98 protein-coding genes and 1 pseudogene (2 of these 99 cut by a window edge) are annotated in these 114,809 nt (G+C 72.4%); 51 read left to right on the plus strand and 48 right to left on the minus strand.

The annotated features are described in order from the left end of the window. The 6 genes in view from ACTWPV_RS09930 to ACTWPV_RS09955 are tightly spaced (at most 48 nt apart) and all read right to left on the minus strand, a layout consistent with a single transcriptional unit that may run on beyond the window. Window positions 1-609 carry the start of a SpoIIE family protein phosphatase gene (locus ACTWPV_RS09930; protein WP_443151505.1) on the minus strand. 990 nt of this gene lie to the left of the window's left edge, so only the first 609 of its 1,599 coding nucleotides appear in the window; it begins with the start codon at window positions 607-609; the stop codon falls past the left edge of the window. Then, the gene (locus tag ACTWPV_RS09935; RefSeq protein ID WP_443151506.1) at window positions 606-2,261 is read right to left on the minus strand and encodes an ATP-binding response regulator; all 1,656 of its coding nucleotides are present in this window, start codon (window positions 2,259-2,261) and stop codon (window positions 606-608) included. The genes ACTWPV_RS09930 and ACTWPV_RS09935 overlap by 4 nt, the downstream gene beginning before the upstream one ends. Continuing rightward, a complete protein-coding gene (locus ACTWPV_RS09940; RefSeq protein WP_443151507.1) occupies window positions 2,258-3,262 on the minus strand; it encodes an ATP-binding protein in 1,005 nt (334 codons plus the stop codon). The genes ACTWPV_RS09935 and ACTWPV_RS09940 overlap by 4 nt, the downstream gene beginning before the upstream one ends. A gap of 48 nt (window positions 3,263-3,310) precedes the next feature. Continuing rightward, complete coding sequence (locus ACTWPV_RS09945; RefSeq protein WP_443151508.1) at window positions 3,311-3,712, minus strand: ATP-binding protein; 402 nt, start codon at window positions 3,710-3,712, stop codon at window positions 3,311-3,313. After that, window positions 3,709-4,074: an STAS domain-containing protein gene (locus ACTWPV_RS09950; RefSeq protein ID WP_443151970.1), complete on the minus strand. Its 366-nt coding sequence runs from the start codon at window positions 4,072-4,074 to the stop codon at window positions 3,709-3,711. The genes ACTWPV_RS09945 and ACTWPV_RS09950 overlap by 4 nt, the downstream gene beginning before the upstream one ends. After that, window positions 4,074-4,889: an STAS domain-containing protein gene (locus ACTWPV_RS09955; RefSeq protein WP_347643039.1), complete on the minus strand. Its 816-nt coding sequence runs from the start codon at window positions 4,887-4,889 to the stop codon at window positions 4,074-4,076. Before ACTWPV_RS09955 ends, ACTWPV_RS09950 begins: the two co-directional genes overlap by 1 nt. A gap of 159 nt (window positions 4,890-5,048) precedes the next feature. Here ACTWPV_RS09955 and ACTWPV_RS09960 point away from each other — a divergent pair, with 159 nt between their 5' ends. Then, window positions 5,049-5,864, plus strand: coding sequence for an alpha/beta hydrolase (locus ACTWPV_RS09960; RefSeq protein WP_347643038.1), 816 nt, complete (start codon window positions 5,049-5,051; stop codon window positions 5,862-5,864). A 118-nt stretch (window positions 5,865-5,982) separates the two neighbouring features. Continuing rightward, window positions 5,983-6,627 carry a biliverdin-producing heme oxygenase gene (locus tag ACTWPV_RS09965; protein ID WP_347643037.1) on the plus strand — a complete coding sequence of 215 codons (645 nt, stop codon included), beginning with the start codon at window positions 5,983-5,985 and terminating at the stop codon, window positions 6,625-6,627. Between the two features lie 9 nt (window positions 6,628-6,636). Here ACTWPV_RS09965 and ACTWPV_RS09970 read toward each other — a convergent pair whose 3' ends face one another. Then, window positions 6,637-7,776, minus strand: coding sequence for a Fic family protein (locus ACTWPV_RS09970; protein ID WP_443151509.1), 1,140 nt, complete (start codon window positions 7,774-7,776; stop codon window positions 6,637-6,639). Window positions 7,777-7,886: 110 nt separating this feature from the next. Between ACTWPV_RS09970 and ACTWPV_RS09975 the strand changes: the two genes are divergently transcribed. Next, on the plus strand, window positions 7,887-8,495 hold the full coding sequence (locus ACTWPV_RS09975) for a TetR/AcrR family transcriptional regulator (RefSeq protein WP_347643035.1): 609 nt from the start codon (window positions 7,887-7,889) through the stop codon (window positions 8,493-8,495). A 13-nt stretch (window positions 8,496-8,508) separates the two neighbouring features. Further along, window positions 8,509-9,921, plus strand: coding sequence for an MFS transporter (locus ACTWPV_RS09980; protein WP_347643034.1), 1,413 nt, complete (start codon window positions 8,509-8,511; stop codon window positions 9,919-9,921). A 6-nt stretch (window positions 9,922-9,927) separates the two neighbouring features. On the opposite strand, the gene ACTWPV_RS09985 is transcribed toward ACTWPV_RS09980, so the two are convergent. Further along, the gene (locus ACTWPV_RS09985; protein WP_443151510.1) at window positions 9,928-11,160 is read right to left on the minus strand and encodes a cytochrome P450; all 1,233 of its coding nucleotides are present in this window, start codon (window positions 11,158-11,160) and stop codon (window positions 9,928-9,930) included. Window positions 11,161-11,315: 155 nt separating this feature from the next. Between ACTWPV_RS09985 and ACTWPV_RS09990 the strand changes: the two genes are divergently transcribed. Further along, complete coding sequence (locus tag ACTWPV_RS09990) at window positions 11,316-12,695, plus strand: FG-GAP and VCBS repeat-containing protein (RefSeq protein ID WP_443151511.1); 1,380 nt, start codon at window positions 11,316-11,318, stop codon at window positions 12,693-12,695. 83 nt (window positions 12,696-12,778) lie between these two features. On the opposite strand, the gene ACTWPV_RS09995 is transcribed toward ACTWPV_RS09990, so the two are convergent. From ACTWPV_RS09995 to ACTWPV_RS10005, 3 genes are all read right to left on the minus strand, one after another. Then, window positions 12,779-14,332: an alkaline phosphatase D family protein gene (locus tag ACTWPV_RS09995; RefSeq protein WP_443151512.1), complete on the minus strand. Its 1,554-nt coding sequence runs from the start codon at window positions 14,330-14,332 to the stop codon at window positions 12,779-12,781. Window positions 14,333-14,442: 110 nt separating this feature from the next. Then, window positions 14,443-15,021, minus strand: coding sequence for an HAD family hydrolase (locus tag ACTWPV_RS10000; RefSeq protein WP_443151513.1), 579 nt, complete (start codon window positions 15,019-15,021; stop codon window positions 14,443-14,445). Beyond that, the gene (locus ACTWPV_RS10005) at window positions 15,018-15,848 is read right to left on the minus strand and encodes a hypothetical protein (RefSeq protein ID WP_443151514.1); all 831 of its coding nucleotides are present in this window, start codon (window positions 15,846-15,848) and stop codon (window positions 15,018-15,020) included. Before ACTWPV_RS10005 ends, ACTWPV_RS10000 begins: the two co-directional genes overlap by 4 nt. Before the next feature lie 170 nt (window positions 15,849-16,018). Here ACTWPV_RS10005 and arfB point away from each other — a divergent pair, with 170 nt between their 5' ends. Then, window positions 16,019-16,426, plus strand: a complete 408-nt coding sequence (gene arfB / locus ACTWPV_RS10010) for an alternative ribosome rescue aminoacyl-tRNA hydrolase ArfB (RefSeq protein WP_443151515.1) — start codon at window positions 16,019-16,021, stop codon at window positions 16,424-16,426. 21 nt (window positions 16,427-16,447) lie between these two features. Here the strand turns inward: arfB and ACTWPV_RS10015 are convergent, their stop codons facing one another. The 3 genes from ACTWPV_RS10015 to ACTWPV_RS10025 all read right to left on the minus strand — a co-directional run bounded on the left by ACTWPV_RS10015 (window position 16,448) and on the right by ACTWPV_RS10025 (window position 20,044). Next, window positions 16,448-16,987, minus strand: coding sequence for an NADPH-dependent FMN reductase (locus ACTWPV_RS10015; RefSeq protein ID WP_347643029.1), 540 nt, complete (start codon window positions 16,985-16,987; stop codon window positions 16,448-16,450). Window positions 16,988-17,092: 105 nt separating this feature from the next. Continuing rightward, a complete protein-coding gene (locus ACTWPV_RS10020) occupies window positions 17,093-19,057 on the minus strand; it encodes an ABC1 kinase family protein (protein WP_443151516.1) in 1,965 nt (654 codons plus the stop codon). A gap of 57 nt (window positions 19,058-19,114) precedes the next feature. Continuing rightward, on the minus strand, window positions 19,115-20,044 hold the full coding sequence (locus ACTWPV_RS10025; RefSeq protein WP_443151517.1) for an acyl-ACP desaturase: 930 nt from the start codon (window positions 20,042-20,044) through the stop codon (window positions 19,115-19,117). Window positions 20,045-20,121: 77 nt separating this feature from the next. Between ACTWPV_RS10025 and ACTWPV_RS10030 the strand changes: the two genes are divergently transcribed. Further along, window positions 20,122-20,571 carry an NUDIX hydrolase gene (locus tag ACTWPV_RS10030; RefSeq protein ID WP_347643026.1) on the plus strand — a complete coding sequence of 150 codons (450 nt, stop codon included), beginning with the start codon at window positions 20,122-20,124 and terminating at the stop codon, window positions 20,569-20,571. Between the two features lie 3 nt (window positions 20,572-20,574). Here the strand turns inward: ACTWPV_RS10030 and ACTWPV_RS10035 are convergent, their stop codons facing one another. The 3 genes from ACTWPV_RS10035 to ACTWPV_RS10045 all read right to left on the minus strand — a co-directional run bounded on the left by ACTWPV_RS10035 (window position 20,575) and on the right by ACTWPV_RS10045 (window position 22,569). Then, window positions 20,575-20,997: a hypothetical protein gene (locus tag ACTWPV_RS10035; protein WP_443151518.1), complete on the minus strand. Its 423-nt coding sequence runs from the start codon at window positions 20,995-20,997 to the stop codon at window positions 20,575-20,577. A gap of 125 nt (window positions 20,998-21,122) precedes the next feature. Further along, a complete protein-coding gene (locus tag ACTWPV_RS10040) occupies window positions 21,123-21,746 on the minus strand; it encodes a hypothetical protein (protein WP_443151519.1) in 624 nt (207 codons plus the stop codon). A 43-nt stretch (window positions 21,747-21,789) separates the two neighbouring features. Then, a complete protein-coding gene (locus ACTWPV_RS10045) occupies window positions 21,790-22,569 on the minus strand; it encodes an HAD-IIA family hydrolase (protein WP_347643023.1) in 780 nt (259 codons plus the stop codon). Window positions 22,570-22,679: 110 nt separating this feature from the next. Between ACTWPV_RS10045 and ACTWPV_RS10050 the strand changes: the two genes are divergently transcribed. The 8 genes from ACTWPV_RS10050 to ACTWPV_RS10085 all read left to right on the plus strand — a co-directional run bounded on the left by ACTWPV_RS10050 (window position 22,680) and on the right by ACTWPV_RS10085 (window position 31,660). Continuing rightward, the gene (locus ACTWPV_RS10050) at window positions 22,680-23,876 is read left to right on the plus strand and encodes a M20 metallopeptidase family protein (RefSeq protein ID WP_443151520.1); all 1,197 of its coding nucleotides are present in this window, start codon (window positions 22,680-22,682) and stop codon (window positions 23,874-23,876) included. A 1-nt stretch (window position 23,877) separates the two neighbouring features. Then, complete coding sequence (locus ACTWPV_RS10055) at window positions 23,878-24,846, plus strand: zinc-dependent alcohol dehydrogenase family protein (RefSeq protein ID WP_443151521.1); 969 nt, start codon at window positions 23,878-23,880, stop codon at window positions 24,844-24,846. 162 nt (window positions 24,847-25,008) lie between these two features. After that, window positions 25,009-26,829, plus strand: coding sequence for an ABC transporter substrate-binding protein (locus ACTWPV_RS10060; RefSeq protein ID WP_443151522.1), 1,821 nt, complete (start codon window positions 25,009-25,011; stop codon window positions 26,827-26,829). Window positions 26,830-26,840: 11 nt separating this feature from the next. Continuing rightward, window positions 26,841-27,851, plus strand: coding sequence for an ABC transporter permease (locus ACTWPV_RS10065; RefSeq protein WP_443151523.1), 1,011 nt, complete (start codon window positions 26,841-26,843; stop codon window positions 27,849-27,851). Beyond that, the gene (locus tag ACTWPV_RS10070) at window positions 27,848-28,747 is read left to right on the plus strand and encodes an ABC transporter permease (protein WP_347643018.1); all 900 of its coding nucleotides are present in this window, start codon (window positions 27,848-27,850) and stop codon (window positions 28,745-28,747) included. Before ACTWPV_RS10065 ends, ACTWPV_RS10070 begins: the two co-directional genes overlap by 4 nt. Before the next feature lie 2 nt (window positions 28,748-28,749). Then, window positions 28,750-29,748: an ABC transporter ATP-binding protein gene (locus ACTWPV_RS10075; RefSeq protein WP_443151524.1), complete on the plus strand. Its 999-nt coding sequence runs from the start codon at window positions 28,750-28,752 to the stop codon at window positions 29,746-29,748. Beyond that, on the plus strand, window positions 29,745-30,755 hold the full coding sequence (locus ACTWPV_RS10080) for an ABC transporter ATP-binding protein (RefSeq protein WP_347643016.1): 1,011 nt from the start codon (window positions 29,745-29,747) through the stop codon (window positions 30,753-30,755). Before ACTWPV_RS10075 ends, ACTWPV_RS10080 begins: the two co-directional genes overlap by 4 nt. Further along, complete coding sequence (locus tag ACTWPV_RS10085) at window positions 30,755-31,660, plus strand: GNAT family N-acetyltransferase (RefSeq protein ID WP_443151525.1); 906 nt, start codon at window positions 30,755-30,757, stop codon at window positions 31,658-31,660. The genes ACTWPV_RS10080 and ACTWPV_RS10085 overlap by 1 nt, the downstream gene beginning before the upstream one ends. A 68-nt stretch (window positions 31,661-31,728) precedes the next feature. Here ACTWPV_RS10085 and ACTWPV_RS10090 read toward each other — a convergent pair whose 3' ends face one another. Then, a complete protein-coding gene (locus ACTWPV_RS10090) occupies window positions 31,729-32,856 on the minus strand; it encodes an exo-beta-N-acetylmuramidase NamZ family protein (protein WP_443151526.1) in 1,128 nt (375 codons plus the stop codon). Window positions 32,857-32,913: 57 nt separating this feature from the next. On the opposite strand from ACTWPV_RS10090, the gene murQ reads away from it, so the two are divergent. The 12 genes from murQ (at window position 32,914) to ACTWPV_RS10150 (ending at window position 56,976) form a co-directional block, all read left to right on the plus strand. Continuing rightward, on the plus strand, window positions 32,914-33,813 hold the full coding sequence (murQ, locus tag ACTWPV_RS10095) for an N-acetylmuramic acid 6-phosphate etherase (protein WP_443151527.1): 900 nt from the start codon (window positions 32,914-32,916) through the stop codon (window positions 33,811-33,813). A 129-nt stretch (window positions 33,814-33,942) separates the two neighbouring features. Further along, a complete protein-coding gene (locus tag ACTWPV_RS10100; RefSeq protein WP_443151528.1) occupies window positions 33,943-34,998 on the plus strand; it encodes a serine hydrolase domain-containing protein in 1,056 nt (351 codons plus the stop codon). A 195-nt stretch (window positions 34,999-35,193) separates the two neighbouring features. Beyond that, on the plus strand, window positions 35,194-36,495 hold the full coding sequence (locus tag ACTWPV_RS10105; RefSeq protein WP_443151529.1) for an MFS transporter: 1,302 nt from the start codon (window positions 35,194-35,196) through the stop codon (window positions 36,493-36,495). A 2-nt stretch (window positions 36,496-36,497) separates the two neighbouring features. After that, window positions 36,498-36,701, plus strand: coding sequence for an MbtH family protein (locus ACTWPV_RS10110; protein WP_347643010.1), 204 nt, complete (start codon window positions 36,498-36,500; stop codon window positions 36,699-36,701). Between the two features lie 2 nt (window positions 36,702-36,703). Then, on the plus strand, window positions 36,704-40,174 hold the full coding sequence (locus ACTWPV_RS10115) for a condensation domain-containing protein (RefSeq protein WP_443151530.1): 3,471 nt from the start codon (window positions 36,704-36,706) through the stop codon (window positions 40,172-40,174). Window positions 40,175-40,402: 228 nt separating this feature from the next. Then, on the plus strand, window positions 40,403-41,449 hold the full coding sequence (locus ACTWPV_RS10120) for a MupA/Atu3671 family FMN-dependent luciferase-like monooxygenase (protein ID WP_443151531.1): 1,047 nt from the start codon (window positions 40,403-40,405) through the stop codon (window positions 41,447-41,449). Window positions 41,450-41,457: 8 nt separating this feature from the next. Next, complete coding sequence (locus ACTWPV_RS10125) at window positions 41,458-46,218, plus strand: amino acid adenylation domain-containing protein (RefSeq protein WP_443151532.1); 4,761 nt, start codon at window positions 41,458-41,460, stop codon at window positions 46,216-46,218. Then, window positions 46,215-50,087 (plus strand): amino acid adenylation domain-containing protein, encoded by a 3,873-nt coding sequence (locus ACTWPV_RS10130; protein WP_443151533.1) that lies wholly within the window; start codon window positions 46,215-46,217, stop codon window positions 50,085-50,087. The genes ACTWPV_RS10125 and ACTWPV_RS10130 overlap by 4 nt, the downstream gene beginning before the upstream one ends. Then, on the plus strand, window positions 50,087-53,302 hold the full coding sequence (locus ACTWPV_RS10135) for a non-ribosomal peptide synthetase (RefSeq protein ID WP_443151534.1): 3,216 nt from the start codon (window positions 50,087-50,089) through the stop codon (window positions 53,300-53,302). Before ACTWPV_RS10130 ends, ACTWPV_RS10135 begins: the two co-directional genes overlap by 1 nt. Before the next feature lie 3 nt (window positions 53,303-53,305). Further along, complete coding sequence (locus tag ACTWPV_RS10140) at window positions 53,306-55,378, plus strand: beta-ketoacyl synthase N-terminal-like domain-containing protein (protein ID WP_443151535.1); 2,073 nt, start codon at window positions 53,306-53,308, stop codon at window positions 55,376-55,378. Further along, the gene (locus ACTWPV_RS10145) at window positions 55,375-56,583 is read left to right on the plus strand and encodes a cytochrome P450 (protein WP_443151536.1); all 1,209 of its coding nucleotides are present in this window, start codon (window positions 55,375-55,377) and stop codon (window positions 56,581-56,583) included. The genes ACTWPV_RS10140 and ACTWPV_RS10145 overlap by 4 nt, the downstream gene beginning before the upstream one ends. 9 nt (window positions 56,584-56,592) lie before the next feature. Then, window positions 56,593-56,976: a VOC family protein gene (locus ACTWPV_RS10150; protein WP_347643002.1), complete on the plus strand. Its 384-nt coding sequence runs from the start codon at window positions 56,593-56,595 to the stop codon at window positions 56,974-56,976. Here the strand turns inward: ACTWPV_RS10150 and ACTWPV_RS10155 are convergent. Next, window positions 56,973-57,860 carry a TIGR03619 family F420-dependent LLM class oxidoreductase gene (locus ACTWPV_RS10155; protein ID WP_443151537.1) on the minus strand — a complete coding sequence of 296 codons (888 nt, stop codon included), beginning with the start codon at window positions 57,858-57,860 and terminating at the stop codon, window positions 56,973-56,975. The two genes, ACTWPV_RS10150 and ACTWPV_RS10155, sit on opposite strands and share 4 nt — an antisense overlap. 18 nt (window positions 57,861-57,878) lie before the next feature. On the opposite strand from ACTWPV_RS10155, the gene ACTWPV_RS10160 reads away from it, so the two are divergent. Both ACTWPV_RS10160 and ACTWPV_RS10165 read left to right on the plus strand, forming a co-directional pair. Then, a complete protein-coding gene (locus ACTWPV_RS10160) occupies window positions 57,879-58,736 on the plus strand; it encodes a phosphotransferase (RefSeq protein WP_443151538.1) in 858 nt (285 codons plus the stop codon). 86 nt (window positions 58,737-58,822) lie between these two features. Beyond that, window positions 58,823-59,062, plus strand: coding sequence for a TFIIB-type zinc ribbon-containing protein (locus ACTWPV_RS10165; RefSeq protein ID WP_443151539.1), 240 nt, complete (start codon window positions 58,823-58,825; stop codon window positions 59,060-59,062). 66 nt (window positions 59,063-59,128) lie between these two features. Here ACTWPV_RS10165 and ACTWPV_RS10170 read toward each other — a convergent pair whose 3' ends face one another. The 3 genes from ACTWPV_RS10170 to ACTWPV_RS10180 form a co-directional block, all read right to left on the minus strand. Further along, window positions 59,129-59,998, minus strand: a complete 870-nt coding sequence (locus tag ACTWPV_RS10170; protein ID WP_443151540.1) for a hypothetical protein — start codon at window positions 59,996-59,998, stop codon at window positions 59,129-59,131. 148 nt (window positions 59,999-60,146) lie between these two features. Beyond that, a complete protein-coding gene (locus ACTWPV_RS10175; RefSeq protein WP_443151541.1) occupies window positions 60,147-61,877 on the minus strand; it encodes an ABC-F family ATP-binding cassette domain-containing protein in 1,731 nt (576 codons plus the stop codon). A 240-nt stretch (window positions 61,878-62,117) separates the two neighbouring features. Beyond that, complete coding sequence (locus ACTWPV_RS10180) at window positions 62,118-62,639, minus strand: CGNR zinc finger domain-containing protein (protein WP_443151542.1); 522 nt, start codon at window positions 62,637-62,639, stop codon at window positions 62,118-62,120. Between the two features lie 25 nt (window positions 62,640-62,664). On the opposite strand from ACTWPV_RS10180, the gene ACTWPV_RS10185 reads away from it, so the two are divergent. Genes ACTWPV_RS10185 through ACTWPV_RS10195 form a run of 3 tightly spaced genes read left to right on the plus strand, consistent with a single transcriptional unit; the run spans window position 62,665 to window position 65,085 of the window. Further along, window positions 62,665-62,838, plus strand: a complete 174-nt coding sequence (locus ACTWPV_RS10185) for a hypothetical protein (protein ID WP_347642996.1) — start codon at window positions 62,665-62,667, stop codon at window positions 62,836-62,838. 52 nt (window positions 62,839-62,890) lie between these two features. Further along, complete coding sequence (locus ACTWPV_RS10190) at window positions 62,891-64,660, plus strand: AMP-dependent synthetase/ligase (protein ID WP_347642995.1); 1,770 nt, start codon at window positions 62,891-62,893, stop codon at window positions 64,658-64,660. Further along, on the plus strand, window positions 64,657-65,085 hold the full coding sequence (locus ACTWPV_RS10195) for an acyl-CoA thioesterase (protein WP_443151543.1): 429 nt from the start codon (window positions 64,657-64,659) through the stop codon (window positions 65,083-65,085). The genes ACTWPV_RS10190 and ACTWPV_RS10195 overlap by 4 nt, the downstream gene beginning before the upstream one ends. On the opposite strand, the gene ACTWPV_RS10200 is transcribed toward ACTWPV_RS10195, so the two are convergent. Both ACTWPV_RS10200 and ACTWPV_RS10205 read right to left on the minus strand, forming a co-directional pair. Beyond that, window positions 65,012-66,100 (minus strand): acyltransferase family protein, encoded by a 1,089-nt coding sequence (locus ACTWPV_RS10200; protein ID WP_443151544.1) that lies wholly within the window; start codon window positions 66,098-66,100, stop codon window positions 65,012-65,014. The two genes, ACTWPV_RS10195 and ACTWPV_RS10200, sit on opposite strands and share 74 nt — an antisense overlap. After that, window positions 66,097-66,717, minus strand: a complete 621-nt coding sequence (locus ACTWPV_RS10205) for a TetR/AcrR family transcriptional regulator (RefSeq protein WP_443151545.1) — start codon at window positions 66,715-66,717, stop codon at window positions 66,097-66,099. Before ACTWPV_RS10205 ends, ACTWPV_RS10200 begins: the two co-directional genes overlap by 4 nt. Window positions 66,718-66,830: 113 nt before the next feature. On the opposite strand from ACTWPV_RS10205, the gene ACTWPV_RS10210 reads away from it, so the two are divergent. Next, window positions 66,831-67,271, plus strand: coding sequence for a YbaB/EbfC family nucleoid-associated protein (locus tag ACTWPV_RS10210; RefSeq protein ID WP_443151546.1), 441 nt, complete (start codon window positions 66,831-66,833; stop codon window positions 67,269-67,271). Window positions 67,272-67,316: 45 nt separating this feature from the next. Here ACTWPV_RS10210 and ACTWPV_RS10215 read toward each other — a convergent pair whose 3' ends face one another. After that, the gene (locus ACTWPV_RS10215; protein ID WP_347642990.1) at window positions 67,317-68,018 is read right to left on the minus strand and encodes a hypothetical protein; all 702 of its coding nucleotides are present in this window, start codon (window positions 68,016-68,018) and stop codon (window positions 67,317-67,319) included. On the opposite strand from ACTWPV_RS10215, the gene ACTWPV_RS10220 reads away from it, so the two are divergent. Continuing rightward, window positions 68,017-68,235: a hypothetical protein gene (locus tag ACTWPV_RS10220; RefSeq protein ID WP_443151547.1), complete on the plus strand. Its 219-nt coding sequence runs from the start codon at window positions 68,017-68,019 to the stop codon at window positions 68,233-68,235. The genes ACTWPV_RS10215 and ACTWPV_RS10220 overlap by 2 nt on opposite strands. Window positions 68,236-68,507: 272 nt before the next feature. On the opposite strand, the gene ACTWPV_RS10225 is transcribed toward ACTWPV_RS10220, so the two are convergent. Together ACTWPV_RS10225 and meaB are read right to left on the minus strand one after the other, a co-directional pair. Then, the gene (locus ACTWPV_RS10225) at window positions 68,508-69,449 is read right to left on the minus strand and encodes an acyltransferase domain-containing protein (RefSeq protein ID WP_443151548.1); all 942 of its coding nucleotides are present in this window, start codon (window positions 69,447-69,449) and stop codon (window positions 68,508-68,510) included. 27 nt (window positions 69,450-69,476) lie between these two features. Continuing rightward, window positions 69,477-70,436 (minus strand): methylmalonyl Co-A mutase-associated GTPase MeaB, encoded by a 960-nt coding sequence (meaB, locus tag ACTWPV_RS10230; RefSeq protein WP_443151549.1) that lies wholly within the window; start codon window positions 70,434-70,436, stop codon window positions 69,477-69,479. A 111-nt stretch (window positions 70,437-70,547) separates the two neighbouring features. On the opposite strand from meaB, the gene ACTWPV_RS10235 reads away from it, so the two are divergent. Next, a complete protein-coding gene (locus tag ACTWPV_RS10235) occupies window positions 70,548-73,097 on the plus strand; it encodes a protein kinase domain-containing protein (RefSeq protein ID WP_443151550.1) in 2,550 nt (849 codons plus the stop codon). 2 nt (window positions 73,098-73,099) lie between these two features. Here ACTWPV_RS10235 and scpA read toward each other — a convergent pair whose 3' ends face one another. The 5 genes from scpA to ACTWPV_RS10260 all read right to left on the minus strand — a co-directional run bounded on the left by scpA (window position 73,100) and on the right by ACTWPV_RS10260 (window position 81,911). Continuing rightward, window positions 73,100-75,253, minus strand: a complete 2,154-nt coding sequence (gene scpA, locus ACTWPV_RS10240) for a methylmalonyl-CoA mutase (protein WP_347642985.1) — start codon at window positions 75,251-75,253, stop codon at window positions 73,100-73,102. Further along, window positions 75,250-77,088: a methylmalonyl-CoA mutase family protein gene (locus ACTWPV_RS10245; protein WP_443151551.1), complete on the minus strand. Its 1,839-nt coding sequence runs from the start codon at window positions 77,086-77,088 to the stop codon at window positions 75,250-75,252. The genes scpA and ACTWPV_RS10245 overlap by 4 nt, the downstream gene beginning before the upstream one ends. A 60-nt stretch (window positions 77,089-77,148) precedes the next feature. Beyond that, a complete protein-coding gene (locus tag ACTWPV_RS10250) occupies window positions 77,149-78,993 on the minus strand; it encodes a peptidoglycan-binding protein (RefSeq protein WP_443151552.1) in 1,845 nt (614 codons plus the stop codon). Window positions 78,994-79,075: 82 nt separating this feature from the next. Further along, a complete protein-coding gene (gene mtnA / locus ACTWPV_RS10255; RefSeq protein ID WP_443151553.1) occupies window positions 79,076-80,014 on the minus strand; it encodes an S-methyl-5-thioribose-1-phosphate isomerase in 939 nt (312 codons plus the stop codon). Window positions 80,015-80,045: 31 nt separating this feature from the next. Beyond that, complete coding sequence (locus ACTWPV_RS10260) at window positions 80,046-81,911, minus strand: CASTOR/POLLUX-related putative ion channel (RefSeq protein WP_443151554.1); 1,866 nt, start codon at window positions 81,909-81,911, stop codon at window positions 80,046-80,048. A gap of 121 nt (window positions 81,912-82,032) precedes the next feature. On the opposite strand from ACTWPV_RS10260, the gene ACTWPV_RS10265 reads away from it, so the two are divergent. The 6 genes and pseudogenes from ACTWPV_RS10265 to ACTWPV_RS10290 all read left to right on the plus strand — a co-directional run. Then, the gene (locus ACTWPV_RS10265; RefSeq protein WP_443151555.1) at window positions 82,033-83,538 is read left to right on the plus strand and encodes a protein kinase domain-containing protein; all 1,506 of its coding nucleotides are present in this window, start codon (window positions 82,033-82,035) and stop codon (window positions 83,536-83,538) included. Between the two features lie 59 nt (window positions 83,539-83,597). Next, window positions 83,598-84,707, plus strand: a complete 1,110-nt coding sequence (locus ACTWPV_RS10270; protein WP_347642979.1) for a DUF5925 domain-containing protein — start codon at window positions 83,598-83,600, stop codon at window positions 84,705-84,707. Between the two features lie 140 nt (window positions 84,708-84,847). Beyond that, on the plus strand, window positions 84,848-85,966 hold the full coding sequence (locus ACTWPV_RS10275) for a C39 family peptidase (protein ID WP_443151556.1): 1,119 nt from the start codon (window positions 84,848-84,850) through the stop codon (window positions 85,964-85,966). A 4-nt stretch (window positions 85,967-85,970) separates the two neighbouring features. Next, entirely contained in the window at window positions 85,971-87,827 is a 1,857-nt protein-coding gene (locus ACTWPV_RS10280) for a prolyl oligopeptidase family serine peptidase (RefSeq protein ID WP_443151557.1), read from the plus strand. Further along, window positions 87,824-89,086 (plus strand): M20/M25/M40 family metallo-hydrolase, encoded by a 1,263-nt coding sequence (locus tag ACTWPV_RS10285; RefSeq protein ID WP_443151558.1) that lies wholly within the window; start codon window positions 87,824-87,826, stop codon window positions 89,084-89,086. The genes ACTWPV_RS10280 and ACTWPV_RS10285 overlap by 4 nt, the downstream gene beginning before the upstream one ends. A gap of 39 nt (window positions 89,087-89,125) precedes the next feature. Next, window positions 89,126-89,635, plus strand: a pseudogene (locus tag ACTWPV_RS10290) (maleylpyruvate isomerase N-terminal domain-containing protein); the annotation flags it as partial. A 2-nt stretch (window positions 89,636-89,637) separates the two neighbouring features. Here the strand turns inward: ACTWPV_RS10290 and ACTWPV_RS10295 are convergent. From ACTWPV_RS10295 to ACTWPV_RS10320, 6 genes are all read right to left on the minus strand, one after another. Next, window positions 89,638-90,603: a hypothetical protein gene (locus ACTWPV_RS10295; protein WP_347642974.1), complete on the minus strand. Its 966-nt coding sequence runs from the start codon at window positions 90,601-90,603 to the stop codon at window positions 89,638-89,640. After that, window positions 90,600-91,466 (minus strand): ABC transporter ATP-binding protein, encoded by an 867-nt coding sequence (locus ACTWPV_RS10300; protein WP_443151559.1) that lies wholly within the window; start codon window positions 91,464-91,466, stop codon window positions 90,600-90,602. The genes ACTWPV_RS10295 and ACTWPV_RS10300 overlap by 4 nt, the downstream gene beginning before the upstream one ends. Then, a complete protein-coding gene (locus ACTWPV_RS10305) occupies window positions 91,463-91,855 on the minus strand; it encodes a GntR family transcriptional regulator (RefSeq protein ID WP_347642972.1) in 393 nt (130 codons plus the stop codon). The genes ACTWPV_RS10300 and ACTWPV_RS10305 overlap by 4 nt, the downstream gene beginning before the upstream one ends. Window positions 91,856-91,917: 62 nt before the next feature. Beyond that, on the minus strand, window positions 91,918-92,661 hold the full coding sequence (locus ACTWPV_RS10310; protein WP_443151560.1) for a DUF427 domain-containing protein: 744 nt from the start codon (window positions 92,659-92,661) through the stop codon (window positions 91,918-91,920). A 52-nt stretch (window positions 92,662-92,713) separates the two neighbouring features. Then, window positions 92,714-93,301, minus strand: a complete 588-nt coding sequence (locus ACTWPV_RS10315) for a hypothetical protein (RefSeq protein ID WP_443151561.1) — start codon at window positions 93,299-93,301, stop codon at window positions 92,714-92,716. 115 nt (window positions 93,302-93,416) lie between these two features. After that, window positions 93,417-93,884, minus strand: coding sequence for an adenylyltransferase/cytidyltransferase family protein (locus tag ACTWPV_RS10320; RefSeq protein WP_347642969.1), 468 nt, complete (start codon window positions 93,882-93,884; stop codon window positions 93,417-93,419). Window positions 93,885-94,064: 180 nt separating this feature from the next. Here ACTWPV_RS10320 and ACTWPV_RS10325 point away from each other — a divergent pair, with 180 nt between their 5' ends. Further along, entirely contained in the window at window positions 94,065-94,526 is a 462-nt protein-coding gene (locus ACTWPV_RS10325; protein WP_347642968.1) for an ATP-binding protein, read from the plus strand. A gap of 17 nt (window positions 94,527-94,543) precedes the next feature. On the opposite strand, the gene ACTWPV_RS10330 is transcribed toward ACTWPV_RS10325, so the two are convergent. Beyond that, a complete protein-coding gene (locus ACTWPV_RS10330; RefSeq protein ID WP_443151562.1) occupies window positions 94,544-95,350 on the minus strand; it encodes a class I SAM-dependent methyltransferase in 807 nt (268 codons plus the stop codon). Between the two features lie 54 nt (window positions 95,351-95,404). Then, on the minus strand, window positions 95,405-96,394 hold the full coding sequence (locus ACTWPV_RS10335) for a response regulator transcription factor (RefSeq protein ID WP_443151563.1): 990 nt from the start codon (window positions 96,392-96,394) through the stop codon (window positions 95,405-95,407). A gap of 77 nt (window positions 96,395-96,471) precedes the next feature. Here ACTWPV_RS10335 and thrS point away from each other — a divergent pair, with 77 nt between their 5' ends. The 4 genes from thrS (at window position 96,472) to ACTWPV_RS10355 (ending at window position 101,429) form a co-directional block, all read left to right on the plus strand. Then, window positions 96,472-97,782 carry a threonine--tRNA ligase gene (gene thrS, locus ACTWPV_RS10340; protein WP_443151564.1) on the plus strand — a complete coding sequence of 437 codons (1,311 nt, stop codon included), beginning with the start codon at window positions 96,472-96,474 and terminating at the stop codon, window positions 97,780-97,782. An 85-nt stretch (window positions 97,783-97,867) separates the two neighbouring features. Then, window positions 97,868-99,988: a TRAP transporter permease gene (locus tag ACTWPV_RS10345; RefSeq protein WP_443151565.1), complete on the plus strand. Its 2,121-nt coding sequence runs from the start codon at window positions 97,868-97,870 to the stop codon at window positions 99,986-99,988. Then, a complete protein-coding gene (locus ACTWPV_RS10350; protein WP_347642963.1) occupies window positions 99,985-100,929 on the plus strand; it encodes a TAXI family TRAP transporter solute-binding subunit in 945 nt (314 codons plus the stop codon). Before ACTWPV_RS10345 ends, ACTWPV_RS10350 begins: the two co-directional genes overlap by 4 nt. A gap of 26 nt (window positions 100,930-100,955) precedes the next feature. Next, window positions 100,956-101,429, plus strand: a complete 474-nt coding sequence (locus ACTWPV_RS10355; protein ID WP_443151566.1) for a hypothetical protein — start codon at window positions 100,956-100,958, stop codon at window positions 101,427-101,429. Here ACTWPV_RS10355 and ACTWPV_RS10360 read toward each other — a convergent pair. Together ACTWPV_RS10360 and ACTWPV_RS10365 are read right to left on the minus strand one after the other, a co-directional pair. After that, window positions 101,407-102,375, minus strand: coding sequence for a magnesium transporter CorA family protein (locus ACTWPV_RS10360; protein ID WP_347642961.1), 969 nt, complete (start codon window positions 102,373-102,375; stop codon window positions 101,407-101,409). The two genes, ACTWPV_RS10355 and ACTWPV_RS10360, sit on opposite strands and share 23 nt — an antisense overlap. Next, entirely contained in the window at window positions 102,375-103,082 is a 708-nt protein-coding gene (locus ACTWPV_RS10365; RefSeq protein ID WP_347642960.1) for a DUF72 domain-containing protein, read from the minus strand. The genes ACTWPV_RS10360 and ACTWPV_RS10365 overlap by 1 nt, the downstream gene beginning before the upstream one ends. Window positions 103,083-103,169: 87 nt before the next feature. Here ACTWPV_RS10365 and ACTWPV_RS10370 point away from each other — a divergent pair, with 87 nt between their 5' ends. Continuing rightward, complete coding sequence (locus ACTWPV_RS10370) at window positions 103,170-104,549, plus strand: YibE/F family protein (RefSeq protein WP_347642959.1); 1,380 nt, start codon at window positions 103,170-103,172, stop codon at window positions 104,547-104,549. A 324-nt stretch (window positions 104,550-104,873) separates the two neighbouring features. On the opposite strand, the gene ACTWPV_RS10375 is transcribed toward ACTWPV_RS10370, so the two are convergent. From ACTWPV_RS10375 to ACTWPV_RS10390, 4 genes are all read right to left on the minus strand, one after another. Continuing rightward, window positions 104,874-105,731, minus strand: coding sequence for an NAD(+)/NADH kinase (locus ACTWPV_RS10375; protein ID WP_347642958.1), 858 nt, complete (start codon window positions 105,729-105,731; stop codon window positions 104,874-104,876). A 14-nt stretch (window positions 105,732-105,745) separates the two neighbouring features. Beyond that, complete coding sequence (locus tag ACTWPV_RS10380) at window positions 105,746-107,068, minus strand: enolase C-terminal domain-like protein (protein WP_443151567.1); 1,323 nt, start codon at window positions 107,066-107,068, stop codon at window positions 105,746-105,748. Between the two features lie 14 nt (window positions 107,069-107,082). Continuing rightward, entirely contained in the window at window positions 107,083-107,997 is a 915-nt protein-coding gene (gene kdgD / locus ACTWPV_RS10385; protein WP_347642956.1) for a 5-dehydro-4-deoxyglucarate dehydratase, read from the minus strand. Window positions 107,998-108,120: 123 nt separating this feature from the next. Then, window positions 108,121-109,056, minus strand: coding sequence for a LysR family transcriptional regulator (locus tag ACTWPV_RS10390; RefSeq protein WP_347642955.1), 936 nt, complete (start codon window positions 109,054-109,056; stop codon window positions 108,121-108,123). A gap of 191 nt (window positions 109,057-109,247) precedes the next feature. Here ACTWPV_RS10390 and ACTWPV_RS10395 point away from each other — a divergent pair, with 191 nt between their 5' ends. The 4 genes from ACTWPV_RS10395 to ACTWPV_RS10410 all read left to right on the plus strand — a co-directional run bounded on the left by ACTWPV_RS10395 (window position 109,248) and on the right by ACTWPV_RS10410 (window position 113,745). Continuing rightward, on the plus strand, window positions 109,248-110,255 hold the full coding sequence (locus tag ACTWPV_RS10395; RefSeq protein WP_443151568.1) for a Bug family tripartite tricarboxylate transporter substrate binding protein: 1,008 nt from the start codon (window positions 109,248-109,250) through the stop codon (window positions 110,253-110,255). Window positions 110,256-110,320: 65 nt separating this feature from the next. Continuing rightward, entirely contained in the window at window positions 110,321-110,857 is a 537-nt protein-coding gene (locus ACTWPV_RS10400; protein ID WP_443151569.1) for a tripartite tricarboxylate transporter TctB family protein, read from the plus strand. Between the two features lie 9 nt (window positions 110,858-110,866). Next, window positions 110,867-112,438, plus strand: coding sequence for a tripartite tricarboxylate transporter permease (locus tag ACTWPV_RS10405; RefSeq protein ID WP_443151570.1), 1,572 nt, complete (start codon window positions 110,867-110,869; stop codon window positions 112,436-112,438). Next, window positions 112,435-113,745 carry an enolase C-terminal domain-like protein gene (locus tag ACTWPV_RS10410; protein ID WP_443151571.1) on the plus strand — a complete coding sequence of 437 codons (1,311 nt, stop codon included), beginning with the start codon at window positions 112,435-112,437 and terminating at the stop codon, window positions 113,743-113,745. The genes ACTWPV_RS10405 and ACTWPV_RS10410 overlap by 4 nt, the downstream gene beginning before the upstream one ends. On the opposite strand, the gene ACTWPV_RS10415 is transcribed toward ACTWPV_RS10410, so the two are convergent. Both ACTWPV_RS10415 and ACTWPV_RS10420 read right to left on the minus strand, forming a co-directional pair. Then, on the minus strand, window positions 113,746-114,462 hold the full coding sequence (locus ACTWPV_RS10415; RefSeq protein ID WP_132597708.1) for a FadR/GntR family transcriptional regulator: 717 nt from the start codon (window positions 114,460-114,462) through the stop codon (window positions 113,746-113,748). A 10-nt stretch (window positions 114,463-114,472) separates the two neighbouring features. After that, window positions 114,473-114,809: the final stretch of an L-talarate/galactarate dehydratase gene (locus ACTWPV_RS10420; protein WP_443151971.1), read on the minus strand. 800 nt of this gene lie beyond the right edge of the window; 337 of the gene's 1,137 nt are visible here — the last part of the coding sequence; its start codon lies off the right edge, out of view; its stop codon occupies window positions 114,473-114,475.

Raw genomic sequence — 114,809 nt, forward strand, 5'->3', positions numbered from 1 at the left:
GCCCGGCCGGGCGCAGAAGCGCCGTGTCCAGCCCTCCGGCAGCAGCGCCAGGGTGTCGCAGAACCGGCCGAGCAGGTCGGCCGTGCCCTCGGCGGCCACCGCGAGCACCTGGTCGAACGTCTCCGCCTCGTTCATCGACAGCGTCACGCCGGCCAGCCGGGCCAGCCGCCCGGCCATGAGCTCCGCCTGCCACCGCGCCCGGTAGTAGCGCAGCATGGCCCGCACGGTGGCGGCGAACTCGGCGGGCTCGATCGGCTCGATCAGGTACGCGTCGGCGCCGCGTTCCAGCCCTTCGGCGCGGTCGGCCACGGTGATGGCGTTGGCCGACACCTGGACGACGGGGATCGACGCGGTGGCCGGATCGGCCTTGATCCGCTCGCACACCTCGAACCCGGACATGTCGGGCAACCGTACGTCGAGGACGACCAGATCGATCTGCCGGCCGGCCAGCTTCCGCAGCGCCTCCTCGCCGCTGCTCGCTTCGACCACGCCGTGCCCGGCCCTGCGCAGCCATCTCGCGAGGATGTAGCGCTTGGTGGGCGTGTCGTCGACCACGAGGACGGTTCCCGGCTGGATGTCCGCCACGGGGACGGCTTCCTGTCGCGTCACGCTTCGCCCCCTCTGGCCTGGCGGATGGCCTGGATCAGTTGATCCCTGCGCAACCCGTGCTTGGACAGAACCGCCCGTCCCTCGGGCGCGTACCGCGGCTCCACGGTCACCACGACCACGGGGATCCGGCTCAGCCGATCGTCCTCGGCCATGCGGAGGAGCAGCGCGTGGCCGTCGACGCGCGGCATGAGCAGGTCGATGAGGATCACGTCGGGCGGCTCGGCGGCCATCGCCTCGAGGGCGGCGGCGCCGTCGGCGGCCTCGTCGACGTGGGTGGCGAAGCCGTGCAACATGCGGCGGGCGGCCGCGCGGAACACCTCGTCGTCGTCGGCGACGAGCACCCGCTCCAGCTCGGGCGGGCCGCCGTGGTGCGGCAGCCTGAGCGTGGCGGTGGTGCCCTCGCCCGGCGTGCTCGACAGTTCCAGCGTCCCGCCGAGCGCCTCGGCCAGCCGGCGCGCGTACGGCAGGCCCAGGCCGGTGCCCCTCGCCCCGGCCTGGAAGGAGCCCGGCACCTGGTAGAAGTCCTCGAACACGCGCTTCAGGTGCTCGGTCGCGATGCCGATGCCGGTGTCGGCCACCGTGATGACGACCTCGTCCCTGTCGTCGTCCGCGCGGGCCTCCAGCCGCACCTCGCCGCTCTCGGTGAACTTCAGCGCGTTGGACAGCAGGTTGCGCAGGATCGTGACGAGCATGCCCTCGTCCACGTACAGCGTGGCGGCCTCGGGCGCCACGTGGTGGTGCAGCTCCACGCCGCCCCGCCCGCTCGTCGGGCGCATCGTCACGTGCAGGTGCTCCACCACGTCCGTCAGGCTGATCCTGGCAGGGTGCGGGTCGAGACGGCCCGACTCGGCCTTGGCCATGTCGAGCAGCTCGCTGACGAGCGCCAGCAGAGTCTCGGCCGACCTGCCGATGAGCTCGACCTGGTGGGTCTGCTCCTCGGTCAGCGGATCGCCCCCCGGGCCCGCCAGCAACCGCACCAGGCCGATGACCGAGTTGAGCGGGGTCCGCAGCTCGTGGCTGACGGTGGCCCAGAAACGGTTCCTGGCCTCGGTCGCCTCGCGGAGCTGGCTGGACTTCTCATCCAGCTCCGCGTAGAGGGCGACCACTCCCCTGTTGGTCTCCTCCAGCTCGGCCGAGAGCTGGTTGTACATCGCCAGCACGCCCGTGTTGGTCTCCTGCAGCTCGGCGTTGAGCCGCAGCACGTCATCCAGGGTCGCGGCCAGTTCCCTGTTCTGCTCCCGTAGCTCGTCGAGGACGGAGACGGGCGCCAGCCGGGCCAGCCCGTCGCGGATGTCGGCGACCTGACCGTGCCACGGCCGCTCCCGCAACCGCTTGGCGAGCGTGACGTGCCCGTCGTCCAGCTCGACCTGGTCGACCAGCCGGCCCGCCAGCCTGACCCCCTCGGACCCGGCCAGGCCGGATCGTTGCCCGTGGCTCAGGGTGATCCGCAGCTCGTCGTCGCCGAGCGCGATCACCGCCGCGGCGCCGGGGCCGTACACCTCCCTGCCGACCTCGCTGAGCGCCGTCGCCACCCGGACCTGGTCCTGCGGCTCGAGCCCGGCCAGCTCGGCGGCCGCGCGGCCGAGGCGGCGCAGCACGAACACGTCCTTCCCGGCGTCGAGCCGGACGCGAATGAGCTCGGCCGCCTTCACGGGCCCGGCCTCGCCGCCACCACGCACACGTCGTCGCGCCTGGTGCCGGCCTCGCGCAGCAGGCACGCGGCGATCACCGACGGGGTGCGGGCGAACAGGCCGGGTACGTGCGCCGGGTCCCAGCGTTCCGACAGCCCGTCCGAGTGCATGATCACGGTGGCGTGGCCGGGCAGCTCGTACGTGAGCTGCCGCAGCCGCGCCCCCTGGTGGCCGGCGATGCCCGGCACCGACACCATGCCCTGCCGCCCCTGGGCGTGCGCGACCCACCCGGACACGTTGCCGAGCCCCGCGTAGGTCACCGCGCCGCCGGCGAGGCGCGCGACCGCGACCGCACCTCCCCTCGTGACGCCCATCCTGCGGTGCAGGTGATCCACGATGGCCAGCGGCTCCCGCTCGCACACCTGCAGGAACAGCTCCACGGCCAGCTGGGAGGCCTGCGCCGCGATGTGGCCGTGGCCCAGCCCGTCGCAGACCATGACCGTGGTGGCCGGGCCTGTCGTGGAGATGGCGAAGGAGTCGCCGCACACCTCCTCGTCGCCGATGGGCCGGGTCAGGCCGCTGGCCGCCGCCGGCGGAGCGGGCCGGCGGCCGGCGGTGAAGTGCATGGCGAGCACGGTCCCCCTGCCGGGCAGGGAGTGCACGTCGTAGCCGGTGGCGATGCGGGCGATGGCGCCCATGCCGATGCCGAGCGTCCCGGATGAGGAGTAGCCGTCGCGCAGGGCTCGGGCGACGTCGGCCATGCCCGGCCCCTTGTCGAAGGCGATGAGCTCCACCGTGGCGGGAGCCTCGGGATGGAGGCGGACCATGACGCTGCCCTCGACGGCGTGCTTGACGAGGTTGGACACCGCCTCGCTGACGGCCACCGCCATCTGCCCGGCCAGCGTCGCGTCGAACCCGGCCCGCTCGGCCAGCTGCACGGCCCGCCGGCGTACCGCGCCCACCACGCTGGGGTCTTCGGCGCGGACCCAGGCCTCCATCCGCCGGCTGGTCACGTAACTCATCTCCGGGCTCGTCTCCGACCCATTCACCGGGCCCATTCATCGGGCCATTCACCGGGCCCATTTCGTCACCGTCACCGTCGTGCCTCTTCCCGGTTCGGACAGCAGGTCGAACTCGTCGACCAGCCGGCGTGACCCGCCCAGCCCGAGCCCCAGGCCCGTGCCGGTGGTCCAACCGTCGGTGAGCGCCCGCTCGACGTCCGCGATGCCCGGCCCGTGGTCGCTGACGACCAGCTTGAGCCCGCGTTTCGGCCCGTTCTCGACGACGTGGACGCGCACCTCTCCCCGCCCCGCGTAGACGAGGGCGTTGCGCGCCAGCTCGCTGGCGGCCGTGATGATCTTGGTCTGGTCGATGAGGGACAGCCCCGCCTCGATGGCGGCGCTTCTGACGAGCCGGCGAACCGCCACGACGTCGGCGCTGCCCGCGATGGCCGTCTCCCGCCCGGCACTCACGGCACCGCGCCCCTGACGTGGCTCAGCAGCGCAACCCCTTTCTCCAGGTTGAGCGCCGTACGGACGCCGCCGAGCGAGAGCCCGAGCTCCACGAGCGTGATCGCCACTGCCGGCCGCATGCCGACGACCACGGCGTGCGCGTCGAGCATGCGGCACATCTCGCCGATCGTGGCCAGGATCCGCCCGGTGAACGAGTCGACGATCTCGACGGCGGAGATGTCGATGATCACTCCTCTGGCCCCGCGCGAGACGACCACCTCGGCCAGGTCTTCCTTCAGCGCGAGCACGGTCTGGTCGTCCAGATCCACCTGGATGGAGACGATCAGCAGGTCGCCGAGCTTGAGAATGGGCACCCGCTCCATCACGCCTGCTCCGCCCGTACGCTGACGCGCGTGGCCGGCCCGCCGCTCACCTGCACGCCGCTGCGGCTGAAGGCGTGGGCGAGCGCGTCGGCCAGCGACGTCTTGGTCACGATGTCGCCGAACTCGATGCCGAGCGTGACGATGGTGTGCGCGATCTGCGGGCGGATGCCGGAGATGACGCATTCCGCGCCCATGAGCCGCGCCGCGAACACGGTCTTGAGCAGGTGCTGGGCGACCTGCGTGTCGACGGCGGGGACGCCGGTGATGTCGATGACCGCGTGCTCGGCGCCGGTCTCCACCAGCGTCTCCAGCAGCTTCTCCATGACGACCTGGGTGCGGGCGGAGTCGAGCGTGCCGATCAGCGGCACGGCCACGATGCCCTCCCAGAGCTTGACCACCGGGGTGGACAACTCGAGAAGCTGCTCCGCCTGATCCATGATGATCTTCTCGCGGGCCTGCGCGTACGCCTCGAACGTGAACAGGCCGAGGTCGTCGATGAGGCGGGCGACCCGGATGAATCCGCGCAGCACCTCGTCGTCGGCGTGGTCGACCACGACCTCGTACAGGGCGCCCTTCAGGCCGAAGACGGCCTTGGAGGTCTCGGCGGGCGAGTAGCCGGCGCGGGCTCGCGAGCGCGACAGCTCGGCGAGCAGGCCGCGCAGGTCGGCGAGGTCGCGCCCGCCCTCCTCGATGGCGCCGAGTATGGCGCCGTAGATCTCCGCCAGCTCGTCGCGCTGCGCGTTGGCCGCCTCCGCCCACCGGCGGATGGCCTGCTCCTCATGGGTGCGGAGCAGCTCCCCCAACCGCCGTTCCACGTCTGCATGATCGGACAAGATCTCTCCAGCGGGGACTCTCGATGCGCTCTTCCGGCATCCCGGTACACCTTCCCTGCCCAGAGTCACCCCCGAGTACTACGTGCAGGTTCGAACCGTGCGGGGACGCGGATTACCCCGCGGCCTCCATAACGTCGCGGCATGTTCAGAAACCTCGCCGTGGCCGGGCTTGTCGCGACCGGCGCGTTCCTGCTGTGGCCGGCTCCGCCGGGCGGGCGGCTGGTGAAGATCTACGGAGAGCTGAAGACAGCCGACCGGGTGGCGGTCATCGTGCCGGGCGCGGACACCACGGTGACGACCTTCGACGACGGCCCCGAGCGGCCCGGGGGCGCGGCGCGGGCCCTGCTGGCCGAGGCCGCCCGGCTGGCGCCGAACGAGCGGCTGGCGGTGGTGGCGTGGCTGGGCTACGACGCCCCGCCCACGCTGAGCCTGGGCGCGATCGCCGACGGCGCGGCCGGCGAAGGGGCCGGCGAGCTGCGCCGCACCGTCGCCAGGCTGCGCGGGCGCACGGACGCGCCGGTGACGCTCCTGTGCCACAGCTACGGCTCGGCGGTGTGCGCCAAGGCCATGCCCGGCCTGCCGGTCTCCGACCTGGCCGTCTTCGGCAGCCCCGGCGTCGGCGCGCCGTCGGCCGCGGCCCTGACCGCTCCGCCCCGCACGGGGTCCGTCCTGGCCTCGCACGGTGGGCCCGCGCAGCCGCGCATCGGGGCGTCGCCGGGTGTGCCCGCCCGGCCGCGGGTGTGGGCGGGGCTCGGAGCGAACGACTGGATCAGGTTCGTGCCCAAGACCAAGCTCGGCCCGTTCGGGTTCGGCACCGACCCCATGAGCGCCGCGTTCGGCGCCCGCGTCTTCGACGCCGGCTCTGGCGGGCACAGTGACTATTTCGCGCCCGGCAGCGCGTCGCTGCGCAACCTGACCCTGATCGTGCTGGGGCGATCCGAGCAGGTCACCGGTTGAGCGGGGCTGGGCGGGGGTAGGACGAACTTTGATGACATGGTGTCGTCATCAGCTTGACGCGGGCGAGCGCCGTTTGTGACACTTCGTCATGAAAACACCAGCGGAGTAGAGGTGAGCTGTGACGACGTCGTTCTCCGAGAGCCTGCGAAAGGCCACCTGGGCCGACCACGAGTCGGCCGAGTCCGAGGGCTATCTCACCGAACTCATGGCCGGCCGGTTGAGCGAGCACGAATACGGAGAGATGGTCGCCCAGCACTACTTCGCCTACACCGCGCTCGACGGGGTGTCACGGGAACTGGCCGAGCACCCGGTGGCCGGCCGCTTCGTCTTCCCCGAGCTCTACCGCGAGCCCGCTCTCGAACGCGACCTCGCCACCGTCTACGGGCCGGGCTGGCGCGACCGGATCGCGCCGTCGGCATCCACCGAAGCCCTCGTGGCGCGCATCCGCGAGACGGCCGGCTGGCCGGGCGGCTACATCGCCCACCACTACACCCGCTACCTGGGCGACCTGTCCGGCGGACAGTTCATCCGGATGGAACTGCAGAAGATCTACGGCTACGCCAGGGGCGGGGGCGTCGACTTCTACTTCTTCGACGAGCTGGGCAGCCTGCCCCGGTTCAAGACCGAATACCGGTCCCGGCTCGACGCGCTGGAGCTCGACGACAGCGAGCGGCAGCGCGTCATCAGCGAGGTCAAGCTCGCCTACCGGCTCAACACCGCGGTGCTCGCCGAGCTCTTCCACACCGTCAGGGCCGCCGCCTGACCGCCGGCCCTAGCCGGCGTCCTCGCGATAGGGGTCGCGCAGCGGGGCGGCGCGCCCGGCGAAGTCGGCCTTGATCTCGGCCATCCGAGGGCCGGCCTCGTAATAGCGGCCCTTCGTCTCTCCGTAGGGCCGCAGCCAGCCCTTGGCCGCCAGGTCGCGCAGGTCACGGGCGGCCTGGCCCTGGCTCAGGTCCTCGTCGGCCTGATAGCGGCTGCGGCGCAGGCGCCTGCTCACGAACGCTTCGTACAACGCCGAGACGCACCGCGTGTTGAGCCCGTCGGCGTCGACCCGCTCCTCCAGCAGGGTCCAGATCTCACCCGCCTCGGCGAGCCGGCGCCGGACGCGCTGCGCCTGCATGTGATGCGCCTTCAGGCAGAACCGCACCCAGGGAAGGGTGTCACCGTGCGGGCTCCATCGGCGCCCGCCGACGGCGCCGAGCACGTCGTAGTATTCGACCGTGGTGCGCTGCTCCCCCAGCCATTCCTCGATGGAGGCGAACTCGGTAGTGGTGATCCGGTCTCTGCCCAGCACCAGGGTCTGCAGGGCACGAGACATGCGGCCGTTGCCGTCGCACCACGGATGAATGTTCACCAGGTTGAGGTGGGCCATCGCGGCCCGCACGTAGCTGGGGGCCGCGAGGTCGCCCTCGTTGAGCCACGTCACGAGCTCGCCGAGGAGCCCCGGCACGACTTCGACGTCCGGTCCCTCGTAGACGACCTCGCCGGATCGCCCATTGCGGATGAAGATGCTTCCCGGCCTGACGACGCCGGGGGTCTTGTGCCGGTGGTGGCCGATCATCATGAAGTTGAGCGCGTTGAGCACTCCCGCGTCGTAGCGGAACGCCGGCGCGCGCGACAGCAGCGTGATGTAGGTCAGCGCCTGCTGGTAGCCGGCGATCTCCTTGGCGACCGAGGCGGAGGTTTCCAGCGGCTCTTCCCCCGCCATGATCGACTGGATGTCCTCCACCCCCGCCCGGTAGCCCTCGATGGAGTTGGAGCCCTGGATCGCCCGTGCCTGGAGCTGCCTGCGGAGCTGGCCGTCCCATCGGTGGGTCTCGGCCAGGCGGAAGCGCAGATCCTGCCGCATGTCCTCGATCTCGGCGAGCACCGCCTTGTCGGCGGGGTCGAGGACCGGTGTGCCGTACAGCATGAGGCCATGGAAGCATAGCCGAATCTTCCAAGCAAATGAATGAATGATTCGATTAAATATGTCCGGTATGTTCCGCAGGCGAGATCGCCCGTACGCCGTACCATGGGCATATGCCCCGCATCTCCGCGGCCACCATCGGCGAGCACCGCGCCCAGACGCGCGACCGCATCCTCCAGGCGGTCTCGCGGCTGTCCAGGGAGCAGGGCATCGACGCCATCTCCATGACCGACGTGGCCGGCGAGGCCGGCATCACGCGCACCGTGCTCTACAACTACTTTCCCGACAAGACCGCGCTCCTGCTGGCGTTCACCGAGCGGGTGACCCGCTACTTCATCGACAGCTACGAGCGGGAGCTGCCCGCCGACGCCTCACCCGCCGACCGGTTGCGCGCGTTCGTCCGCCTCCAGCTGGCCGGGCTGCTCGCGCATCCGCATCCGGGGGCCGCCGACCTCAGCGCGGCCCTCGGCCCCGACGCCTACCAGCGGCTGGCCGAGCACGTCGCGCCCATGCAGCGCGTCCTCGTCGAGATCCTCGACAGCGGCCAGGCGTCCGGGGACTTCCAGGTGATCGACGTGCCCGCCACGGCGCGGATGGTGCTCGCGGTCATCGGCGCGGAACGGGTGCCGCTGATCAGCGGCGACGTGACGGTGGAGGCGGCCGCCGAGCTGGTTTCGGCGTTCGTCCTGCGAGCCCTCGGAAGCGAGACCGGGCGGCGGTGACAGGATTGGGCCCATGACCTCCGGGCCCAACGAGCTGCATGCCGGCGACCATGTCGAGCTCAGGTCGGCGCGCGGCCGCTGGATCCTGTTCGCGACGGTGCTGGGCTCGGGCCTGGCCCTGCTCGACAGCACGGTCGTGAACGTCGCGCTCCCCTACCTCGGCAGGGAGCTCGACGCGGGCATGGCGGGGCTGCAGTGGACGATCAACGCCTACACGCTCACCCTCGCCGGGCTGATCCTGCTCGGCGGCTCGCTCGGTGACCGCTACGGCCGGCGCACGATCTTCGTCATCGGCGTCGTGTGGTTCGCCGTGGCCTCCGCGCTGTGCGGGCTGTCGCCGAGCATCGAGTTCCTGATCGGGGCCAGGGCGCTGCAGGGCATCGGCGGCGCGCTGCTCACGCCCGGCTCGCTGGCGATCATCCAGGCGTCGTTCGTCCGGCACGACCGGCCACGCGCCGTGGGCACGTGGTCGGGGCTCGGCGGGGTGGCCAGCGCCATCGGGCCGCTGCTCGGCGGTTGGCTGGTGCAGACCGCCGGGTGGCGGTGGGCGTTCCTGATCAACCTGCCGTTCGCGGCGCTCATCGTCTTCGTCGCCCTGCGGCACGTGCCCGAGAGCAGGGACGAGCAGGCCGCGGGGCGCTTCGACGTGCTGGGCTCGGTCCTCGCGGCGCTGGCGCTGGCCGGGATCACCTACGGGCTGATCCAGGAGGGCGCGCCGGCGCCGCTGCTCGCCGGCCTGCTGCTGGGGGCCGCGTTCGTGGCGATCGAGGTGCGCAGGTCGCCGGACGCGCTGGTGCCCGTCGACATCTTCCGCGACCGCGTCTTCACGGCCGTCAACGTGGTCACCCTGATCATGTACGCGGCCATGGGCGTGGTGTTCTTCCTGCTCGTGGTGCAACTCCAGGTCGTCTCCGGCTTCTCCCCCATCGCCGCCGGGCTCGCGATGTTGCCCACGACGATCCTGATGATGCTGCTGTCGGGCCGGGCCGGTGAGCTGGCCAAACGCATCGGGCCGCGCTGGCCGATGACGGGCGGGATCCTGCTGGCGGGCGCCGGTTTCCTGTGGATGAGCACCATCGGCTTCGGTGCGTCCTACCCGCTCCAGGTGCTGCCCGCGGTGTTCGTCTTCGGGCTGGGGCTGTCGGGCGCGGTCGCGCCGCTCACCGCGACCGTGCTGGCCACGGTCGAGGACCGCCACGCGGGCACGGCCAGCGGCGTCAACAACGCGGTGGCCCGCACCGGCAGCCTGTTCGCGGTGGCCGCGGTGCCGCCGGTGGTCGGCCTGGTCGGCGACGCGTTCGAGAACCCGCCGGTGTTCGACGCGGGCTTCAGGATGGCGATGCTGATCAGCGCCGGCATGATGGTGGTGGCGGCGCTGATCACGTTCTTCACCATCAGGTCGAACGTCCTCGTGTCCGACGACTAGCGACGGCTAGAGGGCGAACGCCTGGCTGCGCACGCTGTTGTCGAAGTTCGACAGGAGCAGCTCGGGCTCGCCGACCGAGCGGATGCCGGGCAGCCTGGTCAGCAGCTCGCGGAACATCGTCCGCAGCTCCTGCCTGGCCAGGTTGGCGCCGAGGCAGAAGTGCGGCCCTGGCCCGCCGAAGCCGACATGCGGCTTGGTGTCGCGGGTGATGTCGAACGTGTCGGGGTCGGCGAAGACCGACTCGTCGCGGTTGGCCGAGCCGTAGAAGAGCACGACCTTGTCGCCCTTCTTCAGCTCCAGGCCGCGCAGCGTGCAGTCCTCGGTGACCGTGCGCCGGAACTGCATGATCGGCGACACGTAGCGGACCATCTCCTCGACGGCGCCGTTGATGTGCGTGTCGAAGTCGCTCATCAGCAGCTCGCGCTGCGCCGGGTTGTCGGTGAGCAGCTTGATGCCGTGGGCCATCGTGTTGCGGGCCGTCTCGTTGCCCGCGACCAGGAGCAGCGCGAAGAACGAGCCGAGCTCCTTGTCGGTCAGCTTCTCCCCGTCGGGGTTGGCGTTGACCAGGAGGGAGACCAGGTCGCCCTGGGGGTTGGCGACCCGCTCGTGGCCGAGCTTGATGACCATGCGCTGCAGGGCGAGCAGGGCCAGCATGTTCTGGCCGGCCATCTGGACGCTGCGGGCCAGGCTGGGCCGCACGCCGGTGTAGGCGGTGGAGATGTCGACGTGCTGGTGCACCTTGGCCCGCAACTCGTGCGGGATGTCGAGCATGTCGCAGATGACGTGGATGGGCAGCCGGGCGGCGACCTGCGAGACGAAGTCGCGCGGACCGTCCTTGACGACGTCGTCGACGATGCGGGCGCAGGCCGCCTCGATGTCGCTCTGCAGGCCGGCCAGCATCTTCGGGCTGAACGAGCGGGTGACGATCCTGCGCAGGCGGGCGTGGCGCGGATCGTCCATGTTGACCATCGACTCCCCGAACACCTGCTTCACCCAGCCGGGCGGCTCCGGATTGGTGACGGCGGGCTCGCTGGAGAACACCTTGGCGTTACGGCTCGCCTCGACCACGTCCGCGTGGCGTACGAGGGCGTAGAAGCCCTTGCCCGAGCGGAGGAGCGGGACCTTCTTCTCCGGGAAGAACACCGGGAGCTCCAGCTGGCGGAGCCGGGCGAACGCCTCATTGCGCTCTTTGGGCGGCTTGCGCCAGAAATCCAGATCAGCGAGGTCGATGTCGTCCACCCGACTATCCTGGCACGGTCCCGCGCCGGCCCCGACACGGGAAACCCCGCGCCCACAGGGCTCGTCGCGGTCGGCGGGCGATGTGCATCCTGCCCTCCTGTCCCGTTCTCGTGGTGTTAAAGCGCGGTTCGACCTGTCTGGTCATTACTTCCGGTATGAACGCTGTGCTCGCCGCCTGCCTGGTTCTTCCTCTCGTCACGGGTACGGCCCACGCCACCGCCCGGCCGTGCGGCGGTCAGCCGCTCGACTTCGACGCCGACGGGCGGCCCGACCTCGCCGTGGCCGCACCCTACGACGCCTCCAGAGCCGGTTCCGTGACCGTGCTGTACGGCTCGGGCAGGACGGCCGAGCTCGTCCAGGACGACGCCGAGCCGGGTGACGCGTTCGGCTCCGCGCTGGCTGTCGGCGACTTCGACGGCGACCGGTGCGCGGACCTGGCCGTGGGCGTGTCGGAGGAGTTCACCGGCGAGCGGGTGCCCGGCGGCGACGGGAACGGGGTCGTGCAGATCTACGACGGCTCCCCCGAAGGGCTGGTCGCGGGCCGGCGGCTGGCGCCCGCCACGCCGTCCAGCGACCGGTTCGGCGCGGCCCTGGCGGCGGGCGACCTCGACGGCGACGGCCGGGACGAGCTCGCCGTCGGCTCGCCCAGCCACCGGTCTGGCGGGGCCGTAACGGTGTATGGGATGAAGGGGCGCAAACCGTACCAGATCACGCAGAAGACGCGGTGGGTACGGCAGGCGGCGCGCGTCACCGACCAGTGGGGCGCGGCGCTGGCCACCGGCGACTTCGACGGCGACGGCAAGGACGAGTTGGCCGTGGGAGCGCCCGCCGACACCGTGGACAAGGACGGGCAGGGCTCGGCCACCGTCATCGACGTACGCGCCAGGCGGACCCGGCTGCTCACGCAGAGCACGCCCGGCATCCACGGCGTCGCGGAGAAGTGGGACGGGTTCGGGGCCTCGCTGGCCACCGGCGACTTCAACGGCGACGGCAAGGACGACCTCGCCATCGGCGTGCCCGGCGAAGGGCTCAGCGCGAACCAGCGGGCCATGGACTACGGCGACGGCACCGTGGACGTGTTGTACGGCTCGCGCCGCGGGCTGCGTACCGACCGGACCGAGGCGTGGTCGCAGAACACGCTCGACGGCAAGCCCCGCTACCACGACCGGTTCGGCGCCTCGCTGGCCGCCGGGGACTTCAACGGCGACGGCAGCGACGACCTGGCCGTCGGCGTGCCCGGGGAGCGGGCCGTCCAGGTGCTGGCGGGACGTGCGGCGGGCGGGCTCACCCGGAAGGGGAACCTGCTCGTCAAGGGGAAAGGGCGAGACTTCGGCGCCTCGGTGACCGCGCTGCCGGGGTGGGGGGACGGCTACCGGCCGCTGACCCGGCGGCGCCAGGTGCACGCGCTCGTGGTGGCCGCACCCGGCCAGGGCCTCGTCATGTACGCGCCCGGGTCGCGCGGGGCGGGCCTGCGGCTGGGCAAGGTGCGCCCGCTCAGCGAGGGCTCCGGCCTGTACGGCTACGCCTTCGGCTGACAGCGCCGGGTGCGGCGCTCCTGCGGGCGGGCTCAGCGCCCCCAAGGCGGGGCCTACACGACGGCGTGGGGTCGTGTCGGCGGTCAGCCGGGAGGGGCGGCGGCCTGGGCGGCGGCAGCGGCGTCGGGGGCGGCCGGGAGGGTGAGGCGGTGGGAGGTCCGCGCGCGGGCACCTCTGCGTGAGATGTAGTCCAATGTTCGGAACTCAACGGACATCTCATCACGGGTCAGTCGAGCCATCACGTACCCGCGCCTCTGGTCGATGTATGAAATATGGGGGTTCTCCTGGAGGGCCTCCGCGATCCACGTGCGATCCCGGTACCCGTCCCCGTCGCTCGCGATCGACGACGCCACCAGTTCCCTGGCCACCACCGGCGAGTCGGGGTCGTCGAAGTCCGTCTTGAGGTCGGCCAGGTGGTGCATGTGCGCGTCCCCCGTCAGCACCACCGGGTTGGAGGTGCGGGCCAGCGACTGCAGCAGCCGCGTGCGCTCGGCCGCGTAGCCGTCCCACGAGTCCAGGTTCACCTCGCGTCCCGGGCCGGCCTTGTGGTCGCGCTGCGCCATCATGATCTGCTGCCCGAGCAGGTTCCACCGGGTGGTGGACCCGTGCAGCCCGCTCTCCAGCCAGCGCCACTGGCCGGGCCCGAGGAGCGTGCGGCCGTCCGCCAGGCGCGCGTCGCACCCGGCCCGCACCCCGTCCTCGCACGCCTGGTCGTCGCGGAACTGCCGGGTGTCCAGCAGGTGGAAGCAAGCCAGCCTGCCCCACGAGACCCGCCGGTTCACCCGCAGCACCGCTCCCTGGAGGCTGTCGCGGCGCAACGGCATGTTCTCGTAGTACGCCCTGAACGCCTCACGCCGGCGCGTGGCGAAGTCCCGTGCCCCCGAGCTGGAGACCGGGCCGGCCCAGTTGTTCTCCACCTCGTGGTCGTCGAAGGCCACCAGCCACGGCGCCGCCGCGTGCGCGGCCTGCAGGTCCCGGTCGCTCTTGTACTGTGCGTGCCGCAGCCGGTAGTCGGCGAGCGTGCGGCACTTGCCCGGCGTGTGGGTGCGCACGCGGCCCGCCGGCGCGGTGTAGCCGCCGGGGCCGTACTCGTACATGTAGTCGCCGAGGAAGACGACCAGGTCCGGCTCCTCCTGCGCCAGGCGGCGGTAGGCGGTGTAGTAGCCGTGCTCGTAGTGGGCGCACGCGGCGACCGCGAACGTGAGCGGCCTCTCCCCTTCGGGCGTGGTCCTGGTGCGGCCGGCCGGTGAGAGCCGGCCCTCGCTCCTGAACCGGTAGAAGTAGTCGCGCCCCGGCTCCATCCCCTCCAACTGGACGTGGACGCTGTGGGCGTCGCGCGCTCTGGCGGTGGCGGTGCCGGATCTGACGATCGTGGCGAAACGTTCGTCGGCCGACACCTGCCAGGCGACGTCCACGTCGCGGGAGGGCATGCCGCCGCGCCCGTCACCGTTCAGCGGAGCGACGGCCAGCCTGGTCCACAGGACGAAGCCGTCGGTCGTCGGGTCGCCGGAGGCGACGCCCAGCGTGAACGGATCGGATCTGAGGGTTCTGGCCGGGGAGGCGAGGGCCGGCCGGCCGGCGGGCTGCGGGAGGAGGAGGCCGGCGGTCGCCGCTGTCAGGAAGGCTCTGCGGTCCACGCTCCAGGTATGTCCGCCCGTGCTGACCCGGCCGTGACCGCGGAGTCAAGGACGGATGAACAGCGCCAGTCGTCCCGTCCGCGCAGCGCCGCCCTCCCCCGGCGCCGCCCTCACCCCAGCGCCGCCCTCAGCGCGGCGGCGCCGGTGAAGTGCACGCCGGTCATGCCGGCCCGCTCGGCGCCCTGGACGTTCTCAGGCCGGTCGTCGATGAAGACGATCTCGGCGGGGTCGGCGCCGAGCTCGCGGGCCATCTCGTCGTAGATCTCCTTGTCGGGTTTGACCAGGCCCATCCTGCCGCTGTAGAAGCGCCGCCCGATCGCGGCGATCCAGGGCAGCTCGTCCAGGCCCTCGCTGACGCAGACGGGCGCGTTGGACAGCAGCGCCACGTCGCGGCCCGCCTCGATCAGCTCGCCCAGGACGGCGACCGTGCCCTCGTCGGGATGGGCCCAGCTCGCGATGTCCATGGCGACCAGCCGGGCGGCCTCGGAGTGGGTGACGGGCCTGCCGAGCACCGCCGACCAGTAGGTGAACGGCGTCATGCTCCCCCGGTCGAACGCGAGGCGGTGCTCCCGGTAGCCGCTCCCGAACACCTCGGGGTCGGCGCCCGCGGCCCGCGCCATGGCGTCGGCTTCGGACCCGGGCTGGGGCAGCGACAAGACACCGCCGTAGTCGAACACGATCCACGTCATGCGATGAATGGTCGCAGATGCGGGTCGAGCGCCGGGCAGCCAAGGTATTTCTCGGCCGTGTGGAAGTCGATCCAGTCGAGGTTGACCAGTTCTTCGGCGTCGACGCCGGTGAAGCTCTCCCGCAACGCGGGCGGGATGGCGGCGATGTCGTCCTTGTCGGCGATGTTCACCCAGCGGCCGACGTTCTCGGGCCGCTCGCCGCGGCCGTTGATGGGGGCGGGCAGGAGGCGTTCGAAGACGACGTGGCGCATGCCGAGCGGGCTGCCGAGGGTGACGAGCAGATCGATCTCGAGCTCGGGGTACGCCCAGAGCGTCTCGTACGCGACGACGCTGCCGAGCGAGTGCGCGATCACGACCCTGGGCCGGTTGCGCCGGATGACGTCGGCGACGACCTGCCGGCAGCTCTCCCGCCTGGCCTGGTCGGTGAGGTACGTCGCCACCTCGGGCACGAACAGCTTCGCGAACGCCGCCGACCTGCCGTCCAGCCTGTCGAGCAGCCATCCGGTGACCGATTTGAGCGCTCCTGTGATGTGCTCGCCGAGGCCCATGTTCCTGGCCCAGCCGGCGAGCACCTCCTGGGCCTGGATCTCCATCGCGGCGGCGGATTCCGGTGCGTCGTCGCCCCGGTCATCGGGCCCGCCGTCGTGCAGGTGGTGGGCGAAGTAGGCGATCTCGGCGAAGTAGGCCGCGGACTCCGCGTCCAGCGTCGCGTGCAGGTAGCGGTCCCACTTGCGGCGCATGGCCTCCGCCGCCCCGGCCGCGGACCGCCCGGCGTCCACGTAGTAGTTGTACTTGCCGATTCCGTGCACGCCGACGATGGCCGCCACAGCGCCTCCCCGCCCTTGATCGTTGTTGCGCGATATTGGCATACGCCCCTTGCATCCCGCCGTCAAGCCGGTGCTCCGCGCCGCATGAAAAGGGAAATGCCGTTGCGACAGGCATGGGTCGCCCGGATACGGTGACACTTCACTGTGGACGTCGAACAGGAGTTTCACGCATGCCCGGCCCGCTGGTCGTCAACGACGCGGTCGTCATCCCCGACGCCGAGCTCGTCTGGCGTTTCTCGCGCTCGTCAGGCCCGGGCGGCCAGGGTGTCAACACCACGGACAGCCGCGTGGAGCTGACCTTCGACCTGGCCGCGAGCACCGCGCTGCCGCCGGCGCTCAAGGAGCGGGCCCGCGGCCGGCTGGGCGCCGACACGATCACGGTCGCCGCCTCCGAATACCGCTCGCAGCTGCGCAACAGGGAGGCCGCGCGGCACCGCCTGGCCCAGCGCCTGCGCGAGGCCATCGCCCCGCCGCCCAAGCGCCGCCGCCCGACCAAGCCGAGCCGCGGCGCCGTCGAGCGGCGCATCACCGCCAAGAAGCACCGCTCCGACGTCAAACGCCTGCGCCGCGATCCTTAGGGGCGGCCCTCAGGGCGACCCTCAGGGCGACAACGAGAGCACGGGTTCCAGGATCCCGGCGGGGCAGAGTTGCCGGATCACCGCGCGCACCTGGTCCCGCAGGGCGGCCGGCCTGAGGCGTCCGTACTCGTCGAAATGGGGGCAGGCAGGAGAGATCACCAGCTCGGCGCCCATGACGACCGCCCCGGCGCTCTGGAGCCGCTTGTAGAGCTCCGCCTGGGCCCACATGGCGCCGCAGGCGCGGGCGCTGGCGCTCATGACGGCGACGTGCTTGCCGGACAGGCCGTCGCGGGCCGCCATCCAGTCCAGCGCGTACGCCAGCTCGGGCGGCAGCAGGCTGTGCTCGGGCGCGGTGAGCAGCACGGCGTCACCGGAGGCCACCAGGCGGGCCAGCGCGGCGGCCGGCGCGGGAACCGGACCTCGGGTGTACGGCGGGATCTCGCCCAGCCCGCGCCACTCCTCGAAGGCGATGCCGCGGGGCAGCTCGGCGCCCGCGGCGACGAGCAGCCGGTTGATAAAGGACCCCTTGTTGAGGCTGGCCGCAATCCCGATGATTTTCACCCTCTGCTCCCAAGGGGTTCCGATGTTACCGGGAAACTGCCCGATGCCTTGGATGTCCAAGACCATCCCTCGGTCAAGAGCCCCACAGGCTTTACCGGCGAGGGCTCACAGGCGCTCGTCCGAGGCGCGGGGACGGCGGAAGATCAGCGCGAGCACGCGCAGGACGAGGATGGCCGAGATCACCAGCAGGTTGTAGCCGATGAGCTGGAACAGCGACGTCGTGCCCAGCGCGGCGGGCCCGCCGTCGATGCCGAGGAGGATGACCGCCATGATCCCGGCCGTCGCGCCGAGTACCGTGAGCAGCACCTGGTGCAGCAGGCCGGTGAGGTAGGCGCGGTCGCGGTCGTCGGCGAGCAGGCGCACGTTCAGGCTGAACCTGCCGTGCTCGGCCGCGCTGGCGATGCGCTCCACACGGCGCGGCAGGCGGCGCAACATCGGCACCAGCGCGGCCAGCTCCTGGGCGACGGACTCCTTGATCGTCTCGGGGCTCACCTGCTCGGCGAGGTAGCGGCCGGCGAACGCGCGGGCCTCGCCGATGAGGTTGAAGCCGGGCGAGAGGCGGATGAGCGTGCCCTCCAGGGTGGCCAGGGCGCGGAAGACGGCGGCGACCTCCGGCGGGATCGACAGCCCGTACGCGGAGACGATCCTGAACAGGTCGGTGAACATCTGCGCGCTGTCCATGGCGCCGGCCAGGTGCCTGGCCATGAACTGGCCGAGCGCGCGTTCGAGCGCGGCCTCGTCGATGTCCTCGGGCCTCGGCACGACCTCCAGCAGCGCGTCGGTCACGCCCAGGGGATCCTGCCGGTTCATGGCCAGCAGGAAACGTTGCAGGGCCGAGCGCACGCCGGCGTCGAGCCGGCCGACCGAGCCGAAGTCGAGCAGGCCCAGCGTGCCGTCGTCGAGCAGCATGAGGTTGCCGGGATGCGGGTCGGCGTGGAAGACGCCTTCGACGAGGATCTGCCTGAGCAGGCAGTCGAGCAGGTCGCGGGCGAGCGCGGGGCCCTGCTCGCGGGTGGCCGCGGTGACCGGCCTGCCGGACAGGCGCCGCATGACGAGCACGCGTTCGGTGCACAGGGCGCTGATCGGGGCCGGGTAGGTGACGCTGCCGCCGCCTGAGGCGGTGACGGCGGCCATGTTGGCGGCCTCGACCCGGAAGTCCAGCTCCTCGCGGATGGCGGTGGCGAACCCCTCGCCCAGGTCGCGCAGGCCGAGCGAGCGGCCCCAGCGGGTCCTGGACTCCAGCGTGACGGCCAGCCGCCGGACGATGTCGAGGTCCTTGGCGACGACCACGCCGATGTCCGGCCGCTGCACCTTGACCACCACGCTCCGACCGTCGTGCAGCCGGGCGACGTGGACCTGCCCGATGGAGGCGGCGGCCAGCGGCGTGCGGTCGAACTCGGCGAACACCTCGTCGACCGGCCCGCCCAGCTCCGCGGCGAGCACCGGCTCGATCCGCTCCCACGGCGCGGGCGCCACCTGGTCCTGCAGCCGCCCCAGCTCCTCGACGAACTCCGCGGGCAGCAGGTCGCGCCGGGTCGACAGGACCTGGCCGAGCTTGACGAACGTGACCCCGCCGTCCTCGAGCGCCTCGCGCAGCGACCTGGCCAGCCGCATCTTGCCCGAGTGGTCCTCCAGTCGCTCGCCCCGGCCCCGCAGGTAGGGGCCGAGGCCGTGCCTGATGGCGATCCTGGTGATCTGCGAGTAGCGCCTGGCCCGGGAGACGCGGCCGCGCACGGAGCGGACGAGCTCCAGCGGGCCGGGCACCGAGCCGGGCGGCACCAGCGCCTCGGCCAGCACCAGGATCACCATCGGGATGAGCACCACGCACATGATGACGAGCAGCAGCAGCCCCAGCGCGCCCGGGCCGGGCACGGTCTCCGGGTCGGTCGGGCCGATGAGCCCGAGGATCGGCTCCAGCACCGGCTGCGCCAGCCCGAAGGCGACCAGGGCCGCCAGGAACGTGCGGACCATGCCGAACCTGACGTTCAGCAGCCGTTGCGCCGCCACGGCCAGCGCGATGACCGTCAGGAACGTGAAGAACCAGATGAGCAGCTGGGCGGGGAGATCCATGGGGCGCCATCATGCCACCGACGGGCGGCGCCGCGCGCCGGGGTCAGGTGCGGGAGGTCATGTGCGGGCGGCGGCGCGGGCGCGGCGCTCCTCCCGGCGTTCGACGAACCTGGCGGCGGTGGCGTCGGTCCTGGCCAGGAACGCCGACAACTCCTCGCGGGCCTGCTCGCCCTCGGCGTCCAGCCCGGTCTTGTCGAACACGGCCCACTGCTTCAGCACCGGCATGAGCACGTCGTCGAGGTGGAGGCGCAGGTCGTAGATGCCCTCGTGGGCGATGATCATGGCCTTGCGGGCGAAGCCGTCCATCCCGGTGCCCGGCATCTGGAACGTCGTGACGACGTCGGTGACCGCGCGCATGGTCTGGTTGGGGTCGAGCTCGAAGGCGGCCTTGAGCAGGTTGCGGTAGAAGAGCATGTGCAGGTTCTCGTCGGCGGCGATCCTGGCGAGCAGCCGCTCGCAGCCCTCGTCGCCGGAGGCCCTGCCGGTGTTGCGGTGCGAGATGCGGGTGGCCAGCTCCTGGAAGGAGACGTACGCGAGCTGCTGGAGCATGGTGCCGTACTCGGTGGCGAAGCCGTGCTCCATGTGGCGCATGCGGGCCCGCTCGAGGGCGACGGGGTCGACGGCGCGGGTCACGGTGAGGTAGTCGCGCAGCGCGGTGCCGTGGCGGTCCTCCTCGGCGGTCCACCGGTGCACCCAGGTGCCCCAGGCGCCGTCGCGGCCGAACGTGGTGGCGATCTCGTGGTGGTAGCTCGGCAGGTTGTCCTCGGTGAGGAGGTTGACGATGAGCGAGACGCGGGCCGCCTCGGGGATCTTGGAGTCGCCTTCCTGCCACGCCTCGCCCCCGTAGACGCCGTCGAAGTCGCGGCCTTCGCTCCACGGGATGTACTCGTGCGGGAACCACTCTTTGGCCATTTTCTCGTGGCGGTCGAGCTCCCCCGCCACCACGGGCTCGAGCTCGTGCAGCAGCTCCGTCTGCGTCATCGCCATAAAAGATCTTCTCCTTGGGGTTACGGTACCGTAGGTTAGGCTACCCGAAGGACATACCGGTCAAATAGGGTGGCCGTATGCGACCGAGTGTCCGGGGCGTCCTTCTCGACGGCGACGAGCGGCTGGTGCTCTTCAGGCGTACGGTGCCGGGCCGCGACGTCTACTGGTCGGTGCCGGGCGGCCACGTCGAGCCGGAGGACGGCTCGCTGGTCGACACGTTGCGCCGTGAACTGCTCGAGGAGCTCGGCGCCACGGTCTTCGGCGTGACGCCGCTGACCACCGTGTCGTACGCGTGGAAGGACGCGGTCAAGACACAGCACGTCTTCGGCTGCCGGCTGGCGTCGATGGACCCCGGGCTGCGGCACGGACCGGAGTTCGAGGATCCGTCGCGCGGAGTGTACGAGGTGGTGCGGGTGCCGCTGGACCGCGAGGAGATCACCACGCGTCACCTGGTGCCCGAGGCGGTGGCGGACTACCTGTCGTCCGCCATCACCCGGCTCCCCCGGCTCATCGGCCAGGACGCGTGACCGTCAGCCGTCCTCACGCCGCTTCAGCAGGCGGTCCAGCTTGATGCCGAGATCGGTCATCTCGGAGCGCAGGGAGTTGAACTCGTGCTCCAGCCCCGACCGGACGGCCGCGAACTCGTCGGCGACCATGCCCTCATCCGCCTCCGGGCCGGGCGGCCAGGAGTTCACCTCCCGCCGGATGGCCGCGATCTCGGTCTCGACGGCGGCGAACTGCTCGGCCATCTCGACCCGGCCGTCCGCGAGCGCGGACTTCACCGCCGCGACGTCGGCCCGCAGGCTCTTGGTCCGGTCGCCGATCTCGCGCAGGAACTCCTCCTGGCGGTCGGGCTCGCGGCGGCGCCCGATCGCCACGTCCCCGTGCCGGACGCCCGTCTCAAGCTCTTCGACACGGAGTTTCAGGTCGAGAATCTCCGCCCGCATGTCCACGCACGCCTACCTCTGCCATGACCGGATGGGACATCGGCCGCCGGCACCGGCGGGCGATTTCCGCCATCATATGGTCACGGCCTGTAGCCGTGTCCGGTGTTCGCCGTAACGGCTGCTCCCCCGCCTCAGCGCCGGTCCTCGATCTCCCAGAGGTGGTCGATGACGTGCCAGGCGATGCGGCGCAGCGCGTAGCGGGGCGGCCAGCCCGTCGTCTGGGGCGGCTCCCACGGGCGTGCCAGGACCTCCGCCAGTTCCTCGCGCATCGCCTCGCGGTCGCCGCGGGATCGGTAGGGCCGGTGCCGCACGCCGACCTTCCTGGCGAAGGCGCGCTCGGCGTTCTCCACGTGATCGACGATCTTCGTGAGGTCGCGCCCGCCGCCCCGCGGGCCCTTGCGCAGTTCCTCGGGCGAGGCGGCGGCGGTCTCGTCGAACAGGCCCCAGGCCGCCCGCAGCAGGGCGATGCCGCGCTCCGCCTCAGGAGCGGGCAGCGGCTCGAGGTCGAGGTCGGGCACCGCGTACGGGACCCCGAAGTCGGTCATGTCGCTGCCCGGCACGCGCCCTGCCACCACCAGGTCGCCCGGCGTGAACTCCAGCCCGGCCCGCGCGGCCACCACGCGGTAGCGGGGCGCGTATTCCAGCAGCCGTTCGAGCGCCGCCTCCTCGCCCTTGGCGATCCGGCACCAGCCGGGCCAGTCGAGCGAGCAGGCGAACACCTTCTTCGGGCCGGTCTCCAGGTAAACGCGGGTCATGACGGGTGAGCCTGCCAGGTGTACCTGTCAGGGAACGTCAGGTTCAGATGAGATCGATGAGGTCGGCCACCGAGTCGACCACCAGGGACGGGCGGTAGGGGAAGCGCTCGACCTGGTCGCGCGCGGTGACGCCGGTGAGAACGAGGATCGTGTAGAGCCCCGCCTCCATGCCGCACACGATGTCGGTGTCCATGCGGTCGCCGATCATCGCGGTGGTCTCGCTGTGGCCGCCGATGGCGTTGAGCGCGCTGCGCATCATGCGGGGATTGGGCTTGCCGACGAAGTAGGGGGCGACGCCCGTGGCCTTGGTGATCATGGCCGCCACGGCGCCGCAGGCCGGCAGGGAACCCTCGGTGGAGGGGCCGATCGCGTCGGGGTTGGTGGCGATGAAGCGCGCGCCGCCCTCGATGAGCCGGATGGCGCGGGTGATCTGGGTGAAGCTGTAGGTGCGGGTCTCGCCGAGCACGACGTAGTCGGGGTCGAGGTCGGTGAGCACATAGCCCACCTCGTGCAGCGCCGTCGTCAGGCCCGCCTCGCCGATCACGTACGCCGTGCCGCCCGCCCGCTGGTCGTCGAGGAACTCCGCGGTGGCCACGGCGGAGGTCCAGATGGACGCGGGGGGCACGTCGAGGCCCGCGGCGCTCAGCCGCACCGACAGGTCGCGCGCCGTGTAGATCGAGTTGTTGGTCAGCACCCGGAAGGGTGTGCCTGACTCGCTGAGCCGTTTGATGAATTCGTCCGCACCGGGGATCGGACGCCCCTCGTGGACGAGCACGCCGTCCATGTCGGACAACCAGAAGTCGATCCGCTTACGCTCGGTCACCGCCCCATCCTACCGATGGCGCCGCGCCGGCCTCCGGCCCCGCTCGGTGTGCGAACCGCCACCAGCGTGGCATCACTGGACGCGGCGGCACGGACATGAACAATGGCCTCATGTCGTTCACTGAATCCGCGCAGGACATGCGGGATGAAATCGTTCAGCTCAGGCACTCGCTGCACACCACTCCGGAGATCGGTCTCCAGCTCCCCCGCACCCAGGAGAAGGTGCTGGCCGCCCTGGACGGGCTCCCGTTGGAGATCAAGACGGGCACGGCGCTGAGCTCCGTGACCGCGGTCCTGAGGGGCGGGCGGCCGGGCCCCGCCGTGCTGCTGCGCGGCGACATGGACGCGCTGCCGGTGACGGAGAAGAACGACCTGCCGTACGTCTCCCGGCTGGCGGGGCAGATGCACGCGTGCGGGCACGATCTGCACACCGCGATGCTGGTGGGAGCGGCGCGGCTGCTGAGCGCGCGGCGCGACGAGCTGGCCGGGGACGTCGTCTTCATGTTCCAGCCGGGAGAGGAGGGCCACGACGGCGCCAAGCACATGATCGCCGAGGGCGTGCTCGACGCGGCCGGCTCCCGCCCGGTGGCGGCCTACGGCATGCACGTGGTCTCCTCGATGTTGCCGCTGGGGCTGTTCGCCTCGCGGCCTGGGCCGATCATGGCGGCGGCGGACACGTTCTCCGTGACGGTCAGGGGGCGGGGCGGCCACGGCTCCAGCCCGCACCGGTCCCTCGACCCGATCCAGGCGGGCTGCGAGATGGTCGCGGCGCTGCAGTCGATGGTGACCAGGACGTTCGACGTGTTCGACCCCGTGGTCGTGACGGTGGGCAGCTTCCACGGCGGGTCGAAGGACAACATCATCCCCGACGACGCGCGGTTCGACGCGACGGTGCGGACCTTCAGCAAGGAGAACAGGACGCTGGTCAAGCGGCGGCTGGTCGAGGTCGTGGAGGGCGTCGCGGCGGCCCACGGGCTGCGGGCCGAGGCGTCGTTCGGGATGGGCTACCCGGTGACGGTGAACGACGAGAGCGAGGCGGACTTCCTGGGCAGGACGGCCGACGAGCTGTTCGGGCCCGGCCGCTACTTCGTCTCGCCGCAGCCGGTGATGGGCTCGGAGGACTTCTCGTACGTGCTGGACTCCGTGCCCGGGGCGTTCGTCTTCCTGGGGGCGTGCCCGCCCGGCCGTGACCCGGCCACGGCCCTCTACAACCACTCGCCCGAGGCGGTCTTCGACGACTCGGTCCTGCCGGACGGGGCCGCGCTCTACGCCACCCTCGCCCACGAGCGCCTCGCCGGGGTCGGCTGACGTGCGCGCCTGGGTGGTGAACCGGCCGGGGCCGATGGCGTCGGGGCCGCTGGAACTCGTCGAGCGGGAGGTGCCCGAGCCGGGGCCCGGAGAGGTACTGGTGCGGGTGGAGGCGTGCGGCGTGTGCCGTACGGACCTGCATCTGGCGGAGGGCGACCTGGCGCCGCGGCGGCCCCGCACCACCCCGGGCCACCAGGCGGTCGGCCGGGTCGTCGGCACGGACCAGCGGGTCGGGGTGGCCTGGCTCCGCTCCACCTGCGGGAGGTGCCGTTACTGCGTCAGGGGGATGGAGAACCTCTGCCCCGACTCCGCCTACACCGGGTGGGACGCCGACGGCGGGTTCGCCGACTATCTCGTCGCGCCGTCCGCCTACGTCTATCCCCTGCCGGACGAGCCCCCCGCCGAGTGGCTGGCGCCGCTGCTGTGCGCGGGGATCATCGGCTACCGGGCGCTGGCCCGCGCCGACCTGCCGCAGGGCGGGCGGCTGGGCATCTACGGGTTCGGGGCCTCGGCCCATCTGGCCGCACAGGCCGCCATCGCGCAGGGGGCCACGGTGCACGCCGTCAGCAGGTCTCCCGCCTCCCGCGAGCTGGCGCTCGAGCTGGGAGCGGCCTCGGCGACGGGCGGCCCGCCGCCGGAGCCGCTGGACGCGGCCATCCTGTTCGCTCCGGTGGGCACGCTGGTGCCGCCGGCGCTGGAGGCGCTCGACCGGGGCGGGACGCTGGCGATCGCCGGGATCCACCTGACCGATGTGCCGCCGCTGAGCTACGAGCGCCACCTTTTCCAGGAGCGGACCGTGCGCAGCGTGACGGCCAACACCAGGGCCGACGGCCGGGCCTATCTGGAGCTCGCGCTGGCCCACCGGCCGCGGGTGACGACAGCCCCCTACCCCCTGGAGGAGGCCGCCAGGGCGCTGACGGATCTGGCGAACGACCAGGTCAACGGGGCTGCCGTCTTGGTAATGAACTGACGTTTTACTTGACGGCGCTTAGCTCCACTTCGCACACTGATGAAGGAAAGTTACATTAACCTCACAACCCCTGGAGATTATTGACGCCGGTCTGACGTGATCGTAGTGTCCGGTCAACTCCTGCAGATCCCTCAACAGGCTCGACATCCTCCGGAGCGGCAAATGAAGCGACTGGCAGCGGTAGTGGCGTTGCTGGGCCTTGCCACCGCGACTGCGGCATGCAGTGGTGGCACCCCCGACAAGTCAGGCGGCTCGGGCGGTGGTGGCGGCCTGTTCACCACGATCGACGTCAACAGGCCGGGCCTCGACGCGAGCGCGCCCGCCAACCCCTGGCACCCGAAGGGTAACTCCTACCTGGGTTACAACGCGATGAAACTGGGCTGGGTCAAGAACCACGTGACCGACCCCAACCAGTTCTACCCCGGCATCGCGGAGAAGTGGGAGGTCGCGGAGGACAACTCCTCGATCACCCTGCACCTCCAGCCGAACGCCAAGTGGTCCGACGGCAAGCCGGTCACGGCCGAGGACGTCAAGCTGTCCATCGGCATCGCCTACACGCAGGGCAGCACCGCGTTCGCGATCACGCCCGGCGCGGCCGGCGCGGCGGCCGAGGTGGAGGTCGTCGACGACAAGACGATCAAGATCACCCAGGACATGTCCAACCCGAGCTCGAAGTTCGCCCGCGGCGTCCTCGACAGCCTCGTCGTGCCCGCCCACGTGTGGAACAGCGTGCTGCCCGCCGACTTCTGGGACACCCTGAAGACCTCCAGGGGCACCGGCGACGCCGCCGAGAAGGCGCGCGAGGACATCCTCGCCGTCGGCCAGAAGGTGCTCGCCTTCAAGCCGCCGCAGGACGTCTCCGCCGGGCCGTTCACGCTGGAGCGGGTCAACCCCGGCGAGGCGCTGCTGCTGAAGAACAAGAACTTCTTCAACGCCGCCAACGTCGCTCCCGACCAGGTCAAGTTCCTCAACTACAGCGGCAACGAGCAGATCTGGAACTACCTGACCGCCGGCAAGCTCGACCAGTCCGGCTTCGTCGCCGCCCCGACCGACGTGATGAACCGCATCAAGCAGGCCCCCGGCTCCCACCTGATCAAGGGCTTCTCCCCGGTGGCCGTCGGCATGGCGTTCAACCAGTCGAAGAAGCCGTACGACAACGTGCACGTGCGCCGCGGCCTGGCCTACCTGATCGACCGCCAGCAGGTCACCAAGGTCGCCTCGCCCGAGGGCGGCACGGCGGCCGTGACGACGACCGGCATCCACCAGAAGCCGGCCCAGGAGTGGATCGGCGACGAGCTGCCGAAGCTGGAGCCGTACGCGCACGACGTGGCCAAGGCCGAGACGGAGTTCAAGGAAGCCGGCCTGCAGAAGAAGAACGGCAAGTGGACGCTGGCCGACGGGTCGCCGTGGAAGGTGACCATGCACGCGCCCTCCGGCTTCTCCGACTGGATCTCCGCGCAGGAGAACATCAAGAGCCAGCTCATCGAGAACGGCGTGGATGCCGAGGTCGTCACCGTCGCCGACTACCCGATCTACCTCGAGGAGATCGCGGCCGGCAAGTACGACGTCGGCTTCTGGCTGATGGCGCTCGGCCCGGCGCCGTACGACATCTACCAGCGCCTCTACGGCGCCTCCAACGGCTGGACCAACGTCGCGGGCAAGGTCAAGCACAGCGCCCCCGGCAAGGGCGGCAACTGGATGGGCAGCGCCGAGGAGATCGACGTCGAAGGCGTCGGCAAGATCAACCCGGGTGAGCTGACCGGCAAGCTCAACGCGGCCTCCGCGGAAGAGGCCAAGCCGATCATGACGCAGCTCGCCAAGGCCGCCAACCAGGACCTTCCCGCGATCCAGCTCTGGGACTACGTGAACACGCAGTTCACCAACACCAGCCGCTTCACCGGCTGGCCCGAGCAGGACAGCGACCTGCTGCGCCTGCCGGCCGGGGTCTGGATCCAGCTCGGCCTGGTCAAGAAGAAGCAGTAGAGAAAGAGCCTATGACGGTTATCGCACGCCGACTCGCGGGCCATCTGGCCCGCGGGATCGTCATGATCCTGGTCGTCGCCACGATCAGTTTCTTCATCGTCAGGAGCATTCCCGGTGACCCGGTCGCCGCGAACGTGCAGAAGCTGATCGAGCAGGGTATGGCGCCCGAGGCGGCCGAGCAGGCGACCCGCGTGTTGTACGGATTCCAGCCCACGGGCTCGCTCTGGGAGCAGTACATCGACTACATGGCGGGCCTGCTCACCTTCGACCTGGGCCAGTCCGTGACCCACGCCGGCGCCCCGGTCACCCAGGTGCTCGGCGAGGCGGCCAAGTGGACCGTGCTCCCGGTGCTGGCGGGCACGCTGCTGAGCTTCCTCGTCGGCATCATCCTGGGCGTCTACGCGGCCATCAAGCGCACGGGCAAGCTCGGCGACGTCCTGGCCGTCTCCGGGTCGCTGCTGCACGGGGTGCCGCAGTACGTGCTGGGCCTGCTGCTCAGCGCGATCTTCGCGACGCTCATCCCGATCCTGCCGGCCGACGGCCCGGTGGACATCCTCTTCGAGCCCGGGTTCAACGCCGGCTACATCGGCTCGCTGGTCGAGCACGCGGTGCTGCCGGTGGTCACCTACGCGCTGGCCGCGTACGGCGGGTGGATCCTGGCGATGAAGTCGAGCGTGGTGACCGTGCTGGGCGACGACTTCATCCTGGCCGCCGAGCTGCGCGGGATGAAGCGCTCGATCATCTTCAGGTACATCGCGCGCAACGCGATCCTGCCGCTGTTCACGATCCTCGCGCTGTCGCTGGGGCTGCTGCTCGGCGGCGCGGTGTTCATCGAACGGATCTTCAACTATCCGGGGCTCGGCCTGCTGCTCCTCGACAGCATCACCATGCGCGACTACGCGCTGATGAGCGGGGCGTTCCTGCTGATCACGGCGGCCATCATCGTGGCCAACATCATCGCGGACCTGTTCTACAGCGTGATCGACCCGCGGGTCCGCAGCGGTGAGGAGGCCGGCGCATGAGTGTGCTGCTGGAGAGCACGTCGACGAGCGCCGCCATGCGGCGCAACTTCTGGACGGGCGTGTGGCGCGTCATGAAGCGCAAGCCCAGCCGCCTGGTGGGCGTCGTGCTGATGGCCGGGTTCGTGTTCATGGGCCTGTTCGGGCCGCTGTTCTACCCCGACCCGCTGCCCCGCGACCCCGCCATGCTCACCAGGCCGCCGAGCTGGGAGCACTGGCTCGGCACCGACGACCAGGGCAGGGACGTGATCGCCCTGGTGGTCACCGGCTCCCGGTACGTCCTGCTGGCCGCCCTCGTCACCGCCGTCATCACGGTCGTGCTGGGCACCGCCATCGGGCTGTTCTCCGGCTTCAAGCGGGGCCGCTGGGACACCGTGCTCATGCGGCTCACCGACATGAAGCTGACCATCCCCGGCCTGCCGCTGCTGCTGGTGCTGTCGACGGTGTGGAAGTTCAACAGCGCCGTGCAGATGGGCCTCGTGCTGGGGCTGCTCAGCTGGGGCGGCGTGGCGCGGGCCGTGCGGGCGCAGACCCTGTCGCTGCGCGAGCGCGGCTTCATCGAGGCGGCGCGCGGGCTCGGGCTGTCCACCACGCACATCGTGGGCAAGGAACTGCTGCCGAGCATGGCCCCGTACATCGCGATGAACATGCTCATCGCCATCACCGGCGGCGTCTACTCGCAGGTCGGGCTCTTCTTCCTGGGCGTGCTGCCGTACGAGTCGAACAACTGGGGCCAGATGCTCAACACGGCCGTGTTCCGCTCGGGGGCGCTGACCGTGCCGAGCGCGCTCGGCTTCCTGCTGGGGCCGCTGCTGGCGATCCTGCTGCTGACGCTGGCCATCGTGCTCGTGGTCGACGCCATGGACGAGATCTTCAACCCCCGGCTGCGCGAGGAGTGACCGTGACGAAGACTGCGCCGGGAGTGCGCATCGACGGCCTCACGGTCGTCTACAAGACGCCCGCGGGCGAGCTGCCCGCGGTCAGGAACGTGGACCTGACGCTGGAGCCCGGCACCATCACCGGCATCGTCGGCGAGTCCGGCTCGGGCAAGTCCACGCTCGCGCTGTCGCTGCTGAACGCGGTGCAGCCGCCGGGCCGGATCTCGGCGGGCAGCGTCGAGATCGACGGGCTCGGCGACGTGGTCGGCCTGCGGAACGAGCAGCTGCGCAAGGCGCGCGGCAAGCACATCGGCTACGTCTTCCAGGCCGCCCAGAACTCACTCAACCCGCTCAAGACCGTCGGCAAGCAGCTGCTCGACCTGGGCCGCTCGCACGGCGTGGACGACCTGCGCGCTCTGGTGCGCGAGGCCAAGGAGCTGCTCGGCCGGATGGGCCTGGACGGCGCCAGGGTGCTCGACTCGCACCAGCACGAGCTGTCCGGCGGCATGCGCCAGCGGGTCGGCATCATGCTCGCGCTGGTGCTCAACGCGCACCTGGTCGTGCTCGACGAGCCGACGACCGCGCTCGACATGATCACCCAGGCGAACATCCTGAAGATCGTCCGTGAGGTGCACGCGGAGCGCGGCCTGACGACGCTCGTCATCACGCACGACATCGGCGTGGTGGCCGAGGTCGCCGACCGGCTGGCCGTCATGTACGGCGGCCGGCTCGTCGAGCAGGGCCCGACCAGGGAGGTGCTGGGCGCGCCGCGGCACCCCTACACCAGGGGCCTGATCAAGGCCATTCCCCGGCTCGTCGGCGACATCGACGAGGCCCAGGCGCTGCCGGGACGGCCGCCGACGCTGGCCACGGTGCCGGCCGAGGGCTGCGTGTTCAGGGAGCGCTGCCCGCTGCGCATGGACGTGTGCGACACCATGGACCCCGAGGCCCGTACCGACGACGGGGCCGGCGGGCCGAGGACGGTGGCCTGCCACGCCGTGACCGTGAAGGAGCACGCATGATCACCGGGACCGGCATCGTCAAGACGTTCAAGCAGCGCGGCAAGGTGCTCGGCGCCCGCGAGGTGCAGGCGCTGCGCGGCGTCGACTTCGCGATCCCGAAGGGCGGCGCCGCCTCGTTCATCGGCGAGTCCGGGTGCGGCAAGACGACGCTGGGGCGCATCATCGCGGGGCTGGAGACGTACGACGCGGGTGACGTCGTGATCGGCGACGTGCCGATGTCGCCGCTCAAGCCCAAGCAGCGCCAGCCGCACTTCCGCAAGATCCAGATGATCCACCAGGACCCCTACTCCGCGCTCAACCCGACCAGGACGGTCCACCAGACGCTGCACGCGCCGCTCAGCCTGCGGGCCAGGCAGACCGGGCGGTCCAGGACGTGGATGGAGGAGCGGGCGGCCGAGGTGCTGTCGCTGGTGGGGCTCGATCCGGGCTCGGTGTTGTCGCGCTACCCCCACCAGCTGTCCGGCGGGATGCGGCAGCGCGTCGTCATCGCCCGGGCGCTGACCGTCGATCCCGAGATGCTCGTCGCGGACGAGGCCGTCTCGATGATCGACGTGTCGCTGCGGCTGGGCATTCTGGCGCTGCTGAAGGACCTGCGCGAGCGGCTGGGCGTGAGCGTGCTGTTCATCACGCACGACGTGGCCACCGCCCGCTACATCGGCGGCGACGGCGAGCTGTACGTCATCTACCGCGGCCAGGTCGTCGAGCGCGGCCCGGTGGACACGATCATCGCCGACCCGGTGCACCCGTACACGCAGTCGCTGCTGTCGGCCATCCCGGTGCTGCACGGCCTGGAGCGGCCGGGCGAGCAGCCGGTGGAGCCGCTCGAGTCGCTGGACGAGAGCCAGGCCGACGAGGGCTGCCTGTTCGCGCGCCGCTGCCCGTTCCGCGGCGAGCGGTGCGAGGACGAGCGGCCGCTGCTGCAGCTGACCGAGGGCGTCCCGCAGGAGCACGCGTGCTTCTTCCCCGAGCGCCGCAGCGTGATCGCCCGCCCGATGAGCGAGGTGTGATGGCCCACATCGTGCGGGCCGCCCCGTGGGCGACACCGGGGTCCACGGGATCGGCCGACGGGCTCGCCGAGGCGTCCGAGGTCGCCACCGCGGCGCTGAGGCTGGACATCGCGGAGGCCGCGGCCCTGATCGGCCATCTGTCGCGGCCCCCTGCCGGGCGGAAGTGGACGGCGCTGACCACGGACGGCGGGGTCGTGATGGCGTCGACGTCCACCAAGGACACCGACGACGCCGAGGACCCGGCCGGGCACATCGACCTGCTGGCCGTGCACCCGTCGGCGCAGGGCCAAGGGCGCGGGCGGGCGCTGGTGCGGGCGGCCGAGGAGTGGCTGGCCGGGCAAGGCGTCCGGCAGGTGCGCTTCGCCGGCAACACGCCGTGCTACGCCTGGCCGGGCATCGACGTGCGCTACACCGCCGCCGCCTGTCTCGCCGAGCGCCTCGGATACGAGCGCTACTCCGTCGTCTGGAACATGACGGCCGACCTGAGCGTGGACCTGTCCGTGGAGGACGACCTCGAACAGCTGGCCCGGCACGGCGTGACCGTGCACGCGGCCGGCGACGACCGCGAGCGGGTCACGGCGTTCGTCCGCGAGCACTTCAACGACTCCTGGGCCTGGGAGGCCGCGCGGGCGGCCGGGGTGCACTACGGCGAGCGTGACGGGCGCGTCCTGGGGTTCGCCGCCTGGGGCGCGCGGCCTGCCTGGTTCGGGCCCACGGGCACCGCGCCGGACGCGCGCGGCCTGGGCCTCGGCCGGGTGCTGCTGCGCAGGTGCCTGGCCGACCAGCGGGCCGCCGGGCAGGCCGACGCCCAGATCGGGTGGGTCGGGCCGTTGCGGTTCTACTCGCGTGCCGTCGGCGCGCGGGCGGAACGCGTCTTCTGGCTCTACCGGCGCGATCTGGCGTGATGGCCCGCGTCCCTGCACAACCTGACACCCGCCGGGGGCCGTTGGACACGGCCCCCGCAGGCGCGCGTTCAGCCCTCCGCGGAGCCGCCGTAGAGCAGCGGGCCGTCGGGGTGCGCCGGGGGCGGGCACAGCTCGCGGGGGTCCCCGCCGGCGTCCATGGTGCGGGTCAGCGCGTCGGAGCCCCACAGGTGGTCCATGAACAGGTCGGGGCCCCACCAGCGCAGGTCGTCGGGGTAGAGGGTGCGGGCCACGTGCAACATCGACAGGCCCGTCAGCACCGGCCGGAACGCGTGGCGGTCGTGCACGTGGAGCTGGACCCCGCGGACGGGCGTGCCGGCGTGCTTGTGGAACGTCGGCGTGAACCACGTCTCGCGGAAGCGCACGCCCGGCAGGCCGAGCCCGGCCAGCGCGGGGGCGAACCGCTCGTCGACGTACGGCGCCCCGACCAGCTCGAACGGCCTGGTGGTGCCGCGCCCCTCGGACAAGTCGGTGCCCTCGAACAGGCCGGTGCCCGGGTAGACGAGCGCGGTGTCCACGGTCGGCATGTTGACCGACGGCATCACCCAGGGCAGCCCGGTCTCGGCGTACGCCATGTCGCGCCGCCAGCCCTCCATCTCGACCACGTGCAGGTCCAGGTCGAACCCGAACAGCACGGCCAGCTCCCCCACGGTCCTGCCGTGCCGCACGGGCAGCGGGAACCGCCCCACGAAGCTGGCGAACGCCCGGTCGAGCAGCGGGCCCTCCTCCACGGTGCCGCCGAGCGGGTTGGGCCGGTCCAGCACCACGAACCGCAGGCCCAGCCGGGCGGCGGACTCCATGAGGTCGTACATGGTCCAGACGTAGGTGTAGAAGCGGGCGCCGACGTCGGCGATGTCGAAGACCAGGGTGTCCACTCCGGAGGCGGCGACGACGCGGTCCAGCGCCTCGCCCGAGAGCTTGTGGGTGTCGTACACCGGCAGCCCGGTCCTCTCGTCCACCGTGTCGCCCTCGCTGCCGGCCGCCTGAGCGGTGCCGCGCATGCCGTGCTCGGGTCCGAACATGGCGGTGAGGCGGGCGCCGGCGGCCATGAGCGCGTCGGGGGTGGGGGTCAGGTCGGGGAGGATTCCGGTGGGGTTCGTGATCAGGCCGAGGCGGGTTCCCCCTGCGAGCGAGGGGGTCGTGGCCAGCCGTTCTGCTCCGGTGCGTACGTGCGTCATGAACCCATTGTCTGAAAGATATTTACAAGAGAGAAGTAAAGGGTGGAAATTAGCGTCATGATTGATCCGCTACCCGAGCTGTCCACCGAGCAGAGCGACCCCCGCTACAGCCAGATCGACCGGCTGCCCACCGAGGAGATCGCCCGACTGATGAACCAGGCCGACACGGCCGTGCCCGCCGCCGTGGCGGCGGCCGTCCCGGCCATCTCGGCCGCCATCGACGCCATCGCGGCGCGGATGGCCGAGGGCGGCCGGCTGCTGTACGTCGGCGCGGGAACGTCGGGACGGCTGGCGGTGCTCGACGCCAGCGAGTGCCCGCCCACGTTCGGCACCGACCCTTCGCTGGTGCAGGGGATCATCGCCGGTGGGCCCGAGGCGCTGACCCGGTCCGTCGAGGGTGCGGAGGACGACGCGGAGGCCGGGGCCGCCGCGATCAAGGCCCTGGAGGCGGGGCCGCTGGACTCGGTGCTGGGCGTCTCCGCCAGCGGCCGGGCCCCTTTCGTGCTGGGCGCGCTGGCGGAGGCGGCCGGCCGCGGCGCGCTCACCGCCGCCCTGTCGTGCAACGCGGACGCGCCGCTGTCGGCCGCCGCCGAACACGCGATCGAGGTGGTCGTGGGGCCTGAAGTGGTGACCGGCTCGACCCGCCTCAAGGCCGGGACGGCGCAGAAGCTCGTGCTGAACATGATCTCCACGATCTCCATGGTCAGGCTCGGCCGCACGTACGGCAACGAGATGATCGAGATGTCGGCGATGAACAACAAGCTCGCCGGGCGGGCGCTGCGCATGGTCAGGGACATCACCGGAGCCGACCAGGAGACGGCCGTGGCGGCGCTGGACGCGGCCGGCGGCCAGGCGAAGATCGCGGTGCTGATGATCCAGCACGGGCTCGACGCCGAGGCGGCCCGCGCGCTGCTGGAGTCGCACGGCGAGCGTCTCAGCGACGCGCTGAGCGGCTGAGCGGCTGAGCGGCTGAGCGGCTGAGCGGCTGAGCGGCTGAGCGGCTGAGGCCACCACACCACGACAGGGCCGCGACAGGACCGCCGACAGGACCGCGGACGGGACCGCGACGGGGATGAGGGGACGGGGATGAACGACCGGCTGGACACGATCCTGGCGGACGGGGTGTCGCGCGTGTGCTCGGCGGCGGTCGCGCTGATCGCCGTGAACGGGTCCGTGGCCGCCGCCTCGGCGGCCGGCGAGCTCGTACGGTACGCGGACGCGGACGGGACGCCGGCCGGGGAACGCCCGCCGGCGCTCCGCGACTCGATCTTCGACCTGGCCTCGATCAGCAAGCTGTTCACCACGGTCGTGCTGCTCTCGCTGGCCGAGGAGGGCCGGCTGGACCTGGACGAGCCCGTGGCGCGCCGGATCCCCGTGCGCGACGGGCGGATCACCCTGCGCCACCTGCTCACCCACACGGCGGGCCTGCCGCCGACCCGCCGCATCGACCTGGAACTGCCCGGCGCGGACGCCGCCGCGCGGATGGCCGCGATGCTGGAGACGCCGATCGTCCATCCGGTCGGCGGGCCCTACCTCTACAGCGACGTCGGCATGGTCGTGGCGGGCCGGATCGCGGAGCTGGCCGGCGGCGCGCCGCTGGACGCGCTGGTCCGCGCCCGCATCACCGAGGTGCTCGGCCTGTCCGGCACCGGCTACCGGCCCGCGTCGCCGGCGCGGGTGGCCGCGACCGAGTGGAAGGCGGAGCGCCCCGGGCCCGGTTGCGTGCGGGGCGAGGTGCACGACGAGACCGCCTACGCGCTGGGCGGTGTGGCGGGGCACGCGGGGCTGTTCTCGACGGCCGGGGACGTGCTCGCCTTCGGCGAGGCGCTGCGGCGCGGCGGCGGCCCGATGCTGAGCCGGGAGAGCGTGGCGGAGATGACGCGCGACCAGGGTGCCGAGGGCGCCCCCTTCCGCCACGGGCTGGGGGTGCGGCTCGGCGATCCGGCCATCGTGGGACCGCTGGACGGCGCGTACGGGCATTCGGGCTTCACCGGGACCTCGCTCGTCGTCGATCCCGGTCGCCGGCTGACCGTGGTGCTGCTGACGAACTCCGTGCATCCGGTGCGGGGCCGCGACGGCATCCGCGAGATGCGCCATGCGGTCACCGCCGAGGCGCTCCGCGCGGCTGACCTCGACCTTTGACAGGACGTAATTACAAAACCACAAAGAGCGTATTGCTCCGCCCAAAACGGTGTGTGAAGGTACACATGAGGCGGCTGTGAACGGTAGGCCACCTCAGGGTTCCTTTCATCAGAAGGGCCTCGGGCACACATGGGTGAACCTCCATCGTCCAAACAACCGTCGCAACAGAACCGATTTATCCAGCGATTCTCTGGAATGGGTAGATTCAGCCTGGTTTGGAGTGGCCAGGTCGTCACCCTCATCGGGAATTCCGTTCTCCGCTTCTCCCTGGTCATCCAGGCATGGACGGTCGACCACCAGGTCACCCAGGTGGTGGCGCTGTCGCTCTGCGCGCTGCTGCCCCAGATGTTGCTGAGCCCCACCGCGGGCGCCATCGTCGACCGCTTCCGCAAGCGCACCGCCCTGCAGCTGGCCGATCTCGGCGGGCTCGTCGCCGTCGCCGCCATGACGGCCGTCTATTTCCTCGGAGACCTGCACCTGTGGCAGGTCTACGTCACCGTCGCGCTGCTCGGCGCCGCCGCCGCCTTCCAGTTTCCCGCCCTGTCGTCGGCCGTGCCGCTGCTGGTCGGCAAGGAGCAGCTGCAGCGGGCCAACGGCCTGCTCGCCACCGCCAAGAGCGTCGCCGACGTGGGCGGGCCCGCGCTGGCCGGGCTGCTGGTGGTGACCGGCGGCCTCGGCGTGGTGCTCTGGATCGACCTGCTGAGCTTCGCCGTCGCGCTGCTCACCGTACGCCTGGTGCGCATGGACGGCGACCGGCCCGGCGAGGCCGGGACGCGCAAGCGCCTCGCCGCCGACTCGCTGGAAGGGCTGCGCTACCTGTTCGCCCAGCCCAGCCTGCGCGGGCTCATCCTGGTGTTCTTCACGGTCAACCTGGTGATGGTCTTCGGGTTCGCCGTGGTGCAGCCGATGATCCTGGCCAGGACCGGCAGCGACGTCTCCGCGCTGGCCAGCGTGAACGCCGGCATCGGCGCCGGCGGCATCGCGGGCGGCCTGCTGCTGGCCGCATGGGGCGGCCCGAAGAACCGGGCGCTCGGCATGATGCTCGGCGTCGTCGGCATGTGCGTGAGCGCGCAGATCGCGACGGCCGTGGTGCACGGCGTCGTCGCCTGGACCGCGACCATGCTCGTCGGCGCGATGATCATGCCGATCGTCAACGGCTCGATGCAGTCGATCATCCAGACCAAGGTGCCGAAGGACCGGCAGGGGCGGGTGTTCGGCGCCGTCATGTTCGTCTCGCAGATCTCCTCGCCGGTCGCGATGGCCTTCTCCGGCCCGCTCGCCGACCAGGTCTTCGAACCGCAGGCCGCGGCCGGAACCGGCCTGGCCGGGCTGCTGCGGCCCCTCGTCGGGACCGGGCCGGGCAGCGGCATGGCGGCGATGTTGTTCATCGCCGGCCTGCTCGGCGCCGGCGCCGCCCTGTGGGGGCTGGCCCGCCGCGCCGTACGCCACATCGACGTCCTGACCCCCGACCTCGAGCAGCAACCCGCGGGAGGCTGACCATGACCACCAACCCCTTCGAGGACGAGAACGGCTCCTACCTGGTGCTGGTGAACGACGAGAACCAGCACTCGCTCTGGCCGGCCGGCATCGGCGTACCCGCGGGCTGGCGGGTGGCGCTGGAGGAGAGCCCGCGGGCCGCGTGCCTGTCCTACATCGAGACGCACTGGACGGACATGCGCCCGGCGAGCCTCACCCGGTCGTGACGATGGGCGTGCCGAACGGATCTCCCGGCGGTGTGCACGAGGTCTTCGCGCGGCAGGCGGCGCGGACCCCCGGCAGGACGGCGCTCATCGGCGCGGGCGAGCGGCTGACCTACGCCGAGCTGGACGCGCGCGCCTCGGACCTCGCCGCGCGGCTCGGGGCCCGGGCTGCGAAAGGCCCTGGTGTGCGGCCCGGACGCCTGGTCGGGGTGCGCATGGAACGCGGCCCCGAGTTCGTCGTCGCGCTGCTGGCCGTGCTGAAGGCCGGCGCCGGATACCTGGTGCTCGACCCGGACTTCCCCGAGGAACGGCTGCGCGCCGTGGTGGCCGACGCGGGCGCCGCCGCCGTCCTCACCCCCTCCGGGCTCGAACCCCTGCCGTACGACGCCCGCCACGACGGCGTCGCCTGCGTCATGTACACCTCGGGCTCCACCGGCAGGCCCAAGGGCGTCGCCGCCCCGCACCGGGCGATCGTGGCCACGGTGACGGGCCAGGACTACGCGCCGTTCGACGCGGTGTGGCTGCAGTGCTCGCCGGTGTCGTGGGACGCGTTCGCCCTGGAGCTGTGGGGGCCGCTGCTGTCCGGCGGCACCTGCGTGCTGCACCCGGGGCAGCGGCCCGATCCGATGGTGATGGCCCGGCTGGCCGCCGAACACCAGGTCACCTGCATGTACCTGTCGAGCAGCCTGTTCAACGTGATCGTGGACGAGTACCCCGGCGCGCTCGCCGGCGTGCGGCACCTGATCGTCGGCGGCGAGGCGCCGTCGCCCGCGCACGTCGGGCGCGCTCTCGAACGCCATCCCGGCCTGCGGGTGAGCAACGGCTACGGGCCGGTCGAAGGCATGATCTTCATGACCACGCACCCGATCACCCCCGGCGGCGGGCCCGTGCCCATCGGCACGCCGCTGCGGGGCAAGCGGGTGCACGTCCTGGACGCGCGGCTGCGGCCGGTGGCGGACGGGGAGGTCGGCGAGCTGTACGCGGCCGGTGAGGGGCTGGCCCTGGGCTACCTGGGACGGCCGTCGGCGAGCGCCGAGCGGTTCGTGGCCGACCCGTTCGGCGCGCCGGGCGAGCGCATGTACCGCACGGGCGACCTGGTACGGCGCCGCGCGGGAACGCTGGAGTACGTGGGGCGGGCCGACGAGCAGGTCAAGATCCGCGGGTTCCGCGTCGAGCCGGACGAGGTGGCCTCCGTGCTGGCCGCCCACCCCGCCGCCGCCCGGGTGAGCGTGGTGGCCAGGGAGGACACGCCCGGCGAGCGGCGGCTGGTCGCGTACGTGGTGCCGCGCCCCGGGGACGCGGTGGACGGCGAGGCGCTGCGGGCCCACGCTGCGGCGGCGCTGCCCGCCTTCATGGTGCCGTCGGCGTTCGTGGTGCTGGAGGCGTTGCCGCTGACCGCCACCGGCAAGCTGGACCGCGCCGCCCTGCCCGCGCCGTCGTACGAGCCGGCCATCGCCGAAGGGCCGCGCGACGAGGTGGAGCGGCGGTTGTGCGAGCTGTTCGCCGAGGTCCTCGGGGTGCCGGAGGTGGGGGTGACCGACGACTTCTTCAGGCTGGGCGGCGACTCGCTGACGGTGGCCAGGCTCCTCAGCAGGATCCACGCCGAGCTGGGCGTGGAGGTGGGCGTCAGAACCCTGTTCGAAGGGCCGACGGTGGCCGCGGTCGCCGCTCACGTCCCGGACCTCCGCCACGACCCGGCGCCCGCCGGCGCTCTGGTGGGCGCCCCTGCGAGCAACTCCGGGAACGGCGTGACGGACGGTTCCCCGCCACCGGGGAGCGCGCTGCCGCTGTCGTTCGCGCAGCGCCGCCTGTGGTTCCTCGACCAGATCGACGCGGGCGTGGCCTACAACATGCCCATGCTGGTACGGCTCAGCGGCTCCGTGGACGTGGCGGCCCTGCGCGGCGCCCTGGAGGACGTGGTGGCACGGCACGAGCCGCTCCGCACGGTCTTCGCCGCGCACGACGGGGAGCCTGCCCAGAGGCTGCTGCCCGCGGAGCAGGCCAGACCCGGTTTCAGCGCCGTCGAGGTGGCGCCGGACGAGCTGGACGCGCGGGTGGCCGCGGCGGCGAGGCACCGCTTCGACCTGGGCGCCGAGCTGCCGATCCACTCCGTGTTGTTCACGACGGGACCGGACGAGCACGCGCTGCTGCTGGTCATGCACCACATCGCCACCGACGGGTGGTCGCTGCCGCCGTTCATGCGCGACCTGTCGCGGGCCTACCGGGAGCGGCTGGAGGGCCGGACCGCCGCGTTCCCTCCCCTGCCGGTCCGGTACGCCGACCACGCGGTGCGGCACCGTACGCGGGTGGACGCGCTGTCCGGCGCCGAGCTCGGCTACTGGCGGAAGACGCTGGCGGATCTGCCCGAACCGCTCGCCCTTCCACGCAGGCCCCGGACGCGGGATGCGGAGACAGCGGGCACGGCGGGCGCGGCGGGCACGGTGCGGACGAGGGTCGGCCCCGTCCTGCACCGGCGGCTGGTCGAGCTGGGCAGGGAACGCGGGGCGACGCTGTTCATGGTCCTGCAGGCGGGCCTGGCCGTGGTGCTCGAACGGGCGGGCGCGGGCACCGACCTGCCCATCGGCGCGCCGGTCGCGGGGCGGTCCGGCGACGAGGTGGGAGACCTGGTCGGCTTCTTCGTCAACCTGCTCGTCCTGCGTACCGACCTGTCGGGCGATCCGTCCGCGGGCGAGCTGGTGTCGCGGGTGCGGGAGACGGACCTGGAGGCGTTCTCGCACCAGGAGGTGCCGTTCGAGCGGGTCGTGCAGGAGCTCGGCCCGGTACGGCGCCCCGGGCGGCATCCCCTCGTCGACGTGGTGCTGGCGTTGCAGAACAACGTGCGGGCCGAACTGTCGCTGCCCGGCGCCGAGACGCGGGTCGAGGTGGTCAGGACCGGGGCGGCCCGGTTCGAGCTGCTGGTCGACGTGACGGATGACTACGGGGACGACGGAGCGCCCGGTGGTATCGCCGTGACCGTCGAGTACCGCCTGGACGCCTTCGCCGAGCCGGTGATGGAGTGGCTGGCGGACGCGCTGGTGCGGGCGCTGGAGTCCATGGCCGCCGACCCCGGCGTACCGGTCTCTGCCATCGACCTGCCGCCCATACCCGACATATCCCCTACCTCCCCAGCACCACCCGACCCGTCCTCAGGAACCGACGGGGTTCCTGGAACCGCTCCTGGGCCGGACGGAGGGCGGGCGCGGATGCCGCGTACCGATGTGGAGCGGCGGATCGCGGCGGTCTGGGCAGACGTGCTCGGCGTCGCGCGGATCGGGCTCGACGACGGATTCTTCGCGCTCGGCGGCAACTCCCTGCAGGCCGTACGGGTCGCCGCGCGCCTCGCGGCGCAGGGTCTGCCCGCCACCGCCGGCCACCTCTTCAACGCTCCCACCATCGCCGAACTGGCCACCCGGCTGACCGCCGCCCAGGGGCCGGCCATCCCCCGCCTGCCCAGAATCCCGCGCACCCGCCACTGAGGAGAAGCGCACCGTGACTCCTCCGCTCCCTGAAGGAAGCGGCTTCTCGCCCCCCTTACGCGGGAGACGACGGCCAAGCCCTGACCGATGCCCGAAAGCACAAGCACAATCCCATCCACAGGAGGCGACGGTGTCTGAGGTTCTGCCACTGAACACCCGAGCCTTGGCGGCCCTCCCGCTCCCGATTCCCCCATCGCCTGAAGGCGACGGTCCTCTCAGGAGGCTCTGATGGACCTCAGCGTGATGTTCTTCGGCGCGGACGACGCGAGCACCGTCGGCCACGCCACGAAATACGACGACATCCTGGCGATCACGAAGGCCGCCGACCGGCTCGGCTTCACCGCCGTCTGGACCCCCGAGCGGCACTTCCAGCAGGTCGGGCAGGTCTTCCCCAACCCGGCCCTGCTCAGCGCCGCCCTGGCCGTGGCCACGGAGCGCATCCACGTGCGGGCGGGCAGCCTCGTGCTCCCGCTGCACCACCCGCTGCGCGTCGCCGAGGACTGGGCCGTCGTCGACAACCTGTCGCGCGGCCGGACCGGCGTCTCGGTGGCGACCGGCTGGCACTCGAAGGACTTCGTGCTCGCCCCCGGCGCGTACGAGGACCGCAGGGAGCGCGCCTTCCGCGACCTCGCCCTGCTGCGGCGATTGTGGGCGGGCGAGGCGGTGGAGTTCGCCGACGGCGCGGGCCAGCCGGTGACGGTGACGTCGCAGCCGCGCCCGTACTCCGATCACCTGCCGCTGTGGACCACGACCTCGGGCAGCCCCGCGACGTGGGAGGCGGCCGGGCGGACGCGGACGAACATCCTCGGCGCCACCATCGGCCAGACCCGCGAGGAGCTGGCCGGGAAGATCCGCGCCTACCGGGACGCCTACGACCGGGCCCCCGAGCAGCCCGGCTCCCCGGCCAGGGGCACCGTCACGCTCATGGCCCACACCTACGTGGGCGAGACGGACGAGCACGCCAGGGAACGGGCGGGCGGCCCGCTCAAGGACTACCTCAGGTCGTACGTGGCGCAGACCGCGGCGAACAAGGGCGGCGGGGGCCGGGCGGCGACGCTGAGCGACGAGCAGCTCGGCACGCTCGCCGAGTTCGCCTTCCAGCGCTATCTGACCTGGGGCAGCCTGCTCGGCTCCGCCGAGACGTGCCGCAAGAGCCTGGCCGACCTGGCCGACCTGGGCTGCGACGAGGTGGCCTGCTTCGTCGACTTCGGGCTCGGCGTGAACGAGGTGCTGGCCGGGCTGGAACGGCTCGCGGAGCTGCGGGAGGACATGTGACGTCGGCAGTGACATCGACAGTGACATCGACGGGGGGACACGCGGGACCCGCGTCACGGGGCAGCAGCGCGGAGCGGTTCGCCGCGCTCGACGGGAAGCGCCGGGTGGAGCTGCTGCGGCGGCTCGTCGCGGCGGGCAGGCTGGAGGCGATCCCCGACGTCGTGCCGCCGCGCGACCCCTCCGTACCGGTGCGGCTCAGCCCGGCGCAGGAGGATCTGTGGGTGTTCGAGTCGCTCTATCCGGACACGGCGGCGCTCAACCTGTGCTGCTCGTACCACTTCGACACCCCCGTGGACCCCGCCGACCTGGAGGCGGCGCTGACCGTCGTGCAGGACCACCACGACAGCCTGCGCATGCGGATCAGGGGCGAGGTGGGCGATCTGCGGGTGGAGCTCCCGCCGGCGGAGCCGTTCGAGCTGGAGCGGCTTGACCTGCGCGGCACGGGCGTGGGCCTGCGGGAGGCGCTGCACGCCTTCAGCCGCCGTACGTTCGACCTCGACGGCGGGCGGCTGATCAGGGGCCAGTTCATCACCGTGGACGGCACGCGCTCCACGCTGGTGCTGGCGCTGCACCACATCGCGACCGACTGGTGGTCGTTCGACGTGCTGCACGGCGAGCTGACCGAGGCCTACCGCGCCGTGCGCGACCGCACCTCGGACCGGTCCGGACCGCGTCCGCGCCGCCCCGTGATCCAGTACGCCGACTTCGCCGGCTGGCAGCGCGAGCTGGAGGCGGCGGGGGTGTTCGACGCCCAGCTCGCCTGGTGGCGGCGCTACCTGGCGGACCCGCCGCGGCCGCTCACCGTCGGCTCGGCCGTCCCGGGCGGCGAGTTCGGCGTCGAGCAGATCGCCTTCCGCGTCGGACGGGACACCGAGGCCGCCGTGCGCGCTCTCGCGAAGGAGCGCGGCGCCACCGTGTACGGAGTGCTGATGACGGCGTTCGCGGTGTTCGCGCACCGGATGACCGGCGAGCGCGACCTGATCACGGGCACGCCCATGGCCAACAGGTCCGCCAAGGGCCTGGACCGCGTCATCGGCTACGTCATGAACTCCGTCCCGATCCGCTGGCGCTTCGGCGAGGACACCACGTTCGCGCAGTCGCTGTCGGATTTCACCGCCGGCTTCCCCGAGGTGACGGCGCACGCCGACGTCCCCGTGGGCAGGATCGTGCGGGCGGTCGACCCCGTGCGGGTGGCGGGGCGCTCGCCGCTGTTCCAGTGGGTGTTCATGCACCTGCCCCGCCAGGACAGCGTGGCCCGGCTGCGGGAGATCGCCGACCCCGAGCGGGTGCACACCGGCGGGGAGCACGACCTGATCGGCATCGTGCGCGACGCCGACGACGGGTTCGAGGCGAGCCTGGAGGTCCGCACCGACCTGTACGCGCCCGAGGTCGTCCGGGCCTGGGCGGAGGCGTTCACGACGTTGCTCGGCTCGCTGGTGGCCGACCCGGACGCGCCGGTGTCGGCGGCGGCCCTGGTCCCTCCCGGCGAGCTGCCGCCGGCCCCTGCGTGCCCCGCCGAGGACAGCGCGGGCGGCAGAGCGGGCGACACGTCGGGCGGCCTCGGCTCGGAGTCGCCGTTCACGAGCCTGCCCGAACTGGTGGCCGGGCAGGCGGCGCGCAGGCCCGACGCGCTCGCCGTCGAGTCGGACGGCGAGCGGCTCACCTACCGGGAGCTGCTGGAGCGGGCCGACCGCCTGGCGGGCGCGCTGCGCGAGCGCGGGGCGGGGCCCGAGCGGGTGGTGGCGCTGGCGCTCGGCCGTTCGGTGGACCTGGTGGTGGCGATCCTGGCGGTGCAGCGGGCGGGGGCCGCGTACCTGCCGCTCGACCTCGACCATCCGCTCGGACGGCTCGCGTACCAGATCGAGGACGCGGGCGTGAGGCTGCTGGTCGCCGAACCGGGCACGCTGCCGGAACTGGCGATCGAGCGCCTGTCACCGGCGGCGGCGCCGGGCGGACCGCCGCCCCCGGCCCGACCGCGCGACGCGGGACCGCCGCCCCCGAACCCGGCGCACGACGAACGACCGCCGTCTCCGGCCCCGGCGCACGACGCGGGACCGCTGCCGGCGATCCGGGCGCACGACGCCGCCTGGGTGATGTACACCTCCGGCTCCACCGGCCGCCCCAAGGGGGTCGTGGTCGGCCACGCGGGCGTCGCGAGCCTGACCCGCACCCTGGTGAGCGCGTTCGGGCTCGACGCCTCCAGCCGCGTACCGCAGCTGGGCTCGCCGGCCTTCGACATCTCGGTGGCCGAGCTGTGCATGGCGTTCGGCTCGGGCGGCACGCTCGTCGTCCCGCCCGCGGGTCCGCTGATCGGTGCGGACCTGGGCCGCGTGTTGCGGGAGCGGCGGGTCACGTTCGCGCTGGTCCCGCCGGCGGTGCTGGCGACCGTGCCGCCCGGCGACTACCCCGACCTGCGAGGGCTGGCCTCGGGCGCCGACGTGTGCCCGGCGGAGCTGGTGTCGGCGTGGGCGGGCGTGCGGTTCTGGAACGCGTACGGGCCGACGGAGAGCACGGTCGCCGCCAGCGTCAGCGACCCGCTCACCCCTGGCGGCGGCCTCCCCCCGATCGGCCGTCCTCTCGCCGGCCACCGCCTGTACGTCCTGGACGCCCGGCTGCGGCCGGTGCCCGTGGGCGTCCCCGGCGAGCTGTACGTCGCGGGCCCCGGCGTGGCGAGAGGCTATCTCGGCCGGCCCGGGCTGACCGCCGAGCGGTTCGTCGCGGACCCGTACGGCCCGCCAGGTGAGCGCATGTACCGCACCGGAGACCTGGCCCACCGGCGTGCCGACGGCCAGGTGCAGTTCCTGGGCCGGGCGGACGACCAGGTGAAGGTACGCGGCCACCGGATCGAGCCGGCCGAGATCGAGGCGGTGCTCGCCGGGCACGAGTGCGTCGCCGGGGCGGCGGTCGCGCCCCGCGACGGCCGCCTCGTCGGCTATCTGGTGCCGCGCGAGGGCCGCTCGTGCGACACCGCGGACGTCCTGGCCCGGGCCGTGGCGGCGCTGCCCGCGCCGATGGTGCCGAGCGACCTGGTGGTGCTGGACGCGCTGCCGCTCACGCCGCAGGGCAAGCTGGACCGGGCCGCGCTGCCCGCTCCGCCCGTGGCGGGGCGGGCGGGGCGTCCGTCGCGCGAACCGGCCACGGACCGTGAGGCGGCGCTCTGCGCCCTCTTCGCCGAGCTGCTCGGCGTGCCGGAGGTGGGGGCGGAGGACGACTTCTTCCGGATGGGCGGCGACAGCATCACGGCGATCCAGCTCGTCAGCCGGGCCAGGGCGGACGGGCTCGGGCTCACGCCGCGCGAGGTGTTCGTCGCCAGGACCCCGGCCGCGCTGGCAGCCGTCGCCCGGGCCGGCGCACGCACCGTCGCCGACTCCCCCTCCGGCCGGTTCCCGATCACGCCGATCATGCACTGGTGGCGCGAGCACGGAGGCCCGCTCGGCACGTTCACGCAGTCGCTGACCGTGCCCGTGCCCGCAGGGACGGACGAGGAGCGGATCAGGGCGGCGCTGCGCACGCTGACGGCCCGGCACGCGGCGCTGCGCACGCGCCTGCTGCGCCACGCGGACGCCGGCGTGGACGGGGGCGCGGACGCCGGCGCGGAGGGAGGCTGGGAGCTGGAGGTCCTGCCTCCGGAGGAGGCGCCGGAGGTCCCGTTCAGCCGCGTGGCCGCCGGCCCGGGCCTGGGCCCGTCCGCGCCGGCCGGCGCGGACGGCGCGGACCCGCCGCACGCCGCGTCCCGGCCGGACGCGGGTGCGGCGCTCGATCCCGGGAGCGGGCGGATGCTGGCCGCCGTCTGGCACGCGCCGGACCGGCTGGTCGTCACCGCGCACCACTTCGCCGTGGACGGCGTCTCCTGGCGCCTGCTCGGCCCCGAACTGGAGGCGCTGCTGCGCTCGCCCGGCTCCGCCGGGCCTGCGCAGGGCACGTCGTTCGCCCGCTGGGCGCGCCTGCTGGCCGCCGAGGCGGAACGTCCCGAGCGGGTGGCGGAGCTGCCCTTCTGGGAGGAGACGGCGGCGGGCGGCGCGACCCTCCTGCCACCGGGGTGGAAGGGACGCGGCGGCCCGCGCACGACCCTCACCACCCGGCTCCCCGCCGACCTCACCGGTCAGGTCCTCACCCGCCTGCCCGCCGCCTTCCGCTGCGGGCCGGACGAGGTCCTGCTGACCGCCCTCGCCCTCGCCGTGGCGCGCTGGCGCGGCGGTACGGAGGTGCTCGTCGACGTCGAGGGGCACGGCAGGGACGCCTTCACCGACGACGCCGACGTCTCCACCACCGTCGGCTGGTTCACCACCCAGCACCCGGTGCGGCTGGACGCCCGGGGAGAGCCCGCCGCCGCGCTCAAGCGCGTCAAGGAACGGCTGCGCGCCGTCCCGTCGGGCGGGCTCGGCTACGGGCTGCTGCGCCACCTCAACCGGGGCACCGCGCCGAGGCTCGCCGCCCTGCCCGCCGCCGACCTGCGCTTCAACTACCTGGGCAGGTTCGACGGCGAGCTGGCCGGCATGCCGGAGGCGCCGATGGCGTACGCGGTGGAGCTGGACGCCGTCGCCCAACCGGGCCGGGACGGCGCCCGGCTGGTGGCGAGCTGGTCCTACGCGGCCGCCGAGATCAGCGCGGAACGCGCAGGGGAGCTGGCCGGGCTCTGGTCCGGCGCGCTCGCCGAGCTGGCCGGGCAGGCGGGCGAGGGCGGCGCGACGAGCTCGGACTTCCCGCTGGTCGAGCTGACGCAAGGCCAGGTCGAGGCGCTCGAAGCGGACCTGGACGGCGACTGGTGAGCCGCGCGCTGGCCGACGTGCTGCCGCTCTCCCCCGCGCAGGAGGGCCTGCTCTTCCACGCCCTGTACGGCGGCGACGACGCGTACGTCGTCCAGGCCAGGTTCGCCGTCGACGGGCCGGCGGACCCGCCCCGGCTGCGGGCGGCCGTGGAGACCCTGCTCGGCCGCCATCCCAATCTGCGCGCCTGCTTCCGCCACAAAGGGCTGGACCGGCCGGTGCAGGTCATCCCGCACCGGGTGCGCCTGCCGTGGACCGAGGTGGACCCGCCGTCGGACGCCGAGCTGGAGCGCATCCTGGAGGCCGACCTGCTGCGCCCGTTCGACGTGACCCGGCCGCCGCTGGTCCGCGCCACCCTGGTGCGCCGGCGGGAGCTGGTGCTGACCCTGCACCACCTTCTGGTGGACGGCTGGTCGATGCCGATCCTGGCGAGCGAGCTGGCCGGCCTTTACACGGGGGCGGGCACGCTGCCGCCCGCGCCGCCGTACCGGGACTATCTGGCCTGGCTGCGCGCCCAGGACGGCGAGCGCGCGGCACGGGCCTGGCGGGACGCGCTCGCGGGCCTGCCGGGGCCGACCCTGCTGCGGCCCGGCGCGAGCCCGGCCGACAGCGCGGCGAGCCTGCGGCAGGGGACGGTGGAGACCGAGCTGACGGCGGAGCTGAGCCAGGCTCTGCGCCGGCGGGCGCGCCGGTCGGGTGTGACGGTCAACACGCTGGCGCAGGCGGCGTGGGGGCTGGTGCTGGCGCGGCTGACCGGGCGCTCGGACGTGGTGTTCGGCACGGTGGTGTCGGGCCGCCCGCCGGAACTGGCGGGCGTGGAGTCGATGGTGGGGCTGTTCATCAACACGCTGCCGGTCCGGGTCAGGACGGGCGAGCCCTTCCTGCTGGAGCACCTGCAGGAGGAGCAGGCCCGGCTCTCGGCCTTCCACCACGTACGGCTCGCCGACGTGCGGCGCGGCGCCGGCGAGCTGTTCGACACGCTGCTGGCCTTCGAGAACTACCCCCGCGACGGCCTGGCCTCCTCCGGCGTCCGCCTGACCGAGGTGCGCGACGCCACCCACTACCCGCTCACCGTCACGGTCGTGGCCGGCGAGCGGCTGTGGCTGCGGCTCGGCCACCGCGCCGACCTGGTGGGCCGCGCCGAGGCCGAGGCCGTCATGGCCCGCCTGACCCGGGCGTTCGAGCGGGTGGCCGAGGGCTCGGAGAGCGGCGACGTGCTTCCCGAGGCGGAGACGCGGCGGCTTCTCGTGACCTGGAACGGCGCCACGCGGGCGCGGGCGGGCGGGTCGGTGCCCGAGCGGTTCGCGGCGCAGGCGGCCCGCACCCCGGACGCCGTGGCCGTCGAGCACGGCGGGCTCGCCCTCACCTATGCCGAGCTGGACGCCCGCTCCGGCCAGGTCGCGGCCGGGCTCGACGTGGCCCGGGAGGCGCCGGTCGCGCTGCTCATGGACCGCTCGCCTGACCTGGTGGTCGCCCAGCTGGCGGTGCTGAAGGCGGGCGGCTGCTACGTCCCGCTGGATCCCGGGCAGCCGCGCGACCGCCTCGACCGGATCATCGCCGACAGCGGCGCACGCACCGTCCTGACCAGCCCGCTGGCCGTCGAGGGGGACGGGGGCGGGGACGGTGTCCCGCCGGAACCCGCGCACCCCGGCTCGGCCGCCTACGTCATGTACACCTCCGGCTCCACCGGCGCACCCAAGGGCGTCGTCGTCACCCACGAGAACGTCGCGGAACTGGCCGCCGACCGGCGCTTCGCCGGGCACCGGCGGGTGCTGCTGCACAGCCCCCACACGTTCGACGCGGCCACGTACGAGGTGTGGGCGCCGCTGCTGAACGGCGGCACCGTCGTCATCGCCCCGCCGGGCCCGCTCCATCCCGACACGATCCTGCACGGCCGGCTGGACGCGGTGTGGCTGACGGCCGAGCTGTTCCGCACCGTGGCCGACCTCGCGCCCGCGGCACTGGCCGCGGCGGGCGAGGTGTGGGCGGGGGGCGACGTGCTGCCGCCGGACGCGGTCCGCCGGGCCGCACGGCACGGCGCGCGGGTGGTCAACGGGTACGGCCCCACGGAGACGACGACGTTCGCCACCGCCCATCCCGTGGGGGACGGCCCAGGGAGCGGACCGGAAGGCGGACCGGTGCCGATCGGCCGGCCGCTGGACAACACGCGCGTGTACGTCCTGGACGCGCGCCTGCGCCCGGCCCCGGCCGGCGTCGTCGGTGAGCTGTACATCGCGGGGACGGGCCTGTCCCGCGGCTACCTCGGCCGGCCCGGGCTGACGGCGGAGCGCTTCGTGGCGGACCCGTTCGCGAGCGGCGAGCGGATGTACCGTACGGGAGACCTCGCGCGGTGGACGTTCGGCGGGGAGCTGGAGTTCGCCGGCCGCGCCGACGGCCAGCTCAAGATCCGCGGCCACCGGATCGAGCCCGGCGAGGTGGAGTCGGTGCTGGAGAGCTCGCCGGACGTGACCCGCGCGGTCGTCGCCGCCGCCGACGCGCCCGGAGGCGGCCGGCGGCTGGTCGCGTACGTGGTGCCCGGCGGATCGCTGGAGCGGGTGCGCGCGCACGCCGCCGCCCGGCTGCCCAGGTATCTGCTCCCCTCCCAGTACGTGCCGCTCGACCGCCTGCCGCTCACCCCCCACGGCAAGGTCGACCGCGCCGCCCTGCCCGCCGTCCCGCCTCCGAAGCCGCTCCCGGGGCCGCTCGACGGGCCGCTCGACGGGCCGCTCGACGGGCCGCTCGACGGGCCGCTCGACGGGCCGCTCGACGGGCCGCGCGCCGCCTCCCAGGACGCCGGTCCCCGGCCCGCCGCGAGCCCGCACGACCCCGCGGAGCCGCGCTCCGCGCGCGAGAAGCACCTGTGCGTCCTGTTCGCCGAGGTGCTCGGGCTGCCGGAGGCGGGCGCGGACACCGACTTCTTCGCCTCCGGCGGGGACTCGCTGCTGGCCATGCGGCTCACCGCCGCGATCGAGTCCGCGATCGGCGTCCGCACCTCCATCGCCGCCCTGTTCGAGGCCCCCACGCCCGCCGAACTCGCCATCCGGCTCGACGCGCGCTCCGATCGGGCTCCGGCCGAGCTGGACCTGTCGCCGCTGCTGACGCTCCGGGCCGAGGGCGGGCGGGCGCCGCTGTTCTGCGTGCACCCCGGCCGGGGCATCGGCTGGTCGTACACCGCGCTGCTCCCCCACCTTCCGAAGGACCGGCCGGTGCACGCCCTGCAGTCGCCGGTGCTCGGTGACGGCGCCTGGCGGCTGCCCGGCACCATGCGGGAGCTGGCCGACGACTACCTGGCGCGGCTGCTCGCGGTCCGGCCGGAGGGGCCGTACCTGCTGCTCGGGCACTCGTTCGGCGGGCTGCTCGCGTACGAGATGGCCGCCCGGCTGCGGGAGGAGGGCCGGCAGGTGGGGCTGGTCGCCTCGCTGGACGCGGTCCCCTGGCCGCCGGGCGTGGAGCCCGACCCCGACGAGGTCGAGCAGGAGGCGCTGACCATCCTGCTGCGCACCCGGACGCTGCACCCCTACGCGCAGCCGGGGCGGCTGGAGCGGGAGCGGGTGTTCGCCGCCGTGCGCGGAAGCGAGGGCCCGCTGTCGGGGCTGGCCGGCGAGCACCTGTCGGCGGTGGCCGGGACGGTGGCCGGGCATCTGCGGCTGGCCGTCACCTACCGGCCACCGCCCTACGACGGGACGGTGCTGCTGTTCTCGGCCACCGCCCAGCCCGGCGACGTCGGCTCGGCGGTCAAGGCGGAGCGCTGGAGCGGCTCCGCCCGCCACGTGCGGGTCCACGACCTGGACTGCGGGCACAGCGACCTGCTCAGGCCCGGGCCCGCCGCCGAGATCGCCGCAGTCATCGAGCCGATCCTCCGGGAGTCGTGATGGAGACGTACGAGTTCCCCGTGTCGCCGGCGCAGGCCAGAATGCTGGTGCTCGACCAGCTCAACCCGGGCACCGCCCAGTACAACGTGCCCGTGGCCTTCACCGTGCGCGGGCCCTTCGACGTCGCGGCGTTCCGCGCGGCCTTGGACGCCGTGGTCGCCGCGCACGAGTCGCTGCGCACGGTGTTCCAGCCGCACGACGGCGGCTACCTCCAGGTCGTCGCGGAGGAGGGGAAGGCCGCGCTGCGCGTCGAGCCGGACGTGCCCGCGGCGCGGGCGCACGCGCTCATGAAGGCCGAGGCGGCCGCGCCGTTCGACGTCGAGGCGGGGCCGCTGCTGCGGTGCGTGGTGTACGTCCTCGGCGGCGAGCACCACCTCGTGCTGCTGACCGTCCACCACCTGGTGTGCGACGGCTGGTCGCTGCGGCTGCTGCTGGAGGAGCTCTCCGGCGCCTACCGGCGGCTCGCCTCCCCCGGCGAGTCACCGGCGGACGCCGCGCCGTCCGAGCCCGCGCCGCAGTACCCCGACTACGCCGTCTGGCAGCGGGAGCGGCTGCACGCCATGGACGACTCCGTCGCGTTCTGGACGGAGACGCTCGAGGACGCGCCCACGACGCTCGCCCTGCCCGCCGACAGGCCCCGCCCCGCCGTGCAGTCGGCGGCGGGCGGCGTCGTACGCGTCCCGCTGCCCTCCGGCACGCGCCGGCGGCTGGCCGAGGTCGCCGCCGAGCGGAACGCGACGCCGTACATGGTGATGTTCGCGGCGTTCGCCACGTTCCTGGCGAGGATCAGCGGCCAGCGGGACCTGGTCATCGCCGTCCCGGTCGCCGGCCGCGACCACCCGGACGTCCAGAACATGATCGGCCTGCTGGTCAACACGCTCGCCGTACGCGCCGACCTGTCGGACGACCCCGCGTTCCTCGACCTGATCGGCCAGGTGCGCGAGCGCCTCCTCGCGGCCCGGCCGCACCACGAGGCCCCGTTCGAGGCCGTGGTGCACGCCCTCGCCCCCGGCAGGCAGCTGAGCCACGACCCGCTCGTCCAGGTGATGCTGGCCTACGACGACGACACCCTGCTGGCCCTCGACCTGCCCGGCGCCACCGCGGAGCGCGTCGAGCTGCTGCTGGACGACGCGAAGTTCGACCTGCTCATGAACGTCGAGCGGCAGGCCGGCGAGCTGGCCGCCCACCTCGTCTACCGGGCCGACCTGTTCGACCGGGAGACCGTGCGCCACTGGGCACGCGCCTTCGCGACGCTGCTCGACGCCCTGCTCGGCGAACCCGGCCGGCCCGTGAGCGCCGCCGGCCTCCTCCCCGCGGCGGACCGCCGCCTGATCGTCGAGGGGTGGAACCGCACGGCCGCCCCCACCGGCACCCGCCTGGTTCCCGACCTGGTGGCCGAACGGGCCGCGGAACGTCCCGGCGCCACGGCCCTCGTCTGCGGCGCCACCGCGCTCACGTACCGGGAGGTGCTGGAGCGCGCCGACCGGCTGGCCGGCCGGCTGCGCGCGGCCGGCGTCGGGCCGGAGATCCCCGTGGGGCTCTGCCTGCCCAGAGGCGCGGACATGGTGGTGGCGGCGCTCGCCGTCCTGCGCGCGGGAGGCGCGTACGTGCCCCTCGATCCCGGGCATCCGGCGGCCCGGCTGGCGTTCATGATCGGCGACGCGGGGGTGCGGCTGCTGATCGCGACCGAGCCCGTGGACCTCGGCGTGCCCGTGGCTGCCCCCGACGGCCACGCCCCCATCCCCCCGGTCGGGCCGGTGCTCGCGGCGCGGCCCGAACCCGCGAACACGGCCTACATCCTCTACACCTCCGGCTCCACCGGCACCCCCAAGGGCGTCGCCGTCGAGCACCGGGCCCTGCTGAACCTGGCCACCGCCGTACGCCACCAGTTCCCCGTGACCGGCGACGACCGGGTGCTGCAGTACGTGTCGTTCGGGTTCGACGTGGCCGTGTCCGACGTGTTCTTCTCCCTCGTCGCGGGGGCGGAGCTGCACGTCGCGGGCGAGTGCGAGCGGCTCGGCGAGGACCTGTACGCCCGCCTGCGCGACTCCCGCGTCACCTACGCCTTCCTGCCGCCGTCGGCCGCCATGTCGTTGCCCTGCCCGCCGGACGCGCGCGAGACGGCGCTGCCGGACCTGCGCACGCTGGCCGTCGGCGGCGAGGCGTGCCCGGCCGAACTGGTGGAGCGCTGGGCGACGCCGCGGCGGCGGATCGTGGACGCGTACGGGCCGAGCGAGACCACCGTCTACGCGACCACGGCTGACCTGTCGCCGGGGCGGCCCGTGGTGATCGGGCGCCCGGTGGCCAACGGCCGGGCGTACGTGCTGGACGAGCGGCTGCGTCCCGTGCCCGTGGGGGTGGCCGGGGAGATCTACCTGGCGGGGGCGGGGATGGCCAGGGGTTACGCCAACCGGCCCGGGCTGACCGCGGAGCGCTTCGTCGCCGACCCGTACGGGCCGCCGGGCGAGCGCATGTACCGGACGGGCGACCTCGGCAGGTACGACACCGACGGAGTGCTGTCCTACCTCGGCCGGGTCGACACTCAGGTCAAGCTGCGCGGCTTCCGCGTGGAGCTGGGCGAGATCGAGACCGTCCTCGCGGCGCACCCCGGGGTGTCGGTGGCGGCGGCGTCCGTGCGCGGTGACCGGCTGGCGGTGTACGTGGTGGCGGACGGCGAGCCGCCACCCGCCGCGCGGCTGCGGGCGTGGCTCGGCGACCGGCTGCCGGGCTACATGGTGCCCGACTCGGTCGTCCTCCTGCCGGAGTTGCCCGTCAACAGGTCCGGCAAGGTGGACAGGTCGCTGCTGCCCGAGCCGCCGCCGACCCGCCCCGACCTGGGCCGCCCCTACGTCGCCCCGGCCACGGAGACCGAGCGGCTGCTGGCGGAGGTGTGGGCGGAGGCGCTCGGCCTGGAGCGGGTCGGCACGCACGACAACTTCTTCGACCTGGGCGGCAACTCGATCAGGTTGCTGGCCGTTCTGGCGGCGCTGCGCGAGCGCGGCGGGGACGGCGGGCTCAAGCTGGTCGACCTCTTCCGGCATCCGACGGTCGCCGCCCTCGCCGACCGGCTGGACCGCCCCGCCGGCTCTCCCGCCGGGTCTCCGGCCGGCTCTCCGGCCGGCTCTCCAGCTGGGGCGGACGTCGGCGCGGCGAGACTGCGCGGCCAGAGCAGGCGCGAACGGCTCGCCGCGCGCAGGAAAGCACAGAGAGGGTAACGAATGACCGACGCACCTGCTGTGGCCATCGTGGGGATGAGCGGCCGCTTCCCCGGAGCCCGCGACGTGGCCGCCTTCTGGGCCAACCTGCGCGACGGCGTCTGCTCGATCGCCGACTTCGACGAGGAGGAGCTGCTGGCCGACGGCGTGCCCGCCGACGAGCTGCGCCATCCCGGCTACGTGCCGTCCAAGGGGTTCCTGGCGGACGCGGACCGGTTCGAGCACGAGCTGTTCGGGTTCGGCGCGGCGGAGGCGCGGGCCCTGGATCCGCAGCTGCGGCAGCTGCTGGAGACGGCCTGGTCGGCGCTGGAGGACGCGGGGCACGACCCGCGCGCGGCTCCCGACAGGACCGGCGTGTACGTGGGCGGCGAGCCCAGCGACCACGCGCTCGCCGCGCAGCTCGATCCGGGGCTGCGGGCCCGGCTCGGGCCCCTGCAGGTGCGGATGTTCACCGACAGGGAGTTCATGGCCGGGTGGCTGTCGTACCGGCTGAACCTGACCGGGCCCAGCATGACCGTGCAGACGGCCTGCTCGACGTCGCTGGCCACCGTGCACATGGCGGTCCAGGCGCTCCTGCTCAGCGAGTGCGACCTGGCGCTGGCCGGCGGCGTGTCGATCGACTCGCCGTACAGGCGGGGATACCTGTACGAGCCCGGCGGCATCTTCTCGCCCGACGGGCGGTGCCGGCCCTTCGACGAGAAGGCGGGGGGCACCGTCGGCGGCAACGGCGTCGGGCTGGTGGTGCTCAAACGCCTGGAGGACGCCCTGGCCGACGGCGACGCGATCCACGCGGTCGTCCGCGGCACGGCGCTCAGCAACGACGGCGCCGGGCGGGTGGGGTTCACCGCGCCCGGCGTGGACGGGCAGACGACCGCCATCGTCGAGGCGTGGGCGGCGGCCGGTCTCGAACCCGCGGACGCGCAGTTCCTCGAGGCGCACGGCACCGGGACGGACCTCGGCGACCGGATCGAGGTGGCGGCCGCCGCCGCGGCCTTCGCCGGCGCGTCCGGGTGCGCGATCGGCTCCGTGAAGTCCAACGTCGGCCACCTGAACGCGGCCGCGGGCGTCACCGGGCTGATCAAGGCCGCGCTGATGCTCCGGCACCGCACGATGGTCCCCACGGTGAACGTCACCCGCCCCCACCCCGACCTCGACCTCGACTCCACCCCGTTCCACCTGCTCACCACCACCGCGGACTGGGTCGCTCCCGCGACCGGCCCGCGCCTGGCCGGAGTCTCCTCCCTCGGCATCGGGGGCACGAACGTCCACGTCGTCCTCTCAGAACCCCCCGTTCCCGCTTCGAGCACGGGGACGCGCGCGGCGGCCCCGTGGCGCGGGGACAGCGGTCCCGCCGTGGCGCGCGGGAAGGAGGGACCCGCCCCGGTTCTCGGGGACGGACCGCCGCTGGTGCTGCCGCTGTCGGCGCGAACCCCCGCCCAGCTCGCCACGGCGGCGGGACGGCTGGCGGAGGCGCTGCGCGCTCCCGGCGCGCCTTCGCTGGCCGATGTCGCCTGCACCCTGGCCACGGGCCGCGCCGCCCTGGACACCCGCGCCTACGTGGCCGCCACGACCCGCGCCGAGGCCGCCGCCGCCCTGGCCGCGCTCGCCGCGCACGGAGAAGGGGCGGTCGGAGAAGCGGCGGCCGGAGGCCGTTCCGCGCTGGGTGACGCGTGGGTGCGGGGCGAGGACGTCGCCTGGCCGCAGACCGGCGGGCGGCGGGTCCACCTGCCCACGTACCCGTTCGCGGGCGAGCACCACGGCGCGCTCACCGTCGGAGCCCCGCCGCCTCCCGAACCCGAACAGCCGCTGGACACCAGGACCGCGGTGACCGAGCTGTTCCTGACCACCCTGGACCTGGCCGGCAGGCAGGACCTGACCAGGACGTACTTCGCCGCCGGCGGCGACTCCCTGACCGCCGTCTTCCTGGTCGGCGAGCTGCGCGACCGCTTCGGCCTGGAGGCGCCCATCGAGCTGTTCCTGGAGGAGCTGCCGCTGGAGGAGCTCATCTCCCGCGTCCTGAGCGACCCGGACGACGACCCGCTCGGCGACCTCCTGGACGAGCTGGAATCTTCATGAGGCCCGGCCCCGACCCGGCCGGGATCGACGCGCTCGACCTGCTCGATCCCGCGCTCCACGCCGCCCACGACCTCACCCCCGTGTGGCGCTGGCTGCGCGCCCACGACCCGGTGCGCAGGCACGAGCGGTTCTGGAGCGTGACCCGCCACGCCGACGTGCTGCGCGTCGTGCGCGACCCGGACACGTTCAGCTCGCTCCAGGGCAACATGTTGCGGACTCTCCTGCGCGGGCACGATCCCGGCGCGGGCAAGATGCTGGTCGTCACGGACGGGCCCGAGCACGCCCGCCTGCGCCGCCTGCTGACGCCCGGCTTCGGCCCGCGCGCGCTCGGCCCCATCACGCGCTCGATCGAGGAGGCCACCCGCGACCTGCTCGGTGCGTTCGTGCGGCGCGGCGGCGGCGACTTCGTGGCGGAGGTGGCCGCCCAGGTGCCGCTGCGTGCCATCTGCGAGCTGCTCGGCGTCCCCGAGGAGGACCGGCAGCGCGTGCTGGAGCTGACCGGCGAGGCCATGCTGGGCGAGACGCCGGCGGGACAGCAGGCCGGACCGCGGGCCGGGAGCACGCCGCCGGCGGCGATGATCGCCCAGAGCGAGATCCTGCTCTACTACACGCGCCTGGCCGCCCGGCGCAGGCGGGCGCCGGGCGACGACGTGATCAGCCTGCTCGTCGGCAGCGACCTGACCGAGGAGGAGGTGCTGCTCAACTGCTACAACCTCATCATCGGCGGCGACGAGACGGCCCGCCTGGCGATGGCCGGCGGGCTGCTGGCGCTGGCCACGTACGACAAGGAGTGGGCGCGCCTGCGCGACGACCCCGCGCTCGTCGACCCCGCCGTCGAGGAGATCCTGCGCTGGACCACCCCCGCCGCCCACGTCGGGAGGATCGCCACGCGGGACGCGGAGCTGGCCGGGCGGCAGGTCGCGACCGGTGACGTGGTGGCGCTGTGGACGGTGTCCGCCAACCGTGACGAGGCCGTCTTCGACGATCCGGACCGGTTCGACGTCGGCAGGACGCCGAACCGGCACCTCACGTTCGGCCACGGCCCGCACTTCTGCCTGGGCGCCCAGCTCGCCCGGGCCGAGATCCGCGCGCTGCTGGCCGAGCTGCGGGCGAGCGTGTCGGCGATCACGGTGACGGGCCCGGTGACCTGGCTGCCGTCGAACTTCATCAACGGCGTCGGCACGCTCCCCGTGGCGCTGGCGTAGCCTGCGGGTATGGCTGTGCACCTGAACCACACCATCGTGGCGGCGAAGGACCGGGACGCGACCGCCGCGTTCCTGGCCGACGTCCTGGGGCTGGAGCCGCCACCGGTCTACGGCCCGTTCCGCGTCGTCTCGCTCGGCAACGACGTCTCGCTCGACGTCGTCCAGGCGGGCGGGCCCGTGCATCCCCAGCACTACGCGTTCCTGGTCGGCGAGGAGGAGTTCGACCTGATCAGGGGCCGCATCGAGGAGCGCGGGCTGACCTACTGGGCCGATCCGCACCACCGGCGGCCCGGGGTGATCAACACCAACGACGGCGGCCGCGGCCTCTACTGGGAAGACCCCAACGGCCACAACCTGGAGATCATCACGGTGCCCTACGGCGGCGGGGCCTAGGGCGCCAGCGCCTCCAGGGCCTCCTCGGCCCGGCGCATCGCCTCCTCGGGCGCCGCGGTGACGATCTCGCGGTCGAAGTTGAGGTCGTGGAAGACGTCCGTCACGCCGCGGGCCGCCAGGCCGGCCACATCGGCTCTGATCTTGTCGTACGTGCCCGTCAGCGGCCGGTCCTCGTCGCCGGGCCGGACCTGGGTGACGCCCCGGCACACGAACCGGAACCCGGTCGCGTCGCGTCCCGACGCCGCCAGCTCCGCCTTGATCAGCTCCACCCTGCCCGCGATGCCGGCCAGGTCCTCCCTGCTGGAACTGACCCACCCGTCGGCCAGCCGGGCGGCGCGCCGCAGCGCGACCTCGGCGGTGCCGCCGAGCAGCAGGCGTGGCGGCGCGGGCGCAGGCTTGGGGTCGATGTGGGCGGGCGGCACCCGGTAGAACTCGCCGTCGTGCTCGACCACGTCGTCGCGCCACGCCTTGCGCAGCACCTCGACGAACTCCTCGCCCCTGCGGCCGCGCCGCTCCATGCCGACGCCCGCCGCCGTGAACTCCTCGGGCAGCCAGCCCAGCCCGATGCCGGCGCTCAGCCGCCCACCCGCGACCGTCTGCAGCGTGGCCAGCTGCTTGGCCAGCAGCACCGGCGGCACGTACGCGTTGACCACGGCGACGCCCAGGCCGATCCCGCGCGTCACGCCCGACAGGTGTGCCAGCGTGATCAGCGGGTCGTGCACGGCGCGGTAGGTCGGCCCCATCGGGTGCCCCACCGGATAGAGCAGCCGCTGGTACGTCCACAGCTCGTGGTAGCCGAGCTCCTCCGCCCGCGTGGCGACGCGGCGCATGTTGGCCGGGGTGGCCCATGGCCCTGACTGGGGCACTGCGAAACCCACTCTCATGCCCTCTAGTCTGTACTGGTGAGTCTGGAGGCGGAGCTGGCGGGCGTCGCCGCGGCGTACGGCGGCACGGGCGCGCCCGAGCTGCACCCGACCCGCACCGATGTCGTGGTGTTACGCAGGGGCGAGGTCGTGGTGAAGGCTCACTCGGCGCGCGACGACGCCGGGGCGTTGCGGCCGAGGTTACGGGCCGCCGCCTCGGCCGCGGTGAGCGGCGTGATGCTGGCCCCGCTGGAGCCCGAGGTGCTGACGGTGGCCGGGCGCGCGGTGACGGTGTGGCCCGCGGGGCGGCCTGTCGCGCGCGACGACGATCCGGGCTGCGCCCCGTGGGAGGAAGGGGCCAGGCTGCTGGCCAGGCTGCACGCGGTCCCCCTGACGCTGCTGCCGGTCCTGCCCGCGGCCGGTGGGCCCGCGAGGGCCGCCCGTGCGGTGGGGCGCATGTCCGGGGACGGCCCGGTCGCGCGGCTCGTCAGGAGGGCGTTCATGCGCCTGCCCGTGACCGACCCGCAGCCGGGGCTGCTCACGCACGGCGACTGGCATCTGGGCCAGCTGGTCGACCGCGACGGGTGGCTGCTCATCGACGTCGACGATCTCGGCGTCGGCGACCCGGCGTGGGATCTCGCCAGGCCGGCCGCCTGGTACGCCGCCGGCCTGCTCGACCCGGATGTCTGGGCCCGGTTCCTGGGGGCCTACCAGGCCTCCGGCGGACCTGCGCTGGGCCAGGGCGACGACCCGTGGCAGCGCCTCGACATACCGGCCAGGACGCTCACCGTCCAGCTGGCCGCCGTCGCGGTGGTCAACGCCGAACGCGAGAGCCGGGAACTGGACGACGTGGAGCATTCGTTGATCGAAGCGTGCAACAGAATCGTCCGGGCGTGACGGGGTTGCGCGCGGTAGGTTTCACCCTGGAGACCTCAGAGCCAAGGAGAGCGACTTAGATGCATTGCCCCAAGTGCCACGGAAACATGCGGACCTATGAGCGCAACGGCGTCCACATCGAGCAGTGCGACAACTGCCGGGGGATCTTCCTCGACTACGGCGAGCTCGAGACGCTGTCCCGGATGGAGTCGCAGTACCACTCGGCTCCCCCTCCCGCCCCCGGCCCCGGCCCCGCGTGGGGCGCGCCGCACGGCGGCCACGGCGGCCACTACGGGCACAAGGGTCACCGCAAGGGCAGCTGGGTGGGCATGCTGTTCTCGAGCTGAGCCGGCTCGCTTCTGCCGAGGGCCGCGCACCGGGCGGGTGCGCGGCCCTCGCGCCTTGCGCGGTTGTCAGCCGGGGAAGTCGTCCGGGTCCACCGGTGAGGTGCGGGCGTTGCCGCCGGAGATGGCGTGCAGGGTGACCCGCCAGTCGTGCCAGCGGATCTGGGTGGCGGTGTAGGTCGTCCTGAACTTCACCGTCTTCTGGAACCTCTCGAAGCTGCACTCGCGGGTGAACGCCTTGCGCTTGCCGTCCCAGTCGACGCCGTGCGTGAAATAGATCCGGTACGTGCCGTCGCGCACGCCCCGCACCTTGTACGTCGCGTTCTTGCGCACGTAGACGCTGAACGCCTTGCTGCCGCCCCGCGACGCGGTGATCACCGCGTCGCGGTTGCCGCCGTTGTCGATCTCCAGTGAGCTGCGGCCGTTGAGCGTGCTCTTGCGCACGTACGAGCCGTTGCGCAACCTCCTGGTCTGCTTCTTCCCCGCTTTCACGCCGACGACGTCGGCCTTGTAGTCTCCGGCGCTCTCCAGGGCCTCTCCGGCCTCGTCGAGCTGGTCCAGCGCGTCGTCGAGGTCGGTGAGCACGGCCGAGGAGGTGCACAGGTCCCTGTCGCCGACCTTGTCGCCGGTGGAGGCCAGCGCGGACGCGACGGCACGCAGGCCGGCGACGTAGGCGTCGTGCCGGGCGCGCACCGGCTCGGGCGGGGTGAGGCCGGCCAGCTCGTCGGCGCCCCCGCTCAGGGCCAGTTCCGCGCGGCCGAGCCGCTGGTCCAGCGCTTTGAGACCGCGCGCGCCCGCCAGCGCGTCGAGCGCGTCGCGGATCGGCTTGCGCTCGCTGCCGAGCTCGTCCTTGTACGCCTCGGGAGTGAGGGCGGTCGCGCTGGGGGCGGCGGGCGTGGCGCCGCTGACCGAGGGGGCGCCGTCCTGGCCGCCGGCCACGCCGGTGACCTTCGGCTCACCCGCTGTGGGCGACGGCGAACCGGCCGAGCACGCGCACAGTGTGAGGGTTGTCAGGGCGAGAACGCAGGGAATCAACCGCGGTGCTGCCACCTGCCACACTATCGCCCGGTTGATCCCCGGCCGTCAATCATGTTTCGGCCAGCCCCGCCTCCCTGTCCTGGCGCAGCCAGCGGGTGATGCCGAGCGTCTCCAGGAACGGCATGTCGTGGCTCGCCACGATGAGCGCGCCCCGGTAGGCCGACAGGGCCTGCGCGAGCTGACCGACGCTGGCCATGTCGAGGTTGTTGGTCGGCTCGTCGAGCAGGAGCAACTGCGGCGGCGGCTCGGCCGACAGCAACGCGGCCAGCGTCGCGCGGAAGCGCTCGCCGCCCGACAGCGTGCCGGCCGCCTGGTTGGCCCTGTCGCCCCTGAACAGGAAGCGCGCCAGGCGGGCGCGCACCTCGTTCACCGAGGCGGAGAGGGCCGCGGCGCGCACGTTGTCCACCACGCTGAGCGAGTCGTCCAGCAGGTCGAGCCGCTGCGGCAGGTAGCGGACGGGCACGTGGGCGCCGTGCTCCAGGATCCGCCTGAGCAGCGTGGTCTTGCCCGAGCCGTTCGGCCCGAGCAGCGCGATGCGCTCCGGCCCGCGCACGACCAGGGTCTCCAGCACGGCCGTGCGGACCTCCTCGGCACCATTCTCAGCGCCGTTCTCAGCGCCCTTCTCAGCGCCCTTCTCAGCGCCCTTCTCAGCGCCCTTCTCAGCGCCCTTCTCAGGGCCGCTTCCGGCGCCGGGGCCGTCTTCATGACCGTCCTCTCGCCTGGCGGGTTCGCCCCCGGCGGGCGGGTCCAGCGGGAGGGTCAGGACCGTACGGCCGGCCGGCACCTCCGTGCCCGGCAACTCGATGCGGATCTCCGCGTCGTCGCGCACCGACTGCTCGGCCGTGGTCAGCCGTTCGCGGGCCTCCTCCAGCTTCTCCATGTGCAGGGAGCGCTGCTTGCCCGCGCTCACCTGGGCCTTGCGTTTGAGCCCGTTCGCGACGATCTTCGGCACCTTCTTGTTCTCGAACGCCTTCCTGCCCGTGCGCAGGCCCCTGTCGATCCTGGTACGGGCCTCGATGAGCTCGCGCTGCTGCCGTCTCACCTCGCCTTCCGCGGTGCGTACCGTACGTTCGGCGGCCTCCTGCTCGGCAGCGACCTGCTCCTCGTAGGCGCTCAGGTTGCCGCCGTACATGCGCACGGCGCCGTCGCGCAGTTCGGCGACCTGGTCGACGAGGTCGAGCAGCGCCCGGTCGTGGCTGACGAGCAGCAGCACGCCCTGCCAGGCGGACACGGCGGCGTAGAGCCGCCGCCTGGCGTCGAGGTCGAGGTTGTTGGTGGGCTCGTCGAGCAGCAGCACGTCGGGCCGTTTCAGCAGCTGGGCGGCGAGCGCGACCATGACGGCCTCGCCGCCGGACAGCGTGCCGACCGTCCGGTCCAGGCCGATGTGGCCGAGGCCGAGGCGGTCGAGCTCGGCCCGCGCGCGTTCCTCGACGTCCCAGTCGTCGCCGACCGCGCTGAAGTGCTCCTCGGCGACGTCGCCGCTCTCGATGGCGTGCAGCGCCGCCCGCGTCGCGCTGATCTCCAGCAGGTCGGACACGGTACGGCCGGCGGCGAGCGGCACGCTCTGCGGCAGGTAGCCCACCTCGCCCGAGACGGAGACGGACCCGGACCGCGGGACCAGCTCGCCGGCGATGATCTTGATCAGGGTGGACTTGCCCGATCCGTTGAGCCCGATGAGCCCCGTACGCCCCGCGGGAAACGCGGCGTCGAGCCCGTCGAGCACCTTGCCGCCGTCCGGCCAGGCGAAGGAGACATGATCGAGGACAAGAGAGAAAGACATAAGGCGGCTCCCATCACAAACGTCGAAATGTCGTGACGTGGCGGGAAATCACCGCATAGACGCGCAACCCAGGGGAACTCGTACGGAGTCCGTGATCGAGGCGAGGATCGCCACCGAGGTCAGGTGCGCGCGCAGGCCCAGGACAGGGCGGAACGGCGCGGTGCCCGCGACCTCAGATCCTCACGTCGGCTGCCCCACGGATCGGCGATAAGACGATCGAAAGTTTATGCGACGTGCAGATCACCTGGCAAGGCCGCGTGCCCGGTGCGCCGCGACGTTCACCCTGTTGGCGCAGGCCGGCGAGCAGAACCGGCGGCGCCCGTTGCGCGAGGTGTCGATGTAGACGACACCGCAGCCATCCCTGTCGCACCGCCCCAGCCGCCGGCCGCCGGCGAACGACATGGCCATGGCCAGGCCGCCGGCCGTGGTGTCCTTCGCCCTGGCCACGATGTCGGCGTCCACCGAGAAGAAGTGCAGGTGGGGCTCGCGGCCGTCGTGAGCGCTCACGTACGGCTTGGACGCGGTCACGTCGAGCAGGTCGTTGACCAGCCTGATCTGGGTGTCCTGGTCGAGCTCCCCGAACACCGGGCGCAGCCGTCGTGACCACTCCCGCAGCTCCCCCGCCTGCGCCGGGGTGACGGCCGTGCGCAGCAGGCGGTGCTCGGTGAGGATCGCCTCGACCGCCGCAGGGCTGAAGTCAGTCGCGTTGACCAGCGCCGCCGCGAGCGCCGCCCCGTTGCCGCCGTAAGCGTTGAAATGCATAAGGCCATTACATCAGGTTGGAATCATGCACTCCGCAGATCAGCACGACCCTCTCGCCCTGACCGTCGTCTCCTCTCACCGCACGTCCGAGGGCATGGTCTCCTACCTGAGGTGCGCCTGCGGCGTCTGGGAGGTGCGGACCTCACGCATGGTCGCGACCGCCGCTCCCGGAGGACGGTCGATCAGGACCATCGACTGAGACGCCGCCGTGGTCCTAGAGTCGGCCCCACACACCCTCCAGGAGGTCAGGCATGTCCAGCATTCCGTCCTTGCTGCGCGACAGGATCGCGGCCACTCCAGACGCCGAGGCGTACCGGGTGCCATCCGACGAAGGCTGGAGCTCGCTGTCATGGCGGGAGGTGGGCGAGCGGGTCCGCGGCCTGGCCCTGGGGCTGGCCCGGCTCGGCGCGGGGCCGGGCACGCGCGTGTCGATCCTCTGCTCCACCCGGCTCGAATGGATCCTGGCCGACCTGGCGGTGCTGTCCACGGGAGCGGCCACGACGACGATCTACCCGTCCAACACGGCCGCCGAGTCCGCCTTCGTCATCACCGACTCGGGCAGCACGATCGTCATCGCCGAGAACGACGACCAGGTCGCCAAGATCCGGTCCGTGCGGAAGGAGCTGCCCGACGTCACCCACGTCGTGGTGATCGACGGCTCGCCGGGCGACGACGGCTGGGTGATCACCCTCGGCTCGCTCGGCGAGGACCCCGCGGGCGGCGACTACGACGCCATGGTCGACGCCATCGCCCAGGACGACCTGGCCACGCTCATCTACACCTCGGGCACCACCGGCAGGCCCAAGGGCGTGGAGCTGACCCACGACAACTGGCTCTACGCGGCCGGGGCCGTACGCGAGATCGAGCTGATCTCCGAGGCCGACCTGCACTTCCTGTGGCTGCCGCTGTCGCACTCGTTCGGCAAGCTGCTGGAGGTCGTGATGATCGACGCCGGCGTGCCCACCGCGATCGACGGCCGCCTCGACAAGATCGCCGACAACCTGGGCGCGCTGCGGCCGACGGTCATGGCGGCCGCGCCGCGCATCTTCGAGAAGATCCACAACACGGTCGTGGCCAACGTGCGGCGCGAGGGCGGCGCGAAGCTGCCCATCTTCACCTGGGCGAAGCGGACGGGCATCAGGGTCGCGCGGGCCCGCCAGCGCGGGGTCTCCGTCCCGATCACCACGAGGATCGAGTACGCCCTGGCCGACCGCCTGGTCTTCGCCAAGCTCCGCGAACGGTTCGGCGGCCGGATCCGCTTCTTCATCTCGGGCGCCGCCCCGCTGTCGCAGGACATCGCCGAGTTCTTCGACGCGGCCGGCCTGACGATCCTCGAGGGGTACGGCCTGACCGAGTCGTCGGCCGGCAGCTTCCTCAACCGGCCCGAGTCGGTGCGGTTCGGGACGGTCGGGCAGCCGTTCCCCGGCACCGAGGTGCGCATCGCCGACGACGGCGAGATCCTGATCGGCGGGCGCGGGATCATGCGCGGCTACCACGGCCTGCCGGAGGAGACGGCGGCGGCCCTGCAGGACGGCTGGCTGCACACGGGCGACATCGGCGAGCTCGACGAGGCCGGGCGGCTGGTCATCACCGACCGCAAGAAGGAGCTGATCAAGACCTCGGGCGGGAAATACGTGGCGCCGACCTACCTGGAGGGCCGGATCAAGGCGGCCTGCCCGTACGCGTCCCACGTGTTCGTGCACGGCGACCGGCGCAACTACGTGACGGCGCTGGTCACCCTCGACATGGACGTCGTCAGGCCGTGGGCGCAGGCCGAGTCGCTGCCCTCGGACCCGCGCGAGCTGTGCGAGCACCCGCGCATGCGCGCGGAGGTCGGGAAGGCGATCGATCAGGTCAACGCCGGCGAGGCGAGCTACGCGACGGTCAAGAAGTTCGCGATCCTCGCTGACGACTTCACCGTCGAGTCGGGCGAGCTGACCCCCAGTCTCAAGATCAAGCGCAAGGTGGTGGAGGAGCTCCACGGCGACGTCCTCGACTCCTTCTACGCCTCGCCGGCATGATCTCCCACCTCCCGGTGCGCCCGCGGCACTGCGACGCCCAGGCCATGATGCACGCGGCTCGCTACTACGAGTTCTTCGAGGACGCGTTCCTCGACTGGCTGGGCGCCAACGGCGGCTACGGGCGGCTCCGGGAGGGCGGGGCCGACCTGGTCGTCAAGGCGAGCGGCTGCGAGCACCACTCCCCCGCCCGCCTGGGCGACGTCCTGGCCGTGGAGAGCGCCCCGGCCAGGGTCGGCACCACATCGATCACGATGACGTTCACGATGCGGCGAGAAGGCGACCTGGTCGCCGTCGGCACGGTCACCTACGTGTGCGTGGCCGGCGGCCGGGCCGCCCCGCTCCCGGAGATGCTCACAACACCCGCTTCGCTCCCGGCAGCGACCGCACCGCGTAGGCCAGCGCCCAGCAGGCCGGCAGCGCGATGACGAGCATGATGGCGAACTTCACGATCGCGATCGCCTGGATCGGGCTCAGCGCGTAGCCGAGGGCGACCAGCACGAGCGGGTGGATGATGTAGACGGTGAAGGCGTGGTCGGACAGGAACTTGCCGCGCGGCCCCTGGTTGCCGAAGCGCTCCCGGAAGACCACGGTCAGCCCGATGATCATGCCGACCGCGAAGACCGACTCCCACAGGGCCGTCAGCGCCGACGACAGGGCGCCGGCCGTCATGAACTGCGCCGGCACCAGCACCGCGGTGGACACGCCCGCCGCGACGAGGCCGAGCGGCCCGGCCTTGGCCGGCAGCGTCTCGAACCAGCCGCGCCTGAAGGCGACGCACCCGAGCACGAACATGGCCGCGTACTGCGGCAGGCACTGCGGCGAGGGCAGCCCGAGCACCGGCACGTAGCTGCCGGTCGGCACCGGGATCCGCCACAGGAACGTCGCGACCGACAGCCCCAGGACGAACAGCGCGATCCAGCCGAACCTGAGAGGGGCGGAACGCTGGTCGAGCGGCCGGCGCCGGCTCCGCCACAACACGTAGACCAGCGCGAAGACGATCAGCACCTCGGCGAACCACATGGGCCCCGGGTCCCAGGAGCCGATGTAGTAGTGCCAGTACGGCATGCCCGCGGGCGCGGCCCACTCGGTGTACCCGGAGAAGTTGACCAGCGGCCGCAGCAGGAAGAGGAAGACGAGCAGGGGGATGCCGAGCCGGATGAGCCGGTCGCGCATGAAGGCGCGGCCGCCCTTGCGGTCGTAGGAGCGGGGGGTGAAGAAGCCGGAGATGAGGAAGAAGAAGCCCATGAAGAACGCCTGGTTGAAGGAGACCAGGAGGTCGAGCAGTCCACCTGAGGGGTCCTTGGCGGGCTCGGTGTAGAACCAGAGGGGGATGTTCCCGTAGGTGACCGCCACGTGGTGGGCGACGACCAGCACGGTCAGCACGATCCTCAGGTTGTCGACCGCGTGGAGGCGGGTCGTGGCCCTGGGCTCGGTCTTCATGATGTGCATGCCCTTTCGAAGATGTCGGCCAGTTCCCTGGCGTGCGCGTCGAGGTCGTGATCGGGGTAGGCGGCCCAGTAGGCGAACATGTTGTCGATGGCGGAGGACTGCGTGATGGCCATGACCCGGCGGTCGAAGGGCCGGAACTCCCCGCTCTCCTGGCCCAGCGCGTAGATCCCTTCCAGCCCTCGGAAGATCTCCTCGTTGGCCTTGATCCCGTAGCGGGGGCGCCCGTTGTCGCCCCGGAGGTTGGCGAAGATCTCTCCCAGCGCCGCCAGCTGGGCGCGGTGGCCGCGCATGTGCTCGGCGACGCCCAGAACGTACGCCCTGAGCAGGTCGCGGGCCGAGCTCAGGCCCTGCATCCTGGCCGCCACGGCCTCGGTGATGCGGCCGTAGGCCCGCTCGACCACCTCCACCATCAGCTCGTCCTTGCCGGCGAAGTGGTAGGAGATGACGCCCTTGCTGATGCCCGCGTGCTGGGCGATGCGCGCCAGAGAGGCCTGGGCGAACCCGCCCTCGGCGATCACCTCCACGGCGGACGCGACGATCTGGGCACGCCTGGCCTCCTCGATGAAGGAGCGACGCTTCTGGCCACTTGGCTCATTTTCTGACCGCATAGCCAAAATTTAGCACAGCCGGCGAAGATTCTGCTGCCCTGCCTGGATGGTGTGACAGAAGTGACGTGTGCTATTGAACGTCTGTTGAATTTCACACGCAACGGAGGAAACTGGTGGAGAGCCCGCTTGGCAGCTTCGCGAACATCGACGTCGAGGCGTTCCTGCGAGATACCCAGCAGCGCGCGGCCAGATTCGCGGCCGCGCAGAAGGAGGCCGCTGCGGTGGTCGGCCGGGCCACGGTGGCCAACGGTCACATCGTGGTCGAATGCACCGCGCAGGGCGGCGTGACCCGGCTCGACATCGATCCGCGAGCGAAGCGAATGAGCGTCAAGGAGATGTCCGAAGCGATTCTCGCCGCCATCCGTGACGCCGAGGCCGACCTCCAGCGCCAGCTCTCCGCGATCATGGGCGAGTCGTTCGGCGGCCCGGATCCTGCCATGGCCGACCCGGACACGGCACTGGCGAAGGTCGCCGAAGCGCAGCAGGCGTTCGACAGCATGATGAGCGACGCCATGGGCGAGCTGGACAAGATGCGGAGAAAGCTGGGCTACTGAACACGTCTTCGCGGGGCAGAGTCCATCCTGGCCCCGCGAAGCGGATCAGACGTTCGCGGTGGTGCCGCCCTCCTGGCCCTCCGCCCATGACGGCTCGAAGCCGTCGCCGAGGCCGAAATGGGCATAGCCGGCAGTGAAAGTCGCTATGCCGGCCCGCACCGCGCACTTGGCGAGAAAACTCTGCAGCTTGCTGGTCGAGTCCCGGAAGAGCCACCTTAGCCGTTCCGCCTGAAGGATCGCGTTGAGCCTCGTTGGCGGCCCTCCGACCAATGAGGCCCAAACCAGGTTCGACACCAACCAGGACGCAAGGAGGAATCTGAAGTAGATACCCGCCGTCGATACGTTGGCCACGCACCTGAGCAGGAACGCGAGGCCTTCGGCGGACTCGAAGTCGGAGTCGGACTCCATGACGAAGCCCGCCATCTGCTGCCCTGACTGGTCGCGCTCCGGCGCCTGCCAACTGGCCGGCGAGACGTCGTCGTGCAGCTGCTGCCCCGTCCGGCCCGCCCCGTAGACGCTGTAGCCGAAGGAGCTCCAGCCGTCCGCCACCCTGTGCAGCTCGTGCGGGTCGCTCGGCAACGTCAGCCCCGTCAGGACCACGGTCTCTTTGAGCTGAGGGAAGACGGCCGCGCCGTACGCCAGCATGGCGAGGGTGGCGTACTGCATGTCTCTGAGGTCGGCCTGGTCGAAGGGCATCCACGTGCTGGAGCTCGCGCCGGGGGCGGGGATCTTAAATGCGTCGGACATGCTCTTCGTTCCTTTTGTCCGCGATCTCGATGTTCCCGGCGACCTCGTGCAGCCTGTCCCGGTGCTCGTGCAGCCTGGCGATGGCGTAGGTGACAGCGTTCTCGGCATCGCCGACGATCTTGTCGTGGACGAGCGCGAGCGGGAGCCCCAGCAGACCCATGGAGAACGCTCCTATGCGCATGTTGGGGGGCATGCGACCGGCCTCGTTCAGATGTGACACCGGAGAGGTGCCGTCGCTGTCGTCAGTGAGAGCGTCACCCAACGCTCTGATCGCCGGTAAATGATGGATACGTGATACGTCGTCCCCTACCACACCTGCTCCAATTACAAGATGTATGACTTGGGAGGCAATAGTAACGAAGTGTTGCGAAAGGTGCACACAGGGCAGCGGCGGCAGGGCTCATCGCTGATTGAGGCCGTCGCGATCCGCCACGTCGATGCCCCGGCCCGGGCAGCGTCCATGACGACGTTCGCGCCGCCTGACAAGCGTCAGAAGCGCAGCCAACCGATGCGGCCGTACCAGGTGCCCCCGGAGGCGAGGTGATCGGCGACGGCCCGCTCCAGGCGCGTGCGGCGCGGCAGGCGGGCCGGGTCGGCCGGGTTCACGCCGAACACGAACGGCACCGTCTCCGCGTTGTCGAACCTGTGGAGCGGGTGGAAGCGCCGCTGGAAGGCGAGGATGTTGGAATCGGCCGGCAGGTGGCGGGCGAGCTGCTCGTCCAGCAGCCACGACCCGCACGTCATGACCCGGTAGTCCTCCTGCGGGAAGTGCCGGGGGAAGAACCGCCTGGCCCGGTCGAACGACGCGTCGCACGCCTCGGGCGTGAGCGGGCCGTAGAGGTCGGGGACGTGCACGCCGAGCGCCAGCCGCCGCGGCCCCACCGCGATGCCCGCCTCCTCGATGGCCGCGGCGGTCCGCTGCCCCGTCGTGCCCCGGTTGAACTGGAGCCTGCCAAGGGCGTACAGGATGCCGCGGGCGTGCAGCATGAACCAGTAGGGCGCGTGGAGGCCGCCGGTGCCGTGGCGCTTGCGGTGCACGGCCATGTTGCGCCCCAGGTCGGCGAACGTCGCCCAGGACACCTCCTCCGGGATGCCCAGCTCGCGGTGGTAGCGGCGGGTGTGCGGGAGGGCGGCGAGGAAGACGTACACGTAGAAGTAGGGCCCAAGCTCGGGCAGGGGCTGAAACCGCGGCGGGTCGTCCAGGTCGCCCATCGCCGACACCAGCGAGTGCGCGCACCGCTCGGCCAGCCACCACTGCGGGCTGCCCGGCTCGGGCCGGGCGGCGAGCACGGCGTTGATGTCCTCATGCGGCACGGCGAGGCGCAGCAGCTCGGACGGCAGGTCATCGGGGAGGGCGAGGTCGATCCCGCCCAGGGACTCGAGGTGGGCGAGCCAGTCGGGGTGGGCACTCAGCAGGGCCTTGACATCCACCCTGGCCAGCCTAACCACAACAGGAGATCACGGACGTTTGAACACCGACAGCAGGCGGTCGGCCGCGAGCGCGGGGGTGAGGTCGCCCGCGAGGACGTCGCGCTCCACCTCCTCGGTGATCGCCGCGACGCCCGGATCGTGGCGCAGCTCCGCCAGCAGCCGGTCCCGCACCAGGGTCCAGGTCCACCGCACCAGCTGCCGGCGGCGCTTGGCGGGCAGGTCGATCGCCTGCTCGTGGGCCAGGACCTGCCGCCAGAGCTTGTCCAGCCCGTCACCGGTCAGGCCGCTGCAGGTCAGCACGGGCGGCGGCGTGGAGTCGGAGCGGAGCATGCGCAGCGCTCCCGCCAGCTCGCGCGCGGCCTTCCTGGCCGGCAGCTCGTGATCGCCGTCGGCCTTGTTGACCGCGATCACGTCGGCCAGCTCGAGCACGCCCTTCTTGATGCCCTGGAGCTGGTCGCCGGTCCGCGCCAGCGTGAGCAGCAGGAACGTGTCGACCATGTCGGCCACGGCGGTCTCCGACTGGCCGACCCCGACCGTCTCGACCAGCACGACGTCGAACCCGGCCGCCTCCACGACCACCATGGCCTCCCTGGTCGCCTTGGCGACGCCGCCGAGGGTGCCCGACGTGGGCGAGGGGCGGATGAAGGCGGCGGGGTCGGCCGACAGGCGGGCCATGCGGGTCTTGTCGCCGAGAATGCTGCCGCCCGTCCTCGTGGAGGAGGGGTCCACGGCCAGCACCGCCACCTTGTGGCCCTCCCCGGTGAGCATGGTGCCGAAGGCGTCGATGAACGTCGACTTGCCCACGCCCGGCACGCCGGAGACGCCCACCCTGCGCGCGTGCCCGGACTGCGGGGTCAGCTCGACGAGCAGCTGCTGGGCCAGGGCCATGTGGTCGGCTCTGGTCGACTCGACGAGCGTGATCGCCCGGCCGATCCACGTACGCGAGCCGGCGCGTACGCCGCGGGCGTAGTCCTCCAGCGAGTGCACCCGACTTACCCCTTTCTTCCCAGTTGATCAGCCTAATCTCTTACAAGGCTTGACATTTGCCAGTAGGGTGCTGGAGTTCTGATCTCAGCCGTCACAGGAGTCACTCCCCTCATGCCCAACGTCGAACCCCTTCACGAGGGCGACCCGGCAGCGGTGGGGCCGTACCGGCTGGTCGGGCGGCTCGGCGCGGGCGGCCACGGCGTCGTCTACCTCGGCCAGGCCCGCAACGGAACCCCCGTCGCCGTCAAGGCGCTGCGCGAGGGGATCGTCATGGGCGGCCGGCTGGTCAAGGACATCGCCACCGCGCGCATGGTCGAGCCCTTCTGCATCGCGCGCGTGCTCGACGCGTCGACCAGCGGCAGGGCGTACATCGTGGCCGAGTACGTGGACGGGCCCTCGCTCCAGCAGGCCGGCCGGCACGCCGGCGTGGAGCTGCAGCGGCTCGCCGTGGCGACCGCGACCGCGCTGGACGCGATCCACCAGGCGGGCGTGCTCCACGGGGACTTCAAACCGGCCAACGTGCTGCTCGGGCCCGAGGGGCCGCAGGTGGTGGACTTCGGCATCGCGGCGGCGCTCGGGTCGGGCATGAAGGCGACCAGCACCATCGTGGGCACGCCCGCATATATGGCCCCCGAGCAGCTCGCGGGCAAGCCGGTGGGCGCGCCCGCGGACGTGTTCGCGTGGGCGTCGGTGATCGTGTTCGCGGCCACGGGGGTGCCGCCGTTCGGGGACGACTCGTTGCCCGTGGTGATCAACCGCATCGTGAACGAGGAGCCGCAGCTCGGCGAGCTGCCGCGGCCGCTGCGCGAGGTCGTGCCGGCGTGCCTGGCCAAGGATCCGGCAGCCCGTCCCGCGATGCGCGACGTCCTGCTCCACCTGACCGCGCCCCAGCGCAAGGGCACGCCCCCCGCACAGCGCGCCCCTTCCGCGGAAGCCACGCCCCCAGCGCCGGGCGCCGCCTCCCACCAGGGCGCCGCCTCCGCTCGCAGCGACGGCTCCACGTCCTCCGGCTCCTGGCAGGGCACGCGCTCTCCGGAGGCGGAGGGGTCGCAGCAGGCGCCCGCGTACGGCGAGCCGTACCAGACGCCTGAGCATCAGACCGCCGGCCGACCGGCCAGGAACGACACCCCCGACTGGCTCTGGGAGCAGACACCGGAGCCGGCTTCCACCGAGCTCGCGGCGGGGCCTGGTGGCGAACAGCCCGCGCACCACGCTCCCGGACAGGAGGCCCTGCCGGACGCGCCCGGCCAGGCCGCCTGGCCCGACCCGCCCGGCCGGTCCGAGTTCGAGACACCCGGCGGGTCCGGGCGCGACCTGCCCGGCCAGCTTGCGTTCGACACGCCCGATCGGTCCCGGCTGGAGGTGGACTCCGCGGCCTGGCAGCAGACCGCCGACCAGACTCTCGACCAGGAGGCGTCCCCGCCCCTCGGCGGCACCGCCGGTGAGCCGGCGCCCCTCGGCAGGGTCGTCGGCGAGCCCCTGCCCAGGCGCAGGACCAGGTCGCCGCAGCAGGGCACGGCTCCCGGCGATCCCGCTTCCCACCAGGACCCCGGGCAGGCCGCGTACCCGTCGCCTGATCACCAGCGGGGCGGCGTCCCGCACGGGTCGGGCCGCGAGGTCCAGGATCCGCTGGGAGACCCGGCGTTGGAAGGCCCTCCGCAGGGAGGCCCAGCGCAAGGAGGTCCTGCGCAGGGAGGTCCGGCGCAGGATGGCTCGCCGCTCCAGGCGCTGTTCGATCTGTCGTCGCCGGTCGAGTCCACGTCCGGGCACGGCCCGCGGCAGGCGTTCGGGCAGGGCGCGCCGCACGGCTCCCCGGCCGGGTTCGGAGCACCGTCCGGGCACGGGACATACGAGGCACAGACCGGGCACGGGACGCGGGACGAGGGGCAGGACCGGTACGGCGGGCAGGCGTCCGAGGTGCCGGCGTGGTCGGAGCCGCCCGCGCCGTTCGCCGCGACACAGGGGCTCGAGTCGGCGCCGTTCGAGTCTCAGCCGCATGCCTCCGCGCCTCCTCATGCGCCCGAGTCGACGCACTCGGTGCCGGCGCCGCAGTCCTCGGCGCTGGTCGACGCCCTGGTGGCCGGCGAGAGAACGTCCGAGGCTCCCCCGCCGCGGAAACGACGCCGGGCGAAGAAAGTGATCGTCGCCTGTGTCTCCGGTGTGTGCGCGCTCGCCCTCGGCGGCGCCATCGTCTGGCTGACCCCCACCACGCCCACCCCCAAGACCACGAGACTCGCCGTCGTCAGCGACGCGCCGACGGCCGCTCCGTCCACCACCAGGGCCGAGCGGCCACGGCGCAGCCGTACCACCATCCCCCAGCCCGACGACTCGACCGGCACCGGCCGCGCCACGAAAGGCCGGCTGAGGCTGGTCTACGTACGGGCCGGCGGCACGAGGACCGGCGACTGCTGGGCCGGCGGCGAGGCGACGCTGCAGGCGCTGGTCGAGCGGACCGGCGAGGCGGTGAACTTCGCCTACACCTGGTATGTCGACGGGTCCGTCATCGGCCGCGCGACGGCGGGGATCTCGCGGAACGGCCGGCGCTATCTGGCCGCGCCGCGCAGCCTCACGAGTGCGGGGGGCGTCCACAAGGTCACGTTGCGGATCACCTCTCCCCTCACCACCCAGCGGACCGTCTCCGTCACCATGTGCCCGCAGTAGCCCTATGGACGCCTCCTCAGCTGGTCGATGAGGTCGAGCGCGGCGTCGGCTATCACGGTGCCCGGCGGGAAGATCGCGGCGGCGCCGGCGGCGCGCAGCGCGTCGTGGTCGTCCGGCGGGATGACGCCGCCGACCACGATCATGGTCTCGCCGGCTTCGTGGTCGGCCAGCGCCTTGCGCAGCGCGGGCACCAGCGTGAGGTGGCCGGCGGCCAGCGACGACACGCCCACGATGTGCACGTCGGCCTCGACCGCCTGCCTCGCGACCTCTTCCGGTGTCTGGAACAGCGGGCCGACGTCGACGTCGAAGCCCAGGTCGGCGAAGGCTGTGGCGATGACCTTCTGGCCGCGGTCGTGACCGTCCTGGCCCATCTTGGCGACCAGGATGCGCGGGCGGCGCCCTTCGGCGCGCTCGAAGTCGGCGCAGGCCTGGCGGACGCGTTCGATGGCGGCGGAGGGGCCTGACTCGTCGCGGTACACCCCTGAGATGGTACGGACCTGCTCGGCGTGCCTACCGAAGACCCGCTCCAGCGCCTCGGAGATCTCGCCCACCGTGGCCTTGGCGCGGGCGGCGTCGACGGCCAGCTTCAGCAGGTTGTGCTCGAGGCCCGGGCCGTGTCCCGGGTTGTCGGCGGCCTTGGTGAGCGCGTCGAGCGCGTGCTGGACGTCGGGCTCGTGGCGCTCGGCACGGAGCCTGGCGAGCTTGTCGAGCTGCTGGGCGCGTACGGCGCTGTTGTCGACCTTGAGCACCTCGATGTCCTCGTCACCGGTCGCGCGGTACTTGTTCACGCCGATGACGGGCTGGCGGCCCGAGTCGATGCGGGCCTGGGTGCGGGCGGCCGCCTCCTCGATGCGCAGCTTGGGCAGGCCCGCCTCGATGGCCCTGGCCATGCCGCCGGCGGCCTCGACCTCCTGGATGTGCTCCCATGCGCGTTCCGCGAGGTCGTGGGTGAGGCGTTCGACGTAGTAGGAGCCGCCCCAGGGGTCGATCACCTGCGTGGTGCCCGACTCCTGCTGGAGGAGGAGCTGGGTGTTGCGGGCGATGCGGGCGGAGAAGTCGGTGGGCAGGGCGAGTGCCTCGTCCAGGGCGTTGGTGTGCAGCGACTGGGTGTGGCCCTGGGTTGCGGCCATGGCCTCGACGCAGGTGCGGGCGACGTTGTTGAACACGTCCTGGGCGGTCAGGGACCAGCCGGAGGTCTGGCTGTGCGTCCGGAGGCTCAGCGATTTCGGATTTTTCGCGTTGAATCCGGAAACGAGCTTGGCCCACAGCAGGCGGGCGGCCCTCAGCTTGGCGACCTCCATGAAGAAGTTCATGCCGATGCACCAGAAGAAGGACAACCGAGGCGCGAACCGGTCGATGTCCATGCCCGCGGCGACCCCGGCCCTCAGGTATTCGACGCCGTCGGCCAGCGTGTAGGCCAGCTCCAGGTCGCACGTGGCGCCGGCCTCCTGGATGTGGTAGCCGGAAATGCTGATCGAATTGAATTTCGGCATTTTCTCGCTCGTATACGCGAAAATATCCGAAATAATCCGCATCGACGGGGCCGGGGGATAAATGTAGGTGTTACGGACCATGAACTCTTTGAGGATGTCGTTCTGGATCGTCCCCGCGAGCTGCTCCGGCGCGACGCCCTGCTCCTCGGCGGCCACGATGTACAGCGCGAGAACGGGCAGCACGGCGCCGTTCATGGTCATGGACACGGACATGCGGTCGAGCGGGATCCCGTCGAACAGCTGCCGCATGTCGTAGATGGAGTCGATCGCCACGCCCGCCATGCCCACGTCCCCGGCGACGCGGGGGTGGTCGGAGTCGTAGCCGCGGTGCGTGGCCAGGTCGAACGCGACCGACAGGCCCTTCTGCCCGGCGGCGAGGTTGCGCCGGTAGAAGGCGTTGGAGTCCTCGGCCGTGGAGAAGCCCGCGTACTGGCGGATCGTCCACGGCTGGTTGACGTACATCGTGGGGTACGGCCCGCGCAGGTAGGGGGCCGCGCCGGGATAGGTGCGCAGGAAGTCGAGACCGTCGAGGTCGCCGGCGGTGTAGAGCGGCTTGACCTCGATGCCCTCGGGCGTCTCCCACACCTCGCCCGGCGGCTCGGGGGCGTTCGTCCCCGGCTTGGGCCCGCCGTCGAGAGGGATGCCGGAGAAGTCCGGGATCATCGGGTCACCTCCAGGTCGTCGAAGGTCGTGCGGAGCACGGCCAGCGCGTCGCAGCCCGCGTGCAGGGTGGCGTCCACGCCGTCGTAGTCCCCCTTCCCCGCCAGCCACACCTTCTTCGCCCCGGCCTTGCGCAGGGCGGTGGCGACGGCCGCGGCGTGCTGGGCGTACAGCTTGTCGCTCGAGCACAGGCAGGCGACCGTCGTGCCGCTGACGGCGAAGGCGGTGGCGATCTGCTCGGGATCGGTGCCCGGGCCCGCGGTCTCGGTCTCCAGGCCGCCCGCCTGGAACAGGTTCGCCGCGAACGCGGCCCTGGCGGTGTGGGCGGCCACGGGGCCGATGGTGGCGAGGAACACCTTGGGGCGCTCGGCCTGCGCGTCGGCCAGATCGCGCAGCTCCTCGAACGGCTCGGCGTAGCGCACCCGCGGCAGCCCCGCGCTCCCGCCGGCCTCCGCCGGCTCAGGAGAGCCGCCCGCCCGCGACGCGCCTGGAGGGCCCGCCTCTTCCGGCGGAGCTTCTCTCCGGACGTCGTCCGGTGCCGCCTGCGGGGGTGTGCCGGAGACCGGGGCCGGGCGGAGGGGTTTCTCGTGGAGGTCGGGGTATTCGCTCACGCCCGTGATCGGGTGGCGCCGGTGGGCGATGTCGTCGGCGCGGCGGGCACGGGTGGCGGCGATCCGGTCGGACACCAGCCGGGCCCCCGCCTCGATCCCGCCGGAGGCCTCGATGTCCTGGAACCATTCCCACGCCCGCCCGGCCAGGTCGGCGGTGCGTCGTTCGACGTACCAGGAACCGCCGGCGGGGTCGATCACCCGACCCGCACCCGACTCCTCCAGCAGCAGCGCCTGCGTGTTGCGGGCGATGCGGCGGGAGAAGGCGTCCGGCAGACGGAGGCGGGCGTCGAACGGGCGCACCGTGACCGCCCCGGCTCCGCCCACGCCGGCGGCGAAGCAGGCGAGCGTGGTGCGCAGCATGTTGACCCAGGGGTCGCGGGCGGTCATCATGGCCGCGCTCGTCACGGCGTGCTGCGCCTGGCCCCCGTGCTCGGGGGCGCCGCAGACCGCGGCGACCCTGGCCCAGAGCCGGCGCGCCGCGCGCAGCTTGGCGATGGTGGCGAACTGGTCGGCGGTGGCGGCGTACCGGAACTCGATCTGCCCCAGCGCCTGCTCGACGGAGAGCCCGCCGCCGGTGAGCGCCCGCAGCTCCGCGACCCCTTGCGCCATCGAGCAGCCGAGCTCCTCGGCGTCGCTCGCGCCGGCGTCGTGGTAGGGGGTCGCGTCGACGACGACGGCCCGCAGCCCGGGGAAGCCGGCGACGCAGCGCCGCGCCAGCTCGGCCCCGAGCGCGCCGGAGGCCCCCAGGTTGCCGCTCAGCGTGGTGCCGCGGGCGGCGGCCAGGCCGAGCAGCGCCTCCGCGGCCTCCGCGGCGAGCTCGCCGGCCTCCAGGACGACGGGAGCCAGGTCGAGATAGACGTCCTTCAGCACCGTGCCGAGCTCGCCCACCGGAATGGCGCCCGGCCCGACGGCCAGCCACAACGAGGTGACACCGCTCTCCAGGTCGGCCAGCACGGCCTCGGGGTCGGCCACGGTGTGCCGCTGCCGCACGTCCCAGCCGGGCACGGCCCTGGCTCCGCGGACGTAAGGGGCCGCGCCGGGCAACCCCGGATCCCCAGGCAGGTCGCCCGCGTCGTAGAGCGGCGCGACCGTCACCCCGTCGTAGGTCAGGGTGGACAGCGCCTCCTCGGGAGAGCCCGCCTCGATCCCGGATTTGCGCAGGACCGCCACCGCCAGCGCCCGCCAGTCGTCGCGCGACACGGGCGCGAACCCCGCTGCCAGTTCCATGTTCGGATAGTAGGCGGAAGGCCGCGAACCCAGTAACCCAGGGTCCACCCCTACGTGAGATCAGCTGGTCGGGGCCTCCCACGCCAGCCGCCAGGTGATCGGGCCCACGATCCCGTCGTCGTCGATCTCCTGCACGCGCTGGAACCTGCGGCACACGTCGCGCGACTCTGGACCGTACGCGCCGTCCACGTCGAGGTCCCAGCCGCGCCTGCGCATCTGCGCCTGCCACGTCCGGACGTCCTCGCCGCGCGTCACCGGAGGGTATCTCAGCGGCCGCCCGGGGAACGGCGGCGTCGAGGGCGCCGGCGGCGCGGGCGTGCCGGGACGCGGTGCGCCACGCCTGACCCAGGCGTACAGCGGGTCGCCGGGGCAGTCGGTGGCGTAGCCGTCGCGGTGCCCCTTGATCTCCTTGCCCGCGCGCCCGCGTGCGCGCAGGTGCTCGATCGCGTCGACGATCGCGTGCAGGACGCCATCGGGCGGCTGCACCAGGCCCGCGTTGCCCACCAGCCCGAGCACGGCGTAGTGGCCGGAGTTGAGCCCGGGGCCGTTGGCGGCGGGCAGATGATGCGGCCCGCGCCCCTCGAACACCATCCGGTGCGGGCAGGCGATCATGGTGTTGCCGGTGAAGTAGACGGTCCCGTCCCTGCGCGCCAGCCAGCTCTGGTTCTCGGTCCTGGGACACCAGATGGGGCCGTGGTACGTCTCCTTCCTGATGGTGACGCCGCCGTCGCCGTGCTCTTCGGCCGGTCGCGGCACGACGTGCCGCCGTCCGTCGACGGAGACCATCCACGCGTCCGTCCCCGTGTCACCGACCGGCGGCACGCGGCGCAGCGACGCTCCCGCCCCGGACAGCAGCACGGCGACCATGAAGGCCTCGGCCGCCGCCCGATCCCTCCGCACGAGCCCCCCGGGCCCGGCCTCACCCGCCGCCAGGGAGGTCTCCACGAACAGGGCGAGCTGCGCCCTCGACAGGGAGAGCAGGAAGTCGAGCGCGGGCACCCCGCCGGGCGCCACCCCGAGCAGCCGCCGGCCCGCCCCGGCCGGGAGACGGAACGCGACGCGGTCGCCGGTGACCGTCTCCCTCCATCGGGGACCGCCGCTGCCCCGCCGGCGGAGCCGACCGGCGGGAGGGCCGAAGACCCCGTGGAGCGCGGCGCGGACGCGTACGAGATGCGCTTCGTCCTCCGGCGACCGGTGGATCGCGACGCCGCCCTGAGCCCGGGCGCCCTCGACGACCCCCGCCGTCCAGAACCACGCGGCCAGCTCCACGAAGGCGTCCGACCATTTCGGCTCGGCCGGCAGGTCGGCGCAGGGAGCCGCGATCGCGATGCGGTCGTCGTGGCCGAAGGTCTCGGTGGTCGCCCACGTGCGCTCACGAAGCGTGACCGTCCGGCCGGCCCTCCCGGCGGGAAGCCACCTCGTGCCGGGCCCCCTCCACCGTACGGGGTGGGGGCCGCGGCGGCGGCGCTCCACCGGCCAGCGGTGATGGGGCGTGGTCAACGAGGAGTGGCCGGCGCCTTCCATCCGGATCATCTCCCGCTCGCGCGCGGGGAACACGCACACCTCCAGCACGGGCTGCCACTCCGACATGCCCGTGCCGTGGTCGAGCGTGAGCGCGATGTCGCCGGGACGCAGCTCGCGGTAGGACCTCCACCCCTGCCGGGTGAGGATCTCGGTCTTCTCGTCCACGCAGTAGCCGATGTCGATCCAGCCGTTGCCGTCCATGTGGTGGCCCTGGATGGAACGTACCAAGGCCGTGCAGGCGTCGTGGTCGGAGACGATGCCGGGGTCGACCCTGCCGCCCGTGTAGTGGACCTTCACGCCTTTGGCGGAGTCGAGCTGCGTGTAGTCGCCGCGTGGCGGGCGAGCGTTCCAGCCGCGCCTTGATACCAGGTCGATGGCCACAGGTGAGCTCCGGGGGTCGCTGTCGGTGACGACCGAGCGTAACGCGGGTGGCGTGGACCGGTCCCGGAGATGGGGGATTTGGTCAGGGGCGGATCACCCGCTGGTCCGTCACGATCGCGGTGATGAGGTCGTGCGGTGTCACGTCGAACGCCGGGTTGACCGCGCGCGTGCCCTCCGGAGCCACGCGCATCCCTCTGATGGCCAGGATCTCGTCCTCGTCCCGGTCCTCGATCGCGATCTGCTCGCCGGACGGGGTGTTCCGGTCGATCGTCGACTCGGGCGCGACCACCACGAACGGTACCCCGGCGCGTTCGGCTCCGAGCGCGAGCGCGTACGAGCCGATCTTGTTGGCGGTGTCGCCGTTGGCGGCGATGCGGTCGGCGCCGATGAGCACGGCGTCCACCTCGCCCCTGGCCAGCAGGTAGGGGCCCGCGGAGTCGGCGATGAGCCGGTGCGGCGCGCCCATCCTGGCCAGCTCCCATGTGGTGAGCCGGGCGCCCTGCAGCAGCGGGCGGGTCTCCAGCGCCAGCACCTCGGCCAGCCGCCCGCGCTCGTGCAGCGTCTGGACGACGCCGAGCGCGGTGCCGCGTTCCACGGCGGCGAGCCCGCCGGTGTTGCAGACGGTCATGATCCGCAGCCGGTCGCCGTTGAGGAGGTCGGCGCCGCGCTCCCCCATGGACCTGCAGGCGGCGATGTCGGCGTCGCGGACGCGCAGCGCGGCGGCGAGCACCGCGTCGCGGCCATCCGGCAGGTGCGCGGCGACCTGGTCGACGCCCCAGGCGAGGTTGACCGCGGTCGGCCTGGCGGCGCGGAGCCTGGCGATCCGGCCCGGGTCGCCGCCGGCCAGCACGACGCCCAGCGCCCCGGCCACGCCGAGCGCGGGGGCGCCGCGCACGGCCAGCCGCCGGATGGCGTCGACGAGGTCGTCCACGGTGTGGATGCGTAACATCACGCACTTGTCGGGCAGCAGCGTCTGGTCCACGAGCTCCACCGCGCCGTCCACCCAGTCAATGGTCCTCACGGGGCACACGCTAACCCACCGCGGCGTGGGGTCAGCGTTCGGCGAGCACGATCACCGAGTCCGCCTCCTCCAGGACGATGGGCTCGGTCTTGTCCGGGTTGAGGACGATGCCGTAGTGCGGCGGATCGTTCCTCGCCGTGTTCTTGCGGTAGCCGATGGCCGTCTCGCCCTTGCGCCTGGCGGACTCCACGACCGTGGAGAACGACACCTTCACCCCTGTCTTCACGTAGGAGGCGGCGGGGCGCGGGTAGATCTCCGATCCGCGCGAGTCGAACAGGTAGCCGAACACGTCGGCCAGGTGCCGGTTCTCGGCGAGCTGGGCGAGGAGCAGGCCGATGACGGTGTCGCTGATGACGATGTCGTCGGCTTCGGTGACCTCGGCCAGGGAGCGGTTGTTCTCGTCGTGCATCTCGCTGACGATCGAGTAGTGCTCGCCGAGCGCGCTCTGCATGTCGCGGAGCTGGAGCAGCGTCATGAGCGTTCGCGTGTCGGAGTGATGCGGGTCGAAACGGTCGTCGCTGAGCACGATGACGTGCTGGAAGAGGCCGACGCCGAGCGATTCGAGGGCGAAGCGGTCGGTGGTGTCGCAGTCCTTGACGTTGACGGTGAGGTGGGCCAGGCCGGCCAGGCCGGTGCCGGCCTTGGGGTGGTCGGCGGCGATCTCCAGGACGGCGCCGGGGGCGACGTAGCCGTCGAGGTAGCGGACGATCTGCTCGGCCCTGCCGTTCCAGTTGAGCAGCAGGGTGCGCTCCGGCTCGGCGGGCGTGCCCATCGTCTCGGCGATGGCGCCGTCCTCGATGGACGGCATGCCGGCCGCCAGGCGGACGTGGGAGTCGTCGTGGGCGATGACGATGACCTGGTCGTCGGCGTCGATGACGGTCTCGCCCGGCGGGTTCAGCACGACGCCGGACGGCCGGCGCAGGCCGATCACGGAGGCGGTCTGGTACGCGTGCAGCGCCTCGCCGTACGTGACGCCGACGAGCTTCTTCGGGGTGCGCAGGTAGATCTCGCCGCCGTCGAAGTTGAGCAGGTCCATGCACACCACGGACATCCCGGACTGGCGCGAGGACTGCACGATGAGCCGGGACGCGGTGTCGTCGGAGTCGACCAGGAGCACCTCCTGGCCGCCGGCCAGGCGGGCGGCGGCCAGGTTGCGGCTGGAGGTCAGCGCCGCGACGGCCGGCGGGTGCACGCCCTCGCGCTTGGCCAGCGCGAGCAGGATCTTGATGACGTGGGCGTCGGGATCCTCACGCTCGGGCGAGAGCACGACGACCGACCGGGCCTCCGTCAGGTTCATCAGGTCGAGGTCGTGCGGCTCGGTGGGGCGCCCGGTGCGGCAGACGATGCGCGTCTTGCCCAGGTCGCCGGCCTGCTCGCGGATCTGATCTTCCATCTCCAGCTTGTCACGTTCCGCCAGGATGGCGATCACCGAGCTGCGCTGGCTCGCCTGTGCCTTGGACAGCTCGGCCACGATCGTGAAGATCTGGTCGGACCAGCCGAGCACCACCGTGTGGCCGGACTCGACGATGCGCGAGCGGCCCTTGCGCAGGCGGTCGACCTTCTGCTTGAGGCCGTTGGAGAGCAGGCCGACGAGCATGCTGACGATGAAGATGCCGCCGAGCGAGCCGGCGAACATCACCGTCATGTAGGCCGTCGAGCCTTCATCGCTGGAGATCTTGCCAGGGCTGAGCGCGTGCATGAGCGCGAGCCAGAGCACGTGTCCGGGACCCGTCACGCCCTCCGGTTCGTTCGGCGCGAGCCAGAGCGTCAGCACCGTGACCACGACGAGGAGCGCGACCGACACCAGGGCCAGCCAGCCGATCAGCGAAGCCGTCCCCCTGGACATGGTGTTGTCGAACCAGTACCGCGCCCTTTCGCGGAACGTGATCTTCGACACTTCCCCTGATACCTCCGCCTAAGGAGTGAAATAACCGAACGATCCAAAGTACCGGTGGATCTTGGCATCCGCATGGCGATGGGATCTTTGCCGCGGGCGTGACGACGGTAACGTATCGCCCATGGCGACCCCCCTGACACCGGACGACCCTGCGTCACTGGGCGATTACCGCCTGGACGGCAGGCTCGGCGAGGGCGGGCAGGGAGTGGTCTACCTCGCCCGCTCCCCCTCCGGCGAGCAGGTCGCTGTCAAGCTGCTCGGCACCGGCGACACCGAGACCAGGGCCAGGCTCGCGCGGGAGCTCGACGCGCTGGCGGGCATCGCCTCCTTCTGCACGGCCCGGGTGCTCGACGTCTCCACCGGCGGGCCACGGCCCTACGTGGTGAGCGAGTACGTGGAGGGCCCCTCGCTGTCCGACCGGGTGCGCGAGCGCGGCCCGCTGCGGGGCGGCGACCTGGAGCGCCTGATGGTGGGCACGGCCACGGCGCTGGCCGCCATCCACGCGGCCGGGATCGTGCACCGCGACTTCAAGCCGTCCAACGTGCTGCTCGGCCCCGACGGGCCCAGGGTGGTCGACTTCGGCATCGCCAGGGCGGAGGGAACGGCGACCATGACCTCCGGCCTGATCGGCACGCCCGCCTACCTGGCGCCCGAGCAGATCAACGGCACTCCCGCGGCTCCGGCCTCCGACGTCTTCGCGTGGGCCGCCTCCATGCTGTACGCGGCCACGGGCACGAGCCCGTTCGGGGCCGACACCGTCCCCGCCGTGCTGCACCGGGTGCTGCACGCCGAGCCGGACCTGTCACCCCTGCCACCGCGCCTGCGCGGGCTGATCGCGTCCTGCCTGTCCAAGGACCCCGCGCACCGTCCGTCGGCGCAGCAGCTCATGGTGTCCCTGGTCAACCCCGACCGCCCGGCCGGACCGCTCGCGCGGGGAGCGCCTTCCGCCGGCCCGCCACCGCGCACCGGCCACGACCACACTGGCCCCACGGGGCCGCCGCCCGGCAGCGGGGAGACCACGCGTGAGGGGCGGCGCCCCCGCACGCGTGCTCTGCTGATCGGCGCGACGGCGGTCGCGGTCGCCGCCGCCGCGGCCACCACCACGGCCCTGCTCGTCCGCCCCCCGCTCGCGGAGGGCGACCGCTCGCCCACGGCCACCCCTCCCACGCGGTCGCCGGCCGCCGGATCGCCGTCGCCGAACCGGCCGCCGGACAGCCCGTCGCCCGCCGGTTCCAGCACCGCGTCCGCCGGCGCGACACCCACCGGGTCCGAGCCCTCGCACGGTGCGGGCCTGCGGATCCCGGCCCGCTTCGAGGGCGTCTGGACGGGCCGTACGACCAGCACCAACCCGATGGACCCCGACGACAACGAGAACACGGTGGAGTTGGAGGAGGGCGAGTCCACCGCCAGGTGGCGGGAACGCGACGGCGACGACGACTGCAGGGGCACCATCACCCTGACCAAGGTGGAGGAGACCCGGCTGACCTTCGCCCTGGGCCAGAACGAGGGCGGTTGCGTCCCCGGCACCATCGTGCTGGCGCTGGAGGGCGACTCGCTCGCCTATACCTGGCGCGACGTCCCCGGCCTCGATCTCATCTCGCAGACGGGTACCCTCAACAAGGAATGACCACTTCTCCTCCCGGAAACCCTTCGACATCCGACGACCCTGCGGAGATCATTACCGATATGTCAGTGATCAGGGAGGTTCCGTTCCCCAGCCCCGACGCCGCAGGGCTGCCGATGAACATCTGCATCGACGACGCCGACTCCGCCATCGACCTCATCGACGCCCTGGCGCTGTCGCCGTTCGCGACGGGCGCGCAGCCCTGGTCCCGGCTGGCCAACCTGGAGCGCGTACGCCCTGAGGCCACGCTCAGCCCCGCCGAAGGCCGCGTGCTGCGCACGGCGCGGGTCGAGGACGGCCCGGAGTCGCGGCTCATCGGCGGCGACGGCTGGACGCTGCGCGTCGTGCGCCACCGCGACCGCACGGCCATGGTCAGCGTGACGGCGGTGAGCGAGGAACTGGCCAAGTCGGTGCTCCACGAGGCCATCGACGGCGCCGAAGAGGCGATGCCGGACGTCGACCACGTCGAGATGGGCTTCTGGTGGCGCGGCACGCACGGCGGCACCCGCTCGGAGCGGCCGATCACGGCGCAGCCGTGGGACGAGATCAGCGCCAACTACTCCGGAAAGGTGCGCGGGTCCCTCGACAAGCTGATGTCCGTCACGCCCTCCGACGTGAACGGCCGGCTCATCCTCCTGCACGGCCGGCCGGGCACCGGCAAGACCACGCTGCTGCGCACGCTGGCCAAGCAGTGGCACGACTGGTGCCAGGTCGACTGCGTGCTCGACCCCGAGCGGCTGTTCAACGAGCCGGGCTACCTGATGGAGGTGGCGGTCGGCTACGACACCGACGAGGACGCCCAGCGCTGGCGGCTGCTCGTCCTGGAGGACTGCGACGAGCTGATCAGCGCCGGCGCCAAGGCCCAGGCGGGTCAGGGTCTGTCGCGCCTGCTCAACCTGACGGACGGCCTGCTCGGCCAGGGCCGCGACGTGCTGGTGGCGATCACCACGAACGAAGACCTCGCCCGCCTCCACCCCGCCGTCGTACGCCCGGGCCGCTGCCTGGCGCAGCTCGAGGTGGGGCCGCTGAGCAGGGACGAAGCGATCGCGTGGCTCGGCACGCCGCAGGGCGTGGGCCCGTCGGGGGCGACGCTCGCGGAGCTGTACGCGCTCCGCGCGGGCCGGGAGCTCCCCCACTCCTCCGGCGACGACTCCACGGGCCTCTACCTCTGACCGCCGGGCCGCGCACCCGTTCAGGACAGGCAGGTGCGCGGTGTCCCCCGGTCCGGCGCGGTTCCGCCCGCCGAGGAGGGCCGGGCCGGTACGTAAACCATCCGATGTGCGACACGGGGTGCGAAACCACAATATGGGTGGTGCTCACCGTCGACCTGTCCCCCGTGGCCTTCACCCGCTTCAGATTGCCCGACACGGGACCCGACGCAGGGCCCGACGCCGACGCGGGGCCGCACATCTGGATCGGTGAGGAGCACCCGATCGGTTTCGCCGCCACGCAGCTCGTGCCCTCGTGGACCGCTCGCACCCCGCCGGGCACGTGGATCGAGATCGCGCTGCGCGCCACGACCGCGTCCGGCGCCCGCACCAAGTGGTACGTCATGGGCCGCTGGTCCGAGCACGGCGATCCGCGCACCTCGGTACCCGGCCAGGGCGACGGGGACGGCGACGTGGCGGTGGACACGTTCGTCGCCAGGCGTCCCGTCGTGGCCTGCCAGCTGCGCGTCACCCGGCACGGCGAGGGTGCCCGCGTCACCGGCCTGGGCGTGATGGCCTCTGCCCTGCCCCAGCACCCGCTCTCCCCGGCCGCCGCCGCGCCGGGCACCGGCAGCGGGGTGGGGACCGGCGGCGGGGCGGGGGCCGTCGAGCTGGCGGTGCCCGGGCACTCGCAGTACGCGCACGCCGGGCACCATCCGCGCTGGGACGGCGGGGGCGCCAACTGGTGCAGCCCCGCCTCGGTAGCCATGGTGCTCGGCTTCTGGGGCCGCGGCCCCGGCCAGGAAGAGCTGGCCTGGGTCGGGGCGGACGACCCCGCGCCGACGGTGGACCACGCGGCCGTGGGCGTGTACGACGAGAGCTACCAGGGCACCGGCAACTGGCCGTTCAACGTCGCGTACGCGGGCCGGTACGGGCTGGCCGGCTTCGTGACGCGGCTGCGGTCGGCGGCGGAGCTGGAGCGGTTCGTACGGGCCGGGATCCCCGTGATCACGTCCCAGTCGTTCAAGGCGCACGAGCTGCCCGGCTCCGGCTACTCCACGAACGGGCACATCATGGTCGTGACGGGTTTCACCGCCGGGGGCGACGTCGTCGTGAACGACCCTGCCGCGCCCGCCGAGGCCGAGGTCCGCCGGGTCTATCCGCGGGCCGCGTTCGAGCGCGTGTGGCTCAGGAGCCCCAGGAGCGGCGGCAGCGGCGGCATCGTGTACATCCTCCACCCACCCGATCATCCCCTTCCTCCCTGTATGAATGGTAATTGGTGAATATATGAGTATTCGTCCGATCGATGTGGCCCGTACCGACGGCGGCCCCCAGTGGGTGGAGGCGGTGGCCACGCCCTCAGGCACCGAGGTCTGGTGGGACGAGCCCCGCCCGCACGAGGGCGGCAGGCGCTGCGTGGTGCGCCGCCTGCCGGACGGCTCCCGCGTGGACGTCCTGCCGCCCGGCTGGAACGCGCGCAACCGGGTGGTCGAGTACGGAGGCCGCTCCTGGCGCCCGCTGCCCGGCGGCGGCCTCGTCTTCACCAACTGGGCCGACCAGCGCCTCTACCGCCTCGACCCGGGTGGGGACCCGGTGGCGATCACTCCCGTGGGTACGTACCGTTACGCGGACCTGTACCTGCCCCCGGGACGTGAGGAGGTGTGGGCGGTCAGGGAGACGGACGACGTGCGGGACCTGGTGGCGGTGCCGCTGGACGGCGGCCGGACCAGAGTCATCGTCAAAGCCCACCATTTCCTGATGAATCCTCGGATTTCACCCAACGGCCGGCAGGTCGCATGGATCGGCTGGGACCACCCCAACATGCCCTGGGACGGCACCGAGCTCTGCGTGGCCGAACTGCGCGCGGACGGCACGGCCGGCCCTCACCGGGTGGTGGCGGGGGGCCCGCGCGAGTCGGTCGCCCAGGCCGAGTGGCGCGACGACGCCGCCCTGTACGCGGTCACCGACCCCACCGGCTGGTGGAACGTGCACCTCGTACCCGCCGGCGGCGGGCCGGGCCGCAACCTCACGCCGCTGGAGCTGGAGTTCGGCGGCGCGGCGTGGAAGCCGGGCATGACCTACCTGGCGCTCGCGGAGGACGGTGACCTGGTCGTCGTGTACGGCACCGCCGACCGCCGCCGCCTGGGCGTGCTTGACCCGGAGACGGGCGACCTGCGCGAGATCGGCGGCGCGGCCACCCACTGGTCCTCGACCGTGTCGGTGGCGGGCGGCAAGGTCGCGGCGGTGCGCGCGACGCCGTACACGCCGCTGGAGGTGGCGCTGGTCGGCCTCGACGGCGCGTACGAGATCGTGTCGGCGCCCAAGCCGCTGCTGGACGGGGACCTGCTGCCCACGCCGGAGGCGATGACGATCGAGGGCGTGCACGCGCACCTCTACCCGCCGTCGGGGGCCACCGGCCCGAGCCCGTACGTGATCTTCGTGCACGGCGGGCCGACCGGGCACCTGCCGATCGTGCTCGACCTGGAGATCGCCTACTTCACCAGCAGGGGCATCGGCGTGGCCGTGGTGAACTACGGCGGCTCGACCGGCTACGGCCGAGCCTACCGGGAGCGGCTGCGCCACCAGTGGGGCGTGGTCGACGTGCAGGACTGCGCCAAGGTGGCCCGTGGCCTGGTGGAGCTGGGCCGGGCCGACGCGTCGCGGATCGCCGTCCGCGGCGGCAGCGCCGGGGGCTGGACCACGGTGGCGGCGCTCGTCCACAGCGACGTGTTCGCGGGCGGGGTCGCGCACTACGCGATCACCGACCCGGAGAGCTGGGCCGCGGAGACGCACGACTTCGAGTCCCGCTACCTGGACGGCCTGGTGGGGCCGCTGCCCGAGACGCGGCAGCGCTACACCGAGCGTTCGCCGCTGCTGAACGCCGCCCGCGCGTCGGGCCCGTGCCTGATGTTGCACGGCCTGGAGGACGCGATCGTGGACGTCGGGCAGGCGGAGCGGTTCACCGCCGAGCTGGACCGGCACGGCAAGGCGTGGGCCCTGCTGACGTTCCCTGGCGAGCAGCACGGCTGGCGCAGGGAAGAGACCATCGTCGCGGTGCTGGAGGCCGAGCTGGCCTTCTACGGGCTGATCTTCGACCTGGAGACGCCCGAGGTGCCGCCGTTGACGCTTAAGGGGAGAGCATGAAGAGCGTTGCCGAGATCTGCTCGGATCTGATCAGGTTCGACACCACCAATCCGGGTTCGGGTGAGCGGCCCGCCGCCGAGTACGTCGCCACCCTGCTGGCCGACGCCGGGCTGGAGCCCGTGGTGTTCGAGTCGGCGCCGAAGCGGACCACCGTCGTGGCCAGGATCGACGGCGACTCCCCCGACGCGCTGCTCATCCACGGCCACCTCGACGTCGTGCCCGCCGACCCGGCCGAGTGGCGGATGCACCCGTTCTCCGGGGAGATCGTGGACGGCTGCGTGTACGGGCGGGGCGCGGTCGACATGAAGGGCTCGTGCGCGATGACCCTCGCGACCGTGCTCGACCTGGCGGCGCGGGGAGTGCGCCCGAAGCGTGACCTGGTGCTGGCCTTCCTCGCCGACGAGGAGGCGACGGGCGACTTCGGCTCGCGGCACGCCGTCACCGAGCACCGCGAGCTGTTCGACGGCGTCACGGAGGCGATCAGCGAGTCGGGCGGCTTCAGCGTGGCCTCCGGCCGGCACCGGGTCTACCCGATCGCGGTGGGCGAGCGCGGCACCGCCTGGATGCGGCTCACCGCGCACGGCGTGGCCGGCCACGGCTCCCGCCCCGCCGTGGACAACCCGGTCGCGACGATGGCGCACGCCCTGTCGCGGGTGGCCTCCCACCAGTGGCCGGTGCACCTGACGCCGCCGGTCGCGGCGCTCATCGAGCACCTGTCGGAGATCACCGGGCAGCGCATCGACCTCGACCGGCTGGACGAGGAGGCCGCGCGGCTGGGGCCGCTGGGCAGCCTGTTCAAGGGCCAGATCCGCAACTCCGCGAACCCGACCATGCTGGACGCCGGCTACAAGGTCAACGTGGTGCCCTCGACCGCCGGGGCGCACGTGGACGGGCGGTACCTGCCGGGGCTGCGCGAGGAGTTCCTGGAGACGATCGACGCGCTGCTCGGACCGAAGATCACCCGCGAGTTCGTCAACCTGGAGGACGCGCCCGCAGCCCCTTACCCGTCGGCGTTCTTCGACGAGCTGGCGGGCTCGCTCATGGCGGAGGACCCGCTCGCGCGGCCGGTGCCGTACGTGATGGCCGGCGGCACGGACGCGAAGTCGTTCGCGCGGATCGGCATCGAGGGGTACGGCTTCGCGCCGCTGATGCTCCGGCCCGACCTCGACTATTTCGGGATGTTCCACGGCAAGGACGAGCGGGTGCCGGTGGAGGGGCTGGAGTTCGGCACCCGGGTGCTCGCCCGCCTGATCGCCTGAGCCGCCCGGCGGCCGCCGCACGTTTCCGGGCACGGCTGGGATCTCCCGACGCCCTGCGCGGGCTGGAGCGTCACCCAGGTCTTCCGGCACGCGGCCGGTGACCAGATCGGCTTCGCCGCCACGCTCACCGGCGAACATGGGCCTGACTTCAACCCGTTCGACCCGCCGGGCGGGCCGATGGCCGACAAATCCGGCTTTCTGGAGCACGCGCTGGCCCGCTCCGCCACGGCGTGGGCGGGCGTCGACCGCGACGCCGCCGAGGTGCCGACGCCGGTGCCGCCGAACGCGATGTCCCCATGGTCGGGCTCGGCCGCGTGCGCGCTCGGCGCGGCCGTGCACGCCTGGGACATCGCGGCCGCGACGGGGCAGCCCTCGCCGCTCACGCCCGAGATGGCCCGGCCGCTGCTGGTGGTCGCCAAGGAGATCGTCGAGCCGCTGCGCGCCTGGGGCGCGTACGCGGCGGCTCTGGAGACCGAGCCTGGCGACGACGAGGTCGCCTTCCTTCTCCGCTATCTCGGCCGCGCCCCCCGCTGGGCGCCCTCCTCCTGAGTTCAGGCGGCGTGGCGGAGGGTGCGGCGGACGGTGAGGCCGGCGAGGGCCGCCGAGACGAGCACCAGGATGCCCGCCTCCGTCCACTGGAAACGCCAGAACCGGGACGGCGGATGGTAGTACACGGCGTACCTGTATCCCTTGCCGAACAGGCACGCCTGCCACGCCTCCGCGTTCCGGCTGCCGCGCCCCGCGTCCAGGCGGCGCGGGCAGCCGCTCGCGGCGCCCGGCTCGGCGACCTCCCGTCCCGACGGATCGACCCAGGACGCGCTGACCAGCCGGGCGTCGGTGTCGTCGAGGACCACCGTGCCGGTCAGCTCCACGCGCGCGGGCTCGGCGTAATGGTCGCTGACCCCGAACAGGGTGAACATCGTCGCCGCCACCACGGCCACGGCCAGCGCCATCGCCGGGAGCGTACGCCGGAAGAAGGCCCCCGCCGCGGTGCCGAGCACGAACGCGAACAACCACCACGCGGCCGGCGCCACCCCGACCATGTTGAAGACGCCGACGTTGCCGAAAGACGAGTCGATCCCCTCCCTGAACACCGGGCGCCACAGGCTCACCATGAGCGACAGCAGCAGACCGCCCACCACGACCGCGCCGCCCAGCACCGACAGCTTGACGGCCAGCCACCGCCACGCGGGCACGGACTGGGTCCAGGCGAGCCGGTGGGTGCCGCGCTCGTACTCGCGGCCGAGCAGGGGGGCGCCCCAGAACGCCCCGATCAGCGCGGGCAGCACCAGCGGCATCCAGCCGAACACGGAGTAGACCGCGTCGTACCGCCGCCCCAGCGCCACCTCCAGGTCCGCGCACGCCGCGCCGGGGCCGGGGCAGCCGGGCGCGGCGTGGCCGGCGACGTACAGTCCGGCCTCCACGGCGGAGCCCAGCAGGAGCAGCCCCAGCAGCGCGAGGAAGCCGGCCGTCACGAGCAGTTGCGCCCGGTGCTGGCGCCAGGTCAGCCAGATCACGTGTCCACCCCCACGAGCCCAGGCAGGGCGACCGACTCGGGGCTGCGCAGGTAGCCCATGACCAGTTCCTCCAGCCCCGCAGGCCGGGCCTGCCAGCGCGGGTCGAGCGCGGGCGCGCCGCGTACGAGCAGGGTGGCCTGCCGTCCCGCCAGGCCTCCGCCCACCACCTCCACGTCGCCGGCCGGCCGATCGGCCAGGGCCCCGGCCAGCTCGGCGGGACCCGTGAGCACGAGGTGATCGGCCAGCAGGTCGTCGATGTCGCCGCTGACCTGCAGCCGCCCGCCGTTCAGCACGATGAGCCAGTCGCAGGTCTCCTCCAGGTCGGAGACGACATGGGAGGACAGCACCACGGTCAGCTCACGCTCGGCCACCTCTCCCATGAGGGCGCGCATCACGTCGTGCCTGGCGAGGGGGTCGAGGTTGGCCAGCGGCTCGTCCAGCACGAGCAGGTCGGGCCGTCTGGCCAGCGCCAGCGTGAGCGCCACCTGCGCGCGCTGCCCGCCCGAAAGACGGCCCACCTTCCTGTCGAGCGGGATGCCGAGCGCGCCGAGCCGGTCGCGGGCGCCCTGATCATCCCAGCGGGTGTTCATCCTGTGGCCGAAGGAGAGCATCCCGGCGACGGTGAAACCGTCGTACAGCGGCTTGTCCTGCGCCACGAACGCCACCTCGCCCGCCACGCCGACGCTCCCCCGCGCCGGCCGCAGCAGCCCGACGGCGGCGTGCATGAGCGTGGACTTGCCCGCACCGTTCGGCCCCACGAGCGCGGCCACGCGCCCGGCGGGGACCGCCAGCGAGCAGTCGCGCAACGCCCAAGTACGGCGGTAACGCACGCCGAGCCCGGTCGCCTCGAGCACAGGGCTCATGCCGCCCCCTCCTTCGCGGCATCGGCCAGGACCACGGTGAACAGCGCCCGCAGGTCGTCCTGGTCGAGCCCGGCCGCGCGCGCCTCGCGCACCCACTCCTCCAGGCCGCGCCGCAAGCGGGTGTGCTCGGCGAGCGTCGGGCCCGCGATCCCCCTGCGCACGAACGTCCCCATGCCGGGCCGGCCCTCGACCAGGCCCTCGCGCTCCAGCTCGCGGTAGGCCTTGAGCACGGTGTTGGGGTTGATCGCCAGGTGCTCGACCACCTCGCGCGCGGTCGGCAGCTGGTCACCCGGCCGCAGCGTGCCGAGCCTGAGCGCCTGCCTGACCTGGTGGACGAGCTGCAGGTAGGTCGACACCCCCGACCCTCGGTCGAGCTGAAACTCGATCACTACAACACCCTTTCACTATTCGAATAGTGAAAGGGTGTTGTACGAGATCGTGATCTGTCAACTCAGGCGAACTTGGTCTTGGGACGCTCCTGCAGCTCCCCGTCGAGGTAGATGTCGAGCTTCTCGTCGTAGAAGGCGATCAGTCCGGCGACCCGCTCGCTCTCGGGCAGCGGTGTCCGGTAGGACCAGGCGAGGTCCTCCTTGCCGTTGACCGACCAGTATTCGGCCGTGCCCTTGTACGGGCAGTGCGTGATCGTGCCGGTGGGCTCCAGCAGGTCGAGCCGGACGTCCGGCTTCGGCAGGTAGTAGCGGGCCGGCAGCCCCGTCTCGAAGAGGATGTGCGGGCTGCGGGAGTCGGCCACGATCACCCCGTCCACCTCGACGCGCACGTGCCGCGAGCTCGGCAGGATGTCCACCCGGGTGTACGGGTCGCGCGGGTGGAAGAAGACCTCCTCGTCCTCCTCGAACCAGGCGTCCATGGCCTCCCACCGGAAGCGCACGTGGCCGCGGATCTCCTCCAGCGGGGAGTCCTGGTAGACCAGCGCCGCGCCGGGGACCTCCTTGGCGCCCGCGGTGACCGTGTGCACCAGGCCGTCGCCCCTGCTCGGCGAGTGCTCGGCCGTGCCGGCCGGCTTGAGCGCCGACTCGTCGACGTCGGCCAGCGGGAAATAGTAGGCCGGATAGTAGGGGACCTCCCACACCAGCAGGGCGGAGGCGGTGTCGGCCACCACCCGGCCGCCGAGGTAGGTCCGCACCCGTTTGGCCGTGCGCTCGACGCGTACCCGGCCGCGTTTCGTGGCATCCATGCTCGCGGCAACCGCCGCGGGCACCCCGCTATTCCGCGATCATCCCCGGTGATCAGCGCAGGCCGAACGCGGCCAGCGTGGCCCACGTCACCAGCGCCCCCACCGCCGTGCCCGCCACCACCTGCGGCCAGGTGTGGTGCGTCAGGCGCACCCTGGCCCAGCACACCAGCGCCACCACGGCGGCGCCGGCGACGGCGGCCGGCCAGGAGGGCAGCACGTGGGCGAACACCACCACCGTGCCCGCGCAGACGGCGGCGTGGAAGGAGATCTTCCAGCGCAGCGTGATCGGCACGGTCACCGCCAGCGCGGCCAGCATCGCCGTCACGGTGGCGACGAGCAGCGTCGGCGCGCCCATGACGACCAGCAGCGCCAGCGCCACCAGCACAGCCGCCACCGCGGCCAGCAGCGGGCGCGTGCGGCGGGCGCGGTCGACGATGTGGTGCGAGTCGAGCCGCCCCGAGCGCACGCCGACCGCGATCACCGCCGCCGGCACTCCCCCGCAGAACGCCGAGGCCACCAGGCCCCACGCCGCCCCGCTCCAGCCCTGCGCGAGCAGGCCCACGAGTGGCGGCATGACGATGACCAGCACCTGCGGTGCCAGGAGGTTGGTCACCTGTCTCGCCACGAGGTCACCCGTCATGACAGCCAAGATTACGCGATCATGGCGCGCGGCCCCGGCGACATGCCCGCCGGCCGACCCGCACGCGCCGCCGGCTGCCCGCGCGCCACGCCCGCCCGGGCGGCAGGGCCCGCGATCAGCCCTTTCCCGCGGCGTTCACGATGCGGGTGGTCGAGCGGCCGGGGATGGCGTCCATCTCCCAGCACTCCGCGCCCAGGATCGCCGCGGCGGCGGCCCGCGCGCCCGCGTGCGGGTCGCCCGCCGTGTGCGCGAGCGCGCCCGGCCGCATCGGGACGAGCAGGTCGATGTAGTCCTCAGGCCCGTGCGCCTCGGGCGGTCCCGTCACGATGAACACCCCGGTCACGAAGCGGAGGGCGGCCAGCACCTCGGCGCGTTCGGCCGCCGGGTTGAGCGGCCTGCTGGGGCCCTTCCAGGCCCGCACCCGCGGATCGTCCTCGACGCCCACGACCAGCGGCAGCCCGCGCTCGGCCACCGCTCCCAGATAGCGCACATGGCCCACGTGCAGGATGTCGAAGACGCCGGTCACGACCGCCGCACCCGGCCGGTCGTACGGCCGCACCCAGACGGCATCCAGGCTGTTCACGCCACCTCCTCGCACGCTGCGCTCCCCCGGGGTCTGGACGACTCGTCGATCGCAGCGTACTCGGTCGCCGCCGGAGGTAGCGCAGGCGACCTTGGGAAAGCCCATTCCTACCTTTTCGCGATAATCTCCAGCACCCCCCTTGCGCGTCTCATAAGGTCACCGGATTTGGGGGAGGTCGCCGTGGCACCGCCGGACTCGCACCGCGTCGATGGGACCGAGGAGAGCGATCCGCCCGCCGGCCACGATCTCGTGGCCCGGCTGCCGGGAAGCCCCTCCCAGGTCTCCAGGGCCAGGAGCCTCGTGACGGACGCGCTCGGCCGCGACCATCCGCTCCACGACGACGTCGTGCTGCTGACCAGCGAGCTGGCCACGAACGCGGTGCTGCACAGCCGGTCCGGCGCCGGGGGGTCGTTCACGGTGACCGTGACGCGCTCGGACACGCTGGTGCGGGTGTTCGTGGCGGACGCCGGGTCGGAAGGGCCTCCCTGCGCGTGCCGTACGAGTGCGCAGGCGACCAGCGGCCGGGGCCTGCCGCTGATCGAGGCGCTCAGCCACCGCTGGGGTTTCACCCGCGAGGCCGGTTCGACGACCGTCTGGTTCGAGCTGCTCCAGGCTCGCGTGGCCGCGGGGCTGGCCGTCTAGGCCGTGGGAACGATGTCTCAGCTTCCCGGGACGCCGGGTCGGTAGTGCCAGACGAATTCCAGCCAGGGCGGCGCCACCGCCATGAAGTGCTCCCAGCTTCCCGGTTCGGCGTCGCGGTCGCCACCGCGGACCTCGGAGAGCAGCCTCAGCATGAAGCCCTCCCCGGTCAGGCTGTTGACGATCCGGCCCAACGTCTGCGTGTATTCCCTGGGTTCGCGGACGATGCGGCCCGACGGCGTGCGGTCGTAGACCCAGTCCTGGTCGGGATAGGACGTCATGGCCTCGTCGGCGTAGGGCTGCCGGAGCGTGTAACCCTCCCCGTTCCACGACTCGTGCGTGAGCCCGGAGAAGAACGGGTTGGCGCACATCAGGTAGTAGTGGCCGCCCGCGGCCACGACTCTCGCGACCTCGCGGAAGACGATCCGGGAGTCGGGGACGAACGTCAGCGAGTACGGATGCCAGACCAGGTCGAACGTGGAGCCGGCGAAGGCCGACAGATCCCGCATGTCCCCTTGGACGGTGCGGACGCCGACGCCGTGGTGCTCGGCGGCCGAGCGATCACGCGCGAGCTGCCCCGGCGAGATGTCGAGCACCGTCACGTCGGCCCCGAGCAGGGCGAAGGCCGCGGACTGCTGCCCGCCTCCCCCGGCCAGGCAGAGCACCTTCCTGCCCGCCAGGTCGCCGGGAAGGCCCAGCCTCTCCAGGCCCAGGTAGTCGCGGGCCTTCTCCGCGTCCAGGTCGAGCATGGGGCGGGTGAACAGGGCGTCCGCCCGCACCAGGGCTTCCCAGCGTTCCCGGTTGTAGCGGTGGACGTCGTCCTGCACGGCGATCACCCTTCCACAGCCCTCCGGGCGATCGCCACTCCTTAATCTCCCGGACTACTTCCCTGACGCATCCCGCACGTCGAGGCGGCACAGGCCCTCGGCGAGAGCCTTGGTGGTCAGGCGGGTGCGGCTGTCGCAGCCCAGCTTGGCGAAGATGTGCTCCAGGTGGGTGGTGACCGTGCGGACGCTGAGCACGAGCGCGGCGGCGATCTGCGGGTTGGAGTCGCCCGCGGCCACCCTGGTGAGCACGTCCACCTCCCGGCCCGTGAGGTCGTAGGGCAGCGGGCACGGGCGCTCGGCGGCGACGGCGCCCTGCAGCGCGCCCTGGAACCCGACGCCCGCCCTGAGCAGCCGCAGCTCGTGCCATCCGCCGGCGCCGTCGAGCCAGAGCCCGTGCCTGCTCAGCTCGCGCGAGTCGATGAACGCGCGGGCGAAGGCGGCCATCGCCGGGTCGTCCCGCAGCGCGGGCGAGATCTCGCGCCCAGGAACCTCGCGCCGGGCGCCGAGCCGGTCGAAGGCGACCGCGCGGAAGTCGGCCGGCAGCCCCACCGGGTCGATCACGCACCGGGTCAGGTCGGTGACGTGGGCCAGCATGGGGCTCACGGCGGCCACGAGCGCTTTCGTACGGCCCGGGAAGTCGCGACGGGACACCAGGTGCAGCAGCCCCGTGTAGCGGTCGCCGCCGAGGAACAGCGGCGCGGTCAGGCCGGCCCGCCACCCGTAGGGGGCCAGATGGCGCCGGAAATAGCGCTCGGTGCCCGGCTCGGGCATGCCGACCGGCGCTCTGGTGGCCAGCGCCCTGCGGTAGGCCTCCAGCCCGGCGTACTCCTCCGCCGCGTCGCGGTGGATGCGCGGGTGCCCGTCGGACACGACGCTCTGGTGCCGCCCGGTGGCCGGGTCGAACGCGACGAACTCGTAGGCGTCGAGCGGGACCACGCGGCGCAGCGCGGCCATCGCGGCGCACGCGCCGCCGCCGCCCGCGACCTGGTAGCCGACCTCGGCGAACACCTGCAGCTGGCGAACGTCCAGGGTGATCTCGGCCACGGCCTCTTTATATCATTTGCCATTCCTTGGGATTCTCGTGAAGGTTTTCTTCACGAGAATGCCGGAGGCTGCGCCGGATGTTATGGTCGTCGCATGCAGCGCGCTCTCGTCACGACGACGCCGGACCCCGTCCCGGCGCGCTGATTCCATGCTTCCCGGGCGGACGCCCGGGAACGCGGTCGTTCGCCCTTTCCACGCAAAGGACGATCATGAACGACCACCGCAGGCTCGGCCGCGAGCTGGGCATCTTCGACACCGACCCGCTGATCGGCTCCGGCCTGCCCTGCTGGCTGCCGGCGGGCGCGGCCGTGCGCAAGGCCGTCGAGGACTACGTCCACGAGCTCGAACGCCGCAACGGCTACCAGCACGTCAACTCCCCCGTGCTCGGCAAGCGCGAGCTGTACGAACGGTCGGGACACTGGGCGCACTACGCCGACGACATGTTCCCGCCCATGAACGTGGGCGGCGAGGAGTTCGTGCTGCGGCCCAGCCTGTGCCCGCACCACGCGCTCATCTACCGCTCGCGCGGGCGCAGCCGCCGGGACCTGCCCCTGCGCCTGGCGGAGCTGGGCGGGATGTACCGCTCGGAGCTGTCCGGCGTGCTCGGCGGGCTGACCAGGGTGCGCGCCATCCAGCTCAACGACGGCCACGTCTTCTGCGCTCCCGAGCAGGCCGCCGCCGAGGTGTCGGCCTCGCTCGACCTGATCGAGGCCGCGCACGCCCAGCTCGGCATCCGGGCCGCCCGCTACCGGCTGTCGCTGCGGGGCGAGGGCGACAAGTTCGTGGACGACCCCGCCATGTGGGCGCGGGCGGAGGCGGTGCTGCGCGAGGTGCTGAAGGAGCGCGGGCGCGACTACGATGAGGAACGGGGCGAGGGCGCCTTCTACGGGCCGAAGATCGACATCCAGATCGCCGACCCGGCCGGCCGCGAGACCACCCTGTCCACCGTCCAGGTCGACTATTTCCAGCCGCAGCGCTTCGACCTGAGCTACGCCGGCGGCGAGCGGCCCGTCATGGTGCACCGCAGCGTCGTGGGCGGCATCGAGCGCCTGGTCGCGCACCTCATCGAGATACACGGCGGGGCGTTCCCCGCCTGGCTGGCGCCCGTTCAGGCCGTGGTGCTGCCGCTGTCCGACGCGGAGTCGCCCGCCGCCGAGTCGGTGCTGCGGCGCTGCCTGGCCGCCGGGCTGCGGGCGGAGCTGGTGCCCGCCGGACGGGGCAGTCTCGGGGCCAGGATCCGGGCGCACCGGCTGGTGCCGTACCAGCTGGTCGTGGGGCCGCGCGAGGCGGCGGACGGCGGGATCGCGGTGCGGCGGCGGGACGGCAGCCAGGCCGGTGACGTGCCCGTCGAGCGGCTGGCGGCCGATTCGCGCCCCTTGTACGGATAGCGGAAACCAAATAGGTAACGGCCCCTTCCCAGATCAAGTAAGCGACTCGTAAAGTCCCTGCAACGCGCCCTGTCGGGAGGACGACTTGACCGAGCTGAGCGACCGCGAGGCCGACCTGGTTTCCGCGCACGAACAGGAACGCCCGGCGCGGCAGCTCGGTGGGGCCCTGCGGCTCGGCGTGTGGATCCTCGGCGGGCTGCTGTCGGTCTACGCGCTGGTGGTGGTGTTCCGGCCGGTCGAGGCGTTGCAGCACCGGATGACGTTCCTGGCCGTGGCGCTGCCGCTGGTGTTCGTCTGCTACCGCTCGGGCATGCCGGAGTATCTGCGGCGGAAGGCGTGGCTGCTGCGGTTGGAGTGGCGAACGCGGCGCCGCCGGTCTGATGACCGCCTGGCCGCGATCGGCGGCACCTCCGCCGAAGAGGCGCCCGCCGGCGACGCGCCGCCCGTGGCCGGGACCGGCGCGCGCCCGCCCGAGGCCTCTGACGTGCGCCCGTCCGAGGCCAGGGCCGGTGCGCTGCGGTCCGAGCGGCCGAGCGTCATGGACTGGCTGCTGGCCGCGGCCTCGCTGGCCGTGCTGGTCTATCCGCTGGCGGCCATCGACGACTTCCGCGACCGGGGCTCGGGCGCGGCGCTGACGGACCTCGACATCGTGGCCGGGCTGGCGCTGACGGTGCTGCTGCTGGAGGCGGTACGCCGGACCGTCGGCATGGCCCTGAGCATCATCTGCGTCATTTTCCTGCTTTATGCCTATTACGGGGCATACCTGCCGATCGATTGGACCATCGGGCACCGGGGCTTCGATCTCAGCCAGATCGTCTCCCAGCTCTACACCGGCACCGAAGGCTTCTTCGGCGTTCCGATGCAGGTGGCGGCGAGTTACATCATCCTGTTCACCATCTACGGCGCCGTGCTGGACTATTCGGGCGCGAGCCGGTTCTTCATCGACCTGAGCTTCGCCGCGTTCCGCAAATCCCGCTCCGCCCCCGGCCGCACCGTCGCCACCGCGGGCTTCCTGCTCGGCACCGTGTCGGGCTCGGGCGTGGCGACCACGGTCAGCCTCGGCAGCGTCGCCTGGCCGGTGCTCAGGCGGGCCGGCTACCCGAGGGAACCGGCCGGCGGCATCCTGGCCGCGAGCGGCATCGGCGCCATCCTGTCGCCGCCCACGCTCGGCGCGGCGGCGTTCATCATCGCCGAATACCTCCGGGTCGGCTACCTCGAGGTGCTGCTGTACGCGACGATCCCGACCCTGCTCTACTACCTGGGCATCTTCCTGGCCATCGAGATCGACTCGCGCCGCTTCGGCACCCACGCCGTTCCGGTCGACGCGCCCAGAGCGGGCCGGCTGCTGCTGCGCTTCGGCTACCACTTCAGCTCGCTGATCCTCATCATCGTGCTGATGGCGCTCGACCGGTCGGCGTTCCAGGCGGTGGTGATCGCCACGGCGGTCGCGTTCGCGCTGTCGTTCCTCGACCCGCGCCACCGGATGGGCCCGAAACGCATCGGGCAGGCGCTGGCCAAGGGCGCGCTGGAGGTGCTGCCCGTGACGGCCGTGTGCGCGGCGGCGGGCATCATCGTCGGCGTCATCACCCAGACCGGCCTGGGCCTCAACCTCAGCGCGATCATCGTGGACTTCGCGGCGGGCCACCTGATCCTGACGACGCTCATGTCCGCCGTCGCCGTCATGCTGCTGGGCCTGGCCGTGCCGGTGACCGCGAGCTTCATCATCGCGGCGGTCATCATCGGCCCGGCGCTCACCGCGCTCGGGGTGTCGCAGGCCGAGGCGTACATGTTCGTCTTCTACTACGCGGTGTTGTCGGAGGTGAGCCCGCCCACCGCGCTGTCGGCGGTCGCGGCGGCCGCGATCACCGGCGGCAACACGTACCGCACGATGATGATGGCCTGGCGTTACACGCTGCCGGCCTTCCTGGTGCCGTTCGCCTTCGTGCTCACGCCCAACGGGCAGGCGCTGCTCGGGCAGGGGCCGATCGGCTCCGTGCTGCTGATGGCCGCCGTGTCGGCCGTCGCCGTGGCCGCTCTGGCCATGGCGACGGGCGGCCTGTCCGGCTGGTCCGAGCGGGTGCTGGCGTCCGTGGCCGCGGTGCTGCTGCTGTTCCTCGAACCCGTCCCCATCGTCGCCGGTCTGGCCGTGCTGGCCGTGGCCGCCGCCGTGCATCTGGTCAGAAGAAGGAGAAGGGACCCAGCGTGAAGCGGATTCTTGCGATAGTCGCAGCGACCGTCCTGGCCGTGGCGGGCTGCGGCGGGGGTGCGGGCGGCTCGGGCAACCGGCTGTCGATCGCCACGGGCGGCACGACGGGCGTCTACTACGTCTACGGCGGTGGCCTGGCCAAGCAGTTGTCGTCCAACATCGCCGACACCCAGGCCACCGCGTCCGTCACCTCCGCGTCGGTCGAGAACATCAAGCTCCTCGCCAGCGGCAAGGCCGACATCGGGTTCTCCCAGGCCGACACCGCGGCCGACGCGGTCAACGCCAAGGACACCTTCACCGCGAAACAGCCCATCAAGGCCATCGCCCGCATCTACGACAACTACGCCCACGTCGTGGCCGCCCCCGGCGTCGAGGCGGCCAAGGTCGCCGACCTGAAGGGCAAGCGCGTCTCGCTCGGGCCCGCCAACTCCGGCACCCAGGTCGTGGCCAGGCGCATCCTGGAGGCGGCCGGCATCGACCCCGACAGCGACATCACCAAGCAGCAGCTGTCCATCAACGAGTCGGTGCAGGCCGCCAAGGACGGCACCATCGACGCGTTCTTCTGGGTCGGCGGCCTGCCCACCGCCGGCATCACCGACCTGGCGACGAGCAAGCCCGACATGAAGCTGCTCGACACCGGCGACGTCCTGGAGAAGATGCGCGCCACCTACGGGGAGCAGTACGTCCCGCTCGACGTGGACCTGTCCGTCTACAAGCTGTCCGGCGCCATCAAGACCGTCGGCATCGCGAACCTGCTGCTGGTGCCCGACTCGATGGACGAGCAGCTCGCGTACGACATCACCAAGACCCTGTTCGCCAAGAAGGCCGAGCTGACCGCCGTGCACCCCGAGGCCGAGAAGCTCGACGTCAAGCTGGGCCAGCAGGTGGCGCCGGTCGAGCTGCACCCGGGCGCCGCCCGCTACTACAAGGAACAGGCCTGACCCGGCTGCTCCTGGCGCTCGCCCTGGTGGCGGCCCTCGGCTCCGGCGGCGGCGCCAGGAGCCTCACCGTGAACGGCCTGCCCGTCGTCGCGGGTTCCTTCGCGATCGCCTACGTGCACTCGGTCTACAAGGCGCCCTCGGCGGAGGTGTTCACCGTCGAGGGGCGCCGGTTCACCATGCGGGCGGTCGTCTCGGCGAGCGACAGCGTGCTCGACTACTACGCCCTCGACGGCACGCGCTCCCGCACCCCCGAGGGCCTGTGGGTGCTGCGACTGGCAACGCCCGCGACGTACGACGGCCTGTCGCTGCTCGCCACCCCGATCGGCCGCAGGACCCTGCTCGCGGGCCGCCGCTGCCTGCCCCTGTATCCCGCGTCCGGCGCCGCTCAGGTGCGAGTCGCGGTGCGCGTCACGCCCGTCGTGCGCGGCCGGGCCTGCCGGCCGCCGTACGACGGGCTGCGCGCGGCCGGGCCGGTGCTCACAACCAGTCGTTCTTCTTGAACACCGAGTACAGCACCACCGAGGTGATCGCCACGAGCACCGTGGACGCCCAGAGCCCCCAGCTCTGCCCGGTGCCGGGAACGGGCACGTTCTGCCCGTAGAAGCCGGTGATCAGGGTGGGCACCGCGATGATGGCGGCCCAGCTGGTGACCCGTTTCATGATCTCGTCCAGCCGGAAACCCTGCTGGGCGAGGCGGGTCTCGCGGACGTTCGCGAGCATCTCGCGGATCCCCTCGACCCACTCCGTCGCCCGCAGCACGTGGTCGTAGACGTCCGCGTAGTAGGGGGCCATCACGGAGTCGGCGACGATGTCCTGGTCGCGGTGGAGCAATGTGCCGATCACCTCGCGCATCGGCATCGTGATCCTGCGGACCCGCGTGGTGTTCTTGCGCAGGTCGAACATCGCGCGCTGCAGCCGCCGGCCGTCTCCCGGGTCCCCTTCGTACAGGGACTCCTCCAGGGCCTCCGCCTGCGCGTCGAGCTCTTCCACCAGGTCGAGCTGGCCGTCCACCACGTAGTCGAGCAGGCCGTACAGCAGGAACGGCACCCCGTGCCCGGCCAGGCGGGACAGCGTGTCCCAGCGCCTGACCACCTCGTCGATGTCGAAGGCGTCGCCGTCGCGCACGGTGACCAGGGCGTTCGCGGTGACGAAGACGTTCACCTCGACGGGACGCAGCCGCCCCTTGTCCATGTGCACCCCGTAGACCGTGATGAACAGATGGTTGTCGTAGACGTCGACCTTCGGCCGCTGCCGGTCGGTGAGCGCGTCCTCCATCGCCAGCTCGTGCAGCCCCAGCTCCGCGCCGACCGCGGTGAGCTCGGCGGCCGAGGGGCGGCACAGGTCGAGCCAGACGACGTTGCCCCGGTCCGGCACATGCCCGGAGAGCTCCTCGAGGGGGAAGCCCTCCTTCTCGAGGACGCCGTTCCGGTAGAGACGCGTACGCACTAGCAGAGTCTGGTGAAGCGTCTCGCGTCGCGCACCGCCGCTCCCCCCGGGTCGTTGTTGAAGTAGACGTAGGCGTCCTGCCAGCCCGCCTCGCGCACCCGCCCGGCCCACGTCCCCAGCGCGGCGTCGCCGTACGAGGTGCCGGCCCGCCCCTGGTGCAGGCGTACGTACCCCCAACCGGCGGTGCGCCAGAACGGGCTCTGCGGCCGGCCGCGGCGATCCGCCCAGCACAGCGCGGCGCCCCGGGCGCTCAGGATGTCGCGCACCTCGCCGGTCCACCACGAGTCGTGGCGCGGCTCCACGGCCACCCTGACGTGCGCGGGGAAGCAGGCCAGGCACCGGTCGAGGCGGCCGGGATCGACCTGGAGGGTGGGCGGGAGCTGCAGCAGGACCGGCCCGAGCTTGTCCTTCAGCTCCGACGCGGCGCCCATCAGCCGCCGCACCGGCTCCTCCGGCTCGGCCAGCCGCCTGATGTGGGTCAGGAACCTGCTGGCTTTGACGGCCATCACGAAACGCGCAGGCGTCCTGTCGCGCCAGGCGGCGAACGACTCGGGGCGGGGCAGGCGGTAGAAGGCGTTGTTGCTCTCGACCGTGGGGAACTCCGCCGCGTACGTCTCCAGCCAGAGCCGCTGCGGCACGCCCTGGGGATACAGCACGCCCCGCCAGTCCTTGTACTGCCACCCCGAGGTGCCCACCAGGCATGTCATGCCGTTGCAGCTACCCAGGCCCGCCGCGTGCAGTACTGTCCTTGTTCGTCAGCCGAGGAGGACCTTTCACCCGATGGGCGTTATCTGATGGGCGCCGGGCACGGGCACGGGCACGGGGCGTCCGCACCCCGCTCGCGGCGCACGATGATGGCGAGCCTGGCCGTCCTGGTGCCGGTGGCCGTCGTCACCCTGGCGGCCCTGCTGTGGCTCTGGCCGGACGGCCGGGCGGAGCAGCAGGGCGGCGGCGCGCAGCCGTCGGCCGTCGAGCGGCTGGCCGGCACCGTCACCGGCGTCACGCTCAAACGTTGCCCCGCCGCCCCCGAGGGCGCGCCACGGCCCGACCCCGCCACCTGCGGCACCGCCACGGTCAAGCTCGGTGAGGGGCGCGACGCCGGCCGTGACGTCACGCTCCGCCTGCCGGGCGGCCCGGGGGCGCAGCGCTTCGCGCCGGGCGACGGCGTGATCCTGCTGCGCGACGCCGAGGGGGCCTACCAGATCTCCGACCATGACCGGGCGATGCCGCTGTGGTTGTTCGGCGTGGCCTTCGCGGTCGCGGTGATCGCGTTCGGCCGCTGGCGCGGGGTGACGGCGCTGATCGGGCTGGCGGTCACGTTCGTGCTGCTGCTGACGTTCGTCATCCCCGGCATCCTGGAGGGCAGGTCCCCGATGCTGGTGGCCATCGTCGGGGCGGCGGCGATCATGCTGACGGTGCTCTACCTCACGCACGGCTTCTCGCTGCCCACGTCCATGGCCGTGCTCGGCACGCTGGCCAGCCTGGCGCTGACGGGCGCGCTGTCGTACGCGGCGCTCGGGCTCGCCCGGCTCAACGGGATCACCGACGACAGCGCGCTGACCCTGGGCATGAGCCTGTCGATCGACACGCAGGGGCTGCTGCTTGCCGGGATCATCATCGGCGCGCTGGGGGTGCTCGACGACGTCACGGTCACGCAGGCGGTGACGGTGGCCGAGCTGGCCCAGGCCAACCCGTCGTACGGCTTCGCCCGCCTCTACCAGGCGGCCGGCCGCATCGGGCGGGCCCACATCGCCTCGGTGATCAACACCATCATCCTGGCGTACGCGGGGGCGTCGCTGCCGCTGCTGCTGCTGTTCAGCATCGGGGAGCAGCCTCTGGGGCAGGTGCTGACGACGCCGGTCATCGCCCAGGAGATCGTCCGCAGCGTGGCCGGCACGCTCGGCCTCATCGCCGCCGTCCCCATCACCACGGCCCTGGCCGCCCTGGCGGCCACCCGCCACCGGGAGGAGCCGGCGAAGACCTCCTCCGGCCGGCGCGCGACCCCTGACAGGTCCGCCACACGCCGCCGTGCGGAGCCCCGCGCGGCGGACGCCCCGCGGGAGGACTTCTTCGCCCCGCACCCGTCCCACCACCACGACGTCTCCCCCGGCCAGGAGCCGGAGCCCCGCCGGGAACCGGGCCGCCAGGCCCGCCACCGCCGCGCGAGCACCTAGCCAGGGCCCTCGCCCGGCCGGCGGGCGGAAGGCATCACGGGGACGTCGGGGAGGTCCGGCATCGGGATCCCGGCCGCGTGCACGGCCGGTCCCCGTGGTGGTCCATGGCTCACTTGAACGCTTCGTCGACGAGGGCGCCGACCTGCGCCGCGGGAGAGATGGTCGGCGGCCTCTTCCACCACGATCACCCGGGCGGCAGCGGCCTGGCAGCGGGCACGGTGTCCGGCCGCGGGGCGGGAACGGAAGCGGCCCGTTCGGCCACCTGACGGTCACCGACGCTGACGGCGCACGTTCACATGCGCCCGTGCCGAAACCCGTGCCGGGTCAGTACGCCTCGGCGCTGCCGTCCACGCGCAGCTTGCGCCGGGCCCGGTCGTAGAAGGTGGTGCCCAGCCGCACCACCTGGGCCGCCCCCGGCCAGGCGGCGACCGTGACGCGGTCACCGGGGCACAGGTGCCCGACCACGGCCCCGTCGACCTCGACCGCGAGCCGCCCGCTGGTGGGCAGCACCTGGAGCGTCACCTCCTCGTCGGCGGGCAGCACCAAGGCCCGGTTGAAGGCCGAGTGGGCGGCGGAGGGCACGACGAGCACGGCCTCCACGCGGGGCGACACGATGGGCCCGCCGGCGGAGAAGCTGTAGGCGGTGGAGCCGGTGGAGGTCGCCACGATCACGGCGTCGGCGGCGAAACGCACGAAGTCGCTGCCGGCCGGGCTCACCGCGACGCCGGCCAGCCCCTCTCCGGGGATCCGTACGAGGGCGATGTCGTTGAACGCGGTCACTTCCGCGCCCCCGACCTCGCTCCTGATCGCCATGCGCGGCTCGATCGTGTAGCGGTGGTTGTCGATCGCCGACAGCGTCTCGGCCAGCTCGCTCACGTCGATCTCCGCGAGGAACCCGAGCCGCCCCACGTTGACCCCCAGGATGGGCGTGCGCCGCCCGGCGAGCAGCCGCATCGTGCGCAGCATCGTGCCGTCGCCGCCGAGCCCGACCAGCAGGTCGGCCCGCTCGACGAGCGTGTCGGCGTCGACCGGCACGGCGGTGCAGTCGATGCGGCCCACCTCCTCGGGCAGGCCGAGCACGGTGGCGTCGTTGCCGGCCGCCCAGCGCAGGATGGTGTCGATCGCCTTCCTTGAGTCGCGCTGAGGGTGCAGCACCAGCCCGACCGTCGTGACCATGCCCATGGGGCCACCCTAGGTCAGCGGTCGAGGCAGGGGCGTTTCGGGTCGAACACCCAGTCCTTCACGAGATACCGCATGGCCACGGCGTCGTCGCGGGCGCCGAGCCCGTGGCGGAGGTAGAGCTCGTGGGCCTCGGCGAGGGCCGCGCGGTCGAGCTCGACGCCGAGCCCGGGGGCGGTGGGCACGTCGACGGCGCCGTCCGCGATTCGCGGCGGCCTGGTGGTGAGGGCCTGGCCGTCCTGCCAGATCCAGTGGGTGTCCAGGGCGGTGATCTCGCCCGGGGCGGCGGCTCCGACGTGCGTGAACATCGCCAGCGAGATGTCGAAGTGGTTGTTGGAGTGCGAGCCCCAGGTCAGGCCGAAGTCGTGGCAGAGCTGGGCGACCCTGACGGAGCCGGACATGGTCCAGAAGTGCGGGTCGGCGAGCGGGATGTCGACGGCGTTCGCGCGTACGGCATGCGCCATCTCCCGCCAGTCGGTGGCGATCATGTTCGTGGCAGTGCGCAGGCCGGTGGCACGCCGGAACTCCGCCATCGTCTCCCGGCCGGAGAAGCGGCCTTCGGCCCCGCACGGGTCCTCGGCGTAGGCCAGCACGCCGCCGAGCCCCGCGCACAGGCGGACGGCGTCGGCCAGCAGCCAGCCGCCGTTGGGGTCGACGGTGATCCGCGCTCCGGGGAACCTGCCGGCCAGCGCCCTGACCGTCTCGATCTCCTCCTCGCCGGGCAGCACCCCGCCCTTGAGCTTGAAGTCGGCGAACCCGTAGCGCTCCTGGGCCGCCTCGGCCAGCGCGACCACCGCGTCCGGGGTCAGGGCCTCGCGGCGGCGCAGCCGCGACCAGGCGTCGTCGCCGCCGTCATCGACGCGGTAGGGCAGGTCGGTCCTGCCCGGGTCGCCGACGTAGAAGAGGTAACCCAGCATCGGCACCCGGTCGCGCTGCTGCCCGTCGCCGAGCAGCTCCGCCACCGGGACGCCGAGGTGCTGGCCGTGCAGGTCGAGCAGGCTGGACTCCAGCCCGGTGACCGCGTGCACCGTGGTGCGCAGGTCGAAGGTCTGCGCGCCCCGCCCTCCTGCGTCCCGGTCGGCGAACCGGGCGGCCACCGAGCGCAGCAGGCTGCGGTGGCGCGCCACGGGCTCGCCGGCCAGCAGCGCCGCCGCCTCCTCAACGGTGCGGCGGATCGCCTCGCCGCCCGGCACCTCGCCGAGGCCCGTGCGCCCGTCGGAATCAGTCGTGATGACGACGTTGCGGGTGAAGAACGGTCCGTGGGCGCCGCTGAGGTTGAGCAGCATGCTGTCGTACCCGGCCACCGGGACGACCTCGACGCGTCGGATGGTGGGAGACACCGGCGGGAACCCTCTCAGCTGATCTTGTTGACGAGGGCGGTCAGCTCGGCGAGCTCGTCCTCCGTGAGGTTCTGCAACGGCGGACGCACGGGCCCGCCGTGCCGTCCCGCGGCGGTCAGCCCGGCCTTGATGATGGACACGGCGTACCCCTTCTGGCGGTCGCGGATGTCCAGGTAGGGGACCACGAACTCCCTGATGCGGCGGTAGACCGCCTCCCGGTCCTGGGCGCGCACGTCGGCGTAGAAGTCGAGCGCGTACTGCGGGATGAAGTTGAAGATGGCCGAGGAGTACGTGCTCATGCCGAGCTGGAGCAGCGGCAGCGCGAAGGTCTCCGCGGTCGGGAGGCCGCCGATGTAGGCCAGGCGGTCGCCGACGCCGGCGTAGATGCGGGCGAGGTTCTCGATGTTGCCGACGCCGTCCTTGAAGCCGACGAGGGTCTCGTTCCTGTCGGCCAGGATCTCGACGGAACGGTCGGTCAGGATGGCGTTGGCGCGGCTGTAGACGACCACGCCGAGCCCCGTGCTGCGGCAGACCGCGCTGACGTGCTCGATCAGGCCGGCCTGACCGGCCTCCGTGAGGTAGGGGGGCATGAGCAGCAGCCCGTCGGCGCCCGCGGCCTCGGCGGCCTGGGCCTGCGCGACGGCGTTGGCGGTGCCACCGGTGGCGGGGGCCACGACCGGCAGCCTGCCGCCGACCTCGTCGACCGCCGCGCGGACCACCTGGTCGATCTCGGCGGAGGTCAGCGAGAAGCCCTCGCCGGTGCCCCCGGCGGTGAACAAACCTGCCACGGGGAAGCTGCTCAGCCAGGCGAGGTGCTCGCGGTAGCGCGCCTCGTCGAACTGGAGGTCCTCGGTGAAGTGGGTGACGGGGAAGGACAGCAGGCCGCTTTTGAGCTGGGTCGCGAGCTCGTGCGGGGTGAAGCTGGGCATGGCGGTCCTTTGCTTTGCATGCGGCAGTGGGATTCCCGTGCGCCGCAGGTCAGGTCTGTTGCCGCCAGGCTAGAGAGCAGGAGCGATTCCTGTCCAAGTGCATTTTCGTATCCGGCGATGCCATCAGGGCATCGAAGGCCGGTCGGAGGGCGAGGCTCCGAGGTCGGGCAGCAGGTCGAGCACGCGCCAGAGCGCGGGGTTGGTCGAGTCGCGGTCCCAGATCACGTGCAGCTCGACCGGCTCGCCCGTGGCGTTCTCGTCGCTCTCCAGCGGATCGCGTACCAGCTCGCAGAAGGTGACGCCGTCCACGCCGAGCGAGCGCGCGCTGGCGGGCGCCAGCGCGACGCCGCGTCCGGCCGCCACGAGGAGCACCGCGGTGAGGATCTGGTGCACCTGCTGTTCGATCCTGGGGTGGGCGTTGGTGAGGAAGTGCACGGTGAGCTCGTGGAAGTAACGCGACTGCACCGGGTTGTAGCTGATCACCGGCAGGCCGTCGAAGTCGTCGGGGAGGAGCGGCCGGCCGAGGCCGGCGAGCGGGTGCCCGATGGGCACGACGGCGCACAGCGGCTCGCGGAAGACGACCCGGGAGTCGAGCGTGGCGATGTCGAACGGCGGGCGTGCGAGCCCCAGGTCCAGCTCGCCGCGGAGCAGGCCGTCGACCTGCCCGGCGGTGACCCGTTCGTGCAGGATGACGTCGATCTCGGGTAGCTGCTCGGACAACCGCCGCAGCAGCGCGCCCAGCATGCTGATCGCCGAGACGGCCGTGAAGCCGAGCCGCACGGTGCCGGCGGCGCCGCTGGCGATCCTGCGCGCACGGTCGCCCGCGGTGTCGACGAGCGTGAGCATGCGCCGCGCGTCGTCCAGGAAGGAGCGGCCGGCGTCGGTGAGGACCACGCGCCGGTTGTCGCGTTCCAGCAGGGTCACGCCGACCACCCGCTCCAGCTTCTGGATGTGGCGGCTGAGCGGGGGTTGGGTCATTCGCAGCCGATCAGCGGCCCGGCCGAAGTGGAGCTCCTCGGCGACTGCCACGAACGCCCGGATCTGATCAAGTGTTAGCATGATGCGGAAAGAGTATCACTTGATACCGAATTGAGCCTGGACAGGCATCGAAGCTGCTCCCTAGTCTCCGGAGACTACAGAGAACGGAACAAATCCGCACTTGACGTCCGTCCGAATCTCCGCTCCACCGCACCCCAAGCGCACCCACCGCGCATCCACCGCGGGGCATCGCCCGCACGAAGGAGAAGTCCATGCCGGCATCCCGGACAGCCCCCCGCCGCGTTCTCGCGGGAGTCCTCGGCACCGTCGCCGCCATCGCGCTGACCGCGTGCGGTGGGGTCAAGACGACCTCCACCGGCGGTGACGGCGGCGAATACCCGTCGGGCAACATCGAGTTCAGCGTCGGCGCCTCGCCGGGCGGCTCGACCGACCTCATCACCCGGGCGCTGGCCCAGGGCATGGCCAAGGAGCTCGGCGTCTCCGCGCCGGTGCTCAACAAGCCGGGCGCCAACGGCGCGCTCAACGCCAAGGAACTGCAGTCGGCCGCCCCCGACGGCTACAAGATCGCCGTACAGAACGCCTCGCTCTTCACCATCACGCCGCTCACGGTGTCGCCCGCCGAGGCCACGAAGATCGACTCGTTCGACGTCATCACCGGCGTCTCGCGCGACGACTACGTCATGGCGACCAACCCCAAGTCCGGCTACACGTCGATCAAGGACATGAAGAAGGCCGGCAAGACGATCCGCTACGGCACGACCGGCGTGGGCACGGGCGCCCAGCTGGCCTCCGCGCTGACCTTCAAGTCGGCCGGCATCGAGGCCACGGCCGTGCCGTTCGACGGCGGCGCCCCCGCGCTGACCGCACTGCTCGGCAACCAGGTCGACGTCTCCACCATGCAGATCGGCGAGGCGATCGAGAACGTCAAGGCGGGCAAGCTCGTGCCGCTCGCGGTCTTCTCGAAGGAACGCATCCCCTACATGCCCGACGTGCCGACGGCCACGGAGCAGGGCTTCGATGTGCAGGTGACGCAGTACCGCTTCCTCACCGCGCCCAAGGGCACGCCGCAGGACGTCAAGACGAAGCTGCTCGACGCGGCCAAGAAGACGTTCGCCACGCCGGAGTACAAGAAGTTCAACGAGCAGAACTCGCTCACTCCGATGGAGGTCACCCCCGACGAGGTCCTCAGCTCCCTGCAGAGCGACACCGCCACCTACAAGAAGCAGCTGGACGAGTTCGGGATCAGCCTGGCCGGCTGACCGAGGTCCCGGCAGGCCGCCCCCACCCGCCCGTCCGCCCGCCCGCCCGCCACCAAGGAGTGAGCATGTCCATGCCCGACCCCGCCAGGGCACCCGGCCCGCTCGACGACGTCGCCGTCGAGACCGGGCGGATCCAGGCCGAGCTGGACGAGTCACGGCCGCCGCACGCAGGGCCTGTCTCGCAGATCGCGGCGGCCCTGGCAGGACTCTGCGCCGGGATCTTCGGCGCGGCCGGGTCGTACGCGCTCGGGCTCGGCAGCCTCACCCAGCCGGGGCCCGGCCTGTGGCCGTTCGCCATCAGCGTCGTCATCGTCGTGCTGTCCGCGGCGCTCGTCGCCGCGGGCCGCCGCCTCGAGGACGCCGAGCGGTTCTCGAAGGCGAGCCTGCTCACCCTGGTCGCGCTGGTGACGCTCGTGCTGCTCGCCGCGCTCCTCCCCGTGATCGGCTTCGAGATCCCGTCGCTGCTGCTGATGTTCGTCTGGCTGCGGTGGCTGGGCAAGGAGTCGTGGTTGTCGTCCATCGTGATCAGCGTCTGCACCGTGGCCGCGTTCTACGTGCTCTTCGTCCTGCTGCTGCAGGTCCCGCTCCCGCGCCTCATCTGAGAAAGTCACATGGACCTCACCCCGATTCTCAACGGCTTCGGCGTCGTCCTGGAGCCGGCCAACCTGCTCTACTGCTTCGTCGGCGTCATCATCGGCATGCTCATCGGCGTGCTGCCCGGGCTCGGCCCAGGCGCGACGATCGCCATCCTGCTGCCCCTCACGTACGGCATCGGGCCCGTTCCGGCGATCATCATGCTGGCGGGCATCTTCTACGGCGCCCAGTACGGCGGGACCATCACCTCCGTGCTGCTGCGCCTGCCCGGCGAGGCGTCCTCGGTGGTGACCGTCTTCGACGGCTTCGCGCTGGCCAAACAGGGGAGGGCCGGCACCGCGCTCGGCATCGCGGCCATCGGCTCCTTCATCGGGGGCACCGTCTCGATCCTCGGCCTGACGCTGCTGGCCCCGATCGTCGCCGGCTTCGCGCTCGACTTCGGGCCCCCCGAGTACGCGGCGCTTGGCGTGCTCGGCGTCCTGCTGATCTCGTCGGTGGGCAACGGCCACAAGCTCAAGGCCATCATCGCCGCCTGCGTCGGGCTGCTGCTCGCGACCGTGGGCCGCGACACCTTCACGGGCGCGGAGCGCTTCACCTTCGACAGCCTCAACCTGGCCGAGGGCATCGACTTCGTGCCGCTCGCCATGGGCCTGTTCGGGCTCAGCGAGATCCTCTACAACATCGAGGAACGCCACAACCAGGTCCACTCCCCCGCCAAGGTCGGCAACGTCTGGCCGTCCCGCAAGGACCTCGGCCAGTCCAAGGGCGCGATCGGGCGGGGCTCGCTCATCGGCTTCTTCCTCGGCGTGCTGCCCGGCGGCGGCGCGACGCTGTCCTCCCTGGCCGCGTACGCGTTCGAGAAGCGGCGCGCGAAGCGGCCCGAGCGCTTCGGCAGGGGCGCCGTCGAGGGCGTGGCCGCGCCGGAGACCGCCAACAACGCCGCCGCCACCTCGTCGTTCATCCCGCTGCTGACCCTCGGCATCCCGGCCAACGCCACGATGGCCCTCATCTTCGGCGCGCTGCTCATCCAGGGCATCCAGCCGGGCCCGCAGCTCGTCGCCCAGCACCCCGACGTCTTCTGGGGCGTCATCAACTCGATGTACATCGGCAACATCCTGCTGCTCATCATGAGCATCCCCATGGTCGGCGTCTTCGTGCGGATCCTGCGGGTGCGGCCCGCGATCCTGGCGCCGATCACGGTGCTCATCACGCTGCTCGGCGCCTACACGGTGAACAACCAGGTCTACGACATCTTCCTGGTGATCGTCTTCGGCCTGCTCGGCTACCTGATGAAGAAGCTCGGCTTCGAGCCGGGGCCGCTCGTGCTGGCGTTCGTGCTCGGTTCGCTGATCGAGAACTCCTCGCGGCAGTCGCTGCTCATCTTCGGCGGCGACCCGACCGGCTTCTTCACCCGCCCGATCTCGGGCACGGTGTTCGCGCTGGTCCTGCTGGTCGCCGTCCTGCCCCTGATCCGCCCCCTGATCAGCCCTTTGATCAGCCCTTTGATCAGCAAGGCCGTGCGCCGCCGCGGACCCGCCGGGGAATCGGCCGGGCACGCGGACGACCCCGTGGAGGAGAACACGCGATGACCACCAGCGCCGGACACCGGCCCACGCCCGGCGGAGACGCTGCCACGGGCGGCCGGGTCAGCCGGGTCTCCGTCACCCCCGTCGCCTTCCGCGACCCGCCGCTGCTCAACGTCGTCGGCGTGCACCAGCCGTTCGTGCTGCGCGCCATCGTCCAGGTGCACACGGACGCCGGGCTGGTCGGGCTCGGGGAGACGTACGCCGACCGGGCCCATCTCCAGCGCCTCGAAGCCGTCGCCGCCGCCCTTCCCGGCCTCGACGCGTTCGACCTCAACGGGCTGCGCCGCGTGGTCGTGACGGCGCTGGGCGCGTCCACCGGCGGCGCGGGAGCCAGCTTCGGCGGCATGCTCGACCTGTCGAGCGCGGTCGACACCGTGGCGGCGCCGTTCGAGGTGGCCCTGCTCGACGTGCAGGGCAGGGCGCTCGGCCGCCCGGTCAGCGACCTGCTCGGCGGCGCCGTACGCGAGCGCGTGCCGTACTCGGCGTACCTGTTCTACAAGTGGGCCGGACATCCGGGCCAGGACGACGACCTGTGGGGCGAGGGCCGCACGCCCGAGCAGATGGTCGCCCAGGCGCGGCGCATGGTCGACGACTACGGCTTCGGCGCGATCAAGCTCAAAGGCGGCGTGTACGAGCCCCGCCACGAGATCGAGACCGTCGAGGCGCTGGCCGCGGCGTTCCCCGGGCATGCCCTGCGCATCGACCCCAACGGCGCCTGGACCGTCGAGACCTCGGTCGAGGTGGCGGGCCGGCTCGCCGGCGTGCTCGAATATCTGGAGGACCCCACGCCGGGCATCGACGGCATGGCGGCCGTCGCCCGGCGCAGCGACCTGCCGCTCGCGACCAACATGTGCGTCATCACCTTCGAGCATCTCCGGCCCGCCGTCGCCGCCGGCGCCGTGCAGGTCGTGTTGTCGGACCACCACCTGTGGGGCGGCCTGCGGCGCTCGGCACTGCTGGGCGGCATCTGCGAGACGTTCGGCATGGGCCTGTCGATGCACTCCAACTCGCATCTCGGCGTGAGCCTGGCGGCGATGACGCACCTGGCCGCCGCGACGCCCAACCTCACCTACGCCTGCGACACGCACTACCCGTGGAAGGCCGAGGAGGTCATCAGGCCGGGCGTGCTGGAGTTCCGCGACGGGAGCGTGGCCGTGCCGACCGGGCCTGGCCTCGGCGTGGAGCTGGACGAGGATGCGCTCGCGGCCCTGCACGAGCAGTACGTCACGTGCGGGCAGCGCGGCCGGGAGGACACCGCCTACATGCGGACGGTCGTGCCGGACTTCACGCCCAACACGGCCCGCTGGTAGTTAGGGCGCCTGGAGCCGGGCGCGCGAGTTGGACAGGTGCAGCCGCATCGCGGCCCGCGCCGCCGCCGCGTCCTGGTCGGCGACGGCGCGGTAGACGTTCTCGTGTTCGAGCGTCACCCGGGTGAGGTGGGTGGCGTCGGAGACCGTGTAGCCGTGCGCCAGCCGCGTGCGCGGCAACATGATCATCATGGGGCCGAGCGAGGCGAGCAGGTCGGAGTAGAACCGGTTGCCGGAGGCCAGCGCGACCTTGAGGTGGAACCGGAAGTCGGCCTCGACGGCGTGGCCGGGGTGCCGGTCGGAGCTCCCGAGATCGACGAGGGCGCGTTCGATGGCCTTGAGCTGCAGGTCGGTGCGGCGCTCCGCGGCCAGCCCCGCCGACTCGGACTCGACCCCGATGCGGAAGTCGATCATGTCGAGGACGTCGCGGTGCGTGCGGACCCGCGAGGCCTCCACCGAGAACGGCGCGGGCGCGGGCAGGTCGAGCACGAACGAGCCGCGGCCCTGGAAGGTCTCGACGAGCCCTGCCGCCTGCAGCCGCGAGATGGCCTCGCGGACCACCGTGCGGCTCACGCCGAACTCCTCGACCAGGGAGGACTCGGTCGGCAACTTCTGGCCGGGGGCGATCTCGCCGGCGAGGATGCGGGCCTTCAGCCGTTCGACGAGCTCGTGGGCGAGGCCGCGCCCGGTGTCGCGATCGAGCTTTCTGTCCGGCGGCACGGGTGACAATCTACCCGCCCGCCGCGCGGAACTCGACGGCGTCGAGGCGCCAGGCCGCGGCCTCGTCCGCGACGCTGAGCCCGAGGCCGGGCCGGTCAGGGACCCGCATGCGGCCGCCCTCGATCGCGAGCCGCTCGTTGAACAGCGGCGACAGCCACTCGATGTGCTCGACCCAGGAGTCGCGCGGGTGCGCGGCGGCCAGGTGCACGTGGATCTCCATCACGAAGTGCGGCGCGACCTGGAGGCCGGCGTGGTCGGCCAGCGCGGCGACCTTGAGGTAGGGGGTGATGCCGCCCGCGCGGGGCACGTCGGGCTGGAGCACGTCGCAGGCGCGCAGGTCGATGAGG

It is taken from the genome of Nonomuraea sp. KM88, assembly GCF_052245635.1.
GTDB lineage: Bacteria > Actinomycetota > Actinomycetes > Streptosporangiales > Streptosporangiaceae > Nonomuraea.

Bases quoted from the DNA above. Each gene is read 5' to 3' on its own strand.
- ACTWPV_RS10100 (WP_443151528.1), top strand. From the start codon at position 33,943: ATGAACGACCGGCTGGACACGATCCTGGCGGACGGGGTGTCGCGCGTG.
- ACTWPV_RS10085 (WP_443151525.1), top strand. From the start codon at position 30,755: ATGGCCCACATCGTGCGGGCCGCCCCGTGGGCGACACCGGGGTCCACG.
- ACTWPV_RS10040 (WP_443151519.1), bottom strand. From the start codon at position 21,746: ATGACCCGCGTTTACCTGGAGACCGGCCCGAAGAAGGTGTTCGCCTGC.
- ACTWPV_RS10400 (WP_443151569.1), top strand. From the start codon at position 110,321: ATGTCCATGCCCGACCCCGCCAGGGCACCCGGCCCGCTCGACGACGTC.
- ACTWPV_RS10265 (WP_443151555.1), top strand. From the start codon at position 82,033: ATGGCGACCCCCCTGACACCGGACGACCCTGCGTCACTGGGCGATTAC.
- ACTWPV_RS10090 (WP_443151526.1), bottom strand. From the start codon at position 32,856: ATGACGCACGTACGCACCGGAGCAGAACGGCTGGCCACGACCCCCTCG.
- ACTWPV_RS09960 (WP_347643038.1), top strand. From the start codon at position 5,049: ATGTTCAGAAACCTCGCCGTGGCCGGGCTTGTCGCGACCGGCGCGTTC.
- ACTWPV_RS10150 (WP_347643002.1), top strand. From the start codon at position 56,593: ATGGCTGTGCACCTGAACCACACCATCGTGGCGGCGAAGGACCGGGAC.
- ACTWPV_RS10280 (WP_443151557.1), top strand. From the start codon at position 85,971: ATGAGTATTCGTCCGATCGATGTGGCCCGTACCGACGGCGGCCCCCAG.
- arfB (WP_443151515.1), top strand. From the start codon at position 16,019: ATGCCCGGCCCGCTGGTCGTCAACGACGCGGTCGTCATCCCCGACGCC.
- ACTWPV_RS10395 (WP_443151568.1), top strand. From the start codon at position 109,248: ATGCCGGCATCCCGGACAGCCCCCCGCCGCGTTCTCGCGGGAGTCCTC.
- ACTWPV_RS09940 (WP_443151507.1), bottom strand. From the start codon at position 3,262: ATGAGTTACGTGACCAGCCGGCGGATGGAGGCCTGGGTCCGCGCCGAA.
- murQ (WP_443151527.1), top strand. From the start codon at position 32,914: ATGATTGATCCGCTACCCGAGCTGTCCACCGAGCAGAGCGACCCCCGC.
- ACTWPV_RS10105 (WP_443151529.1), top strand. From the start codon at position 35,194: ATGGGTAGATTCAGCCTGGTTTGGAGTGGCCAGGTCGTCACCCTCATC.
- ACTWPV_RS10165 (WP_443151539.1), top strand. From the start codon at position 58,823: ATGCGGACCTATGAGCGCAACGGCGTCCACATCGAGCAGTGCGACAAC.
- ACTWPV_RS09950 (WP_443151970.1), bottom strand. From the start codon at position 4,074: ATGGAGCGGGTGCCCATTCTCAAGCTCGGCGACCTGCTGATCGTCTCC.
- thrS (WP_443151564.1), top strand. From the start codon at position 96,472: ATGTTATGGTCGTCGCATGCAGCGCGCTCTCGTCACGACGACGCCGGA.
- ACTWPV_RS10215 (WP_347642990.1), bottom strand. From the start codon at position 68,018: ATGTCCGACGCATTTAAGATCCCCGCCCCCGGCGCGAGCTCCAGCACG.
- ACTWPV_RS10175 (WP_443151541.1), bottom strand. From the start codon at position 61,877: ATGTCTTTCTCTCTTGTCCTCGATCATGTCTCCTTCGCCTGGCCGGAC.
- ACTWPV_RS10315 (WP_443151561.1), bottom strand. From the start codon at position 93,301: ATGACGGGTGACCTCGTGGCGAGACAGGTGACCAACCTCCTGGCACCG.
- ACTWPV_RS10310 (WP_443151560.1), bottom strand. From the start codon at position 92,661: ATGGATGCCACGAAACGCGGCCGGGTACGCGTCGAGCGCACGGCCAAA.
- ACTWPV_RS10405 (WP_443151570.1), top strand. From the start codon at position 110,867: ATGGACCTCACCCCGATTCTCAACGGCTTCGGCGTCGTCCTGGAGCCG.
- ACTWPV_RS09980 (WP_347643034.1), top strand. From the start codon at position 8,509: ATGACCTCCGGGCCCAACGAGCTGCATGCCGGCGACCATGTCGAGCTC.
- ACTWPV_RS10135 (WP_443151534.1), top strand. From the start codon at position 50,087: ATGGAGACGTACGAGTTCCCCGTGTCGCCGGCGCAGGCCAGAATGCTG.
- ACTWPV_RS10000 (WP_443151513.1), bottom strand. From the start codon at position 15,021: ATGACGTGGATCGTGTTCGACTACGGCGGTGTCTTGTCGCTGCCCCAG.
- ACTWPV_RS10185 (WP_347642996.1), top strand. From the start codon at position 62,665: ATGCACTCCGCAGATCAGCACGACCCTCTCGCCCTGACCGTCGTCTCC.
- ACTWPV_RS10065 (WP_443151523.1), top strand. From the start codon at position 26,841: ATGACGGTTATCGCACGCCGACTCGCGGGCCATCTGGCCCGCGGGATC.
- ACTWPV_RS10110 (WP_347643010.1), top strand. From the start codon at position 36,498: ATGACCACCAACCCCTTCGAGGACGAGAACGGCTCCTACCTGGTGCTG.
- ACTWPV_RS10390 (WP_347642955.1), bottom strand. From the start codon at position 109,056: ATGCTAACACTTGATCAGATCCGGGCGTTCGTGGCAGTCGCCGAGGAG.
- ACTWPV_RS09970 (WP_443151509.1), bottom strand. From the start codon at position 7,776: ATGCTGTACGGCACACCGGTCCTCGACCCCGCCGACAAGGCGGTGCTC.
- ACTWPV_RS10180 (WP_443151542.1), bottom strand. From the start codon at position 62,639: ATGCATTTCAACGCTTACGGCGGCAACGGGGCGGCGCTCGCGGCGGCG.
- ACTWPV_RS10270 (WP_347642979.1), top strand. From the start codon at position 83,598: ATGTCAGTGATCAGGGAGGTTCCGTTCCCCAGCCCCGACGCCGCAGGG.
- ACTWPV_RS10155 (WP_443151537.1), bottom strand. From the start codon at position 57,860: ATGAGAGTGGGTTTCGCAGTGCCCCAGTCAGGGCCATGGGCCACCCCG.
- ACTWPV_RS10050 (WP_443151520.1), top strand. From the start codon at position 22,680: ATGTCGTTCACTGAATCCGCGCAGGACATGCGGGATGAAATCGTTCAG.
- ACTWPV_RS10025 (WP_443151517.1), bottom strand. From the start codon at position 20,044: ATGGCGATGACGCAGACGGAGCTGCTGCACGAGCTCGAGCCCGTGGTG.
- ACTWPV_RS10410 (WP_443151571.1), top strand. From the start codon at position 112,435: ATGACCACCAGCGCCGGACACCGGCCCACGCCCGGCGGAGACGCTGCC.
- ACTWPV_RS10190 (WP_347642995.1), top strand. From the start codon at position 62,891: ATGTCCAGCATTCCGTCCTTGCTGCGCGACAGGATCGCGGCCACTCCA.
- ACTWPV_RS09990 (WP_443151511.1), top strand. From the start codon at position 11,316: ATGAACGCTGTGCTCGCCGCCTGCCTGGTTCTTCCTCTCGTCACGGGT.
- ACTWPV_RS10235 (WP_443151550.1), top strand. From the start codon at position 70,548: ATGCCCAACGTCGAACCCCTTCACGAGGGCGACCCGGCAGCGGTGGGG.
- scpA (WP_347642985.1), bottom strand. From the start codon at position 75,253: ATGATCCCGGACTTCTCCGGCATCCCTCTCGACGGCGGGCCCAAGCCG.
- ACTWPV_RS10245 (WP_443151551.1), bottom strand. From the start codon at position 77,088: ATGGAACTGGCAGCGGGGTTCGCGCCCGTGTCGCGCGACGACTGGCGG.
- ACTWPV_RS10370 (WP_347642959.1), top strand. From the start codon at position 103,170: ATGGGCGCCGGGCACGGGCACGGGCACGGGGCGTCCGCACCCCGCTCG.
- ACTWPV_RS10220 (WP_443151547.1), top strand. From the start codon at position 68,017: ATGCTCTTCGTTCCTTTTGTCCGCGATCTCGATGTTCCCGGCGACCTC.
- ACTWPV_RS10060 (WP_443151522.1), top strand. From the start codon at position 25,009: ATGAAGCGACTGGCAGCGGTAGTGGCGTTGCTGGGCCTTGCCACCGCG.
- ACTWPV_RS10070 (WP_347643018.1), top strand. From the start codon at position 27,848: ATGAGTGTGCTGCTGGAGAGCACGTCGACGAGCGCCGCCATGCGGCGC.
- ACTWPV_RS10140 (WP_443151535.1), top strand. From the start codon at position 53,306: ATGACCGACGCACCTGCTGTGGCCATCGTGGGGATGAGCGGCCGCTTC.
- ACTWPV_RS10030 (WP_347643026.1), top strand. From the start codon at position 20,122: ATGCGACCGAGTGTCCGGGGCGTCCTTCTCGACGGCGACGAGCGGCTG.
- ACTWPV_RS09975 (WP_347643035.1), top strand. From the start codon at position 7,887: ATGCCCCGCATCTCCGCGGCCACCATCGGCGAGCACCGCGCCCAGACG.
- ACTWPV_RS10020 (WP_443151516.1), bottom strand. From the start codon at position 19,057: ATGGATCTCCCCGCCCAGCTGCTCATCTGGTTCTTCACGTTCCTGACG.
- ACTWPV_RS10285 (WP_443151558.1), top strand. From the start codon at position 87,824: ATGAAGAGCGTTGCCGAGATCTGCTCGGATCTGATCAGGTTCGACACC.
- ACTWPV_RS10145 (WP_443151536.1), top strand. From the start codon at position 55,375: ATGAGGCCCGGCCCCGACCCGGCCGGGATCGACGCGCTCGACCTGCTC.
- kdgD (WP_347642956.1), bottom strand. From the start codon at position 107,997: ATGCCCAGCTTCACCCCGCACGAGCTCGCGACCCAGCTCAAAAGCGGC.
- ACTWPV_RS10365 (WP_347642960.1), bottom strand. From the start codon at position 103,082: ATGACATGCCTGGTGGGCACCTCGGGGTGGCAGTACAAGGACTGGCGG.
- ACTWPV_RS10195 (WP_443151543.1), top strand. From the start codon at position 64,657: ATGATCTCCCACCTCCCGGTGCGCCCGCGGCACTGCGACGCCCAGGCC.
- ACTWPV_RS10375 (WP_347642958.1), bottom strand. From the start codon at position 105,731: ATGGGCATGGTCACGACGGTCGGGCTGGTGCTGCACCCTCAGCGCGAC.
- ACTWPV_RS10205 (WP_443151545.1), bottom strand. From the start codon at position 66,717: ATGCGGTCAGAAAATGAGCCAAGTGGCCAGAAGCGTCGCTCCTTCATC.
- ACTWPV_RS10200 (WP_443151544.1), bottom strand. From the start codon at position 66,100: ATGAAGACCGAGCCCAGGGCCACGACCCGCCTCCACGCGGTCGACAAC.
- ACTWPV_RS10115 (WP_443151530.1), top strand. From the start codon at position 36,704: ATGGGCGTGCCGAACGGATCTCCCGGCGGTGTGCACGAGGTCTTCGCG.
- ACTWPV_RS10080 (WP_347643016.1), top strand. From the start codon at position 29,745: ATGATCACCGGGACCGGCATCGTCAAGACGTTCAAGCAGCGCGGCAAG.
- ACTWPV_RS10300 (WP_443151559.1), bottom strand. From the start codon at position 91,466: ATGAGCCCTGTGCTCGAGGCGACCGGGCTCGGCGTGCGTTACCGCCGT.
- ACTWPV_RS10120 (WP_443151531.1), top strand. From the start codon at position 40,403: ATGGACCTCAGCGTGATGTTCTTCGGCGCGGACGACGCGAGCACCGTC.